This is a genomic window from Ectothiorhodospira shaposhnikovii, from assembly GCF_016584105.1.
GTDB classification, from domain to species: domain Bacteria; phylum Pseudomonadota; class Gammaproteobacteria; order Ectothiorhodospirales; family Ectothiorhodospiraceae; genus Ectothiorhodospira; species Ectothiorhodospira shaposhnikovii.
In genome coordinates, this window is the sequence record NZ_NRSM01000008.1 from 1 (window position 1) to 111,466 (window position 111,466).

The window sequence follows — 111,466 nt, forward strand, 5'->3', positions numbered from 1 at the left end:
CTGGTCCTCCTGTTGGTCATGCTGGGGAGATTGCCGCTCACGTTCCTTGCGCAACCACCGATCCAACAGGCTGCGATTGATTCCCAGAGACCGGGCAGCTTCGGCCACCCCATACCCCTGGCGCTCAACCAACGCCACTGCCTCAGCCTTGAATTCCGCCGTGTATCGACGTCGTGCCTTCTTGCTCATGAACACCTCCAATGCATAGCCTACGAGGGCTTAACGGGGTGTCCGCTACAATTGGACCACTTCATGGTCCCTTCACCCTGGCCGCCGAGTATGTGGTGGCGGAAAAGCGTTTTGATGCCGAACAGCTTGAGTTCAATGGCAAGGGCGCCCGTCCCAGCGTCTGGGGCGTGGAACTGGCCTGGGAGCTGGATGGTCTGCAGCGCCCGGTGACCCTGGCCGCCGCCGCCCAGGGCAGCAGCGAGGCATTCATTGAGGATGGACTGGAACTGCCGCGCTACCGCTATCTGGCCGGTGTATCCGTCGCCCTGATGGATCAGCTGTCCCTTTCCTTCGAGTACAGCCATGACCGCGATTACCGTGAGCGCGATGGTGGTACCGGCGACTCCGCCAATGCCTTCTTGGTGCAACTGGCGGCAGAGTTCTAAGTCCGCAGGCCTCGACCTGCACCCTTTCAATCCATTTCAATTTGTGAGCTTTTGGAGCAAATCATGAAAAAGACCTTCCTCACCGTTGCCCTGGCCGCCGGCCTGGGTCTGGCTTCCGGCAGTGTCATGGCCGATCGCGTCGAGCACTTCAAGGGGACGCCTTCGGAAACCCTGGAGCAGGCGGTCAAGAACTTCAGCGAGTACAACGCCAAGCTGGAGGCCGTGCTGGCCGGCGAGCTGACCTTCGAAAAGGTGGCCGAGGTCCATGAGCTGACCTATACCCTGGAAGTGGCGCTGGAAAAGATCAATGATGAGCTGGAAGAACTGGCAGAGACCCTGGAAGAGCTGCACGTGGCTTCCGAGGAGAATGACTTTGCTCTGGTGAAGGCCAAGGGTGAAGAGTATCTGTCCGTCTCCCGCAAGGTCATCAAGTAAGCCTTAAGCTGCGTAGTGCCGCTGTCATTCCCTCGCAAGGGGGAGCCCGGGTTTTCTGCCTGCGTCATTCCCTGGCAGGCGGGAATCCGGGCAGGCAGTGGCAACCCCTGGGCTCCCGCTTTCGCGGGAGCGACGTTAAGGTTGAAAGTGCCGGTAAGGTTGGGAGTGCCGGTAAGGTTGGGAGTGCCGGTGGGATACTCGACAATCCCGCAGCTTTCAACGCGTCCGGAAGGACATATGACAGGCCACGCAGGTGGCCGTGAGTTCGTGCAGGGCCTTCAAGGCCTCCTGCAGCTCCCCCTGTTCGGCCACCTTGGCGAATTCGGTGGCGGACTCATGCATGGCAAACCCCATCTGCCGCATGGCGTCGGGCATGAATCGTCCCGGGCCTCCCAGGCCTCGCGTGGCGGCGGCATGCTTGCCCATGGTACTGATGCCCATGGTGTTCTCCGCCATTTCCCCCGCCTGTGCCAGTTCTCCCCGAGCCAGCAGATCAAGGATGCGTTGATAGGCAATCAGGTGTTCCTGCATTTCCTCCCTGAGCAGTTCCCTTTGCAGCGTGGGCATTTCCACCAGGTGTCTGTGGTCCGGGGGTGGTTCCGGTGCCTGTGCCAGGGTTAGCGCGGGGATGGACAGCAGGATGAAGGCAATAAAAAGGCGAGACATGACGTTTACCGAAGAATGATCCTTCCCCACACTACCCCTTGCCATGTCGCGGTGCAAGAAAGGCGGCGCGGGCGGCCGCCCCGCAATCAATCCCTGGGGCGGCCCCTCATGGATTCGTCAGCAACGGCAGAGGGGGTCTTCCACCTGTTTGCGCTTGTCGGCGCCGGCCAGCAGTTCGATCAGGGCGAGGGCGAACTCCATGGCGGTACCCGGGCCACGGGAAGTGGCCACGTTGCCATCCACTTCCACCGGCTGTCCGGTGAGTCGGGTATCGGCAAGCCCCATGCCTTCCAGGACGGTGGGGTAGGCCGTGGCCCGACGATCCGCCAGCAACCCGGCCTTGGCCAGCACCTTGGGTGCGGCGCAGATGGCCCCGACGTAGCGCCCTTCATCATGGAGCTTGCGCAGCAGTGTGTGGATGCGGGGATCATCATTGAGATGGTCCGAGCCGGGCAGACCGCCGGGCAGCACCATCAGGTCATACGACTCGTGCCGAGCCTGTTCCAGTTCCGTGTCCGGCACCAGTACGATACCGTGTGCGCCGGTGACGGGGCCGGGTTCCAGGCCGGCGGTGACCACCTCGAAGTCGGCCCGGCGCAGCAGGTCGATCAGGGTAACGGCTTCAAGTTCCTCGCAGCCGTTGGCGAGGGGGATAAGGATGCGTGCCATTGGCGAACTTCCTCCTTCTGCTTGAGATATTCACTGACCGGTAACAGGCGTATCCCTCGGGACGCCAGGGTGGGAAGCATTTCTTCCAGCATCTGCAGGGTGGCCGGGTAGGGATGGCCGATGGCCAGGGCATGCCCCTGGGTCCGGGCCAGCCGGATCAAGTGCTGCATCTGCATGTGGGCGAATTCCAGGTCATGGGGACGGGAATCCAGAAAGACATCCCGCTGCGTGGCGTTCAGGCGCGCCCACTCGGCCACATGACGCCCCAGGGTTTCCACATGGGTGCGGCTGTCCACATAGTAGAGATCGGGGTCACGGCCCCGTAGTTCAGACATCACCCAGGCCAGGTGATGATATTCCCTGGAGAGGCGGCTGCCCATGTGGTTGTTCACGCCTCGTACATGGGGCACCGAGTCCAGGGCCCGGCGAACGCGCAGGCGAGTTTCTTCTTCATCCAGATGGCTCAGGATGGCACCCGGCCCCGGATCACTGCCGTTGTCCGCTTCCATGGGCAGGTGCAGCATCACTTCCTTGCCCCGCTGATGGGCCATTTCCGCCGAGGCCGCGGAGAAACGGAGATGGGGCAGTACGGCACAGGTGACGGCGCCCGGGAGATTGGTGGTGCGTCGGGCCTCCCGTGGGTCATTGCCCAGATCATCAATGATGATGGCAATGAAGGGCAGACGTTCACCGGCCCACAGGGGGCCGGTGAACAGACACAGGCACAGTGCCAGGGCGCCCAGGCCCGGGATGCGCACGGGGCCCGGCCCTACCGTCGGGCCTGGAGGATATCCAGGCCCTTGAGCAGGTTCAGGGCTTCGTAGAGCTGGAAATCCCGCTGGGCCAGCGGTTCCTTGTCGTCATCATCCTGGGCGCTGGTTTCGGTGGCACCCTCGCGGCCCTGCAGGTGACGGTTGAGCTGGGCCTCGGTGATGGGGCGAACGTCCGGGGTTTCCGCCCGGGCTACGGTGACCGGTTCCAGCTTGATGTCAGGCTCGATGCCTTCTGCCTGGATGGAGCGGCCCGACGGCGTGTAGTAACGGGCGGTGGTCAGCTTGAGTGCCTTGCCCTGGTTCAGGGGCAGGATGGTCTGCACCGAGCCCTTGCCGAAGGTGGGGGTGCCCATGATGATGCCGCGCTGGTGGTCCTGCAGGGCTCCTGCGACGATTTCCGAGGCGGAGGCGGAGCCCTGGTTCACCAGCACCACCAGCGGCGCGCCTTTGAGCACGTCGCCGGGCGAGGCGGTATAGCGGAATTGGGCATCGCTCACTCTGCCCTCGGTGTAGACGATCAGGCCTTCCGTGAGGAAGGCGTCGGACACGCCCACGGCCCCGTTGAGCACGCCGCCGGGGTTGTTGCGAAGATCCAGCACCAGTCCTTTGAGTCCGCCGCTTTCCCGCTGCAGCTTGCGGATTTCCTCCACCAGATTCTGAGCGGTCTTGGACTGGAAGGTGGTGATGCGCAGGTAGCCGAAACCCGGCTCCAGTATCTCGCTGCGCACGCTTCGCACACGGATCGTGTCACGGGTCAGGGTGACTTCGAAGGGGCGATCCACGCCTTCACGGACCACCGTGAGGGTGATCTTGCTGCCCCGGGGACCGCGCATCTTGTTGACCGCTTCATTCAGGGTCATGCCCTTCACCGGGTTGTCATCCAGGCGAATGATCAGGTCACCGGACTGGATGCCAGCACGACTGGCGGGTGTATCGTCGATGGGGGAGATGACCTTGACGAAGCCGTCCTCCATGCCCACTTCCAGGCCCAGGCCGCCGAACTCGCCGCTGGTGCCGATCTGGAGTTCCGAGAATTCGCTGGGGGTGAGATAGGACGAATGTGGGTCCAGCCCCGAGAGCATGCCGCGAATGGCGTTCTCCAGCAGCTTGGAATCCTCGACTTCTTCCACGTAGTTGCGTTTGATGCGCATGTAGACGTCGGTGAAGGCGCGCAGGTCCTCCAGCGGCAGGGCATCGGCCTCGTGTTGCTGGCGATCCGCCATGACGCCGAAGGAGACGCTCAGTGCAACGCCCAGAATCAGGCCCATCAACAGGCCGGCGCCGACGCGGGTTTGGGTACTCATAGCCTTGAACTCCAAATCATGCTCCCTGTATTGGGGGGCGATTGAGGGCTTGATCGATGCGGATCATCTGACCGGATGGCCCCTATGTTGCGCTTGTTAGCGAGAGCCTACCACTGGGAGCTTAGAGTCGCACCATTGGGAGGGGTTCACCGGACTGCCTTTGTGACGAATCTCGAAATACAGGCCCGCCCGTTCACTGCCGCCGCTGTCGCCCACCCGGGCAATCAGGTCGCCGGCCTGCACCCAGTCTCCCGGTGACTTGTAAAGCGCCTGGTTATGCCCGTAGAGGGTCATGTAGCCACCGCCGTGGTCGATGATCAGCAGCATGCCGAACCCCCGCATCCAGTCTGCGAAGGCGACCCGGCCGTGGTGAATGGCCTTGACGGGTTCTCCCTCCCGGGCACCGATGACCAGACCTTGCCAGCGGCGGCCGGTGCCGCTGTCCCGGGTGCCGCCGAAACGGTGAATGATCTCCCCCTGGACGGGGAACGGCAGTTTGCCACGCCGGTCGGCAAAGGCCTGGTTCGGCAGGGCGTCGTCGGGAATGTCGCTCAGGACCCGGTCCAGGGTCTTGAGCAGTTCTTCGAGGCTCTCCTGGTCCGTCTGCAGGCGGGAGAGTGACGTGCCCGCCTGGGCGATTTCCCGGCGCAGTTTCTCCAGGACCTGGGCCCGTTCCCGGCGTTGCCGTTCCAGCTGGTCCTGGTGCGCCAGCAGGGTGCGACGCTGTTCGGTCTGTTGCAGGCGGGTCAGGTCGAGCTGGTGACGGGTCTCGGCCAGCGCCGCCAGGGCCTGGGTGGCGGCCTCGATCCGGGCATGCCGGGCACGGTTGTAGTGTTCGTAATACACCAGCATGCGCCCGACCCGGGCGGGGTCTTCCTGGTTGAGAAGCAGCTTAAGATGGTCCTGCCTGCCGGCCTGGTAGGCGCTGCGGAGTTGGGTGGCCAGGGCGGTGCGATGGGCCTCCAGTCTGGCCATCTCGTCCCGTTGCCGGCGTTCCAGCTCCCGCAGACGGACCTCCGTGGTCTTGAGGGCCTCTTCGCTGGTGGCCAGATCCCGGGCGGTCTGCGCCATGGCGCGTTCCATTTCCCGCAACTGTGCCTCCAGCCGGCCCTGCTCCCCTCGGGCCGCTTCCAGACGCCCCCGGACCTGCTGGATCTGTCGTTGCACCTGCTCCAGGCGCCGCACGGCCTCTTCCCGCTCCGTGCCGGCCGGAAGATGGGAGGGAAGACCCAGCAAGGGGATGAGCAGGGCCATAACGAGGTGGCGTGGCCGGGGTATCATGGGCGGCAGATACGTAAAATCGTTGAAATATTTTTGATAAAGATCATAATCTAATCATCCAATACTAATATATCGCCATCAGGTCCATGGCCAAGGTGGCAACCTGACCGGCCTCAAGCCTCCATGAACACAGTATCCGACATGATTCCCGATCTTTTGAGCAAGGAGGAAGATATCGAGCGTGCCTCCCGCTCCCTCAAGGCCATGGCCCATCCCCTGCGCCTCAAGATCCTCTGTGTCCTGGGTGACAGGGAGGTGAGCGTGCAGGAGATCGTCGATCATGTGGGAACCTCCCAGAGCAATATATCCCAGCACCTGGCCATTCTGCGCGACAAGGGCATTCTGGCCTCCCGCAAGGATGCCAACCGTGTCTATTACCGGGTCAGTGATGCCAGAACCCTGCGTCTGATCGGTATGATGCAGGATGTGTTCTGTCGTTCCCTTTAGGTCTTTCGGTTCATGCGCGGGATCGGCCGACTTGCCCGCGGGGGCGCATGGCTTCAGAATGCGCCCTTTCCAATGATTCACGAGTCTTGAGCGATCCATGGACCAATACCTGGAGTTTATTGCCAATCATCCCCTCCTGTTCGGTCTGCTGGCGGCTGTCATTGGTGCCATCGGCTACACCGAATACACCCGTCTTACGAGAAAGTACAAGGTGCTCGGGCCGGCTGAAGTGGTCCGGATCATGAATCAGGATCAGACCGTCGTGGTGGATGTCCGCGAGGAGGCCGAGGCCCGTCAGACCGGCAAGATTGCCGGTGCCCGCCACATTCCCCTGACCAAGTTCAAGGACCGTGTCACCGAGATCGGCAAATTCAAGGACAAGACCGTCATCGTTTACTGCCAGACCGGCGCCCGTTCCGGTCAGGCCTGCAACACCCTGGTCAAGGACGGTTTCCAGAACGTGGTCAATCTCCAGGGTGGCGTCCTGGCCTGGGAGTCAGCCAGTCTGCCCCTGAGCAAGAAATAAAAGGGCTCCCGCGGTGGATTCATCGTCTTCCCCCGGCCATGACGTGGTGATGTACGGCACGGGTTCCTGCGCCTTCTGCATGCTGGCCCGGCGACTGCTCAAGGGCAAGGGTGTGTCCTTCGATGAGATACGGGTGGATCAGGATCCGGCACAGCGCGAGCTGATGGAGCGACGATCAGGGCGGGAAACGGTGCCTCAGGTGTTTGCCGGAGACCGGCATCTGGGTGGGTATACCGATCTGGTGGAGCTTGATCGACGGGGCGAACTGGATGTCCTGTTGGGTCTGGTGAGTGATTGAGGCGGGCCCTGCCGGCCCGGTTTCTTCTCCCGTCAGGTGACTTTCCCACTTTTGGGGCTGCACGGATCCCGTTGATGCCCGGTTTGGAGCGATGCCTGCCCGGACTGCAATGGCTGTGTTGAAAGACAGGGTTTCAGGTGTCCAGGTACCGGCGGTTTCCGCCTGATTTGCAGCCCCGGGGCGCTCCCCCTATTATTGCCCGTCGGATCATCTTGTTACCCAACCAGTCACTGGAGTCACCATGACGGAAAATATGGCACCCAAACCCAACGCCGATGGCGCTGCCCAGGGACAGCCGCAGCAGGAGTTCGGGCTGCAGAAGATTTATGTGAAGGACATTTCCTTCGAATCGCCCAACTCCCCCGCCGTCTTTACCCGCGAGTGGAAGCCGGAGACTCAGGTGCAGCTGAATTCCCAGGCCCGCCCCCTGGATGAGAATGGTCTCTTCGAGGTGGAGCTGACGGTGACTGTGACCACCAAGTCCCAGGACAAGGCAGCCTATCTGGTGGAGGTGAAGCAGGCCGGCGCCTTTGTGCTGCGGGGGATCCCCCAGGATCAAATGGGTCCGCTGCTGGCGGCTTACTGCCCCAATCTGCTGTTCCCCTTTGCCCGCGAGGCGATCTCCGATCTGGTCACCCGCGGTGGTTTCCCGCAAATGCTGCTGGCCCCGGTCAATTTTGATGCCCTGTATGCGCAGAAACTGAGAAACGAGCAGCAGGCGGCCCAGGGCGGTGATGCCAATGCCGCGCCGACGCCCCTGAACTGAGTTTCAGCATTCATGCGCGACGTGCGTCATGTGGCGGTCCTTGGCGCCGGCTCCTGGGGGACAGCGCTGGCCATCCATCTTGCCCGCAAGGGGCTGAAGGTCGGCCTGTGGGGCCGTGACGGCGGCCGGATGTCGGAGATGAGGGTCGCCGGTCGCAATGCCCGCTATCTGCCGGATGCCCCGTTCCCCGCGACCCTGACACCCGGCGATGATCTGGATGCCATGGTGTCCGAGGCTGACCGGGTGTTGCTGGCCGTGCCCAGCAGTGGCTTTCACGACATCCTGCGCCGAATCGCCCCGCATCTGCCGGGGCGAGGGCTGGTGTGGGCCACCAAGGGCCTGGATCTGGAAACCACCCGCTGGCTGCATGAGCTGGTGCTGGAAGAACTTCCCGGGGATGTGCACTGGGGGGTGGCTTCCGGTCCTTCCTTCGCTTCCGAGCTGGGGCGTGGCCTGCCTACTGCATTGACTCTGGCCGCGCCGGATCCGGTATTTGCCGAAGATGCCCGTGCCTGGCTGGCCGGGGGCACGCTGCGGGTGTACACCAGCGACGACGTGGTGGGTGTACAGCTGGGGGGTGCCTTCAAGAATGTGCTGGCCATTGCCGCGGGTGTTTCCGACGGTCTGGGTTTCGGTGCCAATGCCCGTGCCGCGCTGATCACCCGGGGACTGGCCGAACTGATGCGCCTGGGGGCCGCCACCGGCGCCCGCAACGAGACGCTGATGGGGTTGTCTGGCCTGGGGGATCTGGTGCTGACCTGTACCGACAACCAGTCCCGTAACCGTCGCCTCGGCCTGGCCCTTGGGCAGGGGCAGGGGATGGAGGAAGCGGTGGCCGCCATTGGTCAGGCGGTGGAGGGGGTGCGCACGGCCCGTGTGGCGGTGGCCAAGGCGGCGGCCCTGCAAGTGGACATGCCCATCTGCCGGCAGGTGTACCGGGTTCTCTATGAAGGTCTGGCGCCGATGGCGGCGGTGGAAGAGTTGCTGAGCCGGGATCCCAAGCCGGAGTTCTAGAGCCGTCTTCCGGCGACCCCTTTGATTCGGGATTGCGCATGTCGTGTCAGAAGACGTTCAGGAAAACACCGCCGCTCCCGTGGTGAAACAGCGTCATCTTCGCGGGGAATAGCATCGTCACTCCCGCGAAGGCGGGAGTCCAGGATTTTCAGTCTGCCGCCGGATTCCCGCTTTCGCGGGAATGACGGGAGTGGATCGCGGAAATGACGGGGCGGGATGGGGCGCGGGAATGACTCGTCCTGCACATCCTCAGGTGGCGGCACCGGGGTAGCCTAGTTGCCGCCAGGCCTCCATTACCACCACGGCCACCGAGTTGGACAGGTTGAGGCTGCGGCTTCCCGTTACCATGGGGATACGCAGGCGCTCCTCCCCGGGAAGGCTTCCCAGTACCGCATCCGGCAAGCCCCGGGTTTCAGGGCCGAACAGGAACGCATCCCCCGGCTGGAACATAACCTCGCTGTAAATCCGGCTGCCCCGGGTGGACAGGGCGAACACCCGCCGCGGATGTACGGCTTCCGAGAAGGCACTCAGGCTGTCATACTCCGTCACCGAAGTCAGATCCCGATAATCCAGCCCTGCGCGCCGCAGGCGCGCGTCATCCAGCGTGAACCCCAGCGGGTGAATCAGGTGCAACCGGCAGCCGGTATTGGCCGCCAGACGCATGACGTTACCCGTGTTGGGTGGTATCTCCGGTTGATACAGGACGATGTGAAACATGCCAGTCGACACTTCCCCTAAACAGGCCCTTGCGATCGATTTCTGCGGGCTTTCCATGGCTTCCCCCCTGGTGCTGCTCTCGGGCTGCGTGGGGTTCGGCGAGGAGTATACCCGTGTGGCGGGCTTCTCCAATCGCCATGTGGGCGCCATCTGCCTCAAGGGCACCACGGGTCAGGCCCGTCCGGGCAATGCCCCTCACCGGGTCTACGAGACCCCCGGCGGCATGCTCAATGCCATCGGTCTGCAGAACCCCGGGGTGGACTTCGTGGTGGACGAGATCCTGCCCGGCCTGGACTATGACGAGACCCGCTTCATCGCCAACGTCTCAGGTTCCACCATTGAGGAATACATTGAGGTCACCCGCCGTTTTGACGATTCTCCGGTGGATGCCATCGAGATCAACATCTCCTGCCCCAACGTGAAGGAAGGCGGCGTGGCCTTCGGCAATGATCCGGACATGTCCGCCCGGGTGGTGGAGGCCTGCCGCAAGGCCACCGGCAAGCCGCTGATCACCAAGCTGTCACCCAATCAGACGGATATCGCGGCCAATGCCCGTCGCTGCATTGAGGCCGGTACCGATGCCTTTTCCGCCATCAATACCCTGATGGGCATGGCCATTGATGCCGAGCGCCGTCGCACCGTGATCGGCAACAATCAGGGCGGCCTGTCCGGTCCGGCCATCAAGCCGGTGGCCCTGCTGCGGGTCCATCAGGTCTATCAGGTGGCCAGGCCCCACGGGGTGCCCATCATCGGTCAGGGCGGGGTGGCCAGCGCCACCGACGCCATCGAGTTCCTGCTGGCGGGCGCCACCGCGGTCGGGGTGGGAACGGGGCTGTTCTATGATCCGCTGCTGTGCCAGAAGATCAATGCCGGTATCCAGGATTACCTGCGGCGCCATGGTTTTGGCCATGTGTCCGAGTTGACCGGCTCCCTGCAGCTCAATTGAATCCACGCCGGGTCCGGGTTGCGTCACCTGCTGATTCAAGTCAATCCGGCATGAAGGGGTGGGGGCCGGTTCTTCAGGCCCCCAGGTCCTCGCCTTCATCCATGTTCAGTTCGTTGATCTTGCGGGTGAGCGTATTGCGTCCCCAGCCCAGCAGTCTTGCCGCATCCTGGCGGCGCCCGCCGGTCTTTTTCAGGGCGGCCGTGATCATGATGCGTTCGAAGGCCGGGGTGGCGCGATCCAGTAGTGAGGCATTGCCCCGCGCCAGCTCCTGCTCGGCCCAGTGGGCCAGTTCTTCCTCCCAGCCGCCGCCATGGGTGTTGCCGGAGCGCTCGTGCAGCTCCGGTGGCAGGTCGTTGGTATGGATTTCACGGCCCGAGGCCATGACCGTGAGCCAGCGGCACAGGTTCTCCAGTTGTCGTACGTTGCCGGGCCAGTCCAGGGCCGAAAGATAATCCAGTACCTCCGGCAGCGGCACCTTGCGTTCCACGTTCAGCTCGGCCGCCGCCGTGCCCAGGAAGTGATTCAGCAGCAAGGGGATGTCCTGGCGCCGTTCCCGCAGGGCCGGGACGTGAATGCGGATCACGTTCAGCCTATGGAACAGGTCTTCCCGGAACAGGCCCTCCTGGACCCGGCTTTCCAGGTTCTGGTGGGTGGCGGCGATGATGCGCACATCCACCTTCACCGGCATGTGTCCGCCGACCCGGTAGAATTCGCCGTCCGCCAATACCCGCAGCAAGCGGGTCTGCAGCTCCGCCGGCATATCGCCGATCTCGTCCAGGAACAGGGTGCCGCCGTCCGCCTGCTCGAAGCGTCCGCGCCGGGCGCTCTGGGCACCGGTGAAGGCACCCTTCTCGTGACCAAACAGCTCTGATTCCAGCAGATCCTTGGGGATGGCGGCGGTGTTCAGGGCGATGAAGGGCATGTGGGCGCGGGGGCTGTGGCGGTGCAGGGCATGGGCCACCAGTTCCTTGCCGGTGCCTGACTCACCGTTGATGAGGACGGTGATGTTGGAGCGGGACAGCCGTCCGATGGCGCGGAATACCTCCTGCATGGCCGGCGCCTCGCCGATGATCTCCGGGGTCTTGCTGTTGCCCGACGGCTCTTCCCGGCCGCGTTCCCTGCGGGCCTGGCAGGCCCGCTTCACCAGCGAGACGGCATCGTCCACGTCGAAGGGCTTGGGCAGATATTCGAAAGCGCCGCCCTGATACGCAGAGACTGCGCTTTCTAGGTCCGAGTGGGCGGTCATGATGATGACGGGCAGCTCGGGGTATTCGCGCTGCAGCCGGCTGAGCAGTTCCAGGCCATCCATGCCCGGCATGCGAATGTCGGTCACCAGGGCATCGGGAACATCACGTTCAAAGTTCTCCAGCGCTTCCGAGGCGGAGGCAAAGGAGGTGACTTCGATGCCCGCTTTGTTCATCGCCCGTTCCAGCACCCATCGGATGGAGCGGTCGTCGTCAATGACCCATATGTGTTCGCGTCTAGTCATCCATAAGCTCCACGGGGATCAGCAGTGAGAATACTGTCTGCCCAGGACGGGAAGTGCATTCGATCAGGCCGCCCATCTGGTTGAGCAGTGACTGGGCGATGGAGAGCCCGAGTCCCGTGCCGCCGGCGCGACCCGAGACCATGGGGAAAAAGATGCGCTCGCGGATGTCCTCGCTGATGCCCGGCCCGTCGTCGATCACCTGGATCAGGGCCACCAGCTTGTGGCGGATCTGGCCGATGGTGTACTGGCGCCGCACCCGGGTTCTCAGTTTGATTTTCCCGGTGTCACCCATGGCCTGCACCGCGTTGCGCACGATATTGAGTACCGACTGGATCAGCATGTCCTGGTCGGCGTTGACGTCGGGAATGCTGGGGTCATAGTCGGTTCGGATCTGAATGCCTTCCGGGGCCTCCACGCTCACCAGGCTGCGCACATGCTCCAGTACCCGGTGAATGTTCAGGCGCCTGCACTGGGGCAGGCTGTTTGGACCCAGCATGCGGTTGACCAGGTTTTGCAGGCGGTCCGCCTCGCCAATGATGATGCGGGTGTATTCCCTTAGCTCCGGGTCCGGCAGTTCCCGTTCCAGCAGTTGGGCCGCGCCGCGAAGTCCGCCCAGGGGATTCTTGATCTCATGGGCCAGGCCGCGAACCAGTGCCCGTGTGGCGGATTGCTGGTTGAGGAGTTGTTCTTCCCGGGTGATGCGCAGCTGCCGGTCGACCTGGATCAGTTCCACCAGGAGTTGGCGGGGGTGCCCCGGCTCGGAGATGGGGGAAGCGGTCAGATCCACGGTGACTTCACGGGCGTAGTGCAGCCCCAGAAGTCGTTCCCGTTCCGTGAAGGGGTGGCCGGTTTCAAGGGACTGTCGCAGGCTGCTGATGAAGGTCTCGTCCTCACGAAACAGCCCCTGGATGGATAGCCCCTGAATCCGGTTCAGGCTCATCTCCATCAGCATTTCCGCCGCCGGGTTCATGTAGACCAGACACAATCGGGCGTCCGCCACCAGGACGGCAGTGGTCAGGGTTTCCAGTAGCTGTCGATGCAGGTTGTGATCTTGAGGCATACAAAATCCCCCATGCAAAAAGCGGACCAGTTTTGGCGGGCACAAGGGGGCCGGCGAGGTTGCCCGGGAAGTTGGCGGCAGGCTTCAGCTATTCATGCCTGGGTCGGAGTATCCCCGTCGGGCGTATGGGCATATTGGGATCATAGCACGCACCATGATGGTGCGATGGTGTGGTCGAATGGCTTTTCCGGGCCAGGGCATGTTGCCATGGACTGACCGGATGACATTGTCAGGGTGCGCGGGGGCGGGATTGCTGCTGCACAGTGGTGCGCAGAAGATGGAATGTGGTTGTTTCGGAGCGGATCAGGACGTTCCCGTCACGATCCAGGATCTCCGCCTGCAGTGTGTGTGTCCCCGGGGTCACGTTCTGCAGCGTGGTTCTTGGGGTCTGGGTGATGGTGGTGGCGTTGCCGTCCAGGCGGATGCGGATGCGGTGGCCCTTGTCGGTCTGAAGTTCCGGGGTCAGGTGAAGCGCAACCGATACCTGTTCAATATTGGTGCGTACGACCCCGGCATTTTCGGGGCTGCTGATGGAGAGTTGCTGGTAGGTTTCCGCTGCTTCCCGCTCGGCGGTTTCATCGGGTGCGGTGGGCGTGCGCCGGATTTCGGGTAGTCCGGGGGTGGTTGTGGGCTGCTCAACATGGATGGGGCGTGCCTCCACGCCTTCCGGCGGCGTGTCACCGAAGGTGGTGCGGCCCTGTTCATCGATCCAGTGGTAGATCTGGGCATGGGCGGGCTGGGCCGGTAACAGCAACAGCAACAGCAATGGCAGCAGGGGCATGATGTCGTCCTGTGTTTCCGCTCTGGTCTTGTAGTCTGTAATACAGAAAAGCAAAACCCCCGGCAAGCCGGGGGTTTTGCGTTCTGGACCGCGGCCCGTCTTGTACTTACAGACTGTAGTACAGATCGAACTCCACCGGGTGGGTGGTCATGCGCAGGCGGGTCACTTCTTCCATCTTCAGATCAATGTAGGCATCGATCATGTCGTCGGTGAATACGCCGCCGGCGGTCAGGAAGGCGCGGTCCTTGTTGAGGGCTTCCAGAGCCTGGTCCAGGGCATGGCAGACCTGCGGGATCTGCTTTTCCTCTTCGGGAGGCAGGTCGTACAGGTTCTTGTCCATGGCCTCGCCGGGATGGATCTTGTTCTGGATGCCGTCCAGGCCGGCCATCAGCATGGCGGAGAAGGCCAGGTAGGGGTTGGCGGTGGAGTCCGGGAAGCGCACCTCGATGCGGCGGGCCTTGGGGCTGGACACCCACGGAATCCGGATGGAAGCGGAACGGTTGCGGGCGGAGTAGGCCAGCATCACCGGGGCTTCGAAGCCGGGCACCAGACGCTTGTAGCTGTTGGTGGAGGCGTTGGTGAAGGCGTTCAGGGCGCGGGCGTGCTTGATGATGCCGCCGATGTAGTACAGGGCGGTTTCGGACAGGCCGCCGTACTTGTCGCCGGCAAACAGGTTCTGCCCGTCCTTGGCCAGGGACTGGTGCACGTGCATGCCGCTGCCGTTATCGCCCACCAGGGGCTTGGGCATGAAGGTGGCGGTCTTGCCGTAGTTGTGGGCCACATTCTGGATCACGTACTTGAGGATCAGTACCTCGTCGGCCTTGCGGGTCAGGGTGCCGGCGCCGACACCGATCTCGCACTGGCCGGCGGTGGCCACTTCGTGGTGGTGCACTTCGGTCTTGAGGCCCATTTCCTCCAGCACCAGGCACATGGCGGAGCGCAGGTCCTGCAGGCTGTCCACCGGGGGAACCGGGAAGTAGCCGCCCTTCACGGAGGGGCGGTGACCGATGTTGCCGTCCTCGAACACCTTTTCGGAGTTCCAGGAGGCCTCGTCGGAGTCGATCTTGAAGAAGGCGCCCTGAATGGAGTTGCCCCACTTGATGTCGTCAAAGACGAAGAATTCGTTTTCCGGACCCCACAGGCAGGTGTCGGCGATGCCGGTGCTGGCCAGATAGGCCTCGGCGCGCTTGGCCAAGGAGCGGGGGCAGCGGTCATAACCCTGCATGGTGGCCGGTTCCACCACGTCGCAGCGCAGGTTCAGGGTGGGCTCGTCAAAGAAGGGATCCATGACGGCGGTATCCACATCGGGCATGAGGATCATGTCGGATTCGTTGATGCCCTTCCAGCCGGCGATGGAGGAGCCGTCGAACATCTTGCCGCCTTCCAGCACGTCCTCATCGACGGTGTGGGCGGGCACGGTCACGTGCTGTTCCTTGCCGCGGCTGTCCACAAAACGGAAATCGACGAATTTGGCGCCGTTTTCCTTGATCATATTCAGAACGTCTGCTGCTGACATGCGTACTCCTCCAGGGCTTGAATGAGAGAGGCCTGTTGAAACGGATTCCCGCGCGGTGCGGGCGTTCAATTCGGTCGAACCATGGGAAGCATGAAGCGTGCCATGGTGTTGAGCTGGGTTGCGGAGGCCTTTTGGTGCGAATTTTGGGGCTTGCTCAATGATCGCATGCGCAATCTTAGTGCGTTTTTAAGTATTTTGCGCTGTTTTGGGGCGTTTGGTCTGTGTCTTTTCGTGGATAATGCCCGTCAGCGGTGCCTGTCAGTGCCGGAACAGCACCTCTACCTGACCCACGTCCTCTGCACGCAGGCTCGCCGTCACCAGTTGACGGGCAACGGCCTGGGCCTCCGCCAGGTTGTTGAAAAGCCCGAGGGGCAACTGCAGCTCCAGGTGCACCTGCCCCTGAAGATAATGGATGATCACCGGGTCCACATGCCGGGATGCCGGTACGTCATGCCATTGCGCCCGCAGGCGTTCGAGCATCTCGGTGCGATTGGGCAGATGGCTGCTCGGGGCTTCTTGCTGATCGTCTTCCGGATCGATATGGACCAGGATGTCCCCCAGTTCGTCCTGGACCCCGTGCATGGCCACGCAGACGGCATCCGCGATGTGATGGCCCTCGGAGACGCTGATGCGGGGCGCGACCTGGACATGGATATCCGCCAGCAGGGTGCCCGCCATGCGCCGGGTGCGCAGGCCGTGAACCCCCTGGATGCCGTCCAGTTGGCGCACTGCCTCCAGCATGCGTTCCTGCTCCTCCGCCTCCACCCCGGTATCGATGAGTTCCCGGGCGCTGTTCCAGATCAGCTTGCCCCCCATGTGGCCGATGAGCAGGGCCACCAGGATGGCCGCCACGGCATCCATGAAGGGCAGGCCGGCCAGGGTGGCGCCCACGCCCACCAGCACCACCACCGACGAGACCACGTCGGAGCGGTGGTGCCAGGCGTTGGCCTCCAGCATGCGCGAGCGAACCCTTTTGGCCACGCGCATGGTGTAGTGGTAAAGGGCCTCCTTGCTGATGATGGCGATCGCCGCCAGGATCAGGGCCAGGGGGGTGGGGCTCAGGAGTTCTTCCGGGTTCAGCAGGCGTCGGGCGGCATCGGTCATGATGCCCACGGCCACGCCGGACAGGATCAGTCCTACCGCCACGGTGGCCAGGGTCTCGATGCGGCCGTGGCCATAAGGATGATTGGTGTCGGCGGCTTCGTTGGCCTTGCGGGCGGCGAACAGGACCATGATATCGCTGATCAGGTCGGAGAGGGTATGGACGCCGTCGGCGATCAGGGCCTGGGAGTGACTGATCCAGCCGCCGGTGATCTGTGCCGTCGCCAGGCTCAGGTTGGTCATGGCGCCGATGAGGGTGACACGGCGCATGGCCTGATAACGCTGTTCGCTGGGGAGCCCGGCTGACATGGGGAGTCTCGTGCAGGGGTGGGCCCGGGTGGGCACGGCTTCGGGAAGCGAGATTGTAAACCCTGGTGACACGGGCGCCCAGTCCCGTCTCCCATTGACGCTCTGTCGGCGAGCAGGGGGCCGCGGGGCCGATCCGGTCACGCACGGGACTGGGCGCCCGCCACCGGCCACCGTTATACTGTCAGGCTTTGCACGACCCACGATCGGGGTCGCGCCATCCACGAATCACTCGGGTCGATCCTCATGTCTTCTCACGACGTCTCTACCTTCCAGGGCCTCATCCTGGCCCTGCAGGACTACTGGGCGGGCCACGGTTGCGTGCTGCTCCAGCCCTACGACATGGAAATGGGAGCGGGTACCTTCCATGCCGCCACCTTCCTGCGGGCCATCGGCCCGGAACCCTGGCGCACCGCCTACGTGCAGCCCTCCCGCCGTCCCACCGACGGCCGCTACGGGGAAAACCCCAACCGGCTGCAGCACTATTACCAGTTCCAGGTGCTGCTCAAGCCTTCGCCGCCGGACATCCAGCAGCTCTACCTGGGTTCCCTGCAGGCCCTGGGCATCGACCCCCTGGTCCATGACATCCGCTTTGTGGAAGACAACTGGGAATCCCCCACCCTGGGCGCCTGGGGCCTGGGCTGGGAGGTCTGGCTCAACGGCATGGAAGTGACCCAGTTCACCTATTTCCAGCAGGTGGGCGGCCTGGACTGCCGGCCGGTGAGCGGCGAGATCACCTACGGTCTGGAGCGCATCGCCATGTACCTGCAGGGGGTGGAGAGCGTCTACGACCTGGTCTGGACCCGGGGGCCCCAGGGTGTGGTCACCTACGGCGACGTCTACCACCAGAACGAGGTGGAGCAGTCCACCTACAATTTCGAACATGCCGATGTGGCTTCCCTGTTCGGCTGGTTCGAGACCTGCGAGCAACAGAGCAAGCACCTCATCGCCCAGGGGCTGCCCTTGCCGGCCTACGAGCAGATGCTCAAGGCCTCCCATACCTTCAACCTGCTGGATGCCCGGCGCGCCATCTCCGTCACCGAGCGGCAGCGCTACATCCTGCGGGTGCGTGAACTGGCCCGCGCCGTCGCCGAGGCCTACTACGCCGCCCGTGAACAGCTGGGCTTCCCCATGCTCCCCGACGCGGCCAAGGCCGAACGCACCTGACCTGGGACTGGATCAATATCATGAGCGAGACACAGGATCTTCTGATCGAGATCGGCACTGAAGAGCTGCCGCCCAAGGCCCTCAAGGGGCTGCGGGATGCCTTTGCGGACGGCGTCGTCAAGGGGCTTGCGGATGCCGGCCTTGACCCCGTTGACCATGTGGCCTATGCCGCGCCCCGCCGCCTGGCGGTGTGGGTCAGGGGCCTGCCGCCGCGTCAGGCGGATCAGGCCATGGAGCGTCGGGGGCCGGCCCTGGCCGCCGCCTTCGATGCCCAGGGCAACCCCACCCGTGCCGCCCAGGGGTTTGCCGCCTCCTGCGGCGTGGCGGTGACCGACCTGGAGCGCCTGGAAACGGACAAGGGCGCCTGGCTGGTGCATCGTCACCTGGAGCCGGGGCGTGACACCGCCGCCCTGGTGCCTGCTATCGTCGAGGCCGCCCTGGCGGCCCTGCCCATTCCCAAGCGCATGCGCTGGGGCGATGGTGACGCGGAATTCGTGCGTCCGGTGCACTGGGTGGTGATGTTGCTGGGTTCCGAGGTCATCCAGGCCTCCATCCTGGGCATCCCGGCGGGTCGCGAGACCCGGGGGCATCGCTTCCATCACCCCGCGGCCCTGACCCTGTCCGCGCCGTCCGAATATGCCCCGCTGCTGGAGACCCAGGGCTGGGTGAAGGTGGACTTCGAGGCCCGACGCGCCGCCATTCGCGGCCAGGTGGAGGCCGCCGCCGCCGAGCTGGGCGGTCGGGCGGTGATCGAGGCGGATCTGCTGGATGAGGTGACCGCCCTGGTGGAATGGCCGGTGGCGGTGGTGGGCCATTTCGAGGCCCGTTTCCTGGAGGTGCCCCAGGAGGCACTGATCTCCACCATGCAGGACAACCAGAAATACTTCCCGGTGGTGGACGGGGAAGGGCGCCTGATGCCCCACTTCATCACCATCAGCAACGTGGACTCCCGGGCGCCGGAGCGGGTGCGGGAGGGCAACGAACGGGTGATCCGGCCCCGCTTCTCCGACGCGGAATTCTTCTGGAACCAGGATCGCCGCCGTCCCCTGGAGAGCCATCTGGAGGCCCTGAAGACGGTGGTGTTCCAGCACAAGCTGGGCAGCCTGCACGACAAGACCCTGCGGGTGGTGCGCCTGGCGGGGTTGCTGGCCCGGGACATGGAGGCCGATCCCGATCAGGCCCGCCGGGCCGCCCTGCTGAGCAAGTGCGACCTGCAGACCCAGATGGTGTTCGAGTTCACCGAACTGCAGGGCACCATGGGGCGCTACTACGCCGCCCATGACGGCGAGCCGGAGGCGGTGGCCGAGGCCCTGGAGCAGCAGTATCTGCCCCGCCACGCGGGGGATGTCCTGCCGGCCGGTCCGGTGGGTCGGGTGCTGGCCCTGGCGGACCGTCTGGATACCCTGGTGGGGATCTTCGCCATCGGCCAGAAGCCCACCGGCGCCAAGGACCCCTTCGGTCTGCGCCGGGCCGCCCTGGGGGTGCTGCGCATCCTGGTGGAACTGGAGCTGCCCCTGGATCTGGAAACCCTGCTGCAACAGACCGCGGAAGGCTACGAGGGCCGGGTGCCCGCCGTCCCGGCCGTGCCCCAGGTGCTGGAGTACGTGATGGAGCGTCTGCGGGCCTATTACCTGGATCGGGGTATCCGCCCCGAGGTGTTCGAGGCGGTGCTGGCGGTGCGGCCCACCCGTCCCCTGGATTTCGACCGCCGGGTGCGGGCGGTGGAGCATTTCCTGGGACTGCCGGAAGCCGAGGCCCTGGCGGCGGCGCACAAGCGCATTCACAACATCCTGCGCAAGGTGGAGGGCGGCCTGCCCGACCGGGTGGAGACCGGCCTGCTGGCGGAGCCGGCGGAGCAGGATCTGCATCGCCACCTGGAGGGGTTACGGGAGGCGGTGGCCGCCCATCTGGATGCGGGCGAGTACACCGAGGGCCTGACCCGGCTGGCGGCCCTGCGCGGTCCCGTGGACGCCTTCTTCGATCAGGTGATGGTGATGGCCGAGAACCCGGCCCTGCGGGATAACCGGGTGGCGTTGCTCAATCGCCTGGCGGGGCTGTTCCTGCGGGTGGCGGACCTGTCCCGGCTGCCGTGAAGCTCGTCATCCTGGATCGGGACGGGGTCATCAACCGGGATTCCCCCGACTACATCAAGTCGCCGGCGGAATGGGTACCGTTGCCCGGAAGCCTGGAGGCCATCGCCCGTCTGACCCGGGCCGGCTGGTGCGTGGTGGTGGCCACCAACCAGTCGGGTCTGGCCCGGGGCCTATTCGATCTGCCCACCCTGCGGGCCATCCACCGGCACATGGAGGTGACCCTGGCGCCCCTGGGGGGGCGCATCGACGGGATCTTCTACTGTCCCCACGGTCCGGATGAGGGTTGCGACTGCCGCAAGCCCCTGCCGGGTCTGTTCGAACGCATCGGCCGGGCATTCAGCGTGCCCCTGACCGGGGTTCCTGCCGTGGGTGATTCCCCGCGCGATCTCCAGGCCGCCGCCGCCGCCGGTTGTACCCCGATCCTGGTTCGGACCGGCAACGGCCTTAAGGCCCTCGCCGAAGGACGGGTACCCGCGGGCACGCCGGTCTTTGCGGACCTGGCCGAGGTGGTGGAACATCTGCTGACTGAAACGGATCAAATTCATGACTGAACCTGCCTCTTCAAAACCGGAGTTGTATCTGCGGGCGGGCCTGTTCTGGGTCGGCATGGCCCTGTCCACGGTCCTGTTCGCCCTTTTCAGCCCCCTGCTGCTGCCGCTGAAATGGCATGGCCGTTTCCGGCTGCTGTCCCAATGGACTCGCTTCAATCTGTGGTGGCTGACGCTGACCTGCGGGCTACGCTATACCGTGACCGGGACCGAGTATCTGGGAGGCGAGGCCCGGGTGCTGATGTGCAAGCACCAGTCGGCCTGGGAGACCCTCGCCCTGCAGCAGTTCATCCCGCCCCAGGTGTGGGTGCTCAAGCAGGAGCTGTTGCGCATCCCCTTTTTCGGCTGGGCTCTGGGCATGCTGGAACCCATTGCCCTGGACCGGGCCGCCGGTCGCAAGGCCATGGATCAGCTGGTGGCCCAGGGACTGGACCGGCTCGACCGGGGGTTGTGGGTGGTCCTGTTCCCGGAGGGAACGCGGACGCCGCCCGGCCACCAGGGCCGTTACAAGGTGGGCGGGGCGGTGCTGGCGGCCCGCAGCGGTCGGCCGGTGATCCCGGTGGCCCACAATGCGGGCCTGTTCTGGCCCCGCAACAGTTTCCTCAAGTATCCGGGGACCATCCAGGTGGAGGTCGGGCCGCCCATCCCCACCGAGGGCAGAAAGCCCGAGGCCATCATGAAGGATGTCCAGGCCTGGATCGAGTCCCGTACGGCGGTGCTGTGCGGATTGCCCGGGCCGGATGCAGGGCAACCCCATGGGTGAGGCGCCTCCGCGCTGGGATCCGGGCACACGATCCGGGCGGCGCCGGGCCTACCTGTGGGCCCTGTGGCTGGACGACGGCTGGGTGAGGGAGTACGGTCTGTCCAATTTTCACCGGATTTCCGGTCAGGCCTGGCGCTCGGGACAGCCGTCACCCCGGCATCTGTATCAGCGCATCCCCCGTCATGGCATCCGCACCGTGATCAATCTGAGGGGGGACGAGCCGGACAACCCCATGCTGGCCCTGGAGGCGGACGCCTGTGAACGGCTGGGTGTGGCGCTGCATCATCTGAAGCTCCACTCCCGGGACCTGCCCACCCCGGAGGTGATTCACGAGGCCCATGAACTGCTCCATCGCATCGCCTATCCCGTCTGGTTTCATTGCAAGTCCGGGGCGGACCGGGCCGGGCTGATGAGTACCCTGTATCTGCACTGGATGGAGGGGGTCCCCCTGACGCAGACAGGGCAGTTGCGTCTGTGGCCTTATTTTCATTACCGCTGGGCCAAGACCGGCCTGCTGGATCATTTCTTCGAGGCCTATCTTCAGGACACGGCGGAGTCATCCATGCCCCTGCTGGAGTGGGTGGATACCTGCTACGATCGCAAGGCGCTGAAAAAGGCCTTTCGGCACCAACCGGTCGTGAACGCCCTGGTTGACCGGGTATTGCGCAGGGAGTAGTCAGCGCCCGAGCACCATGGATTCCAGTGGCCTGGGTGCCCCGATGAAATGCCCCTGTACATGGTTGACCCCGATTTCCCGGAGTATCTTCAGGATGGCCTCCGACTCAACGTATTCGGCGATGGTCTGTTTGCCCATGAGGTGCGCGATGTCGTTGATGGAGCTTACGAGGGCCCGGTCGGTGGTATCTTGCGCCACGTCACGCACGAAGGTGCCGTCAATCTTCAGATAGGTGACCGGAAGGGTGCGGAGGTAGCCGAAGGAAGACATCCCGCTGCCAAAATCATCCAGTGAGAATCGGCAGCCCATCTGGCTGAGGTGAAAAAACAACTGGCTGGCATTGTCGAGGTTGGCGATGGCGACGGTTTCCGTGACTTCGAAACAGAGTTTCCCGGGTGGAACGTTGACGCGTTCAAGGGTTTCAAGCAGGAAGTCGAGAAAAGGAGCATCACCCACCGAGTGTCCCGAGAGGTTGATGGAGCAGGCATCAAGCAGTTCCAGTAACGGCCGGTGGTCTGCCAGCCAGGCAAGGCTTTGCCGGATCACATATCGGTCAATGGCTGTGGCCAGGTTGTATCGTTCCGCCACGGATAGAAACTCGCCTGGACTGATCAGCTGATCTTGATCCTCCTTCATGCGGACCAGGACTTCAAAATGGGTGCCCTTGTCTTCGGCTTCCGAAAGCGCCTGGATCGGTTGTGCAAAGAGGATCAGCCGGGAGTCCCTGATGGCCGATTGAATTCGGCTTACCCATTGCATCTCTCCCTGCAGCCGCAGTAATCCGGTATCGTTTTGCTTGAAAACGCTGACCCGATTGCGTCCCTTGTCCTTGGCGGCATTGCAGGCGGTGTCCGCGGCCGCCATCAGGGCGATGCCGCGGTTGCTGAGCGGAGTGACGGGCACGACACCGAAACTGGCGCTCAGGCTGAAGTCCCGTTGTTCCCAGCGAAACTGGAATCCCTGCAGGACTTCGCGCAGGGTTTCCGCCCGGTTCAGGCCCTGTTCGAGGGAAACATTCAGCAGCAGGAGAGAAAATTCATCGCCGCTCAGCCGTGCCAGGGAATCCCCGGGATGCATGCTCTCGCTCAGCAGGTTGCCGATCTGCCGCAGCAGTTCATCTCCCGCCTCATGGCCGCAGGTGTCATTGACGAGCCTGAACTGATCAATATCCATGTAGATCAGGGCGTGTCGATGGTCGTTTTTCCTGGCATCGTGAATGGCCCGCTCCAGCCGGAACATCATTTCGCGGCGGTTCAGCAGCCCTGTGAGGGGATCATGGCTGGCCAGGTAGTGCAGCTGGGTTGCGAGGGAGCGGTATTCGGTGGCATCACTGAAACCGATGGCCGCACCACTGATGCGGGAGGCCTGACGCAGCGGTGAGATGGAAAGCAGGACATGCCGGGGGTGGCGGTCCTTGCGCCACAGCACGGTTTCAAGGTGGTCCCGGGCCTGTCCATCCAGGAGCGTCTGACGGATGGGGGAGTCTTCCCATTGAATGGGCGTGCCGTCCTCGGCGGCCTTCATCAGCAGGGTATGGGCCGATTGCCCCAGCAAGGCGGGACGGGAATAGCCGAGGAGCGTCAGGGCCGCCTGATTGACATAGGTAATTCGCCCCTGATCATCTACCGCGAAGAGGGGGGAGGGGGCATGATCAAGTAACTGATTCAGGCGCTGCGCCAACTGTACAACGTCGGGATGCCTGATATCCGGGGATGGTGGGGGCTGCATCATGTCCTTTGCAACATATTGGAACTGCCCGCCTCAACGCGCTTTCCGGCGACTGGCTCCAGATTCACCTGTCGTCACTATAATGCACAACCGTCATCTTGAAGTCATCACCATCTACTGTGTCTGCCTTCACGGAATCGGACTGTGAATGACCCGCGCCTGGTCCTGATCATCGGGGATATGGTGCAGGCTGCCCAGGCGAAACAGACGGATGGCGTTTTCACGGGTGATGCTCGCGATTTCTTCCGGAGATTCGCGCCGCAAGGCAGCCAGGGTCTCGATCACCTCCGGTAGCCAGGCAGGTTGATTGCGGTCCCCCCGGTGAGCCTGGCCGGGCTGATCGGGGGCATCACTTTCCACCAGCATGGCCTCCGCGGGCAACCAGCTCGCCAACTTTCGCAGACGTTGCGCCCGTGGGTAGGTCACCGGCCCGCCGATGCCGATGAAAAATCCCAGATCGAGCAGTTTTTCCGCTTGCTGTCGGCTGCCGGAAAAGCTGTGCACGACGCCCCTGAGGCCCGGTCGTTGCCGCAATGCCTGGGTGACCTGGTCCATGGCTCGCCGGGCATGGATGATGACCGGGAGGTCATGGGTCAGGGCCAGGTCCAGTTGTGCCCTGAAATAGACCTGCTGTGTCTGCTCGTCCAGCCCTTCGACATAAAAGTCCAGGCCGCATTCCCCCACGGCCACGGCCGGTTCCCGTTGCAGCCACTGGTCCAGCGCATCAATGTCCGCCGGTTGGTGGGAGTGCAGATAGACAGGATGCAGGCCGTAGGCGGGATAGAGGCCGGGCAGGGAGGCCGCCACCTGTTTGATTCGGGGCCATCCGTCCCGGTCGATGGCCGGCAATATCTGGGCACGGACCCCGGCATTCCAGGCATTGCGCCAGCAGGTATCCCGATCCCTGTCAAAGGCCGGGACATCGAAATGGCAATGACTGTCGATGATCAAGGCATCACACTCCCGTTGGATAGGCAAAGTCGCACTCCCCGTGGTGTTGAAAAATCCTGTCGTCGGCGTCACCTTATGTGCATTGGGTTGTTCGGTTGCTGTCAGCGTGCCTTGGGGCGTATCGCCTCCGACCGGATCATCCCGTCACTCATTGTTCCGGCGGAGTAAGGAAGACAACATGGCTGGATGGCTCACTGGCGAAGTGGTGGAACTCAAGCGCTGGACTCAGCGGCTCTATTCCCTGAGAGTAGAGGCACCGGTGGATCCCTTCAAGGCAGGGCAGTTTAACCGGCTCTCCGTGATGGTGGATGGTGAGAGGGTGGCGCGTCCCTATTCCTATGTGAACGCACCGGATGAGCGCCCGCTGGATTTTTATTTCATCACCGTCCCCGAAGGTCCCCTGACCAATCATCTGGTCACCCTGGGGCCTGGCGATACCGTGGATGTCATGGCCAAGGCCAATGGTTTCTACACCCTGGATGAAGTGCCCGATGCCGATGTGCTGTGGATGTTCGCCACCGGCACCGCCCTGGGGCCCCATCTGTCCATCCTCAAGACGGAAGCACCCTGGCAGCGTTTCCAGCACATCGTACTGGTACATGCCGTGCGAACCCGGGAGGAACTGACCTACCAGGACACCATCGATACCTTTCGTGACCATGGTTCCCGGTTCCGGTTCGTGCCCTTCGTCAGTCGCGAGGAGATGCCCGAGGCCTTGCCCGGGAGAATCCCTGCGGCCATAGAGACAGGTCTGCTGGAGCGCCATGTGGGTCTCCCGCTGGGCCCGGATACGGCCCAGGTGATGATCTGCGGCAATCCGGACATGGTCCGCGATACCAGCGAGGTACTCAAGGCACGGGGCATGACCAGAAACCGGCGTCGGGAACCCGGACACATCACCACGGAGAATTACTGGTAGCCGGCCGCGGGTGACCTGGCCGGATGAACGGCTCCGGATGTCTGTTCTCACTGGCCGGTGTCCCGTGCCTCGTCGTCATCCCTGCAATGGGCGCATAGCCCTCGTCCTTCCATGATCTGCCTCTCCAGCATGAAGCCCTGCCGGCTGGCCTGCGCGGCCACTTCCCGACGGATCGTTTCGTTTTCCATCTCTGTCACTACGCCGCATTTCCGGCAAATCAGCATCAGGCAGTCATGCTCATGGTCGGGATTGGTGCAGCCCACATAGCCATTCAGGCTCTAGATACGGTGAATCAGGCCTTGAGCCAGCAGGAAGTCCAGGGCGCGATAGACCGTGGGCGGCTTCACGGTATGGTCGGCAGAGCTGAGTTGATGAATCAATTCGTAGGCCTTGATGGCCTCATGGTTTTGCCAGATCTTTTCCAGTACCCGACGTCGCAGGGGGGTCAATCTCACCCCCCGGCTCTGGCACAGGCGTTCCGCAGAGCTGAGGGCGGAAGTGATGCAGGCCGTGTGATTGTGCGCGGGATTGGAGATGTCTGCTGTGTGTCTGCACATCAAGTTTTACCTGTTTGAGCCTCGGCAGGGTGGCCCGGTATCTGGAGTCATATCATAGAATACGCGATGCAGGCGTTGAGGCCGGAGATGTCCGCTATGGACTCGATTGGGAGCCTGGGCTATTTTGGTGCTACATATGTCTCAAGGATGTTCTGAATGAGCATTCCCGTGCCAGCGGGAATTCAATCATGGGCCTGGAGTTCCGGACTTCCATCTTCGCGTGGGTGACGGCGAGGGACTGATCCAGTGTTTCCTTGAGTGGCCGTGATCAGGAGCCTGGTATTTGCAAAAGGAGTGATGGAATTGCGTGCCGAGGGGTAGACAGGAGAATGCGGGACTCTTTCTTTCGGAGGCCTGGAGGAGCGGGTATCTTCGGCTATCGTCAGGTAACCCTGGCGCTTGCTCTGTGGGTTGTGACGGCTCTGTTTTCATCCGTTCCTGCTGGTGCCCAAGTGGTGGTGATCAATGATTCCATCGCTGAAACCGCACTACCCATCGCAACCATCCGTGCAATTTTCAGCCTGCGGGTGCAGGCCCTGGATGGACAGAAACTCACGGTCTTCGTGCTGGATCCCCGGGATCCGGTCCATGCGAGCTTCAGCAAGGATGTGCTCGGTGTCTTCCCGTATCAGCTTCAGTCAGCCTGGGACCGGAGTGTCTTTTCCGGGGCCAGTAGCGGTCCTGTGGTTGTGAATTCCGAAACCGAAATGTTGCGGCGCGTGTCCACTACCGCGGGCGGTATAGGCTACCTGAGCCTGCCTGCGGCCCAGGAAGGTATGCGCATTCTGAACATTCAGGGGGGGAATCCATGACCGGCCATCGGAAGGCGATAGCGTGGGCTTCGGCGTACCTGTTTGCCACGTTGTTTTGGTTGCCGCCCCAGCTTCATGCCCTGGACGCCCCGCTGCATCTGCATGGTTTCATCAGCCAGGGGTATCTGCACTCCACCCATAACAACTATTACGGTTCCAGCACCCAGGGCAGCTTCGACCTGACCGAACTGGGTGTGAATGCATTTCTTGCCCCTACGGCGTCTCTCTCCCTGGCGGCCCAGCTGGTCAGTCGCAGGGCGGGAGAACTTTACGATGGCACTCCTCGCATGGACTATGCTTTCATGGATTACCGTCTCCATTCCTCCACGGATGGCTACGGCGGCGTGCGTTTGGGGCGAGTCAAGATTCCCATCGGGTTTCATAATGAAACCCGTGATGTGGCCACGACCCGGCCCGGCATTCTGCTTCCCCAGTCCGTTTATGTCGAAGGTCTGGGCATCCGGGATTTTTACATCGGCGTCGATGGTATGGCGGCATATTGGGAATGGTTCCAAGAGCGGTCGAGTCTGCAGATGGATCTCGGGCTCGCTTTGCCCACCACGCTTCAGGGCGAGACCCAGGCCGCTTTCCTGCGCACGGTATCCGCACCCGGTGATCTGCGGCTGACATCGGGCCAGAACCTCCGTCTGCTCTACGAACATGATGGTGGCCTATTGAGGTTGGCCGCGACCTATTCACGGGTTCGCACCGAATACCGGCCTGGCGGGCAGGACTTTCTGGTCCGAGGGCAGGCTCCGGTGGATGCCCTGGTTTTCAGCATGGAATGGAACCGTGAAGATTTCAGTCTTGTCGCGGAGGCGGTCCATCGCCGTGTCGGCCGTAGCGGCTTCATCCCCTTTGCGCCGGATGCCACCCGATATGAGCAAGGTTACTACGTCCAGGCAACCTACCGGTTTGCCCGGGGTTGGGAGGCGTTCCTGCGTCATGACAGCCACTGGAACGACCGTGATGACCGCGGCGGCGAACAACAGTCCGCGGCTTCAAGAGGGTCCCAGTCACTGGCACCACAGGCACCTCATCGATTCTTTCAGCATCAGTGGACCCTGGGTATGGGCTGGCGTATGACGCCTCAATGGTTGCTGCGCGCCGAGTGGCACCACATCCACGGGACCGCCCTGACCCCCCTGGCCGATAATCCCGCATTTGATCAGGCTGGCGGCAGGGCCCGCTGGGATCTCTTTGGTCTGCAGGCCTCCTTCACCTTTTGAGCATGCATCCCCTGACCAACAGAAAGGACAGCCAGGTCTTCAGTCTGAAGTGGAAGCTGCTCCTGGTGTTCGGGGTGCTTCTTGGGGGGCTTTTTACCGCATTTGCCGTGATGAATCATGGCAATCTGCAAGGGCAGTATGATGAATTGCGGGCAGTGGAGCAGGCACGTTCCCAGAAGCAGCTTCAGGGGCTGCTGCGACAGTCCCATGCTGATCTGCTCAATACCGCGCATCTGGTCCCCTCCCTGTCAGGGCTTCGTCAGGCCTTGAAGCGGGGAGATGCCGGGGAACTGGGACGGTTGTTTGCTCCCCAGTGGGCAAGCCTGCAGGTGGATACGGATCTTGTGCTGGCGGGATTTCTCGATCTCCATGGGCGCTTCCTGCTGGAAATACAGATTCTGGAAGCGGGTTATGAGCCGCCGGAGCGCCTGTGGTCTGCGGTGGATCATGCCCTGCTCAGGGAAACACCCAGTACCTTCACCGATTGCCGGTCGCCCTGCCTGAGCTATGCCGTGGCCCCGGTCCTGGCCAATGGTCAGACGGTGGGCGTGGTGGTGCTTGCGCGCCCGGTTTCCCATCTGGTCGTGTCCTTTCATGAGCTTTCTGCGCTGGATGTGGCCATGTTCAGTCTGGTTCCCGGGGCCGATGAGAGAAAACTGATCGGAATTACGCGCCGTGATCGACTGACTTCCCTGCTGGACTCCCAGGAACTGGAAAACATGGCACCGAACCAGGCCCGGGTAGTGCATCTTGACGGTGGCTTGCAGCTTGAATTAATGCCTTTCCTGCTGCTGGATGATGCCTCGGATCATCAGATCCTTTCCGTGGTCATCACTGATGTGACCACGGTACGTCGACAGATTGCCATTGCCCAGCGTCAGAATGTGCTCATGGGTGTGGCCGGCATGCTGCTGTTCGCCATGGTGGTCGTTGCGATGACCCGTGTGCCGCTTTTTCGCCTGCGCCGGGTGGCTCGGTTGTTGCCATTGCTGGCCGAGCGCCGTTTTTCCGTGGTGCGAAACGAGCTGGACGAGCCCGTGCGCCAGTTGTTTCCTGATGAGTTGAGCTTGCTGGAACGCACGACACTCCGGCTTGCGGACCGGCTGGAACGGCTTGAGGCCGATGTGCGTCGTCAGCGTGAATCTCTGGATCTGAAGGTGCTGGAACTGTCCATTGAGCGGGAGCGCTATGCCTTGGCGGCCGCCGGAACCAATGATGGACTGTGGGACTGGAACCTGGAAACCAATGAAATTTTTTATTCCCCCCGCTGGAAGGCCATGGTGGGTTGCGAGTCGAGTGAGATCACTTCCAGTCCCCATGAGTGGTTTGACCGGCTGCATCCTGACGATTTTCCCAGACTGCAGAGGGAACTGCAGGCGCATATCGAAGGGCATAGCCCGTGGCTGGAAACGGAGCAGCGAATGCGTCATGGGGCGGACGGCTACCGCTGGATGCACTTCAGGGGGCTTGCTGTCCGTAACGCCCAGGGCAAGGCCCATCGCATCGCCGGTTCCATGAGCGATGTGACCGAGCGGCGGCGGATCGAGGAGCAATTGCGCCATGATGCCCTTCATGATCACCTGACCCAGTTACCCAACCGGACACTACTGGTGGATCGCCTGGAGCAGGCCATCACCCGTTTCCAGCGTTCCGGCAGTGGTTTCGCCGTGCTGTTTCTGGATCTGGACAATTTCAAGACCGTCAACGACAGCCTGGGGCACCTGATCGGAGATCAGATGCTGCATCAAATGGGCTTGCGGCTCAGGGAGCGCCTCCGTCCGGGAGACTCCGTGGCCCGTTTTGGCGGAGATGAATTCGTGTTGCTGCTGGAGGATGTTTCTTCGGAGGAGGAGGTTCAGCAGGTGGTGACACGGCTGCGCTCCGCCATGGAAACACCCGTGAGCGTGGGTGATCAGGAAATATTTGTCAGTTTCAGCGTGGGTATCGCCCTGGGTCGTCCCGAGGATCGCTGTGCGGAGGATGTGCTGCGTAATGCGGATACCGCCATGTACCAGGCCAAGTTGCACAACCCTGGGAGCAGCATGTTCTTTCATGGCGGCATGAGGGTCAGTGCATTCAAGCGTCTGACCCTGGAAACGGCTTTGCGCCGCGCCCTCGAACGCCAGGAGTTCGTGTTGCACTATCAGCCCGTGGTCTCCCTGCGTGACGGCAACTTGCTGGGGTTTGAGGCATTGTTGCGATGGCAACCCCTGGGCGACAGGCCGATCTCTCCCGCGGATTTCATTCCCTTGGCGGAGCAGACCGGACTGATCATTCCCATTGGGAGATGGGTGGCGGAACAGGCGATCGAACAGGCTGCGCGCTGGAAGCGCCTGTGCCCTGATGTCTGTCTCCCGATCAACATCAATGTTTCAGGAAAGCAGTTTCGTGATCCTGAACTACTGCCCGTCATGGAGCAGGCGTTGAAGCGCCATGGTCTGACCGGTCGATACCTGAAAGTGGAGATCACCGAAAGTGCGGTGCTGGAAAATGTTGCGCAGGCCCTTTCGGTGATGGCGTCCCTCAAGGATGCCGGCATCGATCTGTGCATGGATGATTTTGGTACCGGATACTCTTCCTTGAGCCAGTTGAAGGATCTGCCCTTTGATGTCGTGAAGATCGATCGGTCCTTTGTCCATCGCTTGACCACGGATTCAAGGCATGTGGGCATTGTTCGGGCGGTGACGGCGATTGCTCGGGAATTGAACAAATCCCTGGTGGCCGAGGGTGTGGAAACACCGGAGCAGGTGGCCTGTCTGCTGGATCTTGGTTGCGCTAATGGGCAGGGCTACCTGTTCTCTCCGGCGGTGGAGGCGGATAGGGCCGAATCATGGATAGGACACGCCGAAGGTTGTTTCGCGGAGACCCTGAGCCGGTTGAATGGCTGAAGTTGTCGTGCCGGTGCGTGTTTTGGGATGATGCGGGGAACCCAGTCGCCGGAGAAACGGTTTGAGCACAACAAACAGGGATCCGCTTCGCACCCGTCTTGCTGAACTCATTGAAGAGCATCGTGCCCTGGATGAGGCGATTCATCGATTGGCCGAAGGGCCTTTTGTGGATCAGGTTCGACTTACCCGTTTGAAAAAACGCAAGTTACTTCTCAAGGACGCCATCTCGCGGCTGGAGAGCCGCTTGATACCCGATCTCAATGCCTGACAGGGCCCGACGGGGTAACCCGCCGGGCTCAAGATGGGATGAATGTTATCCCCATATGTCCGCGGTGATGCTGTCGTACCAGCCCTGCGTATAGCGGGCCTCCTGGCGGCGGAAATTCGGGCCGGCATCGGCGGGACTGACGCCGCCTGAGCCGGGCACGCCGGTGATTTCCCCGTTCGTGTAGCGATAGACGGCGGCAATACTGATGCCGTAGTCCGGCCCTACCAGGCTGTAGCAGGTATTCACCGTTGACAGGGCCAGCATGTCCTGGTCAGCCATGGCGCGCACGATGGCGGCGGCGGCGGTCTTGCCCTGGGTGTTGGCGGAATGACCGGATTTGGGCATCTGCCCGGCGATACAGGCATCCCCGATCACGAAAATATCCGGATCCATCGCCGACTGGAAATTGAGCTGGTTGACCGGGCACCAGCCGGTTGCGTCGGCCAGGCCCGCCTCCCTGGCGATGCTGCCTGCCATCTGGGGCGGGATGAAGTTCAGCACGTCCGCCCGAAAGCGGGTAAGACCGCCGTCCGAATAGACGGTCCGGGTGGCCGGATCCATCCGCTCCACCTGCCCGCCCTGGGAGCTGGGCACCCACTCGATCATGTCGCCGTAAAGCTGCTTCCAGCCGTCCATGAACAGGCCCTGTTTGGAAAAGGCCTCCTTATTGTCCAGGATGATGATCTTGGATCGTGGTTTGTGATGCTTGAAATAGTGGGCCACCATGCCGGCCCGCTCATAGGGCCCGGGCGGGCAGCGGAACGGGTTGCCCGGCACCACCATGGCGAACACGCCTCCATCCGGCATGGCTTCCAGTTGACGGCGCAGGGTTACGGTCTGGGGGCCGGCCTTCCAGGCATGGGGGATCTCTTCCGCCACGGCCCGGCTGTACCCTTCCACGGTATCGTAGCGGAAGTCGATGCCCGGTGAGACCACCAGTTTCTGGTAGTTCAGTTGTTCTCCACCGGCCAGGTGAACAGTGCGGGTATCACGGTCGATGGCGGTGACGGTGTCATGGATGATCTCGACACCGTGCCGGTCGCGCAGAGCCCCGTAGGTCTGCTCCAGGTCTTCCATGCCGGTCAGCCCGCCCAGATACCAGTTGGAGCCGTAGCAGGTGAAATAGCGGGCATTGGGTTCGATCAGCACAACCCTGAGGCTGGGCTCGAATCGCTTCAGGTACTTGGCGGCCGTGGCGCCCCCCGAGCCACCACCGATCACCACTACCTGGGCCTTGGCCTTGCGGCTGTCCGGGAGGGTGCCGCAGGCGGCCAGGGCGGTGGCGGCACCGCCGGCGCTCAGGGCACGGAGGAAGTTTCTGCGTGACATCTGTCTCATGGTCGCTGTGCCTCTCCTAGCGCAGGGTGCTGAGGTATTCGGCGATGAGTTTGATTTCCTCATCCGTGTACCCGGTGGCATGGCGGTCCATGACGGTGGCAGGCCGGGTGCCGTCGCGGAAGGCCTTCATCTGCGCAATCATGATCTCTGGAGGATACCCATAGATGCTGGGAATGCTGCCGGCGCTGTGTCCGTCGGTGCCGTGGCAGGCGTAGCATGTGGTGGCCATGAGGGCGCCGCGGGAGATTTCGGCCATGGCTGTTTGGCTAAATCCCATCGCGGCCAGAGCGAGTACAAGGACTCGACTTGTTTTGCATGTCAGGGTGAGCTTCATGGAACTCAGTGTCCTCCTTATTTGTTGTTTGGGGCATCCACTGCGCCATTGTCGTTCAGCCCCATAATTCAGGATTATATGCTTAATTCATTTCGGGGTTGAAAGGTTGATTTGTATCAATTGGTCCGCAGGTTATCCTTTCCGCAGGGGCCAGTTTCCCCGGGACTATATATTTGCGTCGGTGAAGGTCGCTAATACACAATAATCCGGATATAAGAACCTGAGGGCATGAGCCTTCAGAAGACCCAAGGCGCAAGGGGCGGCCTTTCATGAGTAACGATCAGCGCAGGCACCCCAGGGTGCCCATGGAAATCATGGTGGAGCTTTACTGTGACGGGGAGGCGCCACGGCAGGTACAGACCATCGATCTGAGTGGCGGTGGTGTCATGCTGTTGATTCCTGATGGGTATGTGCCCGATGAAGGTGCCGAGGTGCAGGTCAGGGTTTGCGGTCAGCTTGGTGACGGCGAGCCTCCGCCCCTGGTCAATGCCAAGGTGGTTCGACGCCTGCCCGAAGGTGTGGCGGTAGAGTTTCTTCCCTGAGCACGGGGTGGTGCGGCTTCCGGTCGGATCCGGGCTCAGTAGATTCGGGGCTCACCGGGCGGTCTGGCGGCAAAGCGCTTGTAGCTCCATACATACTGTTCGGGGCAAAGCCTGACCATCGTTTCCACGGCTTTGTTGATGGCGACCGCGGCTGACTCCTGCTCCCTGGAATAGACCGCCTCGGGGACGGGGATGCACCGGTAGCGGTACCCCTGTCCCCGGGGGAGTCTTTCGGCAAAGGCAAAGACGATCGGTGCCCGGTCGGGCGTGGCCAGGCGATTGAGCAGGGTCATGGTGAGGGCCGGGCGTCCGAAGAAAGGTGCGAAGACCCCGCGGGCCCCCTTTGGGGTCTGGTCCGGCAGCATGCCGATCAGACCTCCCTGGGATGCCGTCCGCTGAATTTCCCTGATTCCGGCCAGGGTGGTGGGCACCAGGCGAGCCCCGGTGGCCTCCCTGGCTTCCCTCAGGGGGCGATCCAGAGCCTTGAGGCGGGGGGGGCGGTAAAGGGTGGTCATCCTGCCGAAGCCGGCGGCGTGAAGGCCGGCGAATTCCCAGCTTCCCAGATGTGGCGAGACCAGAAAGGCGCCGCGTCCCTGTTCCAGAGCAGAGCGCACATGCTCCTCTCCTTCCATGCTGACCAGCAGATTCTGTAGCCGCGTCCTGCCGGCCCGCCAGAGCCAGGGGGCTTCGGTCAGGGCCTTGCCTGTTTCCATCAGGCTTTGCCGGGCAACCCGCCGGTGCCAGTCGGTATTTTTTTCCGGAAAGCATGTGGCCAGATTGATCAGGGAGATCCGTCTCTGCTCCGTGGGCAGGATCCAGGTCAGCCAGCCAAGCAGCGCCCCCAGCCCGTGGTTGACCGGCAGGGGCAGGCGGGACAGTATGGTGAACACGAAACGGATCAGGGGTTCCATGGCGACTCCGTCCGGGGCGAGGGGCGCGGATCGCCGGGTGGTTCCGGGACATCATCCAGGCCTACCGACATGAGCGGTGTCAGGGTACGGATCAGGCTCTTGAAGAGGCCGGGATTTTCCTGTTCTTCCCGTGCCAGCAGGGCCTTCATGTGAGGGCGCTGGGTGGGTTTTCCATAGCGCGTGGGGCAGTTTTCCTCCATGACCGGTAATCCGGCCTTGCGGGCAAAGTCACTGATGCGCCGTTCACGGGCGTAGACCAGCGGGCGGATAACGCGGAGGTCGCCGGCTTCGATGAGGTAATGGGCCTTCATGGTCTTGAGTCGACCGCCGTGGAAGGCGCTCATGAGAAAGCTCTCCGCCAGGTCATCCAGGTGTTGACCCAGGGCGATGACGTTGTAGTTCTGCTCCCGTGCCGTGCGGTAAATGAGCCCCCGGCGCATCCGTGAACAGAAAGAGCAATAGGACCGGTTGTCCAGGTGTTGTTCGGCCCGCGCCAGGATGGGCTCGCTCACATAGGCATAGGGTACGCCCAGTGACTGGAGATAGGGGATCAGGGCGCGCTTGTCGGTCAGGCCGGTCTGGGGGTCGATGGTGACTGCGCCGATCTCGAAACGAACCGGCGCCCGTTGCTGAAAATACAGCAGCAGGTGCAGCAGGGTGAGAGAGTCCTTGCCACCGGACAGGCCAAGGAGGATGCGATCACCATCGTGAATCATGCGAAAATCGCCGATGGCACGACCGGTATCCCGGATCAGGGAGCGGGGGGGAATCAGGCTGGACATGGCCGCCGAAGATACTCACTGGGCGGAATGAATGGCAAGCCATTCTTTTGGAAAAAAACTCCCGCCTTCCTTGGCGGGAGCGAGACCATCCTGGGCCGGGTGATTGAAACCGGCATTCCATCGCCTTCCTGGTGGATTCGTTCCACGCCTGGTCCGGAGGCATCCCTTTCCCCATCATTCCAGGATCCCTGGGAGGCGCTTCGTGCACCATGGGTATATGATTTCATAGAGAGAGGGGTGGGGAACACCACCCATGCCCACTGAAAAACGCGGTTTTGGGGTGAAACCCTGTAAGGATTTTCCTACACGCACGCCTTGAGCCCTGTTCACCTGCTTCCCGAGAAAGGTTTTCACCGATGCCTGCAGAATCCCTGTTCCCTGATATCCGCCCCTTTCGTTCCCAGCATCTGGATGTGGACCCTCCCCATCGTCTGTATCTGGAGGAATGCGGCATCAGCGAGGGGATACCCGTGGTATTTCTTCATGGTGGGCCCGGCTCAGGGTGTGAATCCTGGCATCGACGGTTTTTCGACCCCAATCGCTACCGGATCGTTCTTTTTGACCAGCGGGGTTGCGGGCGGTCCGTCCCTCACGCCAGTCTGGAGCGGAACACGACCTGGGATCTGGTGTCGGACATGGAGCGTATTCGCGAGCATCTGGGGATAGATCGCTGGGTCGTGTTCGGCGGATCATGGGGTTCCACCCTTGCACTGGCTTACGCCCAGGCCCATCCGGATCGGGTGCTGGGGCTGGTGCTGCGAGGGATCTTCCTCTGCCGTGACCAGGATATCCACTGGTTCTATCAGGATGGAGCCGGGCGCCTTTTTCCCGATTACTGGGAAGATTATCTGGCGCCGATACCGGAGGCGGATCGAGGCGACATGGTGGCAGCCTATTATCGTCGCCTGACCGGAACGGATGAGGTGGCTCGCATGGCGGCTGCCAAGGCCTGGTCGGAGTGGGAAGGGCGCACCGCGACACTGCTTACCAATCCGGCGGTGGTGGGGCATTTTCAGAACCCCTTCACGGCCCTGAGTCTGGCCCGGATCGAGTGCCACTATTTCCGTCACCAGGCGTTTCTTGAGCCGGATCAGTTGTTGCGGGATGCCCATCTTCTGGCGGAGATTCCGGGCTACATCATCCATGGGCGTTACGACGTGGTGTGTCCCGTGGACCAGGCTTGGGCGCTGCATCAGGCCTGGCCTCGGGCAGAGCTTTGCATCGTGCCGGACGCGGGGCATTCCGCCGGCGAACCGGGGATTGCCCGGGCGCTGGTGGCGGCCACCCAGGCACTGGCGGATCGCCTGACATGATTGCCTTGCTGCAGCGGGTCAGCCAGGCCCGGGTGGCGGTGAACGGCGAGACCATTGGCGAGATTGGTCCCGGTATTCTGGCCCTGGTGGGGGTGGTACGGGCGGATGGGCCTGCCCAGGTGGAGCGGCTGCTGGAGCGGCTACTGGGTTATCGCCTGTTCGAAGACGGACAGGGGCGCATGAACCTGAGTCTGCGTGAGACCGGGGGTGGCCTGTTGCTGGTCCCCCAGTTCACCCTGGCGGCGGATACCCGCAAGGGGATGAGGGCCAGTTTCACCCCGGCGGCGGATCCGGAGGCCGGGGAGGTTTTGTTTCATTGCCTGGTTGACCGGGCGCGCCAAGCCTGGCCCCGTGTGGCCGCTGGCCGGTTCGGGGCCGACATGGCCGTGTCCCTGACCAATGAGGGGCCCGTGACCTTCTGGGTCGAGGCCCGCTGAGTTCACCTCATCCGGAGGGCGACTTGCCGTTGTGGTGATTGCGCAGGTCGTCCACCGGCTGGGTTCCCGCCACGGTATATAGTCCATCCAGGTCGTAGATGGTGATCAGTTTGCGTCTAACCAGGATCAGTCCGGCCGCCTGGAATCGCGTGAACAGCCGGCTCACCGTCTCCACCGCCAGCCCCAGATAGTTGGCGATGTCATTTCTCGACATGGTGAGGTTGAATTCCGTGCGCGAGAACCCACGTATTCCAAGGCGGTTGGAGAGGCTCAGGAGAAAAGCAGCCAGCCGGGCATCGGAGGCTTTCTTGCCCAGCAGCATCATGAAGTGTTCATCGGTCTGGATTTCCCGGCTCATGATGCGGAAAAGCTGATGTTGCAGCCCCGGGATGCGAACCGAAAGCTCTTCGAGGCGGTCAAACGGGATCTCGCAGATGCTGGTGGTTTCCAGGGCCCGGGCGGCACAGGGGTGGATGCCGTCGCTGATGGCGTCCAGACCCAGCAGCTCGCCGGGGAGATGAAAGCCGGTGATCTGTTCCTGGCCATCGTCGGTGAGCGTGTAGGTTTTCACGGTACCGGAGCGTACCGCGTAAATGGAGGTCAGGCGGTCCCCTGGTCGGTAAAGGTGGTCCTTGCGTTGTAGCGGGCGTTTTCGGTTGATGATCCGTTCGAGCAACTGCAGCTCTTCATCACCGACCCCGAGGGGAAGGCACAGATCGTGGAGACTACAGCTTTTGCAAGCTTGCTTGAGACTGCCTAGATCAAGGATCTTTGGGGCGGACATGCGGGTTCAACCACTCCTGCAGCCTTACGGCCGCCAGCTATTGCCGAGGTTCGGTACGCACTGATTCGGCACCTTACCCAAACCCGAGCCCCGAGACAAGCGGGGAGATGTCACCGTGGGCGAAAGCCTGTGGTAGGATGAGCGCTTGATCCATCCGTTAAGTAACTCCATGACCCCCCGCACAGCCGAGATCGAACGCAATACCCTGGAAACCAGGATACAGGTGGCACTCAACCTGGATGGTCAGGGACGCGGTGAATTTGCCACGGGCGTGCCCTTTCTGGACCACATGCTGGATCAGGTTGCGCGCCATGGTTGTATCGATCTGTCCGTCACGGCTGACGGTGATCGCCATATTGATGACCACCACACGGTGGAGGATATCGGGATCACCCTGGGGCAGGCCATGGCACGGGCCGTGGGCGACAAGCAGGGCATTCGTCGTTACGGACATGCCTATGTGCCCCTGGATGAGGCGCTGTCCCGGGTCGTCATCGACTTTTCCGGTCGGCCGGGCCTGCACTATCATGTGACCTACCCCAAGGACCGTATCGGGCAGTTCGAGGTGGAGCTGTTCGAGGAGTTTTTCCAGGGTTTCGTCAACCATGCCCGTGTCACCCTGCACCTGGATAGCCTGCGGGGCAAGAACGCACACCATATTGCCGAGACCCTGTTCAAGGCTTTCGGTCGCGCCCTGCGCATGGCGCTGGAACCGGATCCGCGCATGCAGGGAGTGATGCCGTCCACCAAGGGTACGCTCTGATCGACCCCGTTTCCTTTCCATATTGAAAGACTTCTCATGAATACTGTCGCAGTGGTTGATTACGGCATGGGCAATCTGCGTTCCGTGGTCAAGGCCCTGGAGCATGTGGCGCCCAACGACACCCGGGTGCTGCTGACGGACCGCGCGGAAGACATTCTGGAGGCGGATCGCGTGGTGTTCCCTGGTCAGGGGGCGGCCCGTGACTGCATGCAGGCCCTGCAGGCCAGGGCATTGTCCGGCGTATTGCGTGAAACAGCGCTGACCCGCCCCTTTCTGGGGATCTGCATGGGCATGCAGGTGCTCATGGATCACAGCGAGGAAAACGGAGGCACGGAATGCCTTGGAATCATTCCCGGGCGGGTGCGCTGGTTTGGCAACGAACTGAAGGGGCCCCGAGGGGAGTGCCTGAAAATCCCCCACATGGGCTGGAACCAGGTCCGGCAGGTGCATGCCCACCCGTTGTGGGCCGGCATCGAACAGGACAGCCGTTTCTATTTCGTACACAGCTATTATGTGGAGCCGACCGCCCTTCAGGGGGTGGCGGGCACCACGGATTACGGGATGCCGTTCACCTCGGTCATCGCCAAAGACCATATCTTCGCCATTCAGTGCCATCCTGAAAAGAGCGCCGCCACGGGTCTGACCCTGCTGCGCAATTTCATGCGCTGGAATGGTGGTGTCTGAACCAAGTCAATCAGGGGAATAGATCATGCTGGTGATCCCGGCCATCGACCTCAAGGACGGCAAATGTGTGCGGCTGCGCCAGGGGCGCATGGATGACTCAACGGTATTTTCCGAAAGCCCGGTGGAGATGGCAGCACGTTGGGTCGACGAGGGTGCCCGACGCCTGCATCTGGTGGATCTCGACGGCGCCATCGCCGGCCGTCCCCGCAATGCGGACATCATCGGTGAGATCGTTGCGCGCTTTCCCGACCTGCCGGTGCAGGTGGGTGGCGGCATCCGGGATGACGACACGGTACAGGCCTACCTGGATGCGGGGGTGCAATGGGTGATCATCGGCACCAAGGCCGTCAGCGCCCCCCATTTCGTCAACGACCTGTGTCTGGAGTTTCCCGGGCGCATCATCGTCGGGCTGGATGCCAAGAACGGCAAGGTGGCCATTGATGGCTGGTCCAAGCTGTCCCATCACGATGTGGAAGACATGGCCAGGCACTTCGAGCAGGACGGCGTGGCCGGCATCATTTTCACGGACATCTCCCGCGACGGCATGATGCAGGGTGTGAATGTGGATTCCACCGTGAGCCTGGCGCGGGTGGTAAACATTCCCGTGTTTGCCTCCGGCGGCGTCACCAACATCGAGGATATCCGCCGCCTGTGCGCGGTGGAGGATGAGGGCGTCACCGGCGTCATCGTCGGTCGTGCCCTTTATGAAGGCACACTCAGTCTTGCCGAGGCCCAGGCCCTGGCGGACCAGAACGCCGCCTGACGCCAGGGTTGCCCATGCTTGCCAAGAGAATCATTCCCTGCCTGGACGTGGACCGTGGCCGGGTGGTCAAGGGTGTCAACTTCGTCGATATCCGGGATGCCGGAGATCCGGTGGAGATCGCTCGCCGCTATGATGCCGAAGGGGCCGATGAACTGACTTTCCTGGACATCACTGCCAGCTCCGACGAGCGGGACACCATTGTGCATGTGGTGGAGCAGGTGGCCGAGCAGGTCTTCATCCCCCTGACGGTGGGTGGTGGTATTCGCCGGGTTGAGGACATTCGCCGCCTGCTCAATGCGGGCGCGGACAAGGTTTCCATCAACACCGCCGCGGTCTTCAACCCGGACTTCGTGCGCGAGGCGGCGGACCGGGTGGGTTCTCAGTGCATCGTCGTGGCCATTGACGCCAAGCAGGTGTCTGCGCCGGGCGAACCCCTGCGCTGGGAGATCTTCACCCACGGCGGTCGCAAGCCCACCGGACTGGATGCCGTCGACTGGGCCCGGCGCATGGTGGACAACGGGGCCGGCGAAATCCTGCTCACCAGCATGGACCGGGACGGCACCCGCCAGGGTTTTGATCTGCCGCTTACCCGGGCCATCTCCGACGCGGTGACGGTGCCGGTGATCGCCTCCGGTGGCGTGGGGCATCTGCAGCATCTGGTGGAGGGTGTCACCGAAGGACATGCGGACGCGGTGCTGGCCGCCAGTATCTTCCATTTCGGCGAGCACACCGTGGGCGAAGCCAAGCATTACATGGCCGAACGGGGGGTAGAGGTTCGGCTGTAAGGGGTGGGGGGTGCCCGGTTTCTGGTAAATACCCCCTCCAACGGTTTAAAGTACATGCCCGATACCCATATCCCCAGACTTGGTGCATGACCCGGAAAAACCCCCTGGACATGATTCGATGGAATGCCGACGGCCTTGTCCCCGTCATCGCCCAGGACCACGTGGATGGCTGTGTACTGATGGTCGCCTGGATGAACCGCGAGGCCCTGGCCCGCACCCTGGAAACCGGCGAGGCGGTCTACTGGTCCCGCTCACGGGCCCGGCTGTGGCACAAGGGGGAAAGCTCGGGGCATGTGCAGGTGGTGCATGACCTGAGACTGGACTGCGATCACGACGTGATCCTGCTGAAGGTGGAGCAGAAGGGCGGCATCGCCTGTCATACCGGGCGGCGCCACTGCTTCTACCATCAGTACCGGGATGGTGAATGGGTGGAAATGGATCCGGTCCTCAAGGATCCGGCCGCCATCTACGGTGAGGAGGTCCCTTCCCATGACCGATGATCGTATCCTCGAACAGCTGGCGCAGGTGCTGGAGTCCCGCAAGGGCGCGGATGCCTCCAGTTCCTATGTGGCGAGCCTGTATGCCAAGGGGCTGGACAGCATCCTCAAGAAGGTGGGCGAGGAAGCCACCGAGACGGTGGTGGCCGCCAAGAACGGCGATCCCGAGCAACTGATCCATGAGACCGCCGATCTGTGGTTCCACACCCTGGTCATGCTGGCACAGCAGGGACTGGGTCCGGGCCAGGTGCTGGCGGAACTGGAGCGGCGTTTCGGTCTGTCGGGGCTGGAGGAGAAGGCGGCGCGCGGCGCCCGCTAGCTCGCCGGTCACGGTACTGATCACAGCGGACATATTACTGACACATCTGGAGGCATCTCATGGGTTTTGGCGGCATCAGCATCTGGCAATTGCTCATCATCCTGGTCATCGTGGTCCTGCTGTTCGGGACCAAGAAGCTGCGCAACATGGGCGGCGACCTGGGCAGCGCCATCAAGAATTTCCGGCAATCGGTCCGTGAAGGCGAGGCCGAGGCCGACAAGGGCAGTGAAGACACGCAGCGCAAGCCCCTGGAAGACAAGCCCGGCCGGGTTTTCGAGGCCGAGGCCACCACCGAGAACAAGACCCGGGAAGGCGAGCGCCACTCCTGATTCCCGACAGGTCTTCATGCCGGGCGGCGGCCGTCAGGCCCCGCTCGCCCAATCCTCATAACCGCGGCGGTTGATACGGACGCATGTTCGATTTTGGATTCTGGGAACTCATCGTCATCGGCTTGGTGGCACTTCTGGTCGTAGGGCCGGAACGTCTGCCCAAGCTGGCCCGTGAAATCGGTCGCTGGGTCGGCAAGGTTCGCCGCTTTGTCAGCAGCGTGCGTTCCGATATCGAGCAGGAACTACGGACCGAAGAACTCAAGAAGATGCTTGAGGACCAGGAACGGGAGATCGGCCGCCTCAAGACCATGATGCAGGATACCGAGCAGGACCTGCGTCGATCGGTGGACACCGCCCGGGATCGGGTCAGTTCCGTGGAGGATGAGATCAAGGAAGGTGGCGCCACGGCGGCATCTCCCCGGTCCGGTGATGCCGAGGCCGGAAAACCTCCTTCCTCGTCGGCGGTTCCCGAGTCCGATAAGCCCCGGAAATCCAACCATGAATCATGATTCCGAGTCCCCCCAGGCCGGGAACGAGGCCGAGGGGACCCTGCTGTCCCATCTGGTGGAACTGCGTACCCGGCTACTGCGCAGCGTACTGGCGATCCTGCTGGTCTTCCTGGTGCTGTTCCCCTTTGCCAACCCCATCTATACCTTCCTCGCCGGGCCGCTGATGGTGCACCTGCCGGAAGGCAGCAGCATGATCGCCATCGAGGTGGCGGCACCGTTCCTGATCCCCTTCAAGCTGGTACTGATGCTGGCGATCGTGATCTCGGTGCCCTTCCTGCTGTATCAGGCCTGGGCCTTCATCGCTCCGGGGCTTTACCGGCACGAGAAGCGCCTGGCGGTGCCCATGCTTGTTTCCAGCACCATCCTGTTCTACCTGGGAATGGCTTTTGCCTATTTCGTGGTCTTCCCCCTGATCTTTGCCTTTTTCACCTCGTCGGCCCCGGAAGGGGTTTCGGTGATGACGGACATTTCCCGCTATCTGGATTTCGTCATCCTGCTGTTCCTGGCCTTCGGGATTGCTTTTGAAGTGCCCATTGCCACCATTTTGCTGGTGGCCATGGGCCTGACCACGCCCCAACAGCTGGCGGCCAAGCGGCCCTATGTCATCGTCGGCGTATTCGTGGTCGGCATGATCCTCACCCCGCCCGACATCATCTCCCAGACCCTGCTGGCGTTGCCCATGTGGTTACTGTTCGAGATCGGGATCGTGTTGTCGAAGATCCTGGTCAAGAAGAAGGCGGCCCGGGAGGCGGAAGAGGGTGGCGACGAACCCCCTCCGACCAATGATCCGCCGGACCGTCCCACCGCCACGCAAGAGGCATCCGACCTGTCTGCCAAGGCCGCGGCGGCCGCAGCCAAGGCCCGTGCCAAAGCCGCCACCGCCGCCGCCCGTGCCCGCCAGGGTCGCGGAAATGAAACCGATCGGCCACTTTCGGCGTCTGAGATGGATGAAGCCCTGGATCAGGCCGAGGCGGACGAGCGTCGGCTGCGGGGTGGTTCGGATAACGCCAAGCCACAGGATAACTGAATGACGCAGTCTTCCCCCAACACCCCCCGCCGTCCCACCCTGCTGATCATCATGGACGGTGTCGGGGTCAATCCGGGCAAACTCAATAACGCCTATCACGATGCCGCCACGCCACGGCTGGATCAGTATTTTGCCCGCCATCCCCATACCCTGCTGGAGGCTTCGGGCCGGGCGGTGGGGCTGCCGGACGGGCAGATGGGCAATTCCGAGGTGGGACATCTGACCCTGGGTTGCGGCGCCGTCATCCGGCAGGATCTGGTGCGTATTGATGATGCCATCGAGGATGGCAGTTTCATGGCTAACGAGGCCCTGACGGCAGCGGCAAAGGCTGCCGCCGATGCCGGTCGTCCCCTGCACCTGGTGGGGCTGGTGTCCGATGGCGGCGTGCATAGCCACCTTCGTCACCTGCACGCCCTGATCGAATTGTGCGCCCGCCATGGGGCCCGGCCGGCGATCCACATGATCACCGATGGCCGCGATACCGCCCCCAAATCATCTCCCGGTTATGTCCCGGCGCTGGAAAAGACCCTCAAATCCTGCGGCGGCCAGATCGCTACCGTGACGGGCCGGTATTACGCCATGGACCGTGACAAGCGCTGGGACCGTACCCAGCTGGCCTTTGATGCCATGGTGCACGGCAAGGGCGCGCGGGCCTCCAGCGCGACCGCGGCCCTGTCCGCCGCCCACGAGGCGGGCGAGACCGATGAATTCATCAAGCCCCGGATCGTCGACAAGAGTGGTCTGATTCGCGGCGGTGACCCGGTACTGTTCTTCAATTTCCGCAATGACCGTCCCCGCCAGCTCACGGAAGCCCTGAGCGGGCCGGAGTTTGCCCACTTCGATCGGGGCGACTTCACCCCGGCCGCGGTGACCTGCCTGACCCTGTATGACGCCCGCTATGACCTGCCGGTGGCCTTTTTGCCCGAGCGTCCCCGGGTGACCTTGTCACGGGTGCTGAGCGAAGCGGGCCTGAAGCAGTTTCATTGCGCCGAGACGGAGAAGTATGCCCATGTCACCTTCTTCTTCAACGGCGGTGTGGAAGCGCCCGCCGAAGGTGAAGATCACGTCATGATCCCTTCGCCCAAGGTGGCCACCTACGATCTCAAGCCGGAGATGAGCGCCCCCGAGGTGGCCGACGCCACCATCCAGGCTCTGGAAAGCGGGCAGTACGATTTCATCCTGGTGAATTTCGCCAATGGTGACATGGTGGGCCATACCGCGGTCTACGAAGCGGTGGTGAGCGCGGTGGAGGCCCTGGATACCGCCGTGGGGCGGGTGCTGGACGTGGCCGTGGCAAAGGGGTATTCCGTGATCCTCACCGCCGACCACGGCAACTGCGAGGAACTGATCGATCCCGCCACCGGCGAGCCCCATACCCAGCACAGCATGTATCCGGTTCCCTGCATGGTCATCGACAGCAGTGCCTGGCGCCTTATGACGGGCGCGGGGCTGAGTGCGATCGCTCCGACGGTTCTGCAACTCATGGGCCTGGATCAACCCCGTGAGATGACCGGCAAGTCATTGTTGCTTGAGGCCTTGCCCTGACAGGAAACGGCTATCCGCGGGCCGGGCCGGTGATGGTGTGATCAATCCGGTCAGGCCGTGGGGGCGTCCTGCCGACAGTAGAAATACACAAGATTCTCCGAGTTTTCAGACATGGGCATACCAAGGCTGAGGTAACCGGAGCCGGTCAGTGGGGCGGTGTTCTGGTGGACGAATTCGACCTCGCCACGGGTGTCCTGAATATAGGTGCCATTCAGGCTCTGGTCGATGAGCACAAATTTTCCCTCCCGGCACTCCACCCGGGCGTGATGGCGGGAAACGAATTTCCTGGGCACCACCAGATCACATTTTCGATGCCGCCCCATCATGAAAGCATTTTCCGTGGGATGCAGGTTGACTACCGCATCATGGTAATGGAGCAGCAGGCTGATACCGATGGACTTTTCTCTGGACATGGATGGGTGCTGGGAGAGGGTGGGTGAGTTTTGTCCGGGTTCTTCAGAGAGCCCTTCCGAGAGTTCTTCAGAGCGACGGTCTATGACCCGGCGTCGATTGCTGGCAACCCAATGCCCCGCGCTGTCCCGAAACGGATATTCTGGGCGTCTTTCGTAGCGACGTCGTTCTCCCTTTCTTCTGAGGTCCATGCCCGTGTGCTCCGCGACAAGGTATTTAGGTACTTAACGTTTTCAGTATAAACCAATCTCCCGGCATCGGGCCGCGGTGATGGAGCGGTCATGAATTGGTGGTAATGTGCGTCACCATGCTAGGATCGGAAAAGCTTGACCTTATTTGTTATCAGGTTATGTCATGTTGAGCGCACCCAGGAATATCACGACACGCGGCGCCCGGCTTGAACCGGAAGCCATGGTGCGTCTGGGCACCTGGATGGCCGTGATACTGGTGATCGTGCTGGCCTGGAACATCGCGAAACTCACCTGGGACCTGCTGGTCATTCCGGATTCGGCACCGATTCCAGTGTCCCAGCCGATGTCGGTCCTGCAGCCCATGTCCGTACCTCCCCTGGAGGGGCCCGGCATGGGCCGGGTGGCGGATCTGCATTTGTTCGGACGCGCCGAGACCATGACGGCAACCCCCGAAGTACCCGCTGAAGTCCCTGAAACGCGGTTGCGACTGACTCTCAAGGGGGTGGTCGCTTCCGGGCTGCCGGTCCAGGGCGTGGCGCTGATCGCCGATGATCGCCAGAATGAGAGACATTACCGGGTCGGTGCCGAACTGCCTGGTGGTGCCCGGCTGGAGCAGATCTTCAGCGATCGGGTGATCCTCTCCCGTGAAGGGCGCTTTGAAATGCTGCGATTGCCAAGAGAGGCCCTGGACAGCGCGGCGGTGGTGCCGGTCGCGCAATCCGGCCAGTCCGGCCAGTCCGGTGGAACCACGCAGGCACCGCCGCTACGGGACGCGGGACTGGCGGCAAGTCTGGCGACGCGAAGGGATACCTGGCTGCGGGAGCCCGACCAGTTCATGGATGCCATCCGGATGCGGCCGGTGCAGGAGCAGGGAATGATGAAAGGCTTTGCGGTCACTCCCCGCAGGGATCCTGCACTGTTCCGTCAGGCAGGACTTCGACCGGGCGACGTGGTGACCGGGATCAACGGTATGCCGGTCAATACCATCACCGATCCCCAGGCCCTGCTGGCAGAGTTGGCACAGGCCACCGAAATCAGACTGGATCTTGAGCGCCAGGGCCGCCCCATGTCATTGACCCTGCCCATCGGGCAGTGATTGAGAGCCGCATTCATGAGTGGACGACGAAACCCCAGGTACTGGGTGGTGGCTGAACAACCGGGAAATGACTCATGCATGTGAGCACTTGTGTACCCGTCGCCCCGCTTCCGGGGCGCGTCCACCGCTGGTGGATATGTCTGATGCTTTCCTTGCTGCTGATCTCCTGCCTGTTGCCGGGCGGGGTGCAGGCCGAGGAAAACGGCGCCACCCTCAATTTTCGTGACGTGGACATCCAGGCCCTGATCAACTACGTCTCCGAGGAGACCCAGACCAATTTCATCGTTGACCCCAGGGTCCGCGGTCGGGTCACCCTGGTCTCGGGCCGCCCGGTCAGTCGCGCGGAACTCTATGAGATTTTCCTGTCGGTGCTGAGGGTTCATGGTTTTGCCGCCGTTCAGTCCGACGGGGTGGTCAAGTTGTTGCCCGATGCCATCGCCAAGCAGGCGGAAGTGCCCACCGCCTCCGAGCGCAGTCCACTGCAGGGTGATGAATACATCACCCGGGTGGTCACGGTGACCCATGTGGACGCGGCCCAGCTGGTGCCCATCCTTCGCCCCCTGGTTCCCCAGAGCGGCCATCTTGCCGCATCCCCGGAATCCAACACCCTGGTCATCTCTGATACTGCCGCCAACGTCAATCGGTTGGTGGGTATCATCAGCCGGATCGACCAGGAAAGCCGGGAGGACATGGAGGTGATTCCGCTGCAGCATGCCGCCGCCGCAGAGGTGGCGCGGATCATCAGTACCATGGAAGGAGCCGAAGGCCGTCAGCGTCCCGGCTCGCGTCTGCAGGTGATGGCGGACGAACGCACCAACAGCATTTTGCTGGGCGGCGATCCCAAGCGCCGCATTCCTGTGCGGGCGGTGATCTCCCATCTGGATATTCCCATGGAAGGGGGCAATACCCAGGTCATTTATCTGCGCTATGCCAAGGCCGAGGATGTGGCCGAGGTCCTGAGGGGGCTGGCCGTCTCCATGGAGGCGACTGGCGGTGGTGGCGCCAGCACGGCGGCGCGGGGTGCCGGTATCCACGTGCAGGCCCACGAGAGTACCAATGCGGTGGTGATCAGTGCGCCACCGGATGTGATCAGGGACATGCGCGCGGTGATCCAGCAGCTGGACGTGCGCCGCGCCCAGGTCCTGGTGGAGGCGATCATTGCAGAGGTGTCCACCGAGCGCGCCCGGGAGCTGGGGGTGCAGTGGGGTATCGGCTCCGAGCGCGACGGGGTGGGGATCATCAATTTCGGCAGTTCCGGTTCAGGGCTATACCAGCTGGCCCGGGGATTCCAGGCTGGAGGGTCGGACCTGCCCACCCTGGGGGATGGTCTCACCCTCGGGGGCGTCGGCCGCTCCGGCGGGACCACCATCGCCGTCCTGCTCCGGGCCCTGGCCGGGGATTCCGCCAGCAACATCCTCTCCACCCCCAGCCTGCTGACCATGGACAACGAGGAGGCCGAGATCATCGTCGGTCAGAATGTGCCCTTCCGTTCGGGGCGGGCCATCGAGCAGTCCGGCCAGGCCTTCGATACCATCCAGCGTCAGGACGTGGGGGTGAAACTCACGGTCCGCCCCCAGATCAACGAGGGCAACGCGGTGAAGCTGGAGATCGAGCAGGAAGTCTCCCAGGTGGCCCCCAGGATCAGCGGCCAGGATGCCGCGGACCTGATCACCAACAAGCGCAGCCTGCGTACCAGCGTGATGGTGGACGACGGGCAGATGGTGGTACTGGGCGGCCTGATCGATGATGTCCTGGTTCAGACCCGCAACAAGGTGCCGGGCCTGGGCGACATTCCCGGCCTCGGGCGGCTGTTCCGCTATGACACCTCCAGCAAGGAAAAACGTAACCTGATGGTCTTCCTGCATCCGGTGATCATTCGGGACCACAATGACCTGAGCGGGCAGACGGCGGCCAAGTACAATTACATCCGTGCTGAACAACTGCGTTCCCGCGCCCAGGGGGTGTTGATGATGCCCGACGACACGGTGCCGGTGCTGCCTGACTGGGAAGAGCTGCTGCATCTGCCGCCACCCTTCGAGGCCTCCGCGGCCGCCACGGTGCGAGGGCTGTCCGTCCAGCCGCCTCCGGGTCGTCAATGAACGTCCGCGACGCACGGGAAGCCATGGATGAACTGTCCGCCACACCCCTGGAGGCGGATGTTCCGGTGCTGTTGCCGGTGCGGGGCGTGAGTTTCGGCTTTGCCCGTCGCCACGGGGTTGTGGTCATGGAGGAGGCGGGAGAGGCCCTGCGCGTGGTTTGCCGGCAGGGCGTCGGCAGCCAGACCCTGACCGAGCTGCGCCGCCATCTGGGTCGTCCCCTGATGCTGGAAACGGTGCCGACGGAACAGTTCGACCTCTTGCTGCGCACCCGCTACGAGAGCAGCAGCAACGACGCCATGCAGCTCATGGAAGGCATGGGAGAGGATGAGGACCTGGACAGCGTCGCCCAGAGTCTGGCCGAGCCGGAAGACCTGCTGGAGACCGAGGATGACGCCCCCATCATCCGTCTCATCAATGCCCTGCTCACCGAGGCCATCAAGGAAAACGCCTCGGACATCCATATCGAGCCCTTTGAGAACCGTCTCACCGTGCGTTTCCGGGTGGACGGCGTGTTGCGGGAGGTACTGGAGCCTCCCAGGATTCTGGCGCCGCTGATCACATCGCGGATCAAGGTCATGGCCCGTCTGGACATCGCGGAAAAACGGCTGCCCCAGGATGGACGCATCTCCCTGAAACTGGCGGGCCGGGCGGTGGATGTGCGTGTCTCCACGCTGCCCTGCGGTCACGGTGAGCGGGTGGTGCTGCGCCTGCTGGACAAGCAGGCCGGGCGCCTGGACCTGAGTCATCTGGGCATGGATCCCGCCACGCTGGCGGTGATGCAGCGGGTGATTGCACGGCCCCACGGCATCATCCTGGTCACCGGCCCCACCGGTTCGGGCAAGACCACCACCCTCTATGCGGCCCTGTCCCAGCTCAATGACCGCAAGCGCAACATCCTCACGGTGGAAGACCCCATCGAATACTATCTGGACGGCATCGGCCAGACCCAGATCAACAGCAAGGTGGACATGACCTTCGCCCGGGGGTTGCGGGCCATCCTGCGGCAGGACCCGGATGTGGTGATGGTGGGGGAGATCCGTGACGTGGATACGGTCAACATCGCCGTTCAGGCCAGCCTCACCGGACACTTGGTCTTTTCCACCCTGCATACCAATACCGCAGTGGGGGCGGTGACCCGGCTGCGGGACATGGGCGTGGAACCCTTCCTGCTGTCCTCCACCCTGGTGGGCCTGCTGGCCCAGCGTCTGGTGCGTCTGCTTTGCGATCACTGCAAGGCCCCGTACCGGGCTTCTCCGGGCGACAGCCGCTTGCTGGGGCTGCCTCCGGGAGAGCACACCCTGTTTCGTGCCGTGGGTTGCCCCGAATGCAATCACCTGGGCTACCGGGGCCGTACCGGCATCTACGAACTGGTGGAGGTGGACGAGACCCTTCGCACCCTGATCCATGACGGTGCCGGCGAGCAGGCCATGGAACGCCACGCCCGCCAGCACACGGCCAGCATACGCCAGGACGGCATCCGTCGTATCCTGGCCGGTCACACCACGCCGGAGGAGGTCCTGCGGGTCACCAAGGAAGATTGACCGCCGATCGTCCCGTCATGCCGGCGATCCGCCCCGGACACCCGTACTGAACCATGCCCGCCTTTGAATACACAGCCCTGAAACCCTCCGGCCGTCAGGTCCGCGGAGTGCTGGAAGGTGATACCCCCCGACAGGTGCGTCAGCAGCTGCGGGAGGGTGGTCTGACTCCGCTGTCGGTGGAGGCGGTGCAGTTGCGGGAACGCCGACGGCAGCGTCTGCCGGGCCTGACCCGGGGCATCAGCGCCATGGATCTGGCCCTGCTCACCCGCCAGCTGGCCACCCTGGTGCGTTCGGGGCTGCCCCTGGAGGAAGCCCTGGGCACGGTGGCCCGCCAGAGCGAGAAGGCCCGCATCCGCAGTATGCTCATGGCCGTGCGCACCCGGGTGATGGAAGGCCATTCCCTGGCCCGAGGCCTGGGGGATTTCCCCCATGCCTTTCCCGATATCTATCGCACCACGGTGGCCGCCGGAGAGCAGTCCGGGCACCTGGACGTGGTACTGGAGCGTCTGGCCGACTACACGGAAAACCGTCAGCAGATGCGCCAGAAGATCCAGCTGGCCCTGTTCTATCCGGCCATCCTCACCACCATGGCGGTGCTGGTGACCGTGGCCCTGCTCACCTATGTGGTCCCCGAGGTGGTCCAGGTGTTCAGCGGCATCGGTCAGGAACTGCCCTGGCTCACCCGCACCCTGATCGCGGTGAGTGATGCCCTGCGGGATTATGGCCTGATCCTGCTGGCGGCACTGGTGGCGGCCGGTCTGCTGTTTCGGTACCTGTTGCGCCGGCCTGGTCCACTGCGGGCCTGGCACCGCCTGTTGCTGCGCCTGCCCCTGGTGGGACGGCTTACCCGGGGCATGAATACCGCCCGCTTCGCCCGCACCCTGTCCATTCTCTCGGCCAGCGGCGTGGCGGTGCTGGAATCCCTGCGCATCGCCGCCGAGGTCATCTCCAATCGGCCCATGCGCGAAGCGGTGCAGGCGGTGGCCCAGCGGGTGCGGGAGGGCTCCGGTATCGGGGCAGCCCTGGAGCGTTCCGGCTATTTCCCGCCCATGACCGTCCACCTGATCCGTAGCGGCGAGGCCGGCGGCTCCCTGGACGAGATGCTGGAAAGGGCGGCGGTGAACCAGGAGCGGGAACTGGAAACCCGCATCGCCATGATCATGGGCATCCTGGAGCCGGTGCTGATCCTGGTGATGGGGCTGGTGGTGCTGGTCATCGTGCTGGCCATCCTGTTGCCCATTTTCGAACTCAACCAGCTGGTCAATTAGTGGTCATACTCAACAAGGGGATTGCATTCGCATGAACATCCATCCACGCAGACAAGGCGGTTTCACCCTCATCGAAGTCATGGTGGTGGTGGTGATCCTGGGGATCCTGGCGGCCATTGTCGTGCCCCGTATCATGGATCGTCCCGACGAGGCCCGCATCACCAAGGTGCAGAACGACATCCGCGCCCTGGAGAGTGCCCTCAACCTCTACCGTCTGGATAATTTCGTCTACCCCAGCACGGATCAGGGCCTGCAGGCCCTGGTCCAGCGGCCCTCGGGCCAGCCGGAACCACGCAACTGGCGCCAGGGCGGGTACATCGACCGCCTGCCCATGGACCCCTGGGGAAGTCCTTACCAGTACCTGCATCCGGGCACCCGGGGCGAGTTTGATCTCTACAGCTTCGGCGCCGACGGCCGTCCGGGTGGCGAAGGCATCAACGCAGAGATCGGCAACTGGAGTCAGTGATCCGGATGCCCCCGTCCGGCCCTGGCCACTCCTGTCGCGGCTTCACCCTGCTGGAGGTGGTGGTGGTGCTGTTCATCGTCGGCATCATGGTCACCTTTGCGGTGATCGCGGTGGGCGACGGCGGCCGTGATCGTCACATCGAACAGGAAATGCGCCGCTTTGTCGCCCTGATCGACCTGGCCCGGGACGAGGGCATCCTCACCGCCGAGGAGACCGCCCTGAGCGTGGGTCGGCACGGTTATGGCTTTCTGCGCGAATATCAGGTGGATGCCCGCAGCTACGAGTGGCTCCCGGTGCCGGGGGATCGACCGTTGCAATGGCGCGAGCTCGGGGGGCTGGGCATCGAACTGGCCCTGTCTCTGGAGGGGCAGCCGGTGAGTCTGGAGCGGGAGCTGGCCAATCCGGCGCCCCATGTATACCTGGGCATCAGCGGCGAGATCACCCCCTTTGAACTGCAGTGGCTGACCGATCAGGCCCGCACGCCCCGCTTCGTCATCCGCGGTCATCCCGGGGGGCGGATCGAGATACTGGAGCCGGCGGACCCTCACGGCAGGGAACTGAGGCCATGGCGCTGAGGCCGCAACGGGGTTTCACCCTGCTGGAGGTGCTGGTGGCGGTGGCCGTCCTGGCGGTGGCCCTGGGCGCGGTGATCAAACTGGGCAGTGACAATGCCCGCATCGCCGCCGAACTGCGTGACCGCACCCATGCCCACTGGGTGGCCTCCAACGTCATGGCCCGCTATCGGGCCGGGCTTGAGGTCCCGGCCGAGTCCGTGGTGCGGGGGAGCAGCATGATGGCGGAACGGGAATGGTACTGGGAGGCGCGTCTGGATCCGGCCATGCTGGATGTGGGCGGCTTTGAACTGGGGCCCGTGCCACGGATCGAGATCAGCGTCCGTGACCGGGACGATCCGGACACCTCCCCCCTGGCCCGGTTGGTGGGGTACCTGAATTGGCAGTGAACCTCTCTCGTCCCCCCCTTGCGCGACATGAACGCGGTTTCACCCTGCTGGAGCTGATCGTCTCCCTGGCCGTGTTTGCCCTGGTCTCGGTGATGGCCTACGGCGGCCTGCGGGCGGTACTGGAGGCGCGGGCCCTGACGGACGAATCCGCCGCCCGTCTGGCAGAGGTGCAGATGGCCATGACCCTGCTGGGGCGGGATCTGGAGCAGGTGGCCCGTCGCCCGGCCCGGGACGGCCTGGGAGAGTTCCAGCCGCCGATCCGTCATGACGGCCTCCGGGTGCCGCCGCGGCTGGAGGTGATCCGTGGCGGAGTACGGGGCGGCGCTGGTCGCAGCAGCCTGCAGCGGGTGGCCTGGGAGATGGAGGAGGGCAGTTTGTATCGACTTTACTGGTCCGCCCTGGACGGAGGTGGAGATACCCCCGTCGGCCGCATGCCCGTGATCCTGCGCCGGGAGGGATTCGGGCTGCGGGACTGGGAACTGCGCTTCCATCATCGGGACGGGATCGAGGGCCTGACCACATCGGCCTTCTGGCCGCCCCTGGGGGGGGATCAACAGGACATGGCCCTGCCGTTGGCGGTGGAGATCATCCTTGATCTGGACGGGATCGGCCGTGTCTCACGGTTGTTTCCCGTGACACATTTTTCGCAATGAGCATTGTATTGAATGACCAGGAGTTCCCATGCCCATCCGGGAAGCTGCTAAAGAAGACTTCGATCAGATCTGGCCTATCTTCCATGAAATCGCTGCCGCTGGTGATACCTATGCCTATCCGCGCGACACAACCAGGGAACAGGCGTTGAAGCTTTGGATTGAGAGTCCACGCAGATCCTATGTGTTCGAAGATGATCGGAAAATTTTTGGTACGTACTACATCAAGACGAACCAGATGGGCCCGGGTGACCATGTCTGTAATTGTGGCTACATGGTTTCATCTGCCGCCAGAGGGAGCGGTATAGCCACGGCAATGTGCGAGCATTCTCAAGAAGTCGCAATCGAGCTGGGGTATAAAGCCATGCAATTCAATTTTGTTGCGTCCAGCAATGAGGGCGCGGTAAGGCTTTGGAACAAGCTTGGCTTCGCAACCGTGGGACGTTTGCCAAAGGCATTCAACCATCCTTCCCGGGGCTATGTTGATGCCCTGGTCATGTACAAGTGGCTTGTATGACCCATCAGTGACTCGCCACCCCATGTACCGCCATCAACGGGGCGTCGCCCTGATCACCGCACTGCTGGTGGTGGCCCTGGCCACCATCGCCGCCGTCTCCATGGCCAGCCGGCAGTATCTGGACATCCGCCGGACCACCAATGTCTTCACCCATGACCAGGCCTACCAGCTCTCCCTGGGGGCTGAGGCCTATGCCCTGCGCCTGCTGGGGGAGCGCGGCGAGGACGATGAACTGCCCTGGGAGGGGTGCGTGTCTCCGGCGATTCCCGTCTATCTGGAAGGGGCGGAACTGGTCGTCCTGCTGGAAGACCTGCATTGCCGCTTCAATCTCAATGCCCTGGCCCGGGAAGACGAGGAACTGCGGCAGGGATTTGTCCGGCTGCTGGAGGAGATTGTCCGGGAAACCCCGGACCTGCGCCTGGACCCCGAACGTCTGCTGGTCCATCTCACCGACTGGCTTGATCCCGAGACCGATGATCCTGCCTATCGGGCCCTGGACCCGCCCTACCTGAGCGGGAACCGGCCCATGCTCAGTCCCAGCGAACTGCGGCTGGTGCAAGGGGTGACGACACCCGTCTGGCGGGCCGTGGCCCCTTATGTGACCGCCCTGCCGGAGACCACCTCCATCATGAATCTGCAAGAGGCCCCGGAAATCCTGCAGCGTGCCTTCGGCACCGCCGAGGAAACGGTGGAGTCCCGATACTTCCGTCTGGCCGTCCGCACGGAGCTGGCCGGGCGGCGATTCCTGCTCTGCAGTGTGCTGGACACCCGGGATCAACAGGTGGTTTTGCGGGAGCAGACCACCTGCGGGCCCTGAAGCACCCTGCAGATCCTGATGAAATTTGCCATGATGATGCCCCCTTGCCCGATCACCGGAGACGATCCGTGAACCCCAGCCAGGTCTTTTTGAGACCCACCGATGCCGGCAATCCCGGGGCACCCTGGGAAGCCCTGCTGCAGATGACGGACGGTACCGTGCAGGCCCTGCCCCCGGCGGGGCTGGAGGCGCTGGCGAAGCAGCTCCCGGCCGGTCGCCTGAACATGCTGGTTCCCGGGGCGCGGGTCCTGCTCACCCGCGTGGAAATGCCCACCCGCAACAGCCGGGCGATGATGAAGGCGTTGCCCTATGCCCTGGAGGACCAGCTGGCGGACGATGTGGAAAGCCTGCATTTCGTTCCCGGCGCCCGGGAACCGGATGGACGCCTGCGGGTGGCGGTGGTGTCGGCGGAAGACATGCAGGCCTGGCGGGAAGCCTTGCGCGGGCAGGGGTTGGAGCCCCGGTTGATGGTGCCCGAGACCGCCGTTCTGCCCACGGCACCGGACGCCTGGACGATCTGGCTGGAAGGAAGCATGGCCTGGCTGGCCACGGCCGACGGCGAAGGGATGACCATGGAGCGGGACAACGCCGCCTTCCTGCTGCAACTGCACTGGGATGAAACCCCGCCGGAGCGGCGTCCCGAGCGCCTGGAGATCCGCCGTCATGGACCGGCACTGCCCGAGGATCAGGCCCTGGAGCGCCTGGAGCCGACGCTCGGGATACCGGTCGCACGCCCTGTTGCCGCAGCGGGTCTGGCGGCCGCCATTGTCGAAGCCTGGCCGAAATCGGCGCCCTTCAACCTGGCCAGCGGTGCCTTCAGTCCCCGCGACGGCCTGGGCCGGTGGTGGCGCCCCTGGCGTCTGGCGGCATCCCTGCTGCTGGCGCTGGTCGTGATCCAGTTCATTGCCCTGGGCTGGGAATTGCACACCCTGCAGACGGAGCGGGACCGGCTGGAGCGGGAGATTACCCAGGTTTTTGAGCGGACTTTCCCCGGCAGCCGCGTGGTGGACCCCCGGCGCCAGATGCAGAGCACCCTCAACAGCCTGCAGCAAGGCCAGGGCGGCGGTCCCACGGCCGCAGGCCTGGAGGCCCTGCTGACGGCGGCCGGCCCGGCCCTGGCCGCCGAGCAGGAGCTGATGATCCAGAGCCTGCGCTACCAGCCGGGGCGGCTGGATCTGGACCTGCATCTGGCCGACCTCCAGAGTCTGGACCGCCTGCGACGGCAACTGGAGTCGAATCCCGGCTGGAGCGTGGAGATCCAGTCCGCCAGCACCCGGGAAGACCGGGTGGACAGCCGCATCCTGATCCGGAGCAACGAATCATGATCCCGTGGTGGCAAGCACTCTCATCCCGCGACCGGCGGATCCTGATCCTGGGAGGTCTGTTCCTGGCACTGATCCTGCCCTACGGCCTGATCTGGCTACCTCTCAATGACCGGGTGGAGGCCACGGCGCGAACGGTGGAGCGACTGCAGGGGGATCTGGGCTGGATGGAGGCGGCCTCGGCGCAGGTGCGGGCCGCCAGGGGCCAGTCCGGTCCCGCGCCCGCGGCCCAGGGCACCCAGTCCCTGCTGGGGCTGGTGGATGCCACGGCCAGGCAGGCGAATCTGGCCTCCAGTTTGCGGCGGGTCCAGCCGGAGGGGGCGGGCACGGTCCGTGTCTGGATGGAGAATGTCGCCTTCGATGACCTGTTGCGCTGGCTGGACGGGTTGGGGCAGCAGTACGGGATTCAGGTCAGCGGTCTGGTAGTGGACCGCCAGCCGGCCGCCGGCCGGGTCAATGCACGACTGGTGCTGGAGGGGCAGGGGGCGTGAAGTCGGGTCTGAAATCGTGGCATTACCTGGTGCTGGGGGGAATCGCCTATCTGATCTTCCTGCTGGTGACCCTGCCGGCATCCTTCGCCTGGCAACTGGCACGGGACCGGGGTCTGGTGCCTGACGGGGTGGAACCCGCGGGGATTTCCGGCACCCTCTGGCGGGGTCAGGCGCGACAGGTCCGGCTGGATGAACTGATGCTGTCGGATCTGCAGTGGCGGGTACGTCCCCTGGCGGGGCTGCGTGGGGAGTTGCGGGTGGATGTCACCCTGCGGCCGGCGGGCGGGACGGCCGCCGCCCGCCTGGGTCTTCACCCTTCGGGCCTGCGCCTGCGGGATCTGCGGGCCGACCTGCCGGCGGCGGCACTGGCCGAGGCCTATCTGACCCTGCCGGTGATCGTGCAGGGACGGGTACTGGCGGACATCCCCAGCCTGCGGCTTGACCGGCAGGGGCGTTTCAGTCAGGTGGAGGGCGTGGTGGGCTGGCTCAATGCCGCCTCGGGACTGCCCGAACCCCTCCCCCTGGGGGATCTGCGGGCCACCCTGACCGCCACCGAGGCGGGGCATCTGGAGGCCGTCATCCGGGATCAGGGCGGGCCGTTGTTCGCGGAAGGCACGGCGGGACTGGCCCCGGACGGGGCCTACCAGCTGCGTCTGCGCCTGGGGACGCGGGAAGGTGCCCGTCGGGAGCTGTCCCAGGCCCTGGGCTTCATGGGGCGGCCGGACGCGGAAGGCAGGGTTCCCCTGAACCTGTCCGGACGCTTCTGAGGCGCGGCTGGCCTATTCCCCGATTGGGCGGCAACTCATATATCAGCAAACACCTTCAAGATGGCCGCAGAAGGGTAGCTCGATAAAGAAGCAACGCCGTTGGCGAGCTCTACTGGAACCAAAGCGCATTCGTGTCGATGACTGAGAATTGGTGGCAAAGAAACAAGTATCCTATTCAGGCTCAGAAACACATCGAGTGAATCGGTGTCAGTGTAATGTCCGGTAGGAATAGACAAAACAAGATGATGGTATTCGTCGAATTTCACGAACAGTTTGTTTCCGTAGTTTGTCCGAGATCCATAGGGCTCTGCCCGCTCTGGGCGATGCTGGATTTCTTTCCGAATATACTCATTGGAAGGAGCAAACAGCGAGTTGTTTGGTGCGTTTCGGGCAATGATTTCGAGATGGTCGAAGAACGCTCCAGTCTTTTCCTGTCCAACAACATGGACAGAAATGCCCTTTTGCTTTGCAAAATCAAAGAAATTCCTGATCGGGATGACTAACTTCGAGTACTGCCCTTTTAGGAACAAGGGGCCATCTTTGATGAATAGTGCATTGCTAAGAACGCTATATTTTTTCGCCTCCCAGAAAAACCTGATACCCGTGAACAGCAATAGAGTTTCATGAATGAGCATGTACGCGGTAGCCACTGATTCAGGAGCCGCGTCTTCGCTCATCTCAAGGTGAAATCCAATCATATCGGTGAGGTACAAATGCCCACCACAATGCTCGCACGCCCCCTCATCTTGGTCGAAGGAAAGTCCGCCTATATCCTTCTCGCAGTGTGGGCAGCCAAAGCTCGGAGAAGACTTTTGTTGGCCACTCCATTTCTCATAAGCTAGCCATTTTAAGGTTTTGTACGGCTCAGCGTTCAGCGACTGATCTTGCAGCGAGTCAAAGATGATTCTACGCACAGCATCATAATTGCTCTGCCCATTAATACTTAATCCTTTAAGCGGCAGAACGGTGGCATGGTACATCGCAGAATCAGACATGATGTCTCGCAGTGCCATCGGATGCGGTGCAACCGGATCAAGTTTTTCAATGGCGTGCTGGTCTAGTCGTAGCAGTGCCGTCTTTATGAACGAAAGCTCTTTGTATGGAGGGAAATCAGAACGAATAGTTTGCTTTGATCCATCTACAGCGAATATCAATCGAAGCGGAGTTTCGCCATTGGGGATAGCCTCCCAATTGGCTAGTGATTCAACCTGCGCTGGTTCTTGATCCTCGAACTGCTCGATCAATTCATTGACAAGCGCACTATTTACGACATCCAAATGACCTAGTTTGCTAGCCTTCTCACCAGAAAGACGCTTTCCCCCTTGATATGGCATAGTAATCCCCTTACTGGCTACTCCCTGTAACAGATCCGGCAGCAGTTGCCTCGAACTTGGTGACCTGAACAGGAATGATGAAGCGATGGGAGAACGTCAGCATCCTCATGTATCCGGGTGTTCTGGTCTTTAGAATATCCTGCTGCAAGCCATCAAACTGAACCTGCAGGCGCGCCAGACTCTCAGCCTCGCCTTGAGATGACATATGTGCGACAAAGAAGTTTTCTGTTTGGGCAAGTAGCTCTTTATTAATGGTCGAGGGGGATTGAGTCGAATACACCATTCCGATATGGAACTTTGCCCCCTCCTTAGCAAAGCGGGCATATACGCCAGTGAAATCTTTTTCGTCTTTTGGAAAGAGGTTATGCGCCTCTTCAAAATATAGCTGAATGAAATGGCCCGCTAGATTATTGTTCGTGAACTTCTGCTCTTGGTGAGAAAAAACTGCTCGGGACAAGAGGTCCGAGAAATACTGGCGAATATCGTCTGAGGCATTCCCTAGATCAAGAATCACCGTCTTGCCGCTGTCCAAATACCCGAGTATTTTTTGAACGAAGTGACCTGCTTGGGGGTCGTGATACACCATGAACGGCCGCAGAATCCTAGGACCACCACCAATGACTGGAGCAAGGAACTCAAGAAGCGCCTCGTCATCAGGCTCAAACACTCCCTGAATTTCCGCATGGGTCTTGTTCTGCTGCCTGAAGTTTTCCACCTGCTCAAGGTGAGTCTTCAATTCGTCTAACGTTTGCGGTGGCTGGTGGCCCTGTTGACCGTATACTGCCTGAATCAACCCCTTTTTAAAATGAGGATTAAAATGCGATGGAGCATGTTGGGATCCACCCGTAAGTCCAAGACCCCGAAGACGCCGATCATCTGAATTGAATCCAGCTTTCTTCAGAATTGCCCAATACATCTGTATCCGGCGTACTGCTCGGGTTCTCTGGCTACCCGGCTGCAACGCAATGACATCTTCAATGCTGGGCAGTTGTACACTAGAAAAGCTTCGAACGTACTGAGCCGTCTGATTTTCTTTCTCCAATAGGGTTCTTAGGATTGTAATGCACGAGTCAGGCTGCTCGTAGAAATTCAGCTTTAATGGCTCAGAAGGCGTGTTCGGCCTGGGGGTCAGTGCATAGACTTTACACCGATCTGGGTAGGCGCTACACAGAGACTTGTTTCCATCTTGAGGATTATCGTTGGCGTATTCTCCGTTGATATCGAAGATCAACTGACCAACACTATTATCATCCTTTGTCGTCTCCAAAATGCTTTGGGCGATGATCTTTACAACATTGCTCTTACCCAATCGGGTCTTGCCAAACATCGCTGTCCTAAAGCCACGAAAATCACTAGTCGATACTCTAACATCAGTATCTAGTGGCGAACTGTTAGCGAACGGTAATGAACACTCTGTGAGACGAAGTTTTCCGACAGAAAATTGGTTCTCCCGTCGAACTGTTCCATTGACGATTATCCCTAGCAATTCCTTGGTAGGCGCATAAACCTTATACCTATGCGCGCTAACAACATTGTTCACGTCACCGGAAAAAATGATTTTTCCTGCATCGTTTTGGTCAGGGAAAAACATCCCTAATACGTTCGCTGATAACGCGCTCCACTGCAGCTCCCCTCTGGTCCAAATATCTAGAGCCGGCATCGATTTTTTATGAAGCTCAAAATATGTTTGCTGCACGTCTCGCGATAAAGGCGTCGGAGCAGTAGCTTTTACCCGCAACAGCGTGAAATGAGGCGGCATCCCTTCCAGCGAATCAGGCGCCATGATTAAAAATGAACCGCGAGGTACACCACCTACAGCTTTTTTGAACGGATCAGACGTAATTATAGTTGCATCATCGAAACCGAGATCCAGCACATAACCGACAAATCTCATATCGTCATATTTGCCAGCTTTTTCGTTCCGAGCTTCCTGGTTGAGAAAGTCGGTCAATGCCCGGAGCGGACTATCCTGATGTTCTGCATCGCTGAAAAAATCCTTCATAAGATTATCTATCCCTGCTCTCCGTTGATATTACGAGCTCTTCAAATTTGCTCCGCGTCGAAGCTTTCGAGCTAATTGGGCTATTTCGACGTACACACATAGTATTGAAGTCACTCTCATACAGATCGCGAACACTTTGGTGGAAAGCATTCGTTCCAAGAATCAACGCGCCGCGATTCTTCGCCCGTTTTAGGGCATGAACGAGTCTCACCTGATCGAGCCAGGAAAAAAGTTTTTCGTTATACTTAATGAAAGCATTGTGGTTATGCCGTACCGTGTATGGCGGATCCACGAAGACGAAGTCGCCTTCGCCAGCTGTATCAATTAAATCCTCAAAGTCGGCTACTACCAAGGTTGCGCCTTGTAGTTTGTCAGAAACCATGTCGAAACGATCATCCTCAAATACCACGGATGATTTGGTGCCAATTGGCACGTTGAAGACACCTTGGAGGTTAACTCGATACAAGCCATTCCAGCAAGTGCGGTTCAAATAGATAAACTGGGCAGCCCTGCTGAATGAGCTCCTCAGTTGCTTCTCGCGGATCTGGTAGTAATACTCGGGCGAGTGATGCGCGTGATGCTCTTTTAAGTATCGGTACACGAGGCGCCAGTCTTTCTGTATCGCTGAATATGTGTTGATCAGGTCAGCATTTATATCTCCCAAAACAGCCCGTTCCGGCGCAAGATGGAAGAAAACCGCACCACTCCCGAGAAATGGTTCGATATAACGATTAAATTCTGGGGGGAATAAATTTGCGTGGTGGTACACGAACCACCTCTTGCCGCCAGCCCATTTTAGAAATGGTTTTGTCATACTCATTCTTACGCGTTTAACGATATTTTTTTCGCCCAACATATAAGCGTTTATCCGCTGCACGCAGCATGGTCCATAAACGTCTGTTGGACGAAGCCACGTACCGCACGTCTTTATAGTGGGGATTGTATTCGGGGCGGGGGGCCAAGCAGGCCATGGGCGGCGCTTTGGCAGGTGTGGATCACCTTTGCGAGTTCCTTCAGTCTCTTTGGAGCCATGCAGGGGGTTTCCTTGGCGAGCGTGTTTGACTGAACATAGCCTGATTGTTGGCCCTGTTTCAACGTTTTGCCCGCACTCAGGCCCGGCCTTCCCGGAGGCCGTTGTCAACTCGTTCTGTCAGCCGCTATTTTTCAATCACTTAACATCGTCGTGCATTGAGCGTGCGGCACGAGACATGCCGCAGCCGTTCCGGCATCGTCGACGGAAACTATTTAGCTGGCACTGCTGGTGTGAACTCGTGAGTCCTGCCGCCACGCCATCGGCCAGGCGTCAAAGCCGGCCAATGCAGCGATCAGCGGCAGAATCCCTGGATATCTACCGCTGGGCGGCGCAACGGTTATCCGAAGTGGCAGATGTAGTGGAAGGGCTCGCCGTCCACTTCGATATCGAAGCTGGCGTCGCCGGGCACCGGGAATGACTCTCCGGCAGCGATGCTGCGCCATGCATCCTCTCCCGGCAGGCGGACCCGACAAGCACCGGCCACGCATTCCATGATCTCCGGCGCCCCGGTGTTGAAGGTCAGGCGGGCGGGCAGGATCACCCCCACCGACTTGCGGGTGCCGTCCGCCAGGGTGAAGCCGTGGCTGACGCACTTGCCGTCAAAGTACACATTGGCCTGGGTGTTCAGGGTGACGTTGTCGAACTGTTGGGTGATGCTCATGGAAAGTGCTCCGAAAAAGGTCAGGTCTTGCGATCCCGCGGCCGGTGGGCCGGGTCGATCCATGGGTCCTGGGACTCCATGGAGGTCATGCCGTCCCGCTCCGCTTCCACCTGGGAGATGCTCATGCCGGGGGCCTTGGCCCGGACATAGAAGCTGGCCAGCATCATCAGGATGTTGATGGCGCCCACCAGGACGAAGGGGGCGCGGGGATCGATGTGGTCGAACAGGCGGCCGCCGATCATCATGATCAGCAGGATGCCCAGGGCGCCGCTGATGTTGAACATGGCCAGTACCGAGCCGCGGGTGGCCTTGGGGGCCTCCTGGCCGATCAGGGACTGCCCGCCCAGGAACACGCTCATCTGGCCGATGCCCAGCAGCACGAAGAAGATCCAGGTGGTGCCGCCGCCCAGGGGATTGTCCATGAAGATCACCGCCAGGTTGCCCAGGGCCGCCAGGCCCATGCAGACGCCGAGGGCGGTGACCCGGTTCAGGCGATCCACCAGCGGCCCCAGCAGCGGCGCCGAGAGCAGGGCCGCCACCTGGGTGATGACGAAGATGAGGGTGGCCTGCTTGATGGCCTCGGGCGAACTCATGCCCATGCCGATGCCCACCGTGGTGCCCCAGAGCACGACGAAGGCGGCATTGATGGACTGGTCGCCCCGGGCGATGAAGGCCGCGCCGTAGGCCAGCAGGATGCGCGGGTTGCGAGCCTCGGTCACCCCGGTGACCAGCAGCTTGCGCACCGGCGGGCGGGCCTCCCGGGTGGGGGGCACCCCGCCCTTGAGACCGAAGCCGATGATGATGGCGGAGACCACCGCCAGCCCCGCCACCAGCAGATGGGTGTAGAGCCCGGCATCGGTGCCGCTGACACCGCGGGCGGTGAACACCTCCGGCAGCACCCCGAACATCTGGCCTATCATGACGATCCCCAGCCCGTTGAGCATGCCGATGATTGCCACCAGCTTGCCCCGGGAACGCTCCGCCGGGTAATCCGCCAGCACCGTGGACAGTGCGCCGGCAATGGCGACGATGCCCATGGCATAGATGGCCCGATACAGGAACAGGTCATCGCTGGACCCCGCCAGCGGATAGAGCACATAGGTGGCCGCCAGCAGCATGAAGCCGGCAATGAAGATGGGCCTTCGGCCGATGCGATCGATGAGGATCCCCGCCGGGATGAACAGCAGCAGGGCCACCACCTCGGTCCAGAACACCAGATCCCCGGTGAGGGTGCCCTGCTGGTCCAGGGGGATGTTCAGGTGCTCGTTGAGGATGTAGGTCTGACCGATGGTGATGAACACCAGCAGACCGATGGAGACGAAGCCACCGTAGAAGAAGGTCCAGCCGTGGAGGGGCAGGATGCCCGGTGCCAGATAGATGGGACCGATCCGGTGGGTTTTCACCGCGGAAGGTGGGTTGCTGGTCTGGGTCATGGGTTGGTTGGAATCTCAGGTTCTGCCGAGAAGCCGCATCACGCGGTCCAGCGCCCCGTCCACGGCGCCGCTGAAGCGCTTGCCCAGGGGCTGCTTGCGGCGGTAGGTGACCTCGTACAGGTCGAACTCCCTGGACAGGCGCATGAGTTCATCGTCGCTGGTACTCAGGGCGTCCACCAGGTTCAGGGGCAGGGCCTGCTCCCCGTACCAGTGCTCCCCGGTGGCCACTGTTTCCAGGTGCAGCTGGGGCCGGTAACGGCCCAGGAATGCCTTGAACAGGGCATGGGCCTCGTCCAGCTCCTGCTGGAACTTGGCCCGTCCCTCCGGGGTGTTCTGACCCAGGACGGTGAGGGTGCGCTTGTATTCGCCGGCGGTGAGCAGTTCCACGTCCACATCCCGGCGCTTGAGCCAGCGGTGCAGGTTGGGTAGCTGGGCCACCACGCCGATGGAGCCGACGATGGCGAAGGGCGCGGCGACGATGCGGTGGGCCACCGCCGCCATCAGATAGCCGCCGCTGGCGGCCACCCGGTCCACGGTGACGGTGAGATGCAGTCCCGCGTCCCGCAGCCGGACCAGCTGGGAGGCTGCCAGGCCGTAGTGGGGCACCATGCCGCCGCCGCTCTCCAGGCAGACCACCACCTGGTCCAGGTCCTTGCGGGCCTGGGTCAGGATGGCGGACACCTCTTCCCGCAGGTTTTCCACCCGGGAGGCGCGAATGTCGCCGTGAAAGCGCAGCACGAAGATGCGGCTGCGATCCGGGTCCGGCGGCGGGGAGGGCTTCTTGTCATCCTGTTTCCGGCCCAGTCGCCGCAGGCGCTGACCCAGGCCGCGGGGCGTCTTGAGATGCTCGCCCAGGGTCTTTTCCATGTCCCGGTAGCGCTGGTTGAGATGCCGGACGTTCAGGTGTTCCTGGCCCCGTTCCCGGGATCCGCCGGCGGCGGCGGTGATGCTGCCCAGCAGGATCAGGGCGGCCACCACGAAGGTGACCGCCTTGGCCAGGAACAGGCCGTACTCGTACAGGAATTCCATCAGTGCTCAGTCCCGATCAGGCTTCGCCCGTGGTGCCCAGGGTCTTCTCCACGAAGGCGTCGTATTTCTGCACGAACTCGTCGGGCAGCTCGTAGAAGGGCAGGGCGCCGGTCGGCAGTTCTTCCACCTGCCAGTTGGGCAGGCGTTCCACCGCGGCCTTGCCGCGATAATCCACGAAGTCGCCCCGCTCGCCGTGGCACATGAACACCGGCAGGGTCAGGGATTCGTAGACCCGGGTGATGTCCTTGCTGAACAGGTTGCCCGCCAGGAAATGATAGGGCGCATGCTGGGCGCCGGGCTGGCGGGTGGTGGCCACGCTGTACTCCAGCAGGCCCAGGTCGATGCGACGGGAACCCCAGGCCTTGTTGAGGAAGTAGCGGATCACGCTGCGCTTGGTCAGGGCGTTGAACAGGCCCTGGTTCCAGGGGCCCCGGGTGAGCAGGGTGTGCAGCCAGGGCATGCCCCGGGTGCTTTCCGGTGGGCCGTCCAGGCGGCCGGTACCCCGGAAGCCGGTGGGGCTGACCAGGGCCACGGTACGAAAATCGTCGGCGGATTCGGCGGCGGCCCGGGCCAGGAATTCCGAGCCCAGGGACAGGGCGATGGCATCGATGGGGCCGTCGCCCATCAGCCGGCGGATCTCCTGCACCATGGCATGAATGGCATCGGTCATGAGGCGGGGCGTGTAGGGCCGGTCGCTGCGGTCCGAGCCGCCGAAGCCGGGCAGATCCAGGGCAAAGACGGGCCGCAGGCGGCTGTAATGGTCATAGAGGGGTTTCATCTCGTAGGCGGAGCCGGCGGCATTCACGCTGTGGATGAGCAGCAGGGGTACGGTGTGCTGTGCCTCGGATTGGGCCGGGCCACCCTGGTAATAACAGAGCTGGCCCGCCTTGCTGTCCAGGGTGCGCCGTTCGCCGCTCAGGGCCGATGGCAGTGGGGACGGCGGGGCCTGGGTGCCGGTCTTGTCGGCAGCGCCCGTGACGGCCTGGGCAAACTGGATCGAGGGCTGTGACGTGATCGTCCTGGACATGGCGGCAACTCCTGCAGATGCGTTGACTGACCGAGGGGGGATCCCCTCATCAATGATCTTCTTGAAGTTTGGGAGTATCCATGGGTGCCGGGGGTTTCTCAAGCGACGTCGGCCAAAATCAGGGGAAGGGCTATAATCCTTGCGGCATGATCAACTTTTGATGGTTCATCAATCCCAGGAGGGTTTTCCATGCATCGTCAAATCCTGAATACCCTGATCACCCTGTCGATTCCGGGTCTGCTGATACTGGGTACGGCCCAGGCGGACCTGGGGCGCATCGCTCCGCCCGAGGGGGCCTCGGTCTACTTCATCAGCCCGGCCGACGGTGATACGGTCACTTCGCCCTTTACCGTGCGCATGGGGCTCAAGGGTGCCGGCGTGGCCCCCGCCGGTGTGGATCGTCCCGATACCGGTCATCACCATCTGCTGGTCAACAAGGATCTGGACGCGGTGAATCTGGACATGCCGCTGCCGTTCACCGACCACACCCTGCATTTCGGCGGCGGGCAGACCGAGGCCGAGGTGAGCCTGCCGCCGGGCCGGCATACCCTGCAGTTGCTGTTCATGGATTATCGCCATGCCAGCTTTGATCCGCCGGTGGTGTCCGAGCAGATCACGGTGATCGTGGAGTAGGCGTAAGCCCGGATGGTTCTGCCGGATGGTTCTGATAGTATAACCGTCACAAAGGTGCGGCTCCCCGGTAGGGGAACATCACAATAAGGGCACGCTGAACACGTCCCCTTCCGTCACTCCCAGCTTCGCGGGAGTGACGGAGTTTCCAGTCCAGGGCTGGGTTTCCGCGTACGCGGGAATGACGTGTTTCAGAATCTCCACAACAGTGCCGCGCCGGACGGCTTCAACACCACCAAGGGAACACCATCCATGTATATCGGTACCACGCTGACCAATTTCATCATCGAGACCCAGCGCCAGTTCGAGGGGGCCACCGGCGAGTTCACCGGCCTTTTGAACGACATCGCGGTGGCCTGCAAGAAGATCTCCGATCTCGTCAACAAGGGGGATCTGGTGGGGGTGCTGGGCACCGCCGGGTCCGAGAATGTCCAGGGGGAGCAGCAGAAGAAGCTGGACATCATCTCCAATGAGATCTTCATCGAGGCCCTGGCCCACAACGGCCATGTGGCCGGCCTGGCCTCGGAGGAGATGGATGATGTCCATCACCTGCCGGAGCGAGCCCCCAGGGGCAAGTACCTGGTGCTGTTCGATCCCCTGGACGGTTCCTCCAATATCGACGTCAACGTCTCGGTGGGAACCATCTTCTCCATCCTCAAGGCCCCGCCAGGGGTGAAGAATCCTTCCAGGGAGGACTTCCTCAAGTCCGGCACCGAGCAGGTGGCCGCCGGTTACTGTCTCTATGGTCCTTCCACCATGATGGTGCTGACCACGGGGCGGGGCACCAACATGTTCACCCTGGACCGGGATTTCGGTGAATTCCTGCTCACCCATTCCAGCGTGCAGATCCCGGCGGATACCCAGGAATTTGCCATCAACACCTCCAACATGCGGTTCTGGGAGGCGCCGGTGAAGCGTTATATCGGCGAGTGCCTGGAAGGCAAGGACGGTCCTCGTGGCAAGGACTTCAACATGCGCTGGATCGCCTCCATGGTGGCCGAGGTGCATCGCATCCTCACCCGGGGCGGCATCTTCATGTACCCCATGGATACCAAGATCCAGGCCAAGGGCCAGGGCGGCAAGTTGCGTCTGATGTACGAGGCCAATCCCATGGGCTTCATCATCGAGCAGGCCGGAGGCGCCGCCACCACGGGACGGGAGCGCATCATGTCCCTGAACCCCGAGGACATCCACCAGCGGGTGCCGGTGGTGCTGGGGTCGCGCAACGAGGTGGAGCGGGTGACCGCCTATCACCACGAATGATGTCATCGGGACCCGGCTTTTGCCGGGTCCCGCCGTTTTGGGGAACATCCACCGTAGCGGCCCCGGGCGGGCCAGGAGGTTGCCATGAACCCTGTTCGATCGTTCACGTTCATCCCGGTGGTGGTGCTGGTCGCGCTGTCCGCCTGGAGCGCCGCACCGGCCCAGGAAGCCCGTCTGGACCCAGGCATGGTCAACCCGGGCTGGGTTGAACCGCCGCCCTGGTTCCATGAGTCCTTTCTGGATATCCGGGAAGACGTTCAGGAGGCCACGGATGCCGGTCGGCGACTCATGCTGTATTTCTATCAGGACGGTTGTCCCTACTGTGAAAAGCTGGTGCGGGACAATTTCGGCCAGCGCGACATCGCCGACCTGACCCGGCGGCATTTCAACGTCATTGCCATCAACATGTGGGGGGATCGTGAAGTCACCGACATGGCCGGGCACGACACCACGGAGAAGGATTTTGCCCGGGATCTGAATGTCCAGTTCACCCCCACCCTGCTGATGTTCAACGAGGAGTTCCAGGTGGTCGGGCGGATCAACGGCTATTTCGAGCCCCACCGCTTCCGTGCGGCGCTGTCCTGGATCGGGGAGCGGAGGGAAGACGACATCAGCTTCCAGGCGTATTTCGAGCAACTGTCGCCGGAGCCCGCCACGGGGGTGCTGCATGCCCGCGACGGCTGGCTGCAGCCGCCCCATGATCTGGCCGCGGCCCTGAAGGAGGATGACCGGCCCCTGCTGGTGCTGTTCGAGCAGACCCAGTGCTCCGCCTGCGATGAGCTGCATCTGGATATCCTGGCCCGGCCTGACAGCGAGGCGCTGCTGGCCCGGTTCCAGGTGGCGCAGATCGATGTCGCCGGCCGTGACAGGGTCATCACCCCCGAGGGCGAGCAGACCAGCGCGGCGGCCTGGGCACGGGACAGCGGCGTGCTCTACACCCCCACGCTGGCCTTCCATACCGCCGAGGACGGCGAGGTGATCCGGGCCGAAGGCTATCTGCGGACCTTCCATGTGCAGTCCCTCATGGAATACGTGCTCACCGGTGCCTACCGGGACGAGCCGGAGCTGCAGCGCTACCTGGACCGGCGTGCCCAGTCCCTCTATGAGCAGGGGATCGAGGTGGATCTGATGGACTGATTCTGCCCGGGCTGCATCGGTCCCCCGCCTTGAGTTACCCTAGCGGGTCATCCAGTCGTCAAGCCGGGAGTCTGCATCTTGGTCAAGGGAACCCTCTTCATCGTGTCCGCACCCTCCGGGGCCGGCAAGACCAGCCTGGTGGCTGCCCTGCTGGAGGCCCGTCCGGATCTGGTGGTGTCCGTCTCCCACACCACCCGTCCGCCCCGGCAGGGGGAGTTGGACGGCACCCATTATCACTTCGTCAATGCGGAGCAGTTCCTGGGCATGATCGAGGACAAGGCCTTTCTGGAGCATGCCAGGGTCTTTGACCATTATTACGGCACGTCCCGGGCCGCGGTGGAGGCGGAACTGGATCAGGGCCGGGACGTGATCCTGGAGATCGACTGGCAGGGCGCCCAGCAGGTCCGCCAGCTGATGCCCGATTGTCAGTCCATCTTCATCATTCCGCCTTCCCGGGACACCCTGCGTGCCCGGCTCCAGGCCCGGGGCAAGGACAGCGCCGCCGTGATCGAACGGCGTATGCAGGACGCGGTCAAAGAAATGACCCACTATGTGGAATACGACTACCTGGTGGTCAACGACCGTTTCGAAGATGCCCTGGCGGACCTGAAGGCCATCTTTACCGCCAATCGGCTGCGCATGTGGCCCCAGCACCACAGCAAACGGGCGTTGCTGAGCGAATTGCTGGCATCCCGGTGTCCGAACCCCTAATATTGAACGTTTTCCCGCCGTTTTTTCAGGAGTACTGCCGGCCATGGCACGAGTGACCGTAGAAGACTGTCTCGACAACGTGGAAAACCGTTTCCATCTGGTACTGGTGGCCGCCAAGCGCGCCCGTCAGCTTGCCGGAGGCACCAACCCCCAGGTGGACTGGGAAAACGACAAGCCCACCGTGGTTGCCCTGAGGGAGATCGCCGCCGGTCTGGTGGGGCCGGAAGTCCTGGACGAAGTGGCCGCCCGTGACCACGCCGCGCAGTCCAAGATCAGTGACGAGGAGGTCAACTCGGAGATCTAGCCCCGTCTGCGGATTGCTCCGGGAACCGCAACAGGGCCACTCCGCGTGACAGCCGCCATGGTCGAGAGCGCCCCCACCCCCACGATACCCAGCCCGCAGCCGTTGGATTCCACCCGATTCATGGCCGGCGACCTGTGCGCGTATCTGGAATGCTATCTGGAGCCGGAGCAGATCAAGGAAGTCTATCGGGCCTATCTGTTCGGAGCGGAGGCCCACGAAGGCCAGACCCGTCAGAGCGGCGAGCCCTACATCTTCCATCCCCTGGCCGTGGCCAAGACCATGGCCGAGATGCGGATGGACTACAAGAGCATCATCGCCGCCATCCTCCATGACGTCATGGAGGATACCCACATCAGCAAGGAACGCATCATCGAGGAGTTCGGCGAGGACGTGGCCGAACTGGTGGACGGCGTTTCCAAGCTCACCCACCTCAAGTTTCGCTCCAAGGCCGAGGCCCAGGCCGAGAATTTCCGCAAGATGATGCTGGCGATCACCCGCGACCTGCGGGTGATCCTGGTGAAGCTGGCCGACCGTCTGCACAACATGCGCACCCTGGGCGCACTGCGGCCGGACAAGAGCCGGCGGGTGGCCCGGGAGACCCTGGATATCTACGCCCCCATCGCCCAGCGTCTGGGCATGAATGCCATTCGTCGGGAACTGGAACTGCTCGGTTTTGCCGCTCACTATCCCATGCGCCACAAGGTGCTGGATGCCGCGGTCAAGAAATCCCGGGGCCATCGCAAGGAGGTGATGCAGAAGATCGAGACCGCCATCTGCGGTCGCATGGAGGAAGTGGGGATCGAGGCCCGCATCGTCGGCCGGGAAAAGAACCTCTACAGCATCTACCGCAAGATGAAGCAGAAGCGTCTGTCCTTCTCGGAGGTCTATGACGTCTTCGCCATCCGCATCATCGTCGCCGACGTGGATACCTGTTACCGGGCCCTGGGGGTGGTGCACAACCTCTACAAGCCGGTGCCGGGGCGCTTCAAGGACTACATCGCCATTCCCAAGGCCAACGGCTATCAGAGCCTGCACACGGTGCTGTTCGGGCCTCACGGCATCCCCATCGAGGTGCAGATCCGCACCGAGGAGATGGACCGGGTGGCCGAGACCGGCATCGCCGCCCACTGGCTCTACAAGGCCGGGGACCGGCATTCCGCCACCGCCCAGGATCGGGCTCGGGAGTGGCTCAAGGGGGTGCTGGAGATCCAGCAGGCCGCCGGCAACTCCATGGAGTTCCTGGAAAACGTCAAGGTGGACCTGTTCCCCGAGGAGGTCTACATCTTCACCCCGCAGGGAGACATCATGGAGCTGCCCCGGGGCGCCACCGTGGTGGACTTCGCCTATGCCGTACATTCCGACGTGGGCAACACCTGCGTGGCGGCCAAGATCGACCGTCGTCTGGCACCGCTTTCCACCCCGCTGGAGAGTGGTCGCACGGTCCAGATCATCACCGCCCCCGGTGCCCGCCCCAATCCCGCTTGGCTGAACTTCGTGGTCACCGGCAAGGCCCGCACGGCTATCCGCCATTACCTCAAGAACCTGCAGCAGGACGAGGCGATCAGTCTCGGCCGCCGTCTATTGGAAAAGGCCCTCTCGGTTTACGAACTGGCCCTGGAGCAGGTACCCGAGGAGCGCCTGCGGGCGCTGCTGGATGAGCTGCATCTGCCCGATATCAATGCCTTGCTGGCGGATATCGGCCTGGGTAATCGCATGGCCGCGTTGGTGGGGCGACGTCTGTCCGTGTCGGAAGACGAAGGCGCAGCCATGGAAACCGCGCCGGCGGGCATGGGGCTTCCCTTGGCCGTGAAGGGCACCGAAGGCATGGTGCTGTCCTTTGCCAAGTGCTGCAATCCCATTCCCGGTGACCCCATTGTCGGAGTCATGAGTACCGGGCGCGGCCTGGTGGTTCACAGGGAACAGTGCCGCAATGTTGTTGATTACCGGGACAAGCCGGACAAATGGATCACGGTGGAATGGGCGCCGGACGGTGCTCAGGAGTATGCCGCCAGCGTGCGTATCCAGACCGCCAACAAGCGGGGTGTGCTGGCCAGCCTGGCGGCGGGGATCTCGGACATGGGCTCCAATATCGAGCATGTTTCTTTCGACGAACGGGATGGTCATGCCACCACCATCACTTTCACCCTGAGCGTCCGCAACCGCAAGCATCTGGCGGACATCATGCGCCGCCTGCGGCGTATCCCCGAGGTTCTTCGTATTGCCCGCGCCAAGGGCTGAAACAGCTAATGTGTCGGCCGTGGATCGGGGGGCCGGGTTTTACATCCTGGCCCCGTTAGCCGGTCGTTAGCCCGTTACTCGCTACTGACGGTGCTTCTGGCAGCCCCTGCCGGTTTTTTGAAGGTTTTCTTGGCGCGGGGGCCGGTGCTACCGCCTCCGGGGCCGGATCTGGGTTGTCTGGCTCCGCGGTTCTGACGGGGATTGCCGCGGGCCTCGGAGGAGGCCGGTTTCTCGCCGCCGGAGATCTGATTGACGGGGGCCAGAGAGATCTCCAGTTCAATGATTTCGTCCCACTGTTCCTCGGTGCGCTGGTTATCGGGAATTGCCAGCAGGCTCTGCAGGCGTCGACGGGGGGAAATGGCTTGAGAGGAATCGTTCATGGCTAGGGCATCATGCGGTTGTGTGCCGAAGGCGCTTCGGAAAAAGGCTTGAACAGGGTCAGGATGTCTGTCACGGCGCTGTACTCCTAGGTCAGGGGAATATCCAAGATCAGGCGCGGGCCTTGTCGATGAGTTGTCCCGCAATTTCAAGAATGTCATCGAAGTTGCGGGCATTTTCGCCGACCACGACGAAACGGCCGTCAACCACCAGGGTGGGAACGCTGTTGATGCCAAAGCGGGTCTGCAGACGATCGTTGCGGGCCACCTGGGCGCGGACATGGGAGGCGTTGAACACCTGGCGAAATGCCTCGGTATCCACGTCCCTTTCCGCCAGCCAGTCCATGATGGCGGTTTCGGTGAACAAGGGTTCCCGGTTCACGCCGACCGCGTCGAACACCGCCTGATCCAGTTCTCCGGCCAGGCCGGCCTCTTCCAGGGCCAGGGCCAGGCGGGCCAGATTGGCCCAGGCGGCGCGGTTGAAGGAGATGGGGATGCGCCGGAAGGTCACGTCATCGGGCAGTTCCGCCAGCCAGGGTTTCATCACCCGGGCCAGTTGGCCGCAGAAGGGGCATCCGTAGGAAAAGAATTTGGCCAGTTCGATCTTGCCCTCGGGGGCTTCCGATTGAGGGCGGGCGATGGCGCGCCAGTCCTGACCTTCCACCAGGCTGGCCAGTGCATTGGGCGCCAGGGCCGCCCCCAGTCCACCGGCAAGCAATTGGTTGAAACGGCGTCGGGTCAGGGACATGGTATCGCTCCTGGGGCTGGGTTGATCGTGCAAGGATTCAGCAGTTTTCGTCATCAACTGTAACGGTGCCCGTCAGAGGGCTGGCACTGGAACCCGGACGGGACCGGGTCTGACCGGGAGATTCTGTTGACAGGGATGCCGGTGTTACCGGCGCGCAGGTTCATGGCTGCGCAGTGCCGCCAGTGCGGCAATACAACTCTACCCGCCCAGGGAGGCCGGGCTGTATCACCATCAAGTCATGGACTCGAAGGGCAGGTTATTCATGGTTCCTTGTCCGAGGCCTTTCAAGGCCTGACCGGCATGTCCGTCGGATCGTCAGACGCAAGGCCGGGAGGCGATTGGTGACGATTATAATGGCTTTGCGAAAGATTTGCCTGTTTTCGCTCCCGCAAGGCTCAACCCTGGCTGATCTGTATCAATCGTGCAATGAACAACAGGCTCAGCAGCAGCCAGCCGACCGGGTAGGGGAACATCCCCACATACCAGGCAGTCAATGTGCCCAGCAACAGGGCGCCGATGATCAGCAACGGAATGTCCATGGGAAGGTCTCCTGTGCTCGTTATGATTGGAGCGTGTCCGAGCAGGCGTTGTTCCCCGTGGCCCCTACATTACCTCCATGGAGTCCCATGTCAGTCATTCTTGGCTTCGCTATTGTCATTGCCCTGGTCCTGGTTTCGGGCGTGGGTCTGCTGCTCCTCCGGCTATGGTTGCTGCGGGCTTTTCGCATCCAGGCCCGCTCTTGGGTGACCCAACCCCAGTCCCTGGGGCTTTTTCCCGAGCGACGCCGGATCACCACTCGCCGGCACAAGGCATTGGCCGCCTCGTTTTTTCTTCCCCATGTCGGGGCCCCGGTCGTGGTTATGGTGCATGGCTGGGGTGCCAACAGTTCCCATCTGCTGCACATGGTGCCCCGGGTGCTGGCCGAAGGGTTGAATACGGTGGTCTTTGATGCCCGCTGCCATGGACTGAGCGATGATGACGGTTTTGCCTCCCTGCCGCGCTTCGCGGAAGATGCGGAGGCCGTCATGGAGGTTCTGCGTCGGCGAGGATATGGGGATATCATCCTGCTGGGACATTCCGTGGGTGCCGGTGCGGTACTGCTGGTGGCTTCCAGAACCCCGAATCTGCGAGCGGTGATCAGCCTGTCCGCCTTTTCACATCCGGAGCCGATGATGAACGGCTGGCTGGTGGAACGGGGTATCCCCCTTCGTCCCTGGGGGGGAATCATCAATCGCGGCGTGGAATGGTTTATCGGTCACCGTTTCAATGATATTGCCCCCCAAACCACGGTATCCCTGGTCCAGGCGCCTTTACTGCTGGTGCATGGTGAGGACGACGATGTGGTCCCTCCGTGTCATCTGCGGGTTCTTGCCGGCGCGAATCCCCGTGCCACAGTGCTGACCCTGCCGGGTGTGGGGCACAATGACCCCGAGGGGTTTGCCCGTCATTCCGATCTGATCATGAACTGGCTCAGACCCTATCTGCCATGTCGTTCCCCCCTGAAGGACATCCATTCCCGTGACACTGGAACTGTTTGATCTTGCCCTGATCGTGATCGCCGCCTTTGTGGCCGGCATCATCAACGCCCTGGCAGGGGGAGGGAGCTTTCTCACCCTGCCGGCCCTGGTCTTTACCGGCGTGCCCCCGGTGGCCGCCAACGCCACCGGCACGGCGGCGCTGTTGCCCGGTTATCTGGCCAGCGCCTGGGCCTACCGGGATCTGATCCAGGCACCCCGGGGGATGACGGTGCTGGGGGTGGTGCTCATCGGCACGGCGGGGGGCGCGGTGGGTGCCTTGCTGCTGCTGGCGACCTCCAACGAGGCCTTCCGGGTGATCGTGCCCTGGCTGCTGCTCTTTGCCACCCTGCTGTTTGCCTTCGGGCCGCGCCTGAACCAGTACCTGGCGCGACGCAGCCACGGCACCGGCGGCTTCTGGGGGCGACTCGGCGTGCTGGGCGTGTGCGGCTACGGCGGCTATTTCAACGGCGGCATGGGCATTGTCATGCTGGCCATGTTCCGCCTGCTGGGGGTCAATGACCTGAACGTGGCCAACGGCCTGAAAAACCTGCTCTCCGCCGTGCTCACCCTGATGGCGGTGGTCATCTATGCCTGGGGCGGTGCCATCTCCTGGCCCGAGATCCCCCCCATGGCCCTGGCGGCGGTCCTGGGCGGCCTGGCCGGCGCCCGCATCGGCCGGGTACTGCCGCCGGCGCTCCTGCGCAACGGCATCGTGGTGGTCGGCGCGGTGACCACGGTGCTGTTCTTTTTACAGTGATTCGACGTCAAACCGCGGCCTACCACCCGATCGCCCCCGGCAGCCACAGCACGATCCCCGGGAACAGGATCAGCAGCCCCAGGGCCAGCAGCTGGATGATCACGAAGGGGATCGCCCCCCGGTAGATGTCCGCGGTTCGTATTCCCCTGGGCGCCACTCCCTTCATGAAGATCAGTGACCACCCGAAGGGCGGCGTCAGGAACGAGGTCTGCAGGTTCATGGCGATGAGGATGGCAATCCACACCATGGAGAATTCCGGATAGCCGGCCAGGAAGGGCATGAACAGGGGCACGGCGATGTAGGTGATCTGGATCCACTCCAGGAAGAACCCCAGCAGGAAGATCAGCAGCATCATGAACAGCAGGGTGCCGTAGGGGCCGCCGGGCACCCAGTCGAACATGGCCTCCACCAGGAATTCCCCATCCAGCCCCCGGAACGCCAGGGCAAACACCTGGGAGGCGATCAGCACGAAGAACACCATGGCGGTGATGCGCACCGTGATGATCAGTGCCTCATTGAACACCGGCAGGCTCAGACGGCGCATCAGCGCCGCCACCACCACCGCGCCCACGGCCCCCACGGCGGCGGCTTCGGTGGGGGCGGCGATGCCGCCGATGATGGCCCCCAACACCGCCCCCACCAGGGCCAGGGGCGGCAGTACCGAGGTGAAAAGATCCTTCCAGAGCTGGGCCTTGCTCATGGTGGCCCGTTCCGCGGCGTCAATGGCCGGTACGTCCGCCGCGTTGTACCAGGCCAGGAACAGGAGGTAGAGCACGTAGAGTCCGGACAGCAGCAGGCCCGGCACCAGGGCGGCGGCGAACAGGCTGCCCACGGACAGGTTCATGGTATCCGCCAGCACCAGCAGTACCAGACTGGGGGGGATGATCTGCCCCAGGGTGCCCGAGGCACAGATGGTGCCGCAGGCCACCGACGGCTTGTAGCCCCGTCGGATCAGGGTGGGCAGGGCCATGAGGGTGAGGGTGACGATGGCCGCCCCGACGATGCCCGTGGCCGCACCCATGAGCACGCCCACCAGGATCACCGCCAGGGCCATGCCGCCGGGCAGGGCGCCGCTGGCATGGCCGATCACTTCCAGCATGCGTTCCGCCACCCGGGTCTTGTCCAGCATCACCCCCATGAACACGAACAGCGGGATGGCCAGCAGGGTGTAGTTGGTGATGGTGCCGAAGATGCGCGAGGGCAGCAGCTCGAACAGCCAGCCCTCGAACCCGATGAAGCCGAACACGAACCCCACGGCGGCAATGGCGAAGGCCACCGGCATCCCCGTGAGCACCAGGATGAAAAAGGCGCCCACCATCATCAGCGCGATGTACTCAAGGGGCATGGGCAATCCTCCGGCGGGACCCGGGGCGACGGTAATGGAACAGCAGGCGGCGGCCGATGCTCAGGGTCTGCCGCAGGGCCTCGCTGATGATGAGGGCAAAGCCCAGCAGGATCATGGCCTTGGGCAGGAACAGCCAGGGCATGCCGCCGGCGTTGGGCGAGCCCTCGCCGCGTACATAGGAGATGCTGACGAAGGGCCAGGTGTAGAACAGGATCAGGGCCGCGATGGGGATGGCCGCCAGCACCATGGTGATGCCGTTGAGCCACAGCCTGCCCACGCGGCTCAGGCGATGGGAAAAGACGTCCACCCGAACGTGTTCATCGGAACGCATGGCATAGGCGATGCCGGTCATCACGCTCAGGGAGAGCAGATACCACTCCAGTTCCTGCAGCCACACGGCGCCGGTGCCGAAGGCGTAGCGGGCGGTCATGTTGCCGAAGATCAGCAGGATCATGGCGGCCATGGCGATGGCCGAGATTCCACCGGCCAGGCTGGTGATCCGGTACAGCACACGCTCGAAGCGAAGGAGGAGGCGGGACATGACGATCTCCGATGATCCCGTCAGTGGGTCGGAGGAGCCCCACCCTGAGGGCAGCAGGGCTCCGGAGCAGGGCTCAGGCCAGGATCTTTCCTCCCAGGTCCCGGATTTGGGTCTGGAAAGCCGTTTCCGAGTTCTGCTGCCAGCGGTCATGGCGGGCCTTGAAGCGGAAATAGCTCTCGTGCACCTTGCGCACCAGGGGATCCCTGGCGGCCCGGTCGCCGAGGATATCCCGGGTGGCTTCCAGCAGGGCCTGGATCACATCGTCGGGCAGCGGGCCGAACTGCACCCCGTGATTGGTCACCAGATCGTCCAGGGCATCGGCGTTTCTGGCCTCGAGCCAGGTGTGGGAGGTGATGTTGCAGGCCGCGGCGGCGTTGCGCATGATGGCCTGCAGATCCTTGGGCAGGGACTCCCAGGCACGGCGGTTGACCACCACCTCGGTACTGGTGGCCGGCTCGTGCCAGCCGGAGGAATAGTAGAACTTGGCGGCCCGGTGCAGCCCCAGTTCGCGATCGGAGTAGGGGCCCACCCACTCCGCCGCGTCGATGGCACCCCGCTCCAGGGCGGCAAACAGCTCGCCGCCCGGCAGCAGGCGGGCATTGGCGCCGATGGCGTTGTAGATGTCTCCGGCCAGTCCCGGCATGCGGATGTTCAGGCCGCGGAAATCCCGCAGACCCTCGACCGGGCGCCGGAACCAGCCCACCGGCTGCACCCCGGTGCAGCCCACCACCAGGGGGACCAGGTCAAAGGGCTTGTAGACTTCCTCGTACAGCTCATAGCCGCCTCCCTCGTTGAGCCAGGCGTTGTGACCCTGGAAGGTCATGCCGAAGGGTACGGTGGTGAAATACTGGGCGGCGAAGGATTTGCCGGCCCAGTAATAGGCGCAGCCGTGATTGAGCTGGACCTGGCGTCCGGAGGAAGCGGCATCGAAGCCCTCGAAGGCGGGCACCAGTTCATTGGCGGAATAGACCCGGATGCGGATACGGCCATTGGACATCTCCTCCACCCGTCGGGCGAAGTCGGTGGCGCTGCCGGGGCCGGTCTGGAAGAAGGGCAGGCCGGCGGGCCAGGTGGTGGTCATGCGCCAGTTGAAACGCTCCTGGGCCTTGACGATGGCCGGTGCCCCGATGATGGCGGCCCCGGTGGCCACGGCGGTGCCGGCCTTGAGAAAATCACGACGCTTGATGGACATGGCCTTGATGCTCCTCGGTGGTGGGTTCATTGTGATGTTGTTTTTGGAATATGAACCAAACCTGTTGTGCGTGACAACCTTGAGTCCGGCTGACGGCTTGTTCAGCGCTCCCCTAGATTGCCGAGGCTTCGAGCAGACGCTCGATATCCCCCGCGATGGATTCCGGCACCACATTGGGGCCATAGCGCCGGACGGCCTGGCCGTTACGATCCACCAGAAACTTGGTGAAATTCCACTTGATGGCCTGCGTGCCCAGCAGACCGGGCGCGGCGGCCTTGAGGTGGCGGAACAGGGGATGGGCGTCGGCGCCGTTGACCTCCACCTTGGCAAACATCGGAAAGCTCACCCGGAAGCTTGTGGCGCAGAATTCGGCAATCTGGGCATCACTGCCCGGTTCCTGATTGCCGAATTGATTGCAGGGAAAGCCCAGCACATCAAACCCGCGGTCGTGGAAACGATCCTGCAGCGACTGCAGGCCGCTGTATTGCCTGGTGAAACCGCAACGGCTGGCCACGTTGACGATGAGCAGCACCCTCCCGGTGAAATCAGCCAGGAGTCGGGGCTGGCCCTGGATGTCGGTGGCTTCGAACGTATAGAGAGTCCCTGGGGAGGTGGCCATGGCGTGTGCTCCGGCGGTGGTGGGGGCGGGATTTTTTGCAGAGTATCTTGAGCCCGGAACGAAAAAAAGCCCGGCATTGCCGGGCTTTTTCCACTGCTCGATAGGGCCTTTCCCATCACCGGGGCAGGTCGGAACTCCCCATCAGCCATTCGTCCACCGCCCGGGCGCACTGACGCCCTTCGCGGATGGCCCAGACCACCAGGGACTGGCCGCGGCGCATGTCGCCAGCGGCGAATACGCCGTCCACGCTGGTGTGGTAGGCCTTGGCTCCCTCGGTCACGCCCTTGACGTTACCTCGGGCGTCCAGCTCCAGGCCGGATTCCTGCTGCAGCTGGGCCAGCATGCCTTCCTGCACCGGGTGCACGAAGCCCATGGCCAGCAGCACCAGATCGCAGCGGATTTCCCGCTCGGTGCCCGGCACTTCGCTCATCTGGAAACGGCCCTGGGCATCCTTTTCCCACTTCACCGTCGCCACCCGGGCAGCCTTGACCCGGCCATGGCCGTCGTCGATGAAGGCCTTGGTGGCCACGTTCCATTCCCGGGTGCAACCCTCTTCCTGGGAACTGGAGGTGCGCATGCGGTTGGGCCAGTTGGGCCAGGTCAGGCCCTTGTTCTCCTTTTCAGGCGGTTTGTCCAGGATCTCCACCTGGGTGACATGGACCGCCCCATGGCGGTTGGAGGTGCCGATGCAGTCGGAACCGGTGTCGCCGCCGCCGATGACCAGCACGTGCTTGTCCTGGGCGCTGATGAAGTCCTCGTCGGGCACGAACACGCCCTGGACCCGCTTGCTGTTGCGGGTGAGGAAATCCATGGCGAAGTGCACGCCCTGCAGTTCACGGCCGGGCACCGGCAGATCCCGGGGTTTCTCGGAGCCGCCCGCCAGCACCACCGCGTCGAACTCCGCCTGCAGCTTCGATACCGGAATGTCCACGCCGATGTGGGTCTGGGTGTGGAACTGCACCCCTTCCGTGCGCATCTGCGCGATGCGGCGGTCGATGTGGCCCTTGTCCAGCTTGAAGTCGGGAATGCCGTAACGCAGCAGGCCGCCGATGCGATCCGCCTTCTCGAACACTTCCACGTGGTGACCGGCGCGGGCCAGTTGCTGGGCCGCCGCAAGGCCTGCGGGGCCGGAGCCCACCACCGCCACCCGCTTGCCGGTGCGGCGCTGGGCCACCTGGGGCCGGATCCAGCCTTCTTCCCAGGCCCGGTCGACGATGGAGCACTCGATGGTCTTGATGGTCACCGGGGTGTCGTCGATGTTCAGGGTGCAGGCGGCCTCGCAGGGAGCGGGGCAGATGCGGCCCGTGAACTCGGGGAAGTTGTTGGTGGAATGCAGCACCTCGATGGCCTGCTTCCAGTCATCCTTGTACACCAGGTCATTCCAGTCCGGAATGATGTTGTTCACCGGGCAGCCCTGATGACAGAAGGGAATGCCGCAATCCATGCAGCGGGCCCCCTGCTCGCGCACCTGGTCCACGTTCAGCGGGATGACGAACTCCCGATAGTGAACGATACGGTCACTCACCGGCGCATAGCGCCGGTCGCGGCGTGCAAATTCCAGGAATCCGGTTGGCTTACCCATGAGCGGCGCTCCCCTCAAGCGGCTGGTTGGCGGTCAGTGGTCGGTTGGCACCCGGCGGACGGGCCTTCTGGGCCTGAAGCTCTTCCAGGGCACGGCGGTAATCCACCGGCATCACCTTGACGAAGCGGGGCAGGAAGTTGTCCCAGTCCGCCAGGATGCGCTTGGCCTGGGCCGAGCCGGTGTAGGCCAGATGACGCTCGATGAGGGTCTTCAGACGCCGGGCATCGTGGTTGGTCATGTCGTGGCTCAGGTCCACCCGGCCGTGGGTCTCCAGATCCCCGCCCTGGTGATCCAGGGCTTCCAGGGCATCGTCCTCGGCGGCGATGGGCTCCAGTTCCACCATGGCCAGGTTGCAGCGCTGGGCAAAATCACCGTCCTCGTCCAGCACATAGGCCACCCCGCCGGACATGCCGGCGGCGAAATTGCGGCCGGTACGACCCAGGCACACCATGATGCCGCCGGTCATGTACTCGCAGCCGTGGTCGCCCACGCCTTCCACCACGGCGGTGGCGCCGGAGTTGCGCACGCAGAAACGCTCACCGGCCACGCCGCGGAAGAACACCTCACCATTGATGGCGCCGTAGAGCACCGTGTTGCCGACGATGATGTTGTCCTCGGCCCGGTCGATGGCGGCATGGGCCGGCGGATAGATGATGATGCGGCCGCCGGAAAGGCCCTTGCCCACGTAGTCATTGGCCTCGCCTTCCATCTCCAGGGTCACGCCCTTGGCCAGCCAGGCGCCGAAGGACTGGCCACCGGTGCCATGGGCCTTGATGTGGATGGTGTCATCCGGCAGGCCGGCATGACCATGGCGGGCCGCCACCTGACCGGAGAGCATGGTGCCCACGGTGCGGTGGAAGTTGCGGATCCGGGTTTCGATCTTCACCGGCTTGCCCTCGGTCAGGGCCGGCTGGGCCTGCCGGATCAGTTCGTGATCCAGGGCCTTGTCCAGACCGTGATCCTGGGTCTCGGTGTTGTAGATGGCCACCTCGGCCGGCACCTGGGGCCGGGCCAGCAGGCGGGTGTAGTCCAGACCCTGGGCCTTCCAGTGGCTGATGGCCTTGCGCATCTCCAGCAGGTCGGAACGCCCGATCATCTCGTTCATGGTGCGGAAGCCCAGCCTGGCCATCAGGCGGCGGACTTCCTCGGCTACGAAGAAGAAGTAGTTGATGACGTATTCCGGCTTGCCGGTGAATTTCTTGCGCAGTTCCGGGTCCTGGGTGGCCACGCCCACCGGGCAGGTGTTCAGATGGCACTTGCGCATCATGATGCAGCCTCCCACGATCAGCGGCGCGGTGGCGAAGCCGAACTCATCGGCCCCCAGCAGGGCGCCGATGACCACGTCGCGACCGGTGCGCAGACCGCCGTCCACCTGCAGGGCCACGCGGCCCCGCAGACGGTTGAGTACCAGGGTCTGCTGGGTCTCGGCCAGGCCGATTTCCCAGGGACTGCCGGCGTGCTTGATGGAGGTCAGCGGGCTGGCCCCGGTGCCGCCGTCGTAACCGGCGATGGTGATGTGGTCCGCATGGGCCTTGGAGACGCCGGCGGCCACGGTGCCCACGCCCACCTCGGAGACCAGCTTCACGGAGATGCGGGCCTTGGGATTGGCGTTCTTGAGGTCGTGGATCAGCTGCGCCAGGTCCTCAATGGAATAGATGTCGTGGTGGGGCGGCGGCGAGATCAGGCCCACGCCGGGGGTGGAATGACGCACCCGGGCGATCTGGGCATTGACCTTGTGGCCGGGCAGCTGGCCGCCCTCGCCGGGCTTGGCCCCCTGGGCGATCTTGATCTGGATGTCGTCGGCATTCACCAGGTACTCGGTGGTGACGCCGAAGCGGCCGGAGGCCACCTGCTTGATGGCGGAACGTTCCGGGTTCATGGAACCGTCCGCCAGGGGCAGGAATCGCTCCGGTTCCTCGCCGCCCTCGCCGGTGTTGGACTTGCCGCCGATGGCGTTCATCGCCTTGGCCAGGGTGGAATGGGCCTCATAGGAGATGGAGCCGAAGGACATGGCGCCGGTGGCGAAGCGCTTGACGATCTCGGCCGCCGGTTCCACCTCGTCCAGGGGGATTTCGGTGCCGGCGAACTTGAAGTCCATCAGCCCGCGCAGGGTCAGCAGGCGCTCGGACTGCTCGTCGATGAGCCGTGAGAACTCGGCAAAACTCCCGGCGTCGTTGGCGCGGGTGGCATGCTGCAGTCTGGCGATGCTGTCCGGGGTCCAGATGTGGTCCTCGCCGCGGATGCGGAAGGCGTAGTCGCCGCCCACGTCCAGCTGCTTGCGGTAGATCTCCGCGTTGCCGTAGGCCTGACGGTGCCAGCGCACCGCCTCTTCGGCCACCTGGGGCAGACCGATGCCTTCGATCTTGCTGTGGGTGCCGGAGAAGTACTGGTCCACGAACGGCGTGTTGAGGCCGATGGCATCAAAGATCTGGGCGCCGCAATAGGACTCCAGGGTGGAGATGCCCATCTTGGACATGACCTTGAGCAGGCCCTTGCCGACGGCCTTGATATAGCGCTTCTGGGCCTCTTCGAAGCTCAGGCGCTCCGGCAGGCGCGGCAGCATGGACTGGATGGTGTCGAAGGCCAGGTAGGGGTTGATGGCCTCGGCGCCGTAGCCTTCCAGGGTGGCGAAGTGATGCACTTCCAGGGCGGCGCCGGTCTCCACCACGATGCCCGAGGCGGTGCGCAGCCCCTTCTCGATCAGGTGATGATGCACGGCCGAGGTGGCCAGCAGCATGGGGATTGGGATCCGGTCCCGGTTGGTGTCGCGGTCGGACAGAATGAGGATGTTGAAGCCATCCAGTACCGCCTGTTCCGCCTGGGAACACAGGCGGTCCAGGGCGGCGCCCATGCCCTCGGCGCCTTCGGCGGCGGGGTAGCACACGTCCAGGGTGTGGGTGCGGAAGGCACCGCCGGAGTGGTATTCGATGTGACGGATGCGCTCCAGGTCCTGATTGGTCAGCACCGGCTGGGGGGTCTCCAGGCGCCAGTGCCGGCCGGCCTCGTTGATGCCCAGCAGGTTGGGACGGGGACCGATCATGCACACCAGCGACATCACCAGTTCCTCGCGGATCGGGTCGATGGGCGGGTTGGTCACCTGGGCGAAATTCTGCTTGAAATAGGTGGACAGGTGCTTGGGCCGGGCCGACAGCACCGAGGGCGGGTTGTCAGCGCCCATGGAGCCCACCGCTTCCTGGCCGGTGAGGACCATGGGGGTGAGCAGGAACTTCAGGTCTTCCTGGGTATAGCCGAAGGCCTGCTGGTGATCCAGCAGGGTGGCGTCATCGGGGGCCATGGGGCCGACGCCGGTGGGCAGGTCTTCCAGGCGGATCTGGGTCTTCTTCAGCCACTCGCCGTAGGGACGGGCCTCGGCCAGCTGGGTCTTGATCTCGTCGTCGCTGATGATGCGGCCTTCTTCCAGGTCGATCAGCAGCATTCTGCCCGGCTGCAGGCGCCACTTCTTGACGATCTGCTCTTCGGGGATGTCCAGCACGCCCATTTCCGATCCCAGGATCACCAGGTCATCCTTGGTGACCAGGTAACGGGCGGGACGCAGGCCGTTGCGGTCCAGGGTGGCGCCGATCTGGCGGCCGTCGGTGAAGGCCATGGCGGCGGGGCCGTCCCAGGGCTCCATCAGGGCCATGTGGTACTCATAGAAGGCGCGGCGCTTCTCGTCCATCAGGGTGTTGCCGGACCAGGCCTCGGGGATGAGGATCATCATGGCATGGGCCAGGGAGTAACCTCCCATCACCAGCAGTTCCAGGGCATTGTCGAAGCAGGCGGAGTCGGACTGGCCTTCCGGGATCAGGGGCCAGATGGTGTCCAGGTCGTCGCCCAGGATCTCGGAACGCATGGTGTGGCGGCGGGCTGCCATCCAGTTGACGTTGCCCCGCAGGGTGTTGATCTCGCCGTTGTGGCAGATCATGCGGAACGGCTGCGCCAGGTCCCAGGTGGGGAAGGTGTTGGTGGAGAAGCGCTGGTGCACCAGGGCCAGGGCACTGACGAAGGTCTCGTCCTGCAGGTCCAGGTAGTACTGGCCCACCTGGCCGGCCAGCAGCATGCCCTTGTAGTTCAGGGTGCGGGAGGACATGGAGGCAATGTAGCAGGCCTCGAAGCCGTGGCCGGCGTCGCGGATCTCGTTGTCCATGCGCTTGCGGATGACGAACAGCTTGCGCTCGAAGGCATCCTGGTCGGCGCAGTTGTCGCCGCGGCCGATGAATACCTGGCGCACCATGGGTTCGCTGGGCAGCACGCTCTCGCCCAGGTCACGGTTGTCGGTGGGCACGTCGCGCCATCCCAGCACGGCCTGGCCGCTTTCCAGGATGTGTTTTTCGATGATGGCCTGCATCCGGGTGCGGATGTCCGCGTCCTGGTGGAGGAAAATCATGCCCACGCCGTAGTGTCCGGTTTCGGGCAGGTCGAAGCTCACCTGGGCGCGCAGGAACGCATCGGGGATCTGCACCAGGATGCCGGCGCCGTCACCGGCCTTGGGATCGGCGCCTACGGCGCCGCGGTGATTGATCCGCTCCAGAATCTCCAGGCCCTGCTGGACGATCCGATGACTTTTCTGGTTCTTGATATGACAGACAAAGCCGATGCCGCAGGCGTCGCGCTCGTGGGCTGGATCATAGAGGCCCTGCTCGGGCGGTAAGGCATGAAAGCTCATCATTGACCTCGCTGGTATCTGGTCGCTGGCCGGCATCCGCGGCGGTCTGGTGTCGGGGGATCGGGGCGGTTTTGCCGTCGCCGGTCTCCTGCTATTGACTTCCGTGAATATCGCCGAATTCCGGCGGGTTGGGGAGATTAAAGGGAAAGTGTCCGTGACGCCAGAGGGCGAGGGTCGCTTCCTTCAATAACTTGTAAAAATGCACTGATTTGGTGCGCTTATGAACTGTTTTGGGGCGATTTTTGGCCGTATTTTGCGCTTTTAACGGAATCTCGTGTTAGTTGTGGTGCGTTTTTTCTTTCATCCCTGTTACATATCAATCTGCGTGCCAGATTCGGGAACACTTTGAAGATTTTCTGGAGCCGGGCGCCGGACGACGGGCGTAGACCGGACATTTGCAAGCGGGATGCAGCAATGCCGGGCAATCTTTGCGTGCTTCGGTGCAGGTGATATGGTCCTTTATGACCGCTCCAGCTTCAGGGCGGGTGGGCGGCCAGGCAGGGGAGAGTGGCCGATTGTTGATTCAAGAGGATGGTGGCATGGGCAATGCACTGCTGGTGGCGGTGGTGGCGGACGAGTTCGAAGAGCAGGCCCTGGCCATCGCCGCCCGCGAGGGGGCTTGCCAGGCGACCACACTGGCGGGGCGGGGCATCAATTTTCCCGAGCACGTCACCTTTTTCGGACTTACCTATCAAGGGTTGGAGCGGGTCTGCCTGTGGGTCCTTGAGGAGGAGCGGGCCACCCATGTGGCCGAATGCCTCAACCGGGAACTGGAATTGCTCAAGCCCTTCAAGGGGCTGGCGTTCTGTCTGAAGATAGACGACGGCCACGCCCCGCCCTGAGCCGCCGCCTGACGCTTCGCCTCCTCTCGCCTCCAGCGCTTCTCTTCTGCGCCGCCTTTTTCGGGGGTGCAGGTCATTTCCGGAAGACCCGGTCAGTCACTGCGCTCTCCCGGTTCAGTCCCCAATGAAGACTCGGAATCCGGATTTTCAGGCCCCGGTTCCGGTAGCTCCAGGCCCGGGTCCATATCCGCCGCGCCTCGGGCGCGGGGCGGCTGGCCGGCGGCCGGCGACTGGGTGGGGCCACCGGGCGCGGGGACCATGTCCCGTATATGCAGATCCATCTGCGGGAAGGCGATCTCAATGCCCAGCGCCCGGAAGCGCTTGATGATGGTGGTGTGCAGCTCGCTGGTGGTCATCAGGCGCTCGCGCAACTGGCTCACGTAGACCCGCAGCTCGAAGTTCAGGGCGCTGTCACCGAAGTGAATGAAGAACACGCTGGGGGCCGGTTCCTTGAGCACCTGGGGGTTTTCCGCCGCGATCTTCAGCAGGGTTTCCCGTACCAGGTCCACGTCCGCCGAGTAGCTGACCCCCACCGGAATCACCAGTCGGGTCACCGTGTCGGACAGGGTCCAGTTGATCAGCCGTTCGGTGATGAAGTTCTTGTTGGGGATCACCACCTCCCGGTTGTCCCAGTCCACGATGGTGGTGGCCCGGGTGCGGATGCGGGCCACGGTGCCGCTGTATTCGCCGATGGTGATGGTGTCGCCCACCCGCACCGGGCGTTCGAACAGCATGATCAGGCCCGACACGAAGTTGGCCACCACCTCCTGCAGGCCGAAACCCAGGCCCAGGGTGAGGGCAGCGACCATCCACTGCAGCTCGCTCCAGCGCAGCCCCAGCAGGGAGAACACGCTGATGATGGCCACCACGGTGAGGGCATAGCGCAGCAGCATGGTGACGGTGTAACGGCCGGCGGCGTCCATCTGGGTGCTGCGGGAGAGCAGGATCTCCACCAGACCGGGCAGGTTGCGGGCCGCCAGGGTGAAGACCACCCCCAGGAAGATGGCCATGAGGAAATTCAGCAGGCTGACGCGGCTGAGCACCTCGGCCTCCCCCACCATGATGGTGCGCGACCACAGGGTGATGCCGTCCAGCCAGGTGAGGGCCGGCAGCACATCGGACCAGGCCCAGAACAGGGCCAGGATCACCGCCGCCCACACGGTGATGCGCATCAGGGTGCGGGTTTGCAGGTTCACGTCTTCCATGCTCAGGTGGGGCTCGGGGATGTCCATACCCCCTTCCGCGCCGCCACCGGCACTGCTGCTTTCCATGGCCGCCGCCTTGGCCCGCTGCTCGCGCATGCGCCGTACCCGCAGCCGGGTTTCACTCAGGATCAGGGCCCGGGCGGAGAGGTTGTAGCCCAGCCAGACGATACCCACGATCACCAGGGTGTCGATGCTGCGGCTCATCAGTTCGGCCACCGTCAGCAGGTAACCGGCCAGGGTCAGTCCCGTCAGCGCCAGCACCGCCACGCCGATGAGCATCCGCAGCAGGCGCCGGCGGCGCTCCGTCAGGGGCGGTTCCTCGCCTTCGGGGAAGGGGCTCAGCAGCCACCAGCCGAACAGGGCGCTGATCATCACCGAGGCCAGCAGGGCTATGCGGCCGAAGATGTCGAAGGCCAGATCCGCCGGATGACTGAAGGACAGCGCCAGGCACAGGATCAGCAGCAACTGGGTGGGCAGGAACCAGGTCAGATGGCGACGCAGGCGTCTGACCATGAGCGGGTTCCACTTGAAGTGGGCGGTGCCGACACCGTTCTTGTGGGTGAGCAGGAGCAGCAGATGACCGGCCAGCCACCAGAATGAGGTGCTGAAGAAGATGGTGGCCAGGACTTCCACCCCGTGGCCCACCTCCGGGATGGCTTCCAGGCGCAGGGAGGTGGCCATCAGCAGGACGGGGACCGGCAGTGCCCGCAGCAGGCTCCAGCCCAGGGCCTGCAGGGTCAGCTTGATGCTGTCGGTGAAGCGGTGCCGGGTCCGGGCGGCCAGCTCTTCCAGATGGCCGGGTGTTCCCCGTCCCAGTCCGTAGAGCACCAGCGAGAGCAGCAGGGTCAGCCCCAGAGGGATCGGGCTGCCCAGGGTCACTTCCCGCAGCACATGGCGCACCTCCTGCCAGGCCGTCGGGTCCAGCAGGGCCATGGAGGCGGTGGGGATGCGGGCGATCCAGTCCGTGCCTACCGCCACATGACTGGGCCACCAGAGCAGGGTTTCCCTCAGGATCTGGTCCAGTTCGTCCACCAGGGCCACCACCGCGCGCAGGCGCAGGTCGGTCTGGCGCAACTGGTCGGCCAGATTTTCCTCGGCATGGAGCTGGATGGTCAGGGCCTGTTCCTGCAGCCGTCGCAGTTCACCCTGGCCCAGGTCATCGCCGTTAAGGGGGGCGGTATCGGGTTGAACACTCAAGTGTTCCCGCAGGGTGATGGCCCGCAGGCGGGACTGGGCCAGTTCCCGTTCGATGCCCCGGACCGCAAAGCGGGCCTCGTCCAGGTTTCTCAGCCGTCGCTGTTCTTCCAGGAACAGGCTGCCCAGGGCCTCGGTAAGGCCGCCGACCTCCAGGCGTTCACGCACGTTTGCCAGGGTCTGGGTCAGCTCGCGCTCGATGCGGGTATAGCGGTCCCGTTCCTGTTGCAGGGTGCGAATGCGGATCTGGGTCTCGGCGATGCGGTCGAAGCGGTCCCGCAGGGCCTGGATTTCACCGGCAAAACGGGTGCGGGCCTCCGGTTCCCGTTCCACCAGGCGATGCAGGCCCTGTTGCAGGGTCCGCAATTCCTCCGATGAACGTTCATTGAGTTCCTGTTCCAGGGCGGAAAGCGTGGCCCGCAGCCAGCGCAGCTCCAGCTCCAGGGCCGGGATCTCCAGACGCAGGACCTCGATGCGGGGCGGCAGACCCTGACCATCCAGCTGGGTAGCGATGATGCGGGCATCGGCGCGCCGGGTGATGGCCTGCCGGGTGGCTTCCACGGCACTGGCCAGTTCGGCGTCATCCGGATCGGGCGGCAGGGCCTCCAGTTCTTCGGCACGCTGGCGCTGCAGGCGCTCCAGGGTCTCGGCCTGGGTGCGGGACTGTTCATCCAGGCGGGTGAGGGTGGCGCGTCTTTGGTCCAGTTCCAGGGCGGTCTGGTCCCGGCGCCGTTCCAGCAGGCCGATGTCATCCTCGATCTGACTGATACTGCGTTCCTGACCGGGGCTGTAGGGCAGACGCAGGTTCTGATCCAGCCGCTGGCGGGCTTCCTGCAGACGTTCGGCGGCCGCCTTGGCGATGCCCGCCCGGTCCAGGGCTCCGCGCAGGCGTTCCGCCGCGGACCGTTCCCGCTCAAGAGCCGTCTGCCAGAGGGCGCGTTCCGCCTCGGACAGTTCCCCGTCGCCAGCCCGTTGCTCCAGGCGTTGCTCGGGACTGGCCCGCAGCCAGGCCTCGGCCGGTCGGGTATCGATGGCCTGAATCTGCGGCCGGACGCGGGTGATGCCCTGGTTGAGGGTGTCCCGCTGGGCATCCAGTTCCCCCTGGGTGACCGGCGTCGGCCCTGTCGGCGGCGCCACGCCGGCCTCCTGGGCCAGGGCAGGCATCCCCAGCCCGATACACAGGGCAAGCATGAGCAGTAGCCGGATTGTCAGGCGCTGGGTGGACATGGGAAAACGGACCTCTGGATATCCCTGCGAGGGCACTGGATGTGGGGCTGTGTTCTGCCGGACAATGGCAGCGAGACCGGGGCGTGCGCCCCGAGATGACTATTGTGCCCCAGTTGAGGGACTTGCGTTAGTGTTCAGGGTGTGGTGGAAAGTTCATGGCGGATAAAGACAGGCGGGATCATCGCACCGTTTCGCTGGTGCTGGGCTCCGGTGGGGCAAGAGGGCTGGCCCACATCGGCGTGATTCAGGAGCTGGAGGCCAGAGGGTATGAGATCAAGGCCATCGCCGGCAGTTCCATGGGGGCGCTGGTGGGCGGGATTCATGCCTTGGGTGAACTGAATACCTATGCGGATTGGGTGACGGGACTGGATCAGACGGATGTGCTGGCCCTGGTGGACTGGTCCCTGTCGGGCGGAGGGATCATCCGGGGTGACAAGCTGATCCGCAAGCTCAAGGAGCTGGTGGGTTGCAGCGACATCGAGCACCTGCCCATCAGCTATACCGCGGTGGCGGTGGACATCGAGCGGGGCAAGGAGGTCTGGATCAGTGACGGTCCGCTGTTCGATGCCATCCGGGCCTCCATTGCCATTCCGGCGGTGTTCACGCCCCATCGTTACCGGGGGCGTACCCTGGTGGACGGCGGCCTGCTCAATCCGGTGCCGGTGGCGCCCACCCTGAGGACGCTGACGGACCTGACCATTGTGGTGGACGTGAACGGACCGGCACCAGAGGACGACGCCACCGAGCCCGGGGGGGAAGGCCGGGACCCGGAAGATGAGGCCCAGTCAGGCCTGCTGCAACGCATGCGCGGCTATGTGGAATCCTTCGGCGGCGACAGCGGGGCCAAGGAGGACGGACTGGCCCTGACCGAGGTGCTGATGCGTTCCCTGGAAACCATGCAGGCGGCCATCACCCGTCAGCACCTTGCGGTGTTCCGTCCGGACGTGGTCATCAGCGTGCCCAAGAACGTCTGCATGATTCACGAGTTCCATCGCGCCCGCCCCGTGATCGATCTGGGGCGGCGACTGGCGCGGGAACGCCTGGACGCCTTGTCCGGAAAGGAGGGTTAGGTCCCCCGTTCCCCCGGCTGCGGTTCGAGTTCGTAGGGCTTCACCAGTTGCCACACATGGTCCGGGATCATGTGTTTCATCCGTCCGGGCTGAGCCCGGCGCAGGTGCAGCACCGTCTCCACCGCCTTCATCTCCACCCGCGCCCGGGCAAATTCCAGACCCCGGGGTCCGATGCGGGGCATGAGAAAGGCCGCCAGGGGGCGTGCCCAGTCGGGCATGCCGCGCAGGGGCAGACCGCCCGCCGCTCGCTCGGTATTCTTCATGAATCCCTTCACCGGCCCCTGCCGCTTGCCAGCACTGGTGCAGGGCGCGGTGCGCACTTCATCACCCAGGAGATCCAGCAGGGCCTCGCCCTTGTCGTTGCGCACCACCAGCCACTGTTCTCCCCGTCCCGCCATGTAACCCACGGTGATGTCCGCCAGCACATTGGTGTAGTCCACGCAGGTCTGGCAGGTGAGGGGGAAGAAATCCCGGGGCAGCCTGGAGATGGGGAGCTTGAGGAAGGGGATGGTCTGTACCCGGCCGTCATCGAACCTCAGTTCTACATGGTAATCGGCACGGAATTCCAGGTAGGTCACCGTTTCCGGGCGGTCCGCCAGCAGGGCCAGGAATTCATGGAAATGTTCGGTGGTGGTGTTGTCGGAGCAGGGGGTGCCGATGACATGGAGTGCATCCAGGTCCAGTTCGGGTTCGATGGCGCGCAGGGCATAGATCTGACAGGGCAGGCCGATCACCGCCAGACGCCGGTAGCCCTGGGCCAGGGCCGGTTCCAGGTGGGCCAGCAGGGGGGCGTAACCCATGCGCATGCCCCGGCACCGGGCCATGTCTTCGGCGCGGGTGACCAGCATCGGCTGGGGGCGCCAGCGGTCCTGGGGGGCGGCGGTCATGGTGAGGACGGCATCCACCTGGCCGGTCTCCAGCAGGCGTTCGCCGATGCGGGTGGTGATGCCGGTCCACTGGGCGCCTTCTTGAGGGGTGTTCATGGCCGCCTGCAGCATCCGGCGATAGGGGCCGAAGAACAGTTCGTCTTCCTGGTCCGGGTTCCGTGCCCGGCCATGGACCCGAGCCTCCAGCCGGTCATATCGGGGGTGGATGAACTGGCAGGCGCGGCCGCAGCGCCGGGGATCGGCGGTGCGGGACAAACCGCAATCGGTACACAGGTCGCGGTGGGGGATGGCGGTGGCTTCGGTCACGGCACTGGATCTCTGGATTTTCGTGTTTCGAAAAAACCGGGGGCGACTCATCAAACTCAAGGCAGAACGCGGTCAATGGTCAGCCTGACCTTCGGCGCGGGGGCGTCGGCACTGACCGTGACCGGCTCGCTGACGCCTTCCATGTCGCCACTCTCGGCCTGGGCTATGCCGGTGCGACTGAGGCGGGCCACCACCTGCACTTCGCCGAACTCGCGCATGGACATGCCCGCCACCATGCCGCCCTCGTCTTCCAGGCGCAGGGTCATGGGGAAGGCGTCCGCCCGGGCGCGGACGATGGCCAGGGGCATGCGGGAGCCCTGGGCCGGCCGGGCGAAGACCATGATGAACTCCTCGCCGGTCACCCGTTCCGTCAGCGACTCGTCCAGAACCACCTCCACCTCAATGGCCAGGGCGTCGGTATCGGCACCTGCATCGGCGCTCGCATCGGTGGTGACGGTCTGGTCACCGGCCGTGCCGCCGGTCATGGCCCGCACATCACGCAAGGCCTCGGCCACGGAACGGGCGGAGTCGCTACCTTCGGGCAACTGGCTCAGCAAACGGTCCAGACGCCGGGCGGAGCGCGGGTAATCCCCTTGCTGAAAGTCCGCGATGGCCCCCAGCCACAGACCGTTCTGGTGGTCGGGGGCCAGTTCCAGGGCACGATCCAGCAGGCGGGTCACCTGGCGGTTCACCCCGCCGTCGGCGGCCATCATCAGGGCTTCGGCGTAGTCCACGTTCAGGTCCGGCTGATCGCCCAGGCGCCGGTAGGCCTCGTCAAAGGCCGCCGCGGCGTCCTCGAACTGCTCGATGAAGCCGTAGGTGCGGGCCAGGAACAGCCAGTTTTCGGTATTGTCCGGATCCATCTCCAGACGCTCCCGCAGCTGCACGATCATGCGTTCGATGTCCATCATGTCGTGGTTGGGTTCCTGACCCATGGCCAGGGTCTGGGCGGGAGACATGCGCGGGGCGGTATCCAGCTGGAAATAGATCAGCAGGGCCGCCACCGGCACCAGCACGGCGGTGATGCCCAGCAGGATCAGGCCCTGGCGCGGGGAGGAAGAGGGGGCGACCTGGGTTTCTTCCGGCTGTTCCACGTCGGTGATGAGGTTGTCTTCCAGCTCCCCCTTGGCGGCCTCGTACTGCTCGCGGGTGAGCAGGCCGCCGGCCAGTTCCTGGTCCAGTTCGGCCATGCGCTGGCGGTAGATGGTGAGATTCAGGCCCCGGAAGGCCACGTCGGCCTGTTGCCGGCGCCGGATGAAGGGCCAGAGGATCACCAGGGCCGCCAGGGAGAACAGCAGGACGGCACCGATCCAGAATCCAGTACTCATGCATCTTTTCCTTCGTTCAGCAGGCGGCGGGCACGCTCCCGCGCGGCGGCATCGGCAATGGGCTGCTCATCCCGCCGGCGGCTTTTGCGAGCGGTGAGGTAGAGGGCCGCCAGACCGATCAGGAGCAGGATGAACGGCCCGGTCCAGAGCAGGAAGGTGGCGGCGGAGAGGGGCGGACGGTAAAGCACGAACTGACCATAGCGGGCCACCATGTAGTCGATGACCTGCTCATCGGTGGCGCCGGCCCGGAGCTGGTCCCGCAGCTCCCGACGCAGGTCCCGTGCCAGCCCGGCGTCGGAATCCGCCAGGGACTGGTTCTGGCACACGGTGCAGCGCAGTTCGTGGAGCATGGCCCGGTAGCGTTGCTCCAGCACCGGGTCGTCGAAGTCGGTGGGATCAAGCCCGCCGGCAAGACCCGGACCGGGCAGACAGAGTGCCAGACACAGGCCCAGGGTGGTCAGCAGGGACTTCACAGGGTTTCCCTCCGCAGGGTTTCAACCATGGGCAGGATCTTGTCCTGGGCATCCCGCCAGCTCAGTGGTCCCACATGCTTGTAACGGATCCGGCCCTGGCGGTCGATGACGAAGGTCTCCGGGGTGCCGTAGACCCCCCAGTCGATGCCCACCCGTCCTTCCAGGTCATGGGCGTTCCAGACATAGGGATTGCTCATGCTGCTCAGGTAGTCCAGCCCGTCGCTGCGCTCGTCCTTGTAGTTGAGGCCATAGATGGGTACGCCGCGGTTGGCCAGGGCCACCAGTACCTGATGCTCCTGCCGGCAGGAAACGCACCAGCTGGCCCAGATGTTGAGCAGCACCACCTCACCGTCGAAATCGCTGCTGCCCACCACCCTTTCGGGATCTTCCAGGGCGGGCAACTGGAACCGGGGAGCGGGCTGATCCACCAGCGGCGAGGGCACCAGCCGGGGATTCAGGGTCAGGCCGATCATCAGGAACCCCCCCAGCACCACGACGATGATCAGGGGCAGCAGATAACGCAGACGCTTCATGAGACGGAACTCCGGCCGGCAGGCTCGGGCAGGTCATCGGCGCTTGCCCTGCCGGTATCGTCGGCGGGGCTGTCGCTGGTGCGGCGGGCGAACACCCGGTAGCGACGATCCGCCGCGGCCACCAGGCCGCCCAGGACGATGAGGGTGGCACCGATCCACAGCCAGAGCTGGAACGGGTTGTGATAGAGGCGCAGGGACCAGGTATCGCCCGGCAGGGGCTCGCCCAGGGCGACGAAGATGTCCCGGGTGAAGCGGGTCTGGTAGGCGGCCTGGGCCATGGGCTGGGTCTGTACCCGGTAGACCCGGCGCTGGGGGAACAGCTCGGTGACGAACTCGCCGTCCCGGGTCACCACCACCCGGGCCTCAACGGCCTCGTAGTTGGGGCCGCGCACGCCGTAGGTCTCCCTCAGTTCATAGGTGTAACCGGCCAGGGTGTGGCTCTGGCCATAACCCAGGCGCACGTCCTGTTCCTGCTCGAAGGCCATCAGTAGTGTGATGCCGATCACCAGGATGGCAAAGCCCAGGTGGCTGACGGTCATGCCGTAGTAGCCGGCCGGGGTCTTGCGCAGGGCGGTCAGCGGGTTGCCGCCCCGGTGGGTGGCGCGACCGTAAAGGTCACGGGCGATGGTGAACAGGATCCAGAAGCCCGTGGCGGTACCCAGGACCACCATCAGGGTGATGCTGCCCTGCATGGCCAGGGGGAACACCACCCCGGCCACCAGGGCCGCCAGCAGGGTATGCCACAGGCGACGGGTCACCTCCAGGGGAGAGACATGCTTCCAGCGCAGCAGCGGCCCCAGGCCCACCAGGAAGATCAGCGGGACCATGAGGGGGGCAAAGACCGCATTGAAGTAGGGCGGACCCACGGAGATCTTGCCCATGCCCAGGGCATCCAGCAGCAGGGGATAGAGGGTGCCCAGCAGCACGGCGGCCAGGGCCACCATGAGGATGACGTTGTTGGCCAGCAGGGCGCCTTCCCGGGACACCGGGTCAAACTCCGCGTGGCTGCGCACCGTGGGGGCACGCCAGGCGTAGAGGGCGAAGGAGATCCCCGTCACCGCCAGCAGCAGCATCAGGATGTAGACCCCGCGGGTGGGGTCGGTGGCAAAGGCGTGTACCGACACCAGGACCCCGGAGCGGACCAGGAAGGTGCCCAGAAGGCTCAGGGAGAAGGCCAGGATGGCCATCAGCACGGTCCAGCTGCGGAAGGCGCCGCGCTTTTCCGTCACCGCCAGGGAGTGGATCAGGGCGGTGGCCGCCAGCCAGGGCATGAGGGAGGCGTTTTCCACCGGGTCCCAGAACCACCAGCCGCCCCAGCCCAGGGTGTAATAGGCCCACCAGCTGCCCAGGGCGATGCCGGCGCCCAGAAAGGCCCAGGCGGTGGTGGCCCAGGGGCGGGTCCAGCGTGCCCAGGCGGCGTCCAGGCGGCCGCCGATGAGGGCGGCCACGGCGATGGCAAAGGGTACGGCCAGACCCACATAGCCCATGTAGAGCATGGGCGGATGGATCACCAGACCCGGGTCCTGCAGCAGGGGATTGAGATCCCGCCCGTCCGCCGGCACCGGGAAGATGGGCTCGAACGGGTTGGACGTGAACAGGGTGAAGGAGAGGATGCCCACGCTCACCAGGCCCATCACCGCCACGGTGCGGGCCGCCATCACCGCCGGCAGTCCCTTGCTGAACAGGGACACCGCCAGGGACCAGCCCGCCAGCATCAGCGCCCACAGGACCAGGGAGCCTTCATGACCGCCCCAGACACCGGAGATACGGTACATCAGCGGCAGGGCGGAGTTGGAGTGGTTGGCCACGTAGGCCACGGAGAAGTCGTGGGTGATGAAGGCGTAGGTCAGCGCCAGGTAGGCGATGGCCAGGAACAGGAACTGTCCCGCCACCGCCGTGTGGGCGGTGGCCATCCAGGTGGTGGTGCCGCGATGGGCGCCGATGAGGGGGATGGTGCCCTGGACCAGGGCCATGAGCAGGGCAAGGATGAGGGCGAGCTGGCCGATTTCGGGCATCATACTCAGTAAGCCTTTTTGCCGGGATGTTCTTCGTAGCCCGCCGCCTTCAGGGCCGCGGCCACTTCCGGCGCCATGTAGTTCTCGTCATGGCGGGCCAGCACCCGTTCGGCGCGGAACACGCCGTCGGGCCCCATGCGGCCATGGGTAACCACCCCCTGGCCTTCGCGGAAGAGGTCTGGGAGCAGACCCACGTATTCCACCGGGATACTGTTCTTGGTGTCGGTGACGCTGAAGAAGACCGTCAGGCCCTCCTCGGCGTGACGGATGGAGCCATTTTCCACCAGACCGCCCAGGCGGATGATGCGCTCACCGGGGGCCTCACCTTCCGCCAGTTGAGTGGGCCCGTAGAAATACATGAGATTTTCCCGGAAGGCGCTCAGGGCCAGGGCGGATGCCCCGGATACCGCCAGAACCACCAGCGCCGCGCCGGCCATCCGTCTCTTCTGTCGAGGTGTCATCACACTCTCCTGCTGAAGGTCTTGCCATTGGAGCCTGTGCCCAAGATGCCGCCAGCGTCGTTGTGAGGTTCGCCAGCCTGCCAGATAGCGGGCCATTGATATCACCGATGCGGGTGGGGCCGCAACCGCGCTCAAGAGGGCAGGCAGTGGGCAGAAATGGGCTCTTCTAATGACACTGCCACTTTGTAACGGTTCTAGAGCCGTGAACGGGAGTTGATTTGAGTCAAACCATGGAATCAACGTTTTCCCTCCGGTGGTCGGTGATTCAGACCCATTGCAGCCCGGATTGTCATACCATGTGAGGCAAGTTCAGATGATCGGGAGTCTGCTCATGGCTGATCAGCACTGGGGTTCGTCCCTGGAATCGAATCGGGTTGCCGGCACCCGCCTTGAATTGCTGCTTTTTCAGTTGGAGGGGCGCCAGCTTTACGGGATCAACGTCTTCAAGGTTCAGGAAGTCATCCACTATCAGCCCATGTCCCGGCTTGCGGGAGCCCACCCGCTGGTCAAGGGGATCGCCACCTTGCGCGGCATCACCATGCCCATCATGGATCTGTCCCTGGCCATCGGCGGGCCGGCACTCAAGGAACCGGAAAAGGGCAACATCATCATCACCGAATATAACCGTTCGGTGCATGGGTTCCTGATCCGACGGGTGGAGCGCATCATCAATACCCAGTGGGACAAGGTGCAGCCTCCGCCGCGCAGTACCGGCCGCAATGCCTACGTGACCGCCGTGACCCTGGTGAATGACCAGATCGTCGAGATCCTGGATGTGGAGAAGGTGCTGGATCAGGTGGTGCATGCCAGCACCGAGGTTTCCCCCGCCCTGACTGAATCGGTCCATGCCGAAGCATGCAAGGTGCTGGTGGTGGATGATTCCAGCGTGGCCCGTAACCAGATCCGTGCCTCGCTGGAGCAACTGGGGGTTCAGTGCACCCTGGTCAACGACGGCAAGCATGCCATGGATCTGATCCTCCGCCTGCAGGCGGAGGGGGTGGATGTGGCCCGGCATTTCACCATGGTGGTTTCCGATATCGAGATGCCCGAGATGGATGGCTATCAGCTCACCACCCGCATTCGCCAGGATCCCAGGCTCAGGGACCTCTATATCCTGCTGCATTCCTCCATCAGCGGCGTCTTCAATGTGGATATGGTGCGGCGCACCGGCGCCAACAAGTTCATTCAGAAGTACCATCCGGATGACCTGGCCCAGGCTGTCCGCGAGCGTCTGGAGCAGATCGGCGCCGCCCCCGCGGAAAGCTGACAGCCCGAAGGGGGGCGTGTACCATCACCGGTTCGCCGAACAACCCGTGCCGTCCATGAGTCATGCTGCCCATGTCGTCTTTCCGGCCCATCGGCTGGATGTGGAAGGCCTCGTCGCCGAACGAGGCGAACGCCTGTTGATCCAGGGGCTGGGTTTTTCCCTGGCGGGAGGGGAGTTGTTGCAGGTGGCCGGCCGCAACGGTGCCGGCAAGACCACCCTGCTGCGCATCCTGTGCGGACTGTCCCGCCCCCTGGAAGGTCGTATCTGCTGGGACAGCGTACCCGTGCAGCATCTGGAGGATGGCCCCGCGGCCCACCTGGCCTACCTTGGACACACCAACGCCCTCAAGGACGAGCTGTCCGGCGAGGAGAACCTGCGCATCCAGTCGGCGCTGCAGGGGCGCAGGGTGGGACGGGACGAGGCCTGGGAAGTGCTCGGACGCATGGGCCTTGGCGGGCATGAGGATCTGCCGGTGAAGTTCCTCTCACAGGGTCAGAAGCGCCGGGTGGCCCTGGCGCGCCTGTTGCTGGTGCGCCGTCCGCTGTGGATCCTGGACGAACCCTTTGCAGCCCTGGACGTGCAGGTCATTGAGGTGCTGCGTTCGGCCCTGGAAGCCCATCTGGCCGCCAACGGCATGATCATCCTGACCACCCACCAGGCCGTGCCCATCAAGGGTCGGCAGCGTACCCTTACCCTGGGGAAAGCGGCATGAACGGCCTGGCAACCGCCCTGATCACCCTGCTCCGGCGCGACCTCATCCTGGCCCTGCGGCGGCGCCAGGATGCCCTGGTGGTGCTGGGGTTCTTCGTCGTCGTGGTGTCCCTGTTTCCCCTCGGCGTCGGCCCGGACCCCCAGCTGCTGCGCAGCATGGCGCCCGGTGTGCTGTGGGTGTCGGCCCTGCTGGCCACCATGCTGTCCCTGGAACGGCTGTTTTCCGACGATTTTCGCGACGGCTCCCTGGAACAGATCCTGCTGGCGCCCCAGCCCCTGAGCCTGCTGGTGGGCAGCAAGATCCTGGCCCACTGGCTGATCACCGGCCTGCCCCTGGTGCTGATCTCCCCGTTACTGGGCATGCAGCTTGGCCTGGACGGCACGGAAATCCTCACCCTGATGGCGGCGCTGCTGCTGGGGACGCCCATCCTCAGTCTGGTGGGCGCCATCGGCGCGGCCCTGACCCTGGGGTTGAGGGGCGGCGGTGTCCTGATTTCACTGCTGATCCTGCCCCTGTACGTACCCGCCCTGGTGCTGGGCGCCGGGGCGGTGGATGCGGTCATGTACGGATCCAGTGCCCAGGCCCATCTGTCCCTGATGGCCGCCCTGCTGATACTGACCTTGTTGCTGGCGCCCTGGGCCATTGCCGCGGCGCTGAGAATCATGCTGGATTGACGGAGGAATAACGTGGCTGAACAGCGCGTGCAGTGGTTCAAGTTCGCATCGCCACCCAATTTCTACGACCTGGCCGGGCGCCTGGCCCCCTGGTTCGGTGGGTTGGCGGCCATCCTGTTCGTGGTGGGTCTCTATATCGGTTTCATCCTGGCGCCGCCGGATTATCAGCAGGGCAACAGCTACCGGATCATGTTCATCCATGTGCCCACGGCCTGGATGTCCATGTTCCTCTACGTGCTGATGGCGGTATACGCGGCCATCGGCCTGATCTGGCGGGTGAAGACCGCCGAGGTGATGGCCAAGGCCATCGCCCCCACCGGCGCGATGTTCGCCTTTCTGTGCCTGTGGTCGGGGGCCCTGTGGGGCAAGCCCACCTGGGGCACCTACTGGGTCTGGGACGCCCGCCTGACCTCACAGTTGATCCTACTGTTCCTCTATCTGGGCTACATGGCCCTGCACGCGGCCATCGAGGACCGTCAGCGGGCGGCCAACGCCAGTGCCATCCTGGCCCTGGCGGGGGTGGTGAACGTGCCGATCATCTATTTCTCGGTGGTCTGGTGGAATACCCTGCACCAGGGTGCCTCGGTCACCGTGACCAGTGCGCCGACCATGGAGACGGTGATGTTCGCCGCCCTGCTGGTCATGACCTTTGCCTGCTGGATGTATGCCATCGCGGTGGTGTTGTGGCGGGCGCGGTTGGAGCTGCTGGAGCGTGAGCGACGGGCTGCCTGGGTGCTGGAACGCATGGGAGAGAAGGCATGATCGAGTTTCTTGCCATGGGGGGGCATGCCCCCTATGTGTGGGGTTCCTTTGGGGTGGCCCTGCTGGCAATGGTGGTCGAGATGGTGCTGCTCCGGCAGCGCCGCAAGGCGATGAACCGGCGTCTGGCGCGTCTGGCGCGACTCAACCGGGAAGGTGACGGAGCGACATCACCGGATGTCTGAGCCGAGGCGGGCGGGGACCGTTCCCGCCCGCCGTGCCCGGTGTCACTGGGTGTAGCGGGGAGCCTTGAAGCGCAGGGCCTGCAGGGCCGGATCATGGCCCTTGTCGCCGTGACAGGTCAGGCAGGTGAAGCGCCCCCCCGCCATGATCTCGGTGTGCTCCTGGAAGAAATCCGGGTCGTTTTCCCGGATGTAGTCACTCAGGTGGCAGGCACTGCAGTTTTCCGAGATCTTTTCCGGATGGGTCTGCGAAGGGGCGTCATGGTGAGGATTCACCTGGCCACTGAACATCAGGTAGACCTTGCGCGCGCCCTGGATCTTGTCGGTGACGAAGCCCTTGGTGTGGCAGGTCAGGCAGTCCACCTGGGGATGGCTGCCATGGTCCCAGGAGACCTTTTCATAGGCATGACAGGTGATGCAGAAGTCGTTCTGGGTGGAGACGTGGTGCCCGCCCACTCCAGCCGCGATCAGGCCCAGGAATAGCATGATGATGACCAAAACGACCCATAATCTGCCCATTGCCGGTTGCTCCCGCTCGTGCGTCTTTTGAGTGGAGGGGGGATCCGGTTGGCGGCGGTGATCATTTCCGCGCCTCCCCCATGTACTAAGATCACCCATGCAATGTAGCAAAATCATGCGCCCGAGGGGTGGGCAGATATTGATCCAGCGCTGTAAAAGCCCATCTTATGCTTCACATGGCCGGGCCTCTGGTTACCTGATTCATTGGACTCCATGATAGTGTCAATCCTTGAGACGTATCATTGATCATCGGCCCAACCTCACTCCGGAATGCCATGGACACGACCCTGGAACGCAAGGTGGTATTGATCATTGACGACTTCCAGAACATGCGGGCGCAACTCTCGCAGATGCTGGAGTCCCTGGGGGTGAAGCGTAAACCCGATGTGGCCGGCACCGCCGAAGAGGCGCTGGAGCTGTTGCGTTCCCGGCATTACGACATCGTCCTGTGCGACTACAACCTGGGAGAAGGGATGCATGGCCGGCACATACTGGACATGGCCCGTCGTGAGGGGTGGGTGGATGTCTCCACCGTGTTCATCATGGTGACGGCGGAAAATTCTGCGGAAATGGTCATGGGTGCCCTTGAAAGCGGCCCTGATGCCTACCTGGCAAAACCCATCACCAAGGAACTGCTCAACTCCCGCGTGCTCAAGGGCCTGAAGCGGCGTTCACCGATGATTCCTGTCGCCCAGGCGCTCAGGCAGGGCGATACCCGCCAGGCATTGATGTTGCTGGATACCATGCTGGAAACGGGGCGTGGGGAACGCACGGATATTCTTCGCTTGAAGGCCGAGCTTGCCCTGGACAGCGGGGCGCTGGAGCTTGCCGAGGAGGTCTGCGAGGCCGTCATCAGGGAACACCCGGTGGCATGGGCCTTTACAGCCCTCGGGCAAATTGCCACGAAACGGCGCGAACTGCCCCGGGCCGAGGGGTTCCTGCGACAGGCGATCGTGGTGGCTCCGCAATACATGCCGGCCCATGATCATCTGGCGGCGGTTCTCGAACTGCAGGGACGATCCCGGGACGCGCTGGAAGTGCTGCAGGGGGCGGTTGGCCGTTCCTGGCGTTCAGTGTTGCGGCAGCGGCGCCTGGGATGGATAGCCATGCAGATGCGGGAATGGGCGCTGGCCTGTTCTGCCTGGCAGCAGGTGGTTGAACTGGGCAGGCCCACGGCAGAGGCCCGGGCCGAAGATTGCTTCAATCTCGCCTGCTCATGGCTGGAGATGGGGGAGCTGGCCAGGGCGGCCGGGGTGCTGGAGGAGATGGATGAGGTGGCCGCCTCGGATCCCCTGTTGCGATGGTGGGCCATGGCGGGCCGTCTGCGCATGGCTGTTCATGTACAAGACGACAAGGAGCCGGCCCTTGATGCACTGGATGGACTCATGCTCAGGTCGATACCTCCCGCGGAAGTGCGCCAGGCCCTTGTGGATATCCTGCGACGTCTGGGGGAGGTGACGCGGGCGGAAGTGATGCGCCAGCAGTTTCAGGACTGAAGAATGGCAACCAAGGAGGCGACTTGAGCAAACTGGATTTCAGTACGGTGCTGGCCATCAGCATCCACGACATGAAAAACTCCCTGAACCTGCTTCTGGGTACGCTGGACGAGTTGCTTGAAACCGAGATGCGTCGACCATCGATCGAACAGGAACGTCTTGCCCTGTTGCGCTACGAGGCCCGACGTGTCAACGACACCCTCATTCAGCTTCTTGCCCTTTACCGCAGCCTCAAGGGCCTCTATCGGCCCAATTTCATGCCGGTCCAGATCTATGATCTGCTGGAGGAATACTGGCTCAACAACAAGGTCCTGATGGATTACCGCGGGGTGGAATGCCACATGATCTGCGATCCCGATCTGGCGTGGGTGGTGGACCGCTATCTGGTCAACTGCCTGCTGGAGAATGTGGTCAACAACACCGTGCGCTACACTCGTCGGAGGATGTGCATGTCCGCCCGGCAGTCCGGTGACTGGCTGTTGTTGCAGGTGGCCGATGATGGTCCCGGGTTTCCGGCGGAAATGCTGGGACGGCAGTCCTTTCAGGAGGGCGCGGGGTTTGATCCTCAACAGGGGCGCACGGGTCTGGGTCTCTATTTCTGTGCCCTGGTGGCCAACATGCACGGCGATGAGAGGCATAAAGGATTTGTCGAACTCTCCAATGGTGGGGTGCTGCCGGGCGGTTGCTTCACCCTGCATCTTCCCAGGCTTTTACCCGCCTGATCAGGCCCGGCCCCTGGAGTCGACATACAATGTCTGATGACGATTTCATCAACAAGTTGACGGAACTGGCCAGCTTCGTGGAGTCCACCCGTTCGCTGGAATCCGGGTTGGAAAAGCTCACCACGCTGGTGGCCCATGCCATGGCCTGCCGGCATTGTTCCATCATGCTGGTGTCTGAAGAGAACCACGGGTCCGAGCCCCACTTGCGGGTGGAGGCCCATTCCGGGGACCTGCCGGCGGAGGTGAAGGGGCATCGTCAGCCGCTGGGATCGGGAATTGCCGGCCAGGTGGCCGGTACCGGCGAGCCCCTGTTGATCCTGGATCTGCACCGCTCCGTCTATGCCGGTCTGGCCCGGCGTGACGAACCCGGCACGGTGGATGTGATTTCCGTTCCTCTCCGTCTGGAAGCGCGGGTGATCGGGGTGATCAATGTGGACAGCCCCCTGGATCGGCCCCGTCTGGGCCTGATGGACCTGCGTCTGGCCACCATCCTGGCGCTGGTGGTTTCCAAATCGGTACAGATCCATCGCCTCAAGGGGTTGCTCAAGACCAATTTCATGCAACTCGCCCTGGCGCGGGAGGCCCAGCGCACGAATGGCGCCATTACCCAGGATCCGGCCCGGGTCGCGCGCCTCATGGCGCATACCCTTTATGACGAGATGATCCAGGCTGGTTTTGCCCGGGACCACATTCTGATGGTGGCCACCGAGATCCTGACCCAGGTTCACGACGCCTTGAGCCATCGCTGACCCCCGCCCTCGGGGCGTTCCCGGGCGAGTCATTCCAGCGCAAGCGGGAATCCGGCTGTGGGTCGGGCATTCCGGACTCCCGCTTTCGCGGGAGTGACGGCTGGGGTGTGATTCGCTGCTTCCCTTGTGGACATGGCCTGTGTGTCTCCTCCGTGGGAGCGGCCCTTGGCCGCGAAGGGGGGAAGCCCCCCGCCAGTCCCGCAGAGAGTACAATCCCCCCTTTTGTCGCCACAGGAATCTTCATGTTCAAGAATGCCCGCCTGTTCCGTCTCCAGGATGCCCTGGGCCAGGATGCCATGGCCCTGGAGCAGCAGCTCTCCACTCGCCGTTTCCAGCCTTGCGGCCCCCTGACACTGTCCACCATGGGCTGGTCCGAGCCCTTGGGCGGCGAGACACAGGCCCTGGTCCATGAGGCCGCCGGTTGCCTGCTGATCTGCGCCAAGCGCCAGGAACGCCTGCTGCCCTCGTCGGTGGTGGCGGAGGTGCTGGAAGAGCGGGTCTCGGACATCGAGACCGCCGAGGGTCGCACGGTGGGGCGCGCGGAACGCCGTCAGCTCAAGGAAGCGGTGACGGCCGAACTGTTGCCCCAGTCCTTCACCCGCTCACGACGCATCCTGGCCTACGTGGACACGGTGGCCCACTGGGTGGTGGTGGATGCCGCCAGCGAGCGCATGGCCGAGGATCTGGTGAGCCTGCTGCGGGAGACCCTGGGCACATTGCCCGCCAGTCTGCTGCGTCCCTCGGTGCCGCCGCCGACCCTGATGACCCGCTGGGTTTCCGAAGGTCGCGGCGAGCAGGGCTTCGAGTTGGGCGATGCCTGTGAACTCAGGGATCCCAAGGACAAGCAGTCGGTGGTGCGTTGTCGTGGCCAGGACCTGGCCGGTGACGAGATCGCCACCCATTTGCAGGCCGGCAAACAGGTGACCCAGCTGGCCCTGGAGTGGGAACAGCGCCTGAGTCTGGTGCTGGCGGAGGATCTGTCCCTCAAGCGTCTGCGCCTGACCGATGAGCTGATCGAGGACAGCGGCGTGCTGGAGGCCGATGACCCGGCCGCCCGGTTCGATGCCGAGTTCACCCTGCTGATCCACGAGATGCGAGGGTTGCTGGCGCGTCTGGATGGACTGTTCGGGCTCTCCGGCTCGGACAGCGCCGAAGTGCCCTGGTGATGGGGTAGCGTACCCAATGGGGGGCAGCCTGCCGGCGAATGGGGTGCCGGCAGGCTTTCCGATGGTTAGAACGTGTACTCCACGTTGGCCCGCAGGAAGTGGGCGTCGGAAGTCCCGGACGGGTAGTAGTCTCCCGTATCCAGATACTCTGCCCACAGGTGGGCCCGGAGGCTGGGGCTCAGGTTGATGCCCAGCACGGCGGTGAACAGATCCCCCCGGTGGTCGCCGTCACCGCTGCCGTCCTTCTCGTCCGCGTACAGCCGGTGGGCGCGCAGCTTCAGGGAGGTGTTACCGGACGGGTTCAGGTCCAGGCCGATGAAGGGGGCCTTGAGGTTGCTCCAGCCGGCGATGCTGAACTGGGTGCCCACATAGGAGTAGACATACAGCTCGCTGAACTGGGGCCAGCGGGAGAACACCGGATACCAGGCCTCGTTGTCGCCGGTGCCTGCCTCATTGCCGGACAGGTAGTAATAACCAGCGGTGAAGGCCGGGCGAGTCTGGCCCCAGATTGCCGGTCGCAGGGTCACCGAGGCATCCAGCAGCCGACCCTTGAGGTTGGCATCGCCATGGCTGCCGTCCTGAGCCGCCAGCTCCAGGCTGGCCGAGATCGGGCCGCTCCGGGGCATGAGGCGGGCGCCCAGGGTATGGAAATCCGCATCGGATCTGCCGCCGACCGCCATGCCGGAGCCCAGTTCTTCCTTGTAGATCCAGTAGTACTCGAACGGCATGGCTTCGGACTGGCTGTTCTTGCCGTAGAAGCCCAGGGCACGCTCATTGTGTTCGATCAATCTCAGGCCTGACTTGCTGTTGATGGTGAGTGGGTCCTGCTTCGAGTTGTAGATTGCCAGCAGGTCCAGCGTATGGCCTTCGTTCACCGTCAGGCCGGCCTTGACGGCATTGAAGAACAGGGAGCGGGAACCATCCAGGGGCGTGCCGTTGAGGATGATGTTGCCGGTGCCGTAGATCAGCTCCTGGCGGCCGATGCGCAGATCCAGCAGACCGCCTGCCAGGTTGTTGAAATCCATGTACAGCAGGTCGGGTACCACTTCGCTGAGGAATTTCTGATCATCATTCTGTTCCCGCTCGTAGATGCGGAATTCGTTCATCAGCCGCCCGCGGAAGGCGATGTCCTGATTGAGCTGGTAACCGGCCCAGAGGCGGGTGCGGGTACGATTGAAGAGCAGGTCGTACTGGAAGCCGGCCGCAGTGGGAATGCTGTCCAGGTCGGTGACCCGGACCCGCAAGTCCCCACCCCAGTCCCATCCGGCCTGCGCACTGCCCATCCCCATGAGCAGTGCCAGTGCACCGGCCGATAGTGTCGTCTTTTTCAGCATGACTCCCCCTGACAGGTTTTTGTGTATGACGGTTTAACCCCTGGAAAAGGAGGATTATCCCGTCTTTGCCGGTGGATGTCCTGAAAAAATCACCCTTGCTTCACCACTTCATCGGCGGGTGGCAGCGGGATCTTGTTGCCCTCGTTGTCCAGGCGCACAAAGGTGATGCAGGTGGAAAAGATGGGTTCCTCCTTGCCGCTTTCCAGATCATCACAGAAGACGCTGACGGCATACTGCACCGAGGTGTTGCCCCGTTTGTGCTCGCGGGAGTTGAAGCGCAGCACCGTGCCCTGATGCACGCCGCGGTGAAACTCCACTCCGTTCATGGCCACGGTGACGAAGCGGCAGCCGGGATGGTCGCGGCTGGCGGCGATCCAGGCGATTTCATCCACCCACTTGAGCAGGAAGCCGCCGAAGAGATAGCCGTAGTGGTTCAGGTGTTCGGGTCTTACCAGTTTAAAGGTATCCAAGGGTCACTCCTTGTGGGATCCGACGGGCAGGCCTCAACCCAGCAGGCGCCATCCCAGCCAGACCAGGGAAAAGCCCAGCAGAAAGATCAGCCCCGCCCAGGCCAGGGCCAGCAGGCCCCGGCCCGGCTGGGCGGAAACCGGGACGTGCTCGTGGGTGACCACCCGCAGGGTGAGCCAGGCCAGGATGGGGGCCGAGAGGAAGGAAACGGTGGTGGCAAAGTCAATGAACTGGGTAAAACGTGCCCCGGCAAAGTAGATCATGACCAGGGCGCCGCCCAGCACGGTGATCAGGGCCAGCAGGTAAGGTCCGCGCCGGTGCTCCTCGGGACCGAGAGTGCGGCCCCGGTCGCCGGCCCGGGCGGCGGCGAACAGGGCGGTGATGACCCGGGGATAGGCATCCGTCACCGCCAGGGTGGTGCTGAACATGGCGGTCAGCGCCGCCACGGCGATGATGGGTCGGCTCCATTCACCCAGGGTGCCCGCATAGAGGTCCACCAGCTGGGCGGAAAAGCCCACCGCGGAATTGGCAAAGCTCATGCCGCTGGCGTGCATGGTCAGGGCGCCCAGCAGCAGGAATGCCGCGGCCATCAGGGTGGCGGCGACATAGCCGATGCGAAAATCCGTCAGTGCATGACGCAGACTGGGTCGGGTCCGGGTCTCCCTGGCCCGTTCCAGGGTCCAGAGGGAATGCCAGGCGGCCACGTCCAGGGGGATGGGCATCCATCCCAGCAGGGCCAGCAGGAAGGCAAAACCGGCCGCGCTCCAGATCAGTCCCGCGTTCTGCCAGTCGGCCAGCCGGGACCAGTCCGGTTCCCCGCCAAAGGCCAGCGTCACGGTGGCCAGGGTGGAGAGGGTCAGGGCGGCCATGATGAGTTTCATGCCCAGATCCACCCCCCGGTAATTGCCGATGGCCAGGAGCAGCAGACAGGCCCCCATGATCCACGCCGACAGGGTGGCCGGGGAGGCATCCAGCCCGAACACCAGGCCGAACAGGCCCGCCGTGACCACGGTGACCACGGCCTGGATGATGAACATGGTCCCCAGGGTGACCAGGGCGAACAGGCCCAGGGCCCAGCGCCCCAGCCGGCGGTAGCCCACCAGCAGGTTCTCTCCGGTGGCGGCGGCGTAGCGGGGGCCGAATTCGATGAAGGGGTATTTGAGCAGACAGGCCAGCAGCACCACCGGCAGCAGCAACAGGCCGAATTCGGCGCCAGCACGGGTGGACTGTACCAGGTGGGAGACACCGATGGCCGCGCCGGCCATGAGCAGGCCGGGGCCGATGGCATGGCGCAGGGTGCTGACGCGAAGTTCATTCATCAGGGGGGATCTCAATAAATCAGCAATCCGGGCAGGGCAGGCTGTTACCCAGCAGGACCAGAACCGGGCCGTCATCTCCGGCGGGTTGATGGGGGAGGCAGTGCAGTTCCGGATGGGCCTGTTTCAGCCAGGTGCGGATGGCTTCGAATTCTTCCAGTCCGCCTGAATGGCCCCGATAGATCATCAGGCTGATGACACCGTCCGGACCCAGCACGGCCCGGGCCGCTTCCAGGGCGGCCAGACTCGTTTCCGGGCGGGTGATGATGCCATGATCCCCGCCGGGCAGATAGCCCAGGTTGAAGGTCACTGCCCTGATCCGGCCCCGAGCATGGTCGGGCAGGTGTCGGTCCAGGTGCTGATGTCCGTCCTGGATCAGGGTGGCCCGATCCGCCACGCCGGCCTCATCCAGGCGTTTGCGGGTGGCGTCCAGCGCGGCGGTCTGGATGTCAAAGGCCCAGACATGGCCGGCCTCACCCACCGTCCGGGCCAGGAACAGGGTGTCATGTCCGTTGCCGGCGGTGGCGTCCACTGCCAGATCGCCCGGCTGCAGTAGCCCGGAAAGCTGTTCATGGGCGATACGCGTGAGGGGCTTGAGGTTGCGATGCATGCTTCAGATCCTTCTGCTGAGTTGCGATCAAGGGAGGAAAAAGGTGGTTTCTTCACAGGCCCGTAGCATGGCCTGCAGTGATTCGGGGTCCGCCAGGCGATGATCCGGACCCACCGTGATCAGGGTGACGGGTGCGGGCCGGCTGTTGTCCACCAGGAATCGGGAGTCGGCAAAGGGAATGACTTCATCCGTCGGAGAATGGAGGATGACCGTTCCCGCCTTGACCCGGTCGGCGGAGCCCCAGAGCCGCCAGGCAGGGCAGAGCAGCACCAGTGGAATTCGCTGGCTGTCCAGGGCCATGGCCACGGCACCGCCACGGGAGGAGCCGACGATGACCTCCGGGCGATGGGTCTCCAGGGCGGATTGCGCCGTGCCGACGGCGGCCTCGAAGTCGTCGTCGTCCAGCAACGGGTTAATGACCTCGTGGCCTTGTGATAGCAGGTATGACGGTTTAAGGCCTCCGGGCCTGGACTGCCAGCCGTGGAGAAACAGGATCTTCATCGGGGCGAGACCATGCAGGGGGCATGCGTGCAAAGCAGGGCCTTGAGGTGTCTGGCGGTCTGTTCGTCATCCCCCTGGATTGCATGGGCGCCCATGGAGAAATGTGTCTTTTGGTTGCGTTTACGGGCCACGAGGTTGTCTGCGGGCTGAGGATATGAGCGATATGCTAGTGCATCCTGCAAGCCGGTGAAAATCAGGTCTTGAAATAACCCGCCGCAGTGCAGTGTTCGGGCGGCCTGATGCCCTCGGGAAGGACCGGCGTTCCTCCGGACGGAGAAACGCCGGTGGCATGGGAGCCTGATCAGAGACCGGCCGCGGCCTTGAGGGCATCCGCCTTGTCGGTGCGTTCCCAGGGCAGGTCCACGTCTTCACGGCCGAAGTGACCGTAGGCCGCTGTCTGCCGGTAGATGGGACGCAGCAGGTCCAGCATGCTGATGATGCCCCAGGGGCGCAGGTCGAAATGCTCGCGCACCAGGTCGACGATCTGCTGGTTGGAAATCTTGCCGGTGCCGAAGGTGTCGACGCTGATGGAGGTGGGGCGGGCCACGCCGATGGCGTAGGAGACCTGGATCTCGCAGCGTTCCGCCAGGCCCGCGGCGACGATGTTCTTGGCCACGTAGCGGCCGGCATAGGCGGCGGAGCGGTCCACCTTGGAGGGGTCCTTGCCGGAGAAGGCACCGCCGCCGTGACGGGCCATGCCGCCGTAGGTATCGACGATGATCTTGCGCCCGGTCAGGCCGCAGTCGCCCACGGGGCCGCCGATGACGAACTTGCCGGTGGGGTTGATGTGGATGTTCTCGTCACGGCAGGTGGCCAGCCATTCGGCGGGCAGCACCGGCTTGATGATGCAGTCCATCACCGCTTCGCGCAGGGCCTTCTGGTCGATTTCCGGGGCGTGCTGGGTGGACAGTACCACGGCGTCGATGCCCACCGGTTTGCCGCCTTCATAGCGGAAGGTGACCTGGCTCTTGGCGTCGGGGCGCAGCCAGGCCAGTTCACCGGATTTGCGCACGTGGGCCTGACGGCGCACCAGTTCGTGGGCGTAGTGGATGGGGGCGGGCATCAGTGCGCCGGTTTCGTTGCTGGCATAGCCGAACATCAGGCCCTGGTCGCCGGCGCCCTGTTCCAGGCGGTTGCTCACGTCGCGATCCACCCCCTGGGCGATATCGGGGGACTGCTTGCCCAGGGCGTTGATGACAGCGCAGGTGTGACCGTCGAAGCCGGTGTCGCAGTTGTCGTAGCCGATGTCGTTGACCACGTCGCGAACCAGATTCTCGTAATCCACATGCACCGGGGTGGTGATCTCGCCGGCCAGTACCACCATGCCGGTCTTCACCAGGGTTTCACAGGCGATGCGGGCGTGGGGGTCTTGCGCCAGAATGGCGTCCACGATGGCATCGGAGATCTGGTCGGCCATCTTGTCCGGGTGGCCCTCGGACACGGATTCGGAAGTAAACAGATGGGAATCTTTCATACTTTTTAGCTACTCCTCCGGCTCTCGGGTGCCCGCCTGGCGGCCCACCCTCGGATTGATGATGGTGATCCGCGCCGGATTTTACCCTGAATGGGACGCTTGTGGCGCGTCAAGCCTGTTTGAGCAATCCCTTAATTTATATATTGTGTCTTTCCTTATCTGATTTATCGTTGTATCTGAATGCCTTATGAGGCGGTGCAGCAAAAGGCCCCCTGTTTCGCTCGGGCTTGCGACAAGCCCCCCTGTCAGGGAAAATGCAGGCC

The 111,466-nt window shown here is 63.3% G+C and carries 114 protein-coding genes and 1 pseudogene; 63 read left to right on the forward strand and 52 right to left on the reverse strand.

The window, feature by feature from the left end; all coding sequences use genetic code 11:
• Positions 1-189, reverse strand: a 189-nt coding sequence (locus CKO35_RS05970; RefSeq protein ID WP_200173378.1) for a transposase, incomplete at its 3' end; no start/stop codon positions are given.
• Between the two features lie 38 nt (positions 190-227).
• On the opposite strand from CKO35_RS05970, the gene CKO35_RS05975 reads away from it, so the two are divergent.
• The gene (locus CKO35_RS05975) at positions 228-614 is read left to right on the forward strand and encodes an LbtU family siderophore porin (protein WP_200173618.1); all 387 of its coding nucleotides are present in this window, start codon (positions 228-230) and stop codon (positions 612-614) included.
• A 63-nt stretch (positions 615-677) separates the two neighbouring features.
• Positions 678-1,049 (forward strand): DUF6746 family protein, encoded by a 372-nt coding sequence (locus CKO35_RS05980; RefSeq protein WP_242467049.1) that lies wholly within the window; start codon positions 678-680, stop codon positions 1,047-1,049.
• Positions 1,050-1,265: 216 nt separating this feature from the next.
• On the opposite strand, the gene CKO35_RS05985 is transcribed toward CKO35_RS05980, so the two are convergent.
• The 5 genes from CKO35_RS05985 to CKO35_RS06005 all read right to left on the reverse strand — a co-directional run bounded on the left by CKO35_RS05985 (position 1,266) and on the right by CKO35_RS06005 (position 5,715).
• Positions 1,266-1,715, reverse strand: a complete 450-nt coding sequence (locus CKO35_RS05985) for a cytochrome c (RefSeq protein WP_200173622.1) — start codon at positions 1,713-1,715, stop codon at positions 1,266-1,268.
• A gap of 117 nt (positions 1,716-1,832) precedes the next feature.
• Entirely contained in the window at positions 1,833-2,384 is a 552-nt protein-coding gene (locus CKO35_RS05990) for a DJ-1 family glyoxalase III (RefSeq protein ID WP_200173624.1), read from the reverse strand.
• Complete coding sequence (locus CKO35_RS05995; RefSeq protein ID WP_200173626.1) at positions 2,324-3,142, reverse strand: divergent polysaccharide deacetylase family protein; 819 nt, start codon at positions 3,140-3,142, stop codon at positions 2,324-2,326. Before CKO35_RS05995 ends, CKO35_RS05990 begins: the two co-directional genes overlap by 61 nt.
• An 11-nt stretch (positions 3,143-3,153) precedes the next feature.
• Entirely contained in the window at positions 3,154-4,461 is a 1,308-nt protein-coding gene (locus CKO35_RS06000; RefSeq protein WP_200173627.1) for a S41 family peptidase, read from the reverse strand.
• A 96-nt stretch (positions 4,462-4,557) separates the two neighbouring features.
• A complete protein-coding gene (locus CKO35_RS06005) occupies positions 4,558-5,715 on the reverse strand; it encodes a murein hydrolase activator EnvC family protein (protein ID WP_242467050.1) in 1,158 nt (385 codons plus the stop codon).
• A gap of 150 nt (positions 5,716-5,865) precedes the next feature.
• On the opposite strand from CKO35_RS06005, the gene CKO35_RS06010 reads away from it, so the two are divergent.
• The 5 genes from CKO35_RS06010 (at position 5,866) to CKO35_RS06030 (ending at position 8,793) form a co-directional block, all read left to right on the forward strand.
• Positions 5,866-6,189: an ArsR/SmtB family transcription factor gene (locus tag CKO35_RS06010; protein WP_200173631.1), complete on the forward strand. Its 324-nt coding sequence runs from the start codon at positions 5,866-5,868 to the stop codon at positions 6,187-6,189.
• A gap of 97 nt (positions 6,190-6,286) precedes the next feature.
• The gene (locus CKO35_RS06015; RefSeq protein WP_200173633.1) at positions 6,287-6,715 is read left to right on the forward strand and encodes a rhodanese-like domain-containing protein; all 429 of its coding nucleotides are present in this window, start codon (positions 6,287-6,289) and stop codon (positions 6,713-6,715) included.
• A 13-nt stretch (positions 6,716-6,728) separates the two neighbouring features.
• Entirely contained in the window at positions 6,729-7,013 is a 285-nt protein-coding gene (gene grxC / locus CKO35_RS06020; RefSeq protein WP_338031754.1) for a glutaredoxin 3, read from the forward strand.
• Positions 7,014-7,254: 241 nt separating this feature from the next.
• A complete protein-coding gene (gene secB, locus CKO35_RS06025; RefSeq protein ID WP_200173635.1) occupies positions 7,255-7,779 on the forward strand; it encodes a protein-export chaperone SecB in 525 nt (174 codons plus the stop codon).
• Between the two features lie 12 nt (positions 7,780-7,791).
• A complete protein-coding gene (locus CKO35_RS06030) occupies positions 7,792-8,793 on the forward strand; it encodes an NAD(P)H-dependent glycerol-3-phosphate dehydrogenase (RefSeq protein WP_200173636.1) in 1,002 nt (333 codons plus the stop codon).
• Between the two features lie 249 nt (positions 8,794-9,042).
• Here the strand turns inward: CKO35_RS06030 and CKO35_RS06035 are convergent, their stop codons facing one another.
• The gene (locus tag CKO35_RS06035) at positions 9,043-9,510 is read right to left on the reverse strand and encodes a tRNA (cytidine(34)-2'-O)-methyltransferase (RefSeq protein WP_200173638.1); all 468 of its coding nucleotides are present in this window, start codon (positions 9,508-9,510) and stop codon (positions 9,043-9,045) included.
• On the opposite strand from CKO35_RS06035, the gene CKO35_RS06040 reads away from it, so the two are divergent.
• Positions 9,509-10,456: a dihydroorotate dehydrogenase gene (locus CKO35_RS06040; protein WP_200173640.1), complete on the forward strand. Its 948-nt coding sequence runs from the start codon at positions 9,509-9,511 to the stop codon at positions 10,454-10,456. The genes CKO35_RS06035 and CKO35_RS06040 overlap by 2 nt on opposite strands.
• Before the next feature lie 73 nt (positions 10,457-10,529).
• On the opposite strand, the gene ntrC is transcribed toward CKO35_RS06040, so the two are convergent.
• The 5 genes from ntrC to CKO35_RS06065 all read right to left on the reverse strand — a co-directional run bounded on the left by ntrC (position 10,530) and on the right by CKO35_RS06065 (position 16,712).
• Positions 10,530-11,945 (reverse strand): nitrogen regulation protein NR(I), encoded by a 1,416-nt coding sequence (gene ntrC, locus CKO35_RS06045; protein ID WP_200173642.1) that lies wholly within the window; start codon positions 11,943-11,945, stop codon positions 10,530-10,532.
• Positions 11,938-13,005, reverse strand: a complete 1,068-nt coding sequence (gene glnL / locus CKO35_RS06050; RefSeq protein WP_200173644.1) for a nitrogen regulation protein NR(II) — start codon at positions 13,003-13,005, stop codon at positions 11,938-11,940. The genes ntrC and glnL overlap by 8 nt, the downstream gene beginning before the upstream one ends.
• Positions 13,006-13,234: 229 nt before the next feature.
• Positions 13,235-13,786, reverse strand: coding sequence for a DUF4124 domain-containing protein (locus CKO35_RS06055; RefSeq protein WP_200173646.1), 552 nt, complete (start codon positions 13,784-13,786; stop codon positions 13,235-13,237).
• Positions 13,787-13,892: 106 nt separating this feature from the next.
• On the reverse strand, positions 13,893-15,302 hold the full coding sequence (gene glnA / locus CKO35_RS06060) for a glutamate--ammonia ligase (RefSeq protein ID WP_200173647.1): 1,410 nt from the start codon (positions 15,300-15,302) through the stop codon (positions 13,893-13,895).
• A gap of 258 nt (positions 15,303-15,560) precedes the next feature.
• Positions 15,561-16,712 carry a cation diffusion facilitator family transporter gene (locus CKO35_RS06065; RefSeq protein ID WP_200173649.1) on the reverse strand — a complete coding sequence of 384 codons (1,152 nt, stop codon included), beginning with the start codon at positions 16,710-16,712 and terminating at the stop codon, positions 15,561-15,563.
• 243 nt (positions 16,713-16,955) lie between these two features.
• On the opposite strand from CKO35_RS06065, the gene glyQ reads away from it, so the two are divergent.
• The 5 genes from glyQ to CKO35_RS06090 are packed head-to-tail and all read left to right on the forward strand — an operon-like array spanning position 16,956 to position 21,956.
• Positions 16,956-17,876, forward strand: coding sequence for a glycine--tRNA ligase subunit alpha (glyQ, locus tag CKO35_RS06070; protein ID WP_200173651.1), 921 nt, complete (start codon positions 16,956-16,958; stop codon positions 17,874-17,876).
• Between the two features lie 20 nt (positions 17,877-17,896).
• On the forward strand, positions 17,897-19,969 hold the full coding sequence (glyS, locus tag CKO35_RS06075; protein WP_200173652.1) for a glycine--tRNA ligase subunit beta: 2,073 nt from the start codon (positions 17,897-17,899) through the stop codon (positions 19,967-19,969).
• Positions 19,966-20,520 (forward strand): D-glycero-beta-D-manno-heptose 1,7-bisphosphate 7-phosphatase, encoded by a 555-nt coding sequence (gmhB, locus tag CKO35_RS06080; protein WP_200173654.1) that lies wholly within the window; start codon positions 19,966-19,968, stop codon positions 20,518-20,520. Before glyS ends, gmhB begins: the two co-directional genes overlap by 4 nt.
• Positions 20,513-21,280 carry a lysophospholipid acyltransferase family protein gene (locus tag CKO35_RS06085; RefSeq protein WP_200173656.1) on the forward strand — a complete coding sequence of 256 codons (768 nt, stop codon included), beginning with the start codon at positions 20,513-20,515 and terminating at the stop codon, positions 21,278-21,280. Before gmhB ends, CKO35_RS06085 begins: the two co-directional genes overlap by 8 nt.
• The gene (locus CKO35_RS06090; protein ID WP_242467051.1) at positions 21,258-21,956 is read left to right on the forward strand and encodes a protein tyrosine phosphatase family protein; all 699 of its coding nucleotides are present in this window, start codon (positions 21,258-21,260) and stop codon (positions 21,954-21,956) included. Before CKO35_RS06085 ends, CKO35_RS06090 begins: the two co-directional genes overlap by 23 nt.
• Here the strand turns inward: CKO35_RS06090 and CKO35_RS06095 are convergent, their stop codons facing one another.
• Both CKO35_RS06095 and CKO35_RS06100 read right to left on the reverse strand, forming a co-directional pair.
• The gene (locus tag CKO35_RS06095) at positions 21,957-23,687 is read right to left on the reverse strand and encodes a putative bifunctional diguanylate cyclase/phosphodiesterase (protein WP_200173658.1); all 1,731 of its coding nucleotides are present in this window, start codon (positions 23,685-23,687) and stop codon (positions 21,957-21,959) included.
• 126 nt (positions 23,688-23,813) lie between these two features.
• Positions 23,814-24,635: a TatD family hydrolase gene (locus CKO35_RS06100; protein ID WP_200173659.1), complete on the reverse strand. Its 822-nt coding sequence runs from the start codon at positions 24,633-24,635 to the stop codon at positions 23,814-23,816.
• Between the two features lie 178 nt (positions 24,636-24,813).
• On the opposite strand from CKO35_RS06100, the gene CKO35_RS06105 reads away from it, so the two are divergent.
• Positions 24,814-25,554 carry a ferredoxin--NADP reductase gene (locus CKO35_RS06105; RefSeq protein ID WP_200173661.1) on the forward strand — a complete coding sequence of 247 codons (741 nt, stop codon included), beginning with the start codon at positions 24,814-24,816 and terminating at the stop codon, positions 25,552-25,554.
• Between the two features lie 47 nt (positions 25,555-25,601).
• Here the strand turns inward: CKO35_RS06105 and CKO35_RS18340 are convergent, their stop codons facing one another.
• Positions 25,602-25,742: a hypothetical protein gene (locus CKO35_RS18340; RefSeq protein ID WP_338031755.1), complete on the reverse strand. Its 141-nt coding sequence runs from the start codon at positions 25,740-25,742 to the stop codon at positions 25,602-25,604.
• A gap of 90 nt (positions 25,743-25,832) precedes the next feature.
• Entirely contained in the window at positions 25,833-26,111 is a 279-nt protein-coding gene (locus CKO35_RS18345; protein ID WP_338031756.1) for a transcriptional repressor, read from the reverse strand.
• A 455-nt stretch (positions 26,112-26,566) separates the two neighbouring features.
• Here CKO35_RS18345 and CKO35_RS06115 point away from each other — a divergent pair, with 455 nt between their 5' ends.
• The 4 genes from CKO35_RS06115 (at position 26,567) to CKO35_RS06130 (ending at position 31,308) form a co-directional block, all read left to right on the forward strand.
• On the forward strand, positions 26,567-26,923 hold the full coding sequence (locus CKO35_RS06115; RefSeq protein WP_338031757.1) for a hypothetical protein: 357 nt from the start codon (positions 26,567-26,569) through the stop codon (positions 26,921-26,923).
• The gene (locus CKO35_RS06120) at positions 26,920-28,152 is read left to right on the forward strand and encodes a hypothetical protein (protein ID WP_242467052.1); all 1,233 of its coding nucleotides are present in this window, start codon (positions 26,920-26,922) and stop codon (positions 28,150-28,152) included. Before CKO35_RS06115 ends, CKO35_RS06120 begins: the two co-directional genes overlap by 4 nt.
• Before the next feature lie 2 nt (positions 28,153-28,154).
• Positions 28,155-31,040, forward strand: a complete 2,886-nt coding sequence (locus CKO35_RS06125; protein WP_200173663.1) for a bifunctional diguanylate cyclase/phosphodiesterase — start codon at positions 28,155-28,157, stop codon at positions 31,038-31,040.
• Between the two features lie 61 nt (positions 31,041-31,101).
• Positions 31,102-31,308 (forward strand): YdcH family protein, encoded by a 207-nt coding sequence (locus CKO35_RS06130; protein WP_200173665.1) that lies wholly within the window; start codon positions 31,102-31,104, stop codon positions 31,306-31,308.
• Between the two features lie 45 nt (positions 31,309-31,353).
• Here the strand turns inward: CKO35_RS06130 and CKO35_RS06135 are convergent, their stop codons facing one another.
• Positions 31,354-32,646 (reverse strand): NAD(P)/FAD-dependent oxidoreductase, encoded by a 1,293-nt coding sequence (locus tag CKO35_RS06135; protein ID WP_200173667.1) that lies wholly within the window; start codon positions 32,644-32,646, stop codon positions 31,354-31,356.
• 16 nt (positions 32,647-32,662) lie between these two features.
• Positions 32,663-32,902 carry a c-type cytochrome gene (locus CKO35_RS06140; protein WP_242467053.1) on the reverse strand — a complete coding sequence of 80 codons (240 nt, stop codon included), beginning with the start codon at positions 32,900-32,902 and terminating at the stop codon, positions 32,663-32,665.
• A gap of 347 nt (positions 32,903-33,249) precedes the next feature.
• Here CKO35_RS06140 and CKO35_RS06145 point away from each other — a divergent pair, with 347 nt between their 5' ends.
• Positions 33,250-33,522 (forward strand): PilZ domain-containing protein, encoded by a 273-nt coding sequence (locus tag CKO35_RS06145; protein ID WP_200173669.1) that lies wholly within the window; start codon positions 33,250-33,252, stop codon positions 33,520-33,522.
• Between the two features lie 35 nt (positions 33,523-33,557).
• On the opposite strand, the gene CKO35_RS06150 is transcribed toward CKO35_RS06145, so the two are convergent.
• A complete protein-coding gene (locus CKO35_RS06150) occupies positions 33,558-34,433 on the reverse strand; it encodes a lysophospholipid acyltransferase family protein (protein ID WP_200173671.1) in 876 nt (291 codons plus the stop codon).
• Positions 34,421-35,215 (reverse strand): PP-loop family protein, encoded by a 795-nt coding sequence (locus CKO35_RS06155; protein ID WP_200173673.1) that lies wholly within the window; start codon positions 35,213-35,215, stop codon positions 34,421-34,423. The genes CKO35_RS06150 and CKO35_RS06155 overlap by 13 nt, the downstream gene beginning before the upstream one ends.
• Before the next feature lie 356 nt (positions 35,216-35,571).
• Here CKO35_RS06155 and pip point away from each other — a divergent pair, with 356 nt between their 5' ends.
• Together pip and dtd are read left to right on the forward strand one after the other, a co-directional pair.
• On the forward strand, positions 35,572-36,528 hold the full coding sequence (gene pip, locus CKO35_RS06160; RefSeq protein ID WP_200173675.1) for a prolyl aminopeptidase: 957 nt from the start codon (positions 35,572-35,574) through the stop codon (positions 36,526-36,528).
• Positions 36,525-36,965: a D-aminoacyl-tRNA deacylase gene (gene dtd, locus CKO35_RS06165; RefSeq protein WP_200173677.1), complete on the forward strand. Its 441-nt coding sequence runs from the start codon at positions 36,525-36,527 to the stop codon at positions 36,963-36,965. The genes pip and dtd overlap by 4 nt, the downstream gene beginning before the upstream one ends.
• 7 nt (positions 36,966-36,972) lie before the next feature.
• Here the strand turns inward: dtd and fnr are convergent, their stop codons facing one another.
• Entirely contained in the window at positions 36,973-37,749 is a 777-nt protein-coding gene (gene fnr / locus CKO35_RS06170; protein ID WP_200173679.1) for a fumarate/nitrate reduction transcriptional regulator Fnr, read from the reverse strand.
• Positions 37,750-37,918: 169 nt separating this feature from the next.
• On the opposite strand from fnr, the gene hisB reads away from it, so the two are divergent.
• The 10 genes and pseudogenes from hisB to gpmI all read left to right on the forward strand — a co-directional run bounded on the left by hisB (position 37,919) and on the right by gpmI (position 44,970).
• On the forward strand, positions 37,919-38,512 hold the full coding sequence (hisB, locus tag CKO35_RS06175) for an imidazoleglycerol-phosphate dehydratase HisB (protein WP_200173681.1): 594 nt from the start codon (positions 37,919-37,921) through the stop codon (positions 38,510-38,512).
• Positions 38,513-38,548: 36 nt separating this feature from the next.
• Positions 38,549-39,196: an imidazole glycerol phosphate synthase subunit HisH gene (gene hisH / locus CKO35_RS06180; RefSeq protein WP_200173683.1), complete on the forward strand. Its 648-nt coding sequence runs from the start codon at positions 38,549-38,551 to the stop codon at positions 39,194-39,196.
• Between the two features lie 25 nt (positions 39,197-39,221).
• On the forward strand, positions 39,222-39,959 hold the full coding sequence (gene hisA / locus CKO35_RS06185) for a 1-(5-phosphoribosyl)-5-[(5-phosphoribosylamino)methylideneamino]imidazole-4-carboxamide isomerase (protein WP_200173684.1): 738 nt from the start codon (positions 39,222-39,224) through the stop codon (positions 39,957-39,959).
• Positions 39,960-39,973: 14 nt separating this feature from the next.
• A complete protein-coding gene (gene hisF, locus CKO35_RS06190) occupies positions 39,974-40,744 on the forward strand; it encodes an imidazole glycerol phosphate synthase subunit HisF (RefSeq protein WP_200173687.1) in 771 nt (256 codons plus the stop codon).
• Between the two features lie 86 nt (positions 40,745-40,830).
• Entirely contained in the window at positions 40,831-41,244 is a 414-nt protein-coding gene (gene hisI, locus CKO35_RS06195) for a phosphoribosyl-AMP cyclohydrolase (protein ID WP_200173689.1), read from the forward strand.
• The gene (locus CKO35_RS06200; protein WP_200173691.1) at positions 41,234-41,560 is read left to right on the forward strand and encodes a phosphoribosyl-ATP diphosphatase; all 327 of its coding nucleotides are present in this window, start codon (positions 41,234-41,236) and stop codon (positions 41,558-41,560) included. Before hisI ends, CKO35_RS06200 begins: the two co-directional genes overlap by 11 nt.
• A gap of 59 nt (positions 41,561-41,619) precedes the next feature.
• A complete protein-coding gene (tatA, locus tag CKO35_RS06205) occupies positions 41,620-41,889 on the forward strand; it encodes a twin-arginine translocase TatA/TatE family subunit (RefSeq protein WP_200173693.1) in 270 nt (89 codons plus the stop codon).
• Positions 41,890-41,972: 83 nt separating this feature from the next.
• Positions 41,973-42,281 (forward strand): annotated as a pseudogene (gene tatB / locus CKO35_RS06210) (Sec-independent protein translocase protein TatB); the annotation flags it as partial.
• A 106-nt stretch (positions 42,282-42,387) separates the two neighbouring features.
• Complete coding sequence (gene tatC, locus CKO35_RS06215) at positions 42,388-43,425, forward strand: twin-arginine translocase subunit TatC (protein ID WP_200173698.1); 1,038 nt, start codon at positions 42,388-42,390, stop codon at positions 43,423-43,425.
• Complete coding sequence (gpmI, locus tag CKO35_RS06220) at positions 43,426-44,970, forward strand: 2,3-bisphosphoglycerate-independent phosphoglycerate mutase (protein WP_200173700.1); 1,545 nt, start codon at positions 43,426-43,428, stop codon at positions 44,968-44,970. It begins immediately after the preceding gene.
• A 50-nt stretch (positions 44,971-45,020) separates the two neighbouring features.
• On the opposite strand, the gene CKO35_RS06225 is transcribed toward gpmI, so the two are convergent.
• Positions 45,021-45,383: an FHA domain-containing protein gene (locus CKO35_RS06225; RefSeq protein ID WP_242467054.1), complete on the reverse strand. Its 363-nt coding sequence runs from the start codon at positions 45,381-45,383 to the stop codon at positions 45,021-45,023.
• Positions 45,384-45,735: 352 nt separating this feature from the next.
• Between CKO35_RS06225 and gspC the strand changes: the two genes are divergently transcribed.
• The 13 genes from gspC (at position 45,736) to CKO35_RS06290 (ending at position 57,567) form a co-directional block, all read left to right on the forward strand.
• Positions 45,736-46,668: a type II secretion system protein GspC gene (gene gspC / locus CKO35_RS06230; protein WP_200173704.1), complete on the forward strand. Its 933-nt coding sequence runs from the start codon at positions 45,736-45,738 to the stop codon at positions 46,666-46,668.
• A gap of 143 nt (positions 46,669-46,811) precedes the next feature.
• On the forward strand, positions 46,812-48,767 hold the full coding sequence (gene gspD / locus CKO35_RS06235; protein ID WP_200173706.1) for a type II secretion system secretin GspD: 1,956 nt from the start codon (positions 46,812-46,814) through the stop codon (positions 48,765-48,767).
• Positions 48,764-50,308, forward strand: coding sequence for a type II secretion system ATPase GspE (gene gspE, locus CKO35_RS06240; protein ID WP_420870742.1), 1,545 nt, complete (start codon positions 48,764-48,766; stop codon positions 50,306-50,308). The genes gspD and gspE overlap by 4 nt, the downstream gene beginning before the upstream one ends.
• A 53-nt stretch (positions 50,309-50,361) precedes the next feature.
• Complete coding sequence (gene gspF / locus CKO35_RS06245; RefSeq protein WP_200173707.1) at positions 50,362-51,576, forward strand: type II secretion system inner membrane protein GspF; 1,215 nt, start codon at positions 50,362-50,364, stop codon at positions 51,574-51,576.
• Between the two features lie 31 nt (positions 51,577-51,607).
• Entirely contained in the window at positions 51,608-52,042 is a 435-nt protein-coding gene (gspG, locus tag CKO35_RS06250; protein ID WP_200173709.1) for a type II secretion system major pseudopilin GspG, read from the forward strand.
• A 5-nt stretch (positions 52,043-52,047) separates the two neighbouring features.
• Entirely contained in the window at positions 52,048-52,617 is a 570-nt protein-coding gene (gene gspH / locus CKO35_RS06255; protein ID WP_207143522.1) for a type II secretion system minor pseudopilin GspH, read from the forward strand.
• The gene (gene gspI, locus CKO35_RS06260; protein ID WP_200173713.1) at positions 52,608-53,003 is read left to right on the forward strand and encodes a type II secretion system minor pseudopilin GspI; all 396 of its coding nucleotides are present in this window, start codon (positions 52,608-52,610) and stop codon (positions 53,001-53,003) included. The genes gspH and gspI overlap by 10 nt, the downstream gene beginning before the upstream one ends.
• The gene (gspJ, locus tag CKO35_RS06265) at positions 53,000-53,656 is read left to right on the forward strand and encodes a type II secretion system minor pseudopilin GspJ (protein WP_338031758.1); all 657 of its coding nucleotides are present in this window, start codon (positions 53,000-53,002) and stop codon (positions 53,654-53,656) included. The genes gspI and gspJ overlap by 4 nt, the downstream gene beginning before the upstream one ends.
• Before the next feature lie 28 nt (positions 53,657-53,684).
• Positions 53,685-54,170 carry a GNAT family N-acetyltransferase gene (locus tag CKO35_RS06270; protein WP_200173717.1) on the forward strand — a complete coding sequence of 162 codons (486 nt, stop codon included), beginning with the start codon at positions 53,685-53,687 and terminating at the stop codon, positions 54,168-54,170.
• A 22-nt stretch (positions 54,171-54,192) separates the two neighbouring features.
• The gene (gene gspK / locus CKO35_RS06275; protein WP_200173719.1) at positions 54,193-54,987 is read left to right on the forward strand and encodes a type II secretion system minor pseudopilin GspK; all 795 of its coding nucleotides are present in this window, start codon (positions 54,193-54,195) and stop codon (positions 54,985-54,987) included.
• 68 nt (positions 54,988-55,055) lie between these two features.
• Entirely contained in the window at positions 55,056-56,312 is a 1,257-nt protein-coding gene (gene gspL, locus CKO35_RS06280) for a type II secretion system protein GspL (protein WP_200173721.1), read from the forward strand.
• On the forward strand, positions 56,309-56,800 hold the full coding sequence (gene gspM, locus CKO35_RS06285) for a type II secretion system protein GspM (RefSeq protein ID WP_200173723.1): 492 nt from the start codon (positions 56,309-56,311) through the stop codon (positions 56,798-56,800). The genes gspL and gspM overlap by 4 nt, the downstream gene beginning before the upstream one ends.
• A complete protein-coding gene (locus CKO35_RS06290) occupies positions 56,797-57,567 on the forward strand; it encodes a type II secretion system protein N (protein WP_200173724.1) in 771 nt (256 codons plus the stop codon). The genes gspM and CKO35_RS06290 overlap by 4 nt, the downstream gene beginning before the upstream one ends.
• Before the next feature lie 35 nt (positions 57,568-57,602).
• On the opposite strand, the gene CKO35_RS06295 is transcribed toward CKO35_RS06290, so the two are convergent.
• The 7 genes from CKO35_RS06295 to CKO35_RS06325 form a co-directional block, all read right to left on the reverse strand.
• Positions 57,603-58,901 carry a hypothetical protein gene (locus tag CKO35_RS06295; RefSeq protein ID WP_200173726.1) on the reverse strand — a complete coding sequence of 433 codons (1,299 nt, stop codon included), beginning with the start codon at positions 58,899-58,901 and terminating at the stop codon, positions 57,603-57,605.
• A 10-nt stretch (positions 58,902-58,911) separates the two neighbouring features.
• Complete coding sequence (locus CKO35_RS06300; RefSeq protein ID WP_200173727.1) at positions 58,912-60,903, reverse strand: ATP-binding protein; 1,992 nt, start codon at positions 60,901-60,903, stop codon at positions 58,912-58,914.
• A gap of 4 nt (positions 60,904-60,907) precedes the next feature.
• Complete coding sequence (locus tag CKO35_RS06305) at positions 60,908-61,759, reverse strand: DNA adenine methylase (RefSeq protein ID WP_200173729.1); 852 nt, start codon at positions 61,757-61,759, stop codon at positions 60,908-60,910.
• Between the two features lie 514 nt (positions 61,760-62,273).
• Entirely contained in the window at positions 62,274-62,597 is a 324-nt protein-coding gene (gene ppnP, locus CKO35_RS06310; protein WP_200173731.1) for a pyrimidine/purine nucleoside phosphorylase, read from the reverse strand.
• A 20-nt stretch (positions 62,598-62,617) separates the two neighbouring features.
• Positions 62,618-64,030: an MFS transporter gene (locus tag CKO35_RS06315; RefSeq protein WP_200173733.1), complete on the reverse strand. Its 1,413-nt coding sequence runs from the start codon at positions 64,028-64,030 to the stop codon at positions 62,618-62,620.
• A 15-nt stretch (positions 64,031-64,045) separates the two neighbouring features.
• The gene (gene sohB, locus CKO35_RS06320) at positions 64,046-65,059 is read right to left on the reverse strand and encodes a protease SohB (RefSeq protein WP_200173735.1); all 1,014 of its coding nucleotides are present in this window, start codon (positions 65,057-65,059) and stop codon (positions 64,046-64,048) included.
• Positions 65,060-65,075: 16 nt separating this feature from the next.
• Positions 65,076-66,086, reverse strand: coding sequence for an alpha/beta fold hydrolase (locus CKO35_RS06325; protein WP_200173737.1), 1,011 nt, complete (start codon positions 66,084-66,086; stop codon positions 65,076-65,078).
• Between the two features lie 189 nt (positions 66,087-66,275).
• Between CKO35_RS06325 and CKO35_RS06330 the strand changes: the two genes are divergently transcribed.
• The 6 genes from CKO35_RS06330 (at position 66,276) to spoT (ending at position 72,369) form a co-directional block, all read left to right on the forward strand.
• The gene (locus CKO35_RS06330; protein ID WP_200173739.1) at positions 66,276-66,719 is read left to right on the forward strand and encodes a DUF4399 domain-containing protein; all 444 of its coding nucleotides are present in this window, start codon (positions 66,276-66,278) and stop codon (positions 66,717-66,719) included.
• Between the two features lie 249 nt (positions 66,720-66,968).
• Positions 66,969-67,979, forward strand: a complete 1,011-nt coding sequence (locus CKO35_RS06335) for a class 1 fructose-bisphosphatase (protein WP_200173888.1) — start codon at positions 66,969-66,971, stop codon at positions 67,977-67,979.
• Positions 67,980-68,063: 84 nt separating this feature from the next.
• Entirely contained in the window at positions 68,064-69,116 is a 1,053-nt protein-coding gene (locus CKO35_RS06340) for a thioredoxin family protein (RefSeq protein WP_200173740.1), read from the forward strand.
• Positions 69,117-69,194: 78 nt separating this feature from the next.
• Positions 69,195-69,827, forward strand: coding sequence for a guanylate kinase (gmk, locus tag CKO35_RS06345; RefSeq protein WP_200173742.1), 633 nt, complete (start codon positions 69,195-69,197; stop codon positions 69,825-69,827).
• A 43-nt stretch (positions 69,828-69,870) separates the two neighbouring features.
• The gene (rpoZ, locus tag CKO35_RS06350) at positions 69,871-70,131 is read left to right on the forward strand and encodes a DNA-directed RNA polymerase subunit omega (protein ID WP_200173744.1); all 261 of its coding nucleotides are present in this window, start codon (positions 69,871-69,873) and stop codon (positions 70,129-70,131) included.
• 57 nt (positions 70,132-70,188) lie between these two features.
• Positions 70,189-72,369, forward strand: a complete 2,181-nt coding sequence (gene spoT / locus CKO35_RS06355; protein WP_200173745.1) for a bifunctional GTP diphosphokinase/guanosine-3',5'-bis pyrophosphate 3'-pyrophosphohydrolase — start codon at positions 70,189-70,191, stop codon at positions 72,367-72,369.
• A gap of 74 nt (positions 72,370-72,443) precedes the next feature.
• Here the strand turns inward: spoT and CKO35_RS06360 are convergent, their stop codons facing one another.
• The 3 genes from CKO35_RS06360 to CKO35_RS06370 form a co-directional block, all read right to left on the reverse strand.
• Complete coding sequence (locus CKO35_RS06360) at positions 72,444-72,749, reverse strand: hypothetical protein (RefSeq protein ID WP_200173747.1); 306 nt, start codon at positions 72,747-72,749, stop codon at positions 72,444-72,446.
• A gap of 109 nt (positions 72,750-72,858) precedes the next feature.
• Positions 72,859-73,494, reverse strand: coding sequence for a thiol:disulfide interchange protein DsbA/DsbL (locus tag CKO35_RS06365; RefSeq protein ID WP_200173749.1), 636 nt, complete (start codon positions 73,492-73,494; stop codon positions 72,859-72,861).
• 395 nt (positions 73,495-73,889) lie between these two features.
• Positions 73,890-74,033 carry a hypothetical protein gene (locus tag CKO35_RS06370; protein WP_200173751.1) on the reverse strand — a complete coding sequence of 48 codons (144 nt, stop codon included), beginning with the start codon at positions 74,031-74,033 and terminating at the stop codon, positions 73,890-73,892.
• Between the two features lie 87 nt (positions 74,034-74,120).
• On the opposite strand from CKO35_RS06370, the gene CKO35_RS06375 reads away from it, so the two are divergent.
• Both CKO35_RS06375 and CKO35_RS06380 read left to right on the forward strand, forming a co-directional pair.
• A complete protein-coding gene (locus CKO35_RS06375; RefSeq protein WP_200173753.1) occupies positions 74,121-75,032 on the forward strand; it encodes an alpha/beta hydrolase in 912 nt (303 codons plus the stop codon).
• Positions 75,013-75,768: a TSUP family transporter gene (locus CKO35_RS06380; protein ID WP_200173755.1), complete on the forward strand. Its 756-nt coding sequence runs from the start codon at positions 75,013-75,015 to the stop codon at positions 75,766-75,768. Before CKO35_RS06375 ends, CKO35_RS06380 begins: the two co-directional genes overlap by 20 nt.
• A gap of 19 nt (positions 75,769-75,787) precedes the next feature.
• On the opposite strand, the gene CKO35_RS06385 is transcribed toward CKO35_RS06380, so the two are convergent.
• The 6 genes from CKO35_RS06385 to gltB all read right to left on the reverse strand — a co-directional run bounded on the left by CKO35_RS06385 (position 75,788) and on the right by gltB (position 85,713).
• Complete coding sequence (locus CKO35_RS06385) at positions 75,788-77,113, reverse strand: TRAP transporter large permease (RefSeq protein ID WP_200173757.1); 1,326 nt, start codon at positions 77,111-77,113, stop codon at positions 75,788-75,790.
• Entirely contained in the window at positions 77,103-77,654 is a 552-nt protein-coding gene (locus tag CKO35_RS06390) for a TRAP transporter small permease subunit (protein ID WP_200173759.1), read from the reverse strand. The genes CKO35_RS06385 and CKO35_RS06390 overlap by 11 nt, the downstream gene beginning before the upstream one ends.
• A gap of 73 nt (positions 77,655-77,727) precedes the next feature.
• Positions 77,728-78,846, reverse strand: coding sequence for a TRAP transporter substrate-binding protein (locus CKO35_RS06395; RefSeq protein WP_008931438.1), 1,119 nt, complete (start codon positions 78,844-78,846; stop codon positions 77,728-77,730).
• Positions 78,847-78,958: 112 nt separating this feature from the next.
• Positions 78,959-79,465: a glutathione peroxidase gene (locus tag CKO35_RS06400; RefSeq protein ID WP_200173760.1), complete on the reverse strand. Its 507-nt coding sequence runs from the start codon at positions 79,463-79,465 to the stop codon at positions 78,959-78,961.
• Between the two features lie 115 nt (positions 79,466-79,580).
• On the reverse strand, positions 79,581-81,047 hold the full coding sequence (locus tag CKO35_RS06405) for a glutamate synthase subunit beta (protein ID WP_200173762.1): 1,467 nt from the start codon (positions 81,045-81,047) through the stop codon (positions 79,581-79,583).
• Complete coding sequence (gene gltB / locus CKO35_RS06410) at positions 81,040-85,713, reverse strand: glutamate synthase large subunit (RefSeq protein WP_200173764.1); 4,674 nt, start codon at positions 85,711-85,713, stop codon at positions 81,040-81,042. The genes CKO35_RS06405 and gltB overlap by 8 nt, the downstream gene beginning before the upstream one ends.
• A gap of 539 nt (positions 85,714-86,252) precedes the next feature.
• On the opposite strand from gltB, the gene CKO35_RS06415 reads away from it, so the two are divergent.
• Positions 86,253-86,555: a hypothetical protein gene (locus CKO35_RS06415; protein WP_200173765.1), complete on the forward strand. Its 303-nt coding sequence runs from the start codon at positions 86,253-86,255 to the stop codon at positions 86,553-86,555.
• Between the two features lie 92 nt (positions 86,556-86,647).
• Here CKO35_RS06415 and CKO35_RS06420 read toward each other — a convergent pair whose 3' ends face one another.
• Positions 86,648-90,181 carry a mechanosensitive ion channel domain-containing protein gene (locus CKO35_RS06420; protein ID WP_200173766.1) on the reverse strand — a complete coding sequence of 1,178 codons (3,534 nt, stop codon included), beginning with the start codon at positions 90,179-90,181 and terminating at the stop codon, positions 86,648-86,650.
• A gap of 155 nt (positions 90,182-90,336) precedes the next feature.
• On the opposite strand from CKO35_RS06420, the gene CKO35_RS06425 reads away from it, so the two are divergent.
• Positions 90,337-91,251, forward strand: a complete 915-nt coding sequence (locus tag CKO35_RS06425) for a patatin-like phospholipase family protein (protein WP_200173768.1) — start codon at positions 90,337-90,339, stop codon at positions 91,249-91,251.
• Here CKO35_RS06425 and CKO35_RS06430 read toward each other — a convergent pair.
• The 6 genes from CKO35_RS06430 to ccmE are packed head-to-tail and all read right to left on the reverse strand — an operon-like array spanning position 91,248 to position 97,254.
• Positions 91,248-92,444, reverse strand: a complete 1,197-nt coding sequence (locus CKO35_RS06430) for a Coenzyme F420 hydrogenase/dehydrogenase, beta subunit C-terminal domain (protein ID WP_200173770.1) — start codon at positions 92,442-92,444, stop codon at positions 91,248-91,250. The genes CKO35_RS06425 and CKO35_RS06430 overlap by 4 nt on opposite strands.
• Before the next feature lie 56 nt (positions 92,445-92,500).
• Positions 92,501-93,772, reverse strand: a complete 1,272-nt coding sequence (gene ccmI / locus CKO35_RS06435) for a c-type cytochrome biogenesis protein CcmI (protein ID WP_200173772.1) — start codon at positions 93,770-93,772, stop codon at positions 92,501-92,503.
• Complete coding sequence (locus CKO35_RS06440) at positions 93,769-94,245, reverse strand: cytochrome c-type biogenesis protein CcmH (protein ID WP_200173774.1); 477 nt, start codon at positions 94,243-94,245, stop codon at positions 93,769-93,771. The genes ccmI and CKO35_RS06440 overlap by 4 nt, the downstream gene beginning before the upstream one ends.
• Complete coding sequence (locus tag CKO35_RS06445; protein WP_200173776.1) at positions 94,242-94,778, reverse strand: DsbE family thiol:disulfide interchange protein; 537 nt, start codon at positions 94,776-94,778, stop codon at positions 94,242-94,244. The genes CKO35_RS06440 and CKO35_RS06445 overlap by 4 nt, the downstream gene beginning before the upstream one ends.
• Positions 94,775-96,796, reverse strand: a complete 2,022-nt coding sequence (locus CKO35_RS06450) for a heme lyase CcmF/NrfE family subunit (RefSeq protein ID WP_200173778.1) — start codon at positions 96,794-96,796, stop codon at positions 94,775-94,777. The genes CKO35_RS06445 and CKO35_RS06450 overlap by 4 nt, the downstream gene beginning before the upstream one ends.
• Before the next feature lie 2 nt (positions 96,797-96,798).
• Complete coding sequence (gene ccmE / locus CKO35_RS06455; RefSeq protein WP_200173780.1) at positions 96,799-97,254, reverse strand: cytochrome c maturation protein CcmE; 456 nt, start codon at positions 97,252-97,254, stop codon at positions 96,799-96,801.
• 331 nt (positions 97,255-97,585) lie between these two features.
• On the opposite strand from ccmE, the gene CKO35_RS06460 reads away from it, so the two are divergent.
• From CKO35_RS06460 to ccmD, 5 genes are read left to right on the forward strand one after another with little or no spacing between them, the layout of a single operon-like run.
• Positions 97,586-98,521, forward strand: a complete 936-nt coding sequence (locus CKO35_RS06460) for a chemotaxis protein (protein ID WP_200173782.1) — start codon at positions 97,586-97,588, stop codon at positions 98,519-98,521.
• A 55-nt stretch (positions 98,522-98,576) separates the two neighbouring features.
• Positions 98,577-99,233, forward strand: a complete 657-nt coding sequence (ccmA, locus tag CKO35_RS06465; RefSeq protein WP_200173784.1) for a cytochrome c biogenesis heme-transporting ATPase CcmA — start codon at positions 98,577-98,579, stop codon at positions 99,231-99,233.
• Positions 99,230-99,907 (forward strand): heme exporter protein CcmB, encoded by a 678-nt coding sequence (ccmB, locus tag CKO35_RS06470; protein WP_200173786.1) that lies wholly within the window; start codon positions 99,230-99,232, stop codon positions 99,905-99,907. Before ccmA ends, ccmB begins: the two co-directional genes overlap by 4 nt.
• A gap of 12 nt (positions 99,908-99,919) precedes the next feature.
• A complete protein-coding gene (gene ccmC, locus CKO35_RS06475; protein ID WP_200173793.1) occupies positions 99,920-100,669 on the forward strand; it encodes a heme ABC transporter permease CcmC in 750 nt (249 codons plus the stop codon).
• Complete coding sequence (ccmD, locus tag CKO35_RS06480; RefSeq protein ID WP_200173794.1) at positions 100,666-100,851, forward strand: heme exporter protein CcmD; 186 nt, start codon at positions 100,666-100,668, stop codon at positions 100,849-100,851. Before ccmC ends, ccmD begins: the two co-directional genes overlap by 4 nt.
• Positions 100,852-100,893: 42 nt before the next feature.
• On the opposite strand, the gene CKO35_RS06485 is transcribed toward ccmD, so the two are convergent.
• Entirely contained in the window at positions 100,894-101,367 is a 474-nt protein-coding gene (locus CKO35_RS06485) for a NapC/NirT family cytochrome c (protein ID WP_200173796.1), read from the reverse strand.
• Positions 101,368-101,642: 275 nt separating this feature from the next.
• Here CKO35_RS06485 and CKO35_RS06490 point away from each other — a divergent pair, with 275 nt between their 5' ends.
• The 4 genes from CKO35_RS06490 to CKO35_RS06505 all read left to right on the forward strand — a co-directional run bounded on the left by CKO35_RS06490 (position 101,643) and on the right by CKO35_RS06505 (position 105,500).
• Positions 101,643-102,863: a response regulator gene (locus CKO35_RS06490; RefSeq protein WP_200173798.1), complete on the forward strand. Its 1,221-nt coding sequence runs from the start codon at positions 101,643-101,645 to the stop codon at positions 102,861-102,863.
• Between the two features lie 23 nt (positions 102,864-102,886).
• Entirely contained in the window at positions 102,887-103,585 is a 699-nt protein-coding gene (locus CKO35_RS06495) for a sensor histidine kinase (protein ID WP_200173800.1), read from the forward strand.
• A 29-nt stretch (positions 103,586-103,614) separates the two neighbouring features.
• On the forward strand, positions 103,615-104,334 hold the full coding sequence (locus CKO35_RS06500; protein WP_200173802.1) for a GAF domain-containing protein: 720 nt from the start codon (positions 103,615-103,617) through the stop codon (positions 104,332-104,334).
• A 242-nt stretch (positions 104,335-104,576) separates the two neighbouring features.
• Positions 104,577-105,500: a recombination-associated protein RdgC gene (locus CKO35_RS06505; protein WP_200173804.1), complete on the forward strand. Its 924-nt coding sequence runs from the start codon at positions 104,577-104,579 to the stop codon at positions 105,498-105,500.
• A 65-nt stretch (positions 105,501-105,565) separates the two neighbouring features.
• Here CKO35_RS06505 and CKO35_RS06510 read toward each other — a convergent pair whose 3' ends face one another.
• The 6 genes from CKO35_RS06510 to metK all read right to left on the reverse strand — a co-directional run bounded on the left by CKO35_RS06510 (position 105,566) and on the right by metK (position 111,203).
• A complete protein-coding gene (locus tag CKO35_RS06510; RefSeq protein ID WP_200173806.1) occupies positions 105,566-106,834 on the reverse strand; it encodes an alginate export family protein in 1,269 nt (422 codons plus the stop codon).
• An 89-nt stretch (positions 106,835-106,923) separates the two neighbouring features.
• A complete protein-coding gene (locus tag CKO35_RS06515) occupies positions 106,924-107,304 on the reverse strand; it encodes an acyl-CoA thioesterase (RefSeq protein WP_200173808.1) in 381 nt (126 codons plus the stop codon).
• 33 nt (positions 107,305-107,337) lie between these two features.
• Positions 107,338-108,621 carry an NRAMP family divalent metal transporter gene (locus tag CKO35_RS06520; protein WP_200173810.1) on the reverse strand — a complete coding sequence of 428 codons (1,284 nt, stop codon included), beginning with the start codon at positions 108,619-108,621 and terminating at the stop codon, positions 107,338-107,340.
• A 19-nt stretch (positions 108,622-108,640) separates the two neighbouring features.
• Entirely contained in the window at positions 108,641-109,228 is a 588-nt protein-coding gene (gene mnmM / locus CKO35_RS06525) for a tRNA 5-(aminomethyl)-2-thiouridylate-methyltransferase MnmM (protein ID WP_200173812.1), read from the reverse strand.
• A gap of 27 nt (positions 109,229-109,255) precedes the next feature.
• Positions 109,256-109,729: an alpha/beta fold hydrolase gene (locus CKO35_RS06530; RefSeq protein ID WP_200173814.1), complete on the reverse strand. Its 474-nt coding sequence runs from the start codon at positions 109,727-109,729 to the stop codon at positions 109,256-109,258.
• Between the two features lie 301 nt (positions 109,730-110,030).
• Entirely contained in the window at positions 110,031-111,203 is a 1,173-nt protein-coding gene (gene metK / locus CKO35_RS06535) for a methionine adenosyltransferase (RefSeq protein ID WP_200173815.1), read from the reverse strand.
• Positions 111,204-111,466: the final 263 nt, after the last annotated feature.

Excerpts from the sequence above, each read along its gene's own strand:
- CKO35_RS06390 (WP_200173759.1), bottom strand. The coding sequence starts at position 77,654 with ATGTCCCGCCTCCTCCTTCGCTTCGAGCGTGTGCTGTACCGGATCACC.
- sohB (WP_200173735.1), bottom strand. The coding sequence starts at position 65,059 with ATGGAATTCCTGTACGAGTACGGCCTGTTCCTGGCCAAGGCGGTCACC.
- CKO35_RS06395 (WP_008931438.1), bottom strand. The coding sequence starts at position 78,846 with ATGTCCATCAAGCGTCGTGATTTTCTCAAGGCCGGCACCGCCGTGGCC.
- gspI (WP_200173713.1), top strand. The coding sequence starts at position 52,608 with ATGGCGCTGAGGCCGCAACGGGGTTTCACCCTGCTGGAGGTGCTGGTG.
- glnL (WP_200173644.1), bottom strand. The coding sequence starts at position 13,005 with ATGCCTCAAGATCACAACCTGCATCGACAGCTACTGGAAACCCTGACC.
- gspE (WP_420870742.1), top strand. The coding sequence starts at position 48,764 with ATGAACGTCCGCGACGCACGGGAAGCCATGGATGAACTGTCCGCCACA.
- CKO35_RS06305 (WP_200173729.1), bottom strand. The coding sequence starts at position 61,759 with ATGTTGGGCGAAAAAAATATCGTTAAACGCGTAAGAATGAGTATGACA.
- pip (WP_200173675.1), top strand. The coding sequence starts at position 35,572 with ATGCCTGCAGAATCCCTGTTCCCTGATATCCGCCCCTTTCGTTCCCAG.
- CKO35_RS06370 (WP_200173751.1), bottom strand. The coding sequence starts at position 74,033 with ATGGACATTCCGTTGCTGATCATCGGCGCCCTGTTGCTGGGCACATTG.
- CKO35_RS06530 (WP_200173814.1), bottom strand. The coding sequence starts at position 109,729 with ATGAAGATCCTGTTTCTCCACGGCTGGCAGTCCAGGCCCGGAGGCCTT.
- CKO35_RS06405 (WP_200173762.1), bottom strand. The coding sequence starts at position 81,047 with ATGGGTAAGCCAACCGGATTCCTGGAATTTGCACGCCGCGACCGGCGC.
- CKO35_RS06330 (WP_200173739.1), top strand. The coding sequence starts at position 66,276 with ATGCATCGTCAAATCCTGAATACCCTGATCACCCTGTCGATTCCGGGT.
- CKO35_RS06005 (WP_242467050.1), bottom strand. The coding sequence starts at position 5,715 with ATGGCCCTGCTCATCCCCTTGCTGGGTCTTCCCTCCCATCTTCCGGCC.
- gspM (WP_200173723.1), top strand. The coding sequence starts at position 56,309 with ATGATCCCGTGGTGGCAAGCACTCTCATCCCGCGACCGGCGGATCCTG.
- hisA (WP_200173684.1), top strand. The coding sequence starts at position 39,222 with ATGCTGGTGATCCCGGCCATCGACCTCAAGGACGGCAAATGTGTGCGG.
- CKO35_RS06145 (WP_200173669.1), top strand. The coding sequence starts at position 33,250 with ATGAGTAACGATCAGCGCAGGCACCCCAGGGTGCCCATGGAAATCATG.
- CKO35_RS06490 (WP_200173798.1), top strand. The coding sequence starts at position 101,643 with ATGGACACGACCCTGGAACGCAAGGTGGTATTGATCATTGACGACTTC.
- hisB (WP_200173681.1), top strand. The coding sequence starts at position 37,919 with ATGACCCCCCGCACAGCCGAGATCGAACGCAATACCCTGGAAACCAGG.
- CKO35_RS06500 (WP_200173802.1), top strand. The coding sequence starts at position 103,615 with ATGTCTGATGACGATTTCATCAACAAGTTGACGGAACTGGCCAGCTTC.
- CKO35_RS06400 (WP_200173760.1), bottom strand. The coding sequence starts at position 79,465 with ATGGCCACCTCCCCAGGGACTCTCTATACGTTCGAAGCCACCGACATC.
- hisI (WP_200173689.1), top strand. The coding sequence starts at position 40,831 with ATGACCCGGAAAAACCCCCTGGACATGATTCGATGGAATGCCGACGGC.
- ccmD (WP_200173794.1), top strand. The coding sequence starts at position 100,666 with ATGATCGAGTTTCTTGCCATGGGGGGGCATGCCCCCTATGTGTGGGGT.
- CKO35_RS06270 (WP_200173717.1), top strand. The coding sequence starts at position 53,685 with ATGCCCATCCGGGAAGCTGCTAAAGAAGACTTCGATCAGATCTGGCCT.
- CKO35_RS06365 (WP_200173749.1), bottom strand. The coding sequence starts at position 73,494 with ATGTCCCTGACCCGACGCCGTTTCAACCAATTGCTTGCCGGTGGACTG.
- CKO35_RS06300 (WP_200173727.1), bottom strand. The coding sequence starts at position 60,903 with ATGAAGGATTTTTTCAGCGATGCAGAACATCAGGATAGTCCGCTCCGG.
- CKO35_RS06360 (WP_200173747.1), bottom strand. The coding sequence starts at position 72,749 with ATGAACGATTCCTCTCAAGCCATTTCCCCCCGTCGACGCCTGCAGAGC.
- CKO35_RS06425 (WP_200173768.1), top strand. The coding sequence starts at position 90,337 with ATGGCGGATAAAGACAGGCGGGATCATCGCACCGTTTCGCTGGTGCTG.
- CKO35_RS06140 (WP_242467053.1), bottom strand. The coding sequence starts at position 32,902 with ATGGCCGAAATCTCCCGCGGCGCCCTCATGGCCACCACATGCTACGCC.
- CKO35_RS06155 (WP_200173673.1), bottom strand. The coding sequence starts at position 35,215 with ATGTCCAGCCTGATTCCCCCCCGCTCCCTGATCCGGGATACCGGTCGT.
- gspF (WP_200173707.1), top strand. The coding sequence starts at position 50,362 with ATGCCCGCCTTTGAATACACAGCCCTGAAACCCTCCGGCCGTCAGGTC.
- rpoZ (WP_200173744.1), top strand. The coding sequence starts at position 69,871 with ATGGCACGAGTGACCGTAGAAGACTGTCTCGACAACGTGGAAAACCGT.
- gspD (WP_200173706.1), top strand. The coding sequence starts at position 46,812 with ATGCTTTCCTTGCTGCTGATCTCCTGCCTGTTGCCGGGCGGGGTGCAG.
- CKO35_RS06040 (WP_200173640.1), top strand. The coding sequence starts at position 9,509 with ATGCCAGTCGACACTTCCCCTAAACAGGCCCTTGCGATCGATTTCTGC.
- CKO35_RS06125 (WP_200173663.1), top strand. The coding sequence starts at position 28,155 with ATGCATCCCCTGACCAACAGAAAGGACAGCCAGGTCTTCAGTCTGAAG.
- ccmB (WP_200173786.1), top strand. The coding sequence starts at position 99,230 with ATGAACGGCCTGGCAACCGCCCTGATCACCCTGCTCCGGCGCGACCTC.
- gltB (WP_200173764.1), bottom strand. The coding sequence starts at position 85,713 with ATGAGCTTTCATGCCTTACCGCCCGAGCAGGGCCTCTATGATCCAGCC.
- CKO35_RS06450 (WP_200173778.1), bottom strand. The coding sequence starts at position 96,796 with ATGATGCCCGAAATCGGCCAGCTCGCCCTCATCCTTGCCCTGCTCATG.
- gspH (WP_207143522.1), top strand. The coding sequence starts at position 52,048 with ATGCCCCCGTCCGGCCCTGGCCACTCCTGTCGCGGCTTCACCCTGCTG.
- glyQ (WP_200173651.1), top strand. The coding sequence starts at position 16,956 with ATGTCTTCTCACGACGTCTCTACCTTCCAGGGCCTCATCCTGGCCCTG.
- CKO35_RS06375 (WP_200173753.1), top strand. The coding sequence starts at position 74,121 with ATGTCAGTCATTCTTGGCTTCGCTATTGTCATTGCCCTGGTCCTGGTT.
- CKO35_RS06150 (WP_200173671.1), bottom strand. The coding sequence starts at position 34,433 with ATGGAACCCCTGATCCGTTTCGTGTTCACCATACTGTCCCGCCTGCCC.
- ppnP (WP_200173731.1), bottom strand. The coding sequence starts at position 62,597 with ATGAGCATCACCCAACAGTTCGACAACGTCACCCTGAACACCCAGGCC.
- gspG (WP_200173709.1), top strand. The coding sequence starts at position 51,608 with ATGAACATCCATCCACGCAGACAAGGCGGTTTCACCCTCATCGAAGTC.
- gspK (WP_200173719.1), top strand. The coding sequence starts at position 54,193 with ATGTACCGCCATCAACGGGGCGTCGCCCTGATCACCGCACTGCTGGTG.
- CKO35_RS06415 (WP_200173765.1), top strand. The coding sequence starts at position 86,253 with ATGGGCAATGCACTGCTGGTGGCGGTGGTGGCGGACGAGTTCGAAGAG.
- ccmI (WP_200173772.1), bottom strand. The coding sequence starts at position 93,772 with ATGAGTACTGGATTCTGGATCGGTGCCGTCCTGCTGTTCTCCCTGGCG.
- CKO35_RS06090 (WP_242467051.1), top strand. The coding sequence starts at position 21,258 with ATGCAGGGCAACCCCATGGGTGAGGCGCCTCCGCGCTGGGATCCGGGC.
- hisH (WP_200173683.1), top strand. The coding sequence starts at position 38,549 with ATGAATACTGTCGCAGTGGTTGATTACGGCATGGGCAATCTGCGTTCC.
- CKO35_RS06295 (WP_200173726.1), bottom strand. The coding sequence starts at position 58,901 with ATGCCATATCAAGGGGGAAAGCGTCTTTCTGGTGAGAAGGCTAGCAAA.
- tatA (WP_200173693.1), top strand. The coding sequence starts at position 41,620 with ATGGGTTTTGGCGGCATCAGCATCTGGCAATTGCTCATCATCCTGGTC.
- CKO35_RS06460 (WP_200173782.1), top strand. The coding sequence starts at position 97,586 with ATGGCTGATCAGCACTGGGGTTCGTCCCTGGAATCGAATCGGGTTGCC.
- CKO35_RS06510 (WP_200173806.1), bottom strand. The coding sequence starts at position 106,834 with ATGCTGAAAAAGACGACACTATCGGCCGGTGCACTGGCACTGCTCATG.
- CKO35_RS06010 (WP_200173631.1), top strand. The coding sequence starts at position 5,866 with ATGAACACAGTATCCGACATGATTCCCGATCTTTTGAGCAAGGAGGAA.
- hisF (WP_200173687.1), top strand. The coding sequence starts at position 39,974 with ATGCTTGCCAAGAGAATCATTCCCTGCCTGGACGTGGACCGTGGCCGG.
- CKO35_RS06315 (WP_200173733.1), bottom strand. The coding sequence starts at position 64,030 with ATGACCCAGACCAGCAACCCACCTTCCGCGGTGAAAACCCACCGGATC.
- CKO35_RS06485 (WP_200173796.1), bottom strand. The coding sequence starts at position 101,367 with ATGGGCAGATTATGGGTCGTTTTGGTCATCATCATGCTATTCCTGGGC.
- CKO35_RS06085 (WP_200173656.1), top strand. The coding sequence starts at position 20,513 with ATGACTGAACCTGCCTCTTCAAAACCGGAGTTGTATCTGCGGGCGGGC.
- CKO35_RS06325 (WP_200173737.1), bottom strand. The coding sequence starts at position 66,086 with ATGTCCAGGACGATCACGTCACAGCCCTCGATCCAGTTTGCCCAGGCC.
- CKO35_RS18345 (WP_338031756.1), bottom strand. The coding sequence starts at position 26,111 with ATGTGCAGACACACAGCAGACATCTCCAATCCCGCGCACAATCACACG.
- ntrC (WP_200173642.1), bottom strand. The coding sequence starts at position 11,945 with ATGACTAGACGCGAACACATATGGGTCATTGACGACGACCGCTCCATC.
- gspC (WP_200173704.1), top strand. The coding sequence starts at position 45,736 with ATGTTGAGCGCACCCAGGAATATCACGACACGCGGCGCCCGGCTTGAA.
- gpmI (WP_200173700.1), top strand. The coding sequence starts at position 43,426 with ATGACGCAGTCTTCCCCCAACACCCCCCGCCGTCCCACCCTGCTGATC.
- CKO35_RS06035 (WP_200173638.1), bottom strand. The coding sequence starts at position 9,510 with ATGTTTCACATCGTCCTGTATCAACCGGAGATACCACCCAACACGGGT.
- fnr (WP_200173679.1), bottom strand. The coding sequence starts at position 37,749 with ATGTCCGCCCCAAAGATCCTTGATCTAGGCAGTCTCAAGCAAGCTTGC.
- CKO35_RS06135 (WP_200173667.1), bottom strand. The coding sequence starts at position 32,646 with ATGAGACAGATGTCACGCAGAAACTTCCTCCGTGCCCTGAGCGCCGGC.
- CKO35_RS06065 (WP_200173649.1), bottom strand. The coding sequence starts at position 16,712 with ATGTCAGCCGGGCTCCCCAGCGAACAGCGTTATCAGGCCATGCGCCGT.
- dtd (WP_200173677.1), top strand. The coding sequence starts at position 36,525 with ATGATTGCCTTGCTGCAGCGGGTCAGCCAGGCCCGGGTGGCGGTGAAC.
- CKO35_RS18340 (WP_338031755.1), bottom strand. The coding sequence starts at position 25,742 with ATGGAAAACGAAACGATCCGTCGGGAAGTGGCCGCGCAGGCCAGCCGG.
- CKO35_RS06120 (WP_242467052.1), top strand. The coding sequence starts at position 26,920 with ATGACCGGCCATCGGAAGGCGATAGCGTGGGCTTCGGCGTACCTGTTT.
- CKO35_RS05985 (WP_200173622.1), bottom strand. The coding sequence starts at position 1,715 with ATGTCTCGCCTTTTTATTGCCTTCATCCTGCTGTCCATCCCCGCGCTA.
- CKO35_RS06030 (WP_200173636.1), top strand. The coding sequence starts at position 7,792 with ATGCGCGACGTGCGTCATGTGGCGGTCCTTGGCGCCGGCTCCTGGGGG.
- CKO35_RS06445 (WP_200173776.1), bottom strand. The coding sequence starts at position 94,778 with ATGAAGCGTCTGCGTTATCTGCTGCCCCTGATCATCGTCGTGGTGCTG.
- ccmA (WP_200173784.1), top strand. The coding sequence starts at position 98,577 with ATGAGTCATGCTGCCCATGTCGTCTTTCCGGCCCATCGGCTGGATGTG.
- CKO35_RS06095 (WP_200173658.1), bottom strand. The coding sequence starts at position 23,687 with ATGATGCAGCCCCCACCATCCCCGGATATCAGGCATCCCGACGTTGTA.
- CKO35_RS06505 (WP_200173804.1), top strand. The coding sequence starts at position 104,577 with ATGTTCAAGAATGCCCGCCTGTTCCGTCTCCAGGATGCCCTGGGCCAG.
- CKO35_RS06420 (WP_200173766.1), bottom strand. The coding sequence starts at position 90,181 with ATGTCCACCCAGCGCCTGACAATCCGGCTACTGCTCATGCTTGCCCTG.
- CKO35_RS06335 (WP_200173888.1), top strand. The coding sequence starts at position 66,969 with ATGTATATCGGTACCACGCTGACCAATTTCATCATCGAGACCCAGCGC.
- CKO35_RS06055 (WP_200173646.1), bottom strand. The coding sequence starts at position 13,786 with ATGCCCCTGCTGCCATTGCTGTTGCTGTTGCTGTTACCGGCCCAGCCC.
- ccmE (WP_200173780.1), bottom strand. The coding sequence starts at position 97,254 with ATGACACCTCGACAGAAGAGACGGATGGCCGGCGCGGCGCTGGTGGTT.
- glnA (WP_200173647.1), bottom strand. The coding sequence starts at position 15,302 with ATGTCAGCAGCAGACGTTCTGAATATGATCAAGGAAAACGGCGCCAAA.
- glyS (WP_200173652.1), top strand. The coding sequence starts at position 17,897 with ATGAGCGAGACACAGGATCTTCTGATCGAGATCGGCACTGAAGAGCTG.
- secB (WP_200173635.1), top strand. The coding sequence starts at position 7,255 with ATGACGGAAAATATGGCACCCAAACCCAACGCCGATGGCGCTGCCCAG.
- CKO35_RS05980 (WP_242467049.1), top strand. The coding sequence starts at position 678 with ATGAAAAAGACCTTCCTCACCGTTGCCCTGGCCGCCGGCCTGGGTCTG.
- CKO35_RS06225 (WP_242467054.1), bottom strand. The coding sequence starts at position 45,383 with ATGTCCAGAGAAAAGTCCATCGGTATCAGCCTGCTGCTCCATTACCAT.
- CKO35_RS06385 (WP_200173757.1), bottom strand. The coding sequence starts at position 77,113 with ATGCCCCTTGAGTACATCGCGCTGATGATGGTGGGCGCCTTTTTCATC.
- CKO35_RS06000 (WP_200173627.1), bottom strand. The coding sequence starts at position 4,461 with ATGAGTACCCAAACCCGCGTCGGCGCCGGCCTGTTGATGGGCCTGATT.
- CKO35_RS06200 (WP_200173691.1), top strand. The coding sequence starts at position 41,234 with ATGACCGATGATCGTATCCTCGAACAGCTGGCGCAGGTGCTGGAGTCC.
- CKO35_RS06520 (WP_200173810.1), bottom strand. The coding sequence starts at position 108,621 with ATGAATGAACTTCGCGTCAGCACCCTGCGCCATGCCATCGGCCCCGGC.
- spoT (WP_200173745.1), top strand. The coding sequence starts at position 70,189 with ATGGTCGAGAGCGCCCCCACCCCCACGATACCCAGCCCGCAGCCGTTG.
- metK (WP_200173815.1), bottom strand. The coding sequence starts at position 111,203 with ATGAAAGATTCCCATCTGTTTACTTCCGAATCCGTGTCCGAGGGCCAC.
- mnmM (WP_200173812.1), bottom strand. The coding sequence starts at position 109,228 with ATGCATCGCAACCTCAAGCCCCTCACGCGTATCGCCCATGAACAGCTT.
- CKO35_RS06105 (WP_200173661.1), top strand. The coding sequence starts at position 24,814 with ATGGCTGGATGGCTCACTGGCGAAGTGGTGGAACTCAAGCGCTGGACT.
- tatC (WP_200173698.1), top strand. The coding sequence starts at position 42,388 with ATGAATCATGATTCCGAGTCCCCCCAGGCCGGGAACGAGGCCGAGGGG.
- CKO35_RS06340 (WP_200173740.1), top strand. The coding sequence starts at position 68,064 with ATGAACCCTGTTCGATCGTTCACGTTCATCCCGGTGGTGGTGCTGGTC.
- CKO35_RS06015 (WP_200173633.1), top strand. The coding sequence starts at position 6,287 with ATGGACCAATACCTGGAGTTTATTGCCAATCATCCCCTCCTGTTCGGT.
- CKO35_RS05990 (WP_200173624.1), bottom strand. The coding sequence starts at position 2,384 with ATGGCACGCATCCTTATCCCCCTCGCCAACGGCTGCGAGGAACTTGAA.